This is a genomic window from Halobacteriovorax sp. RT-1-1 (assembly GCF_047085455.1).
In the GTDB taxonomy this organism is placed as follows: domain Bacteria; phylum Bdellovibrionota; class Bacteriovoracia; order Bacteriovoracales; family Bacteriovoracaceae; genus Halobacteriovorax_A.
The window spans coordinates 575,313-690,655 of sequence record NZ_JBKIXZ010000001.1 but is presented as its reverse complement, the minus strand read 5'-3'; the positions used below and the strand labels follow the sequence as shown (position 1 = coordinate 690,655).

Sequence of the window (115,343 nt, the reverse complement as noted above, 5' to 3'; positions counted from 1 at the left end):
CTTTGCATACTTAAGGGCCTTAACGAAGTCTTTCTTTTCACGGTAAAACTGTACTAAGTATTTATAAATACCTTTTCTTAAGTCATAAACATCAGTTCTTTCAAGAATATTTGTGTACATTGAAACAGCAGTATCAACTGGCTTAATATCACCTTTTTCTAGTGTTTCTCTTAAAAGAGCATTTGCTTTCATGTAGTCATTGTATGGATTATATGACTTTGGAAATTTCTTCTCATAAAGCTTAATCGACTTATACATAAGTCCCCACTTACCTTTTCTATAAAGATTAAGTGTCAGTTGCATATGAGCTTCTTGTTCGTTCTTATTGTAATCAAAGTTCTTAATTGGAAAGAAGTATTCTGCAGTTTTTCTATTCGTTAAAATTTGTGTCTTTAGCTCTGGTGCAAGTGCTTGATAATCCCAGATAAAAGAGGCTCCATATCTAAAGTCACGATATGGATTCGTTTTTTTAGAAGGAGCCTTTTTAACAACATTTTTTCTAACTTTCTTCGGAGCTGGCTTTGCAGCGGAAGCTTTTTTTACAAATTTTGGAGTTGATTCTTGGGCCGAAGCTTCATTCTTTTTCACAAGTGTTGAAACATCTTTAATTGCGGCTTGCTTATTGCTTACGGCACCGTCTTTCCAGAAGTCGACAAAGTAAGCACGATCACGATTTTTATAGAATGAGAAAACCTCTACATCCTTCTTTAACATTAATGTAATCGTGAAAACATTATTTCCAGACGTTGGCTCAGTGTATGAGATTGTCTTGATATACTTAGAAGAAGAGAAGTTCTTCAGCCCATCTTTTACCTTAGAGTAAACATCACCATCTAAAGTCGAAAATGATACCTCTGTGCTTGATTTCGTTACATTAACTAGTTTCTTATCAATAAAAAACTTAACGCGTAGAAAGTCATTATGAGCTTCTGGAGTAACAATTGTTGCTGATGCGATATTTAGGAAGGCCGTACAAAATACAAGTACGATAAAAGATAATAAATTTTTTGAATTAAAATCTATCTTCATTTGGTAGAAACTTCCTGTTTCAAATTTAATAACGTCAATTATTTGGCAATTTCTTCGTCCTAAAGCATGCCGTGAATTCATTTTACAATATTTTGAAATATTTCAAAGGAAAATTTTTCTCATAGGACGATTTTTCCATGTCAAAGATTTTACATTACAGAATATTAGGCATTTAAAAAGCCGACTGTGAAAGTCGGCTTAAGTATTGGTGTCATAATGGCTTTGTTAAGTAGAAATTTATTGTTGCATATTAACGTCTAAATTTCTCTTCTTCATTTTTTCGATAAGTGTCGTACGATTCATCTGGAGCAGCTTTGAAGCTTGGTTCTTATTACCATTTGTTTTAATAAGAGCTTGCTTGATTAGCGACTCCTCTACTTCATTCATAAAATCTTTTAAATTGATACCGTTTTCTGGAAGACTAACAAGGTCATCTGTATCAATCATCGAACGATTTGTAAGAGCTAAGATTTTAGGCGGTAAATCTTGCGGTCTAATCTTATTCCCACCTCTTAAGATAACAAGTCTTTCAATTAAATTCTCAAGTTCACGAACGTTACCAGGCCATTCATATGACATAAGAATTTCAAAAGTCTCGTCATCTAATTCAATATCGTTTCTTCCGTCTGCACTTACAAAACGAGATAAGAAATATGATATTAAAAGTGGAATATCTTCCCTGCGATCTTTAAGAGCAGGGATTTTTATAGGAATTACGTTTAAACGATAATAGAGATCTTCTCTAAAATTGCCTTGCTGTACTGAATCTTCAAGGTTTCTGTGTGTTGCCGTAATGATACGAACATCAACAGGAGTAGTCGTTGAAGAACCAACTCGCTCGATTTCTCTTTGCTGTAGAACTCTAAGAAGTTTTACTTGAAGTAGTAGTGGCATATCACCAATTTCATCTAAGAAAATTGACCCACCATTAGCAGCTTCAAAGCGTCCCATGCGACTTGATACTGCTCCAGTAAAGGCTCCTTTCTCATGACCGAATAGCTCACTCTCTAAGAGTTCTCCAGGAATGGCACCACAGTTTACATTTACAATTTTATTGTGATTACGATTTGAAGATAAGTGAATGGCCTTCGCTACCAACTCCTTCCCTGTACCAGAAGGTCCACCAATTAAGATTGTCGAATTAGAAGCAGCAACCTTCTTAATTCTTTCAAAAATCTTTCTCATTGGTTTTGAGCGTCCAATCATCCCACAAAACATATCATCTTCTGTAGGCATCTCTAGCTTGTATCTACTACTAAATGAGCGTTTATCGCTTGATACTGCTGAATTAGCATTAATCTCAAGACTTTCGCGATACTCTAGCTTGTGAACAAGAGCTCTAACAACTAGATCCTTAAGCGCTTCTAACTCAAACGGTTTTGTTAGATAGTGAAAAACACCTTTCTTCGTTGCCGCAATGGCAGTTTCAATTGATGCAAACCCAGTCATCGCTATCGAGCTAAAAGTTAGCCCACGCTCTTTTAAGAGGTCGATTAAGTAAAGCCCATCTGAAGAATTATCTTCAAAACTAATGTCAGTAATTAAACAAAAGCGATCAACTTGATTCTTTGTAATATGCTCGATTGCAGGTGCAGGAGAAGAGAAACTAATAACTTCTAGGTTAATCTTCTTACTTAGATACTTCGTTATCATTGCGGAAAGAGTTTGATCATCTTCCACGACAATAATGACTGGTTTTCTTCCTTGATCGATTTTTACTTCATTATCTGATTCATCATTAGAAAATGTATCAGTTAGAAAACTAAAATCATTCTTCATGTGTCATTGCCTCTCATCGTGTGAGGTTAAAATTGTCCCACTAAAATGGTATCGAATAATTCGTGGACGTGTCAATTTTTTAACACCAAGATAAAACTTCCGAAACTAGCATAAATAGCTAATATTACAGTATTAAACAAAAAGTTTAGTCTCTAAAAGTTTCTTACAATATCTAAGAAATAATGAACAACTTTGTCTGGGCCACCGGCCATTATCCAAATAAAGAGAAAGAAACTTGAGATACAAGAGCAAAGTGCAAAAAATAATGGCGGCAGAGTATAGCCTCTTAGCCAGTAGTAATACGCGAAACGGCCACCGATAATAATAATTGGAATTGACCAAAATGGCGTGTAGCGCAATGTGAACATGAGGAATTCATTCATAGGATAAGTATAATCGCATTTGCAAAAAAAGAAAGTCATTCCCATTAGTCGGCCCTTGAGTCGAACCGTCGTGCATAAATGCACTCCTCTCGATTAATTCAATAGCTAAAGAATAGTGGGCTAGCACCGCAAACAATAGCCCGCCTTGGGGCGGCCAATTTCGCGGATGCTTCATTCATAAAGGTATTTTAAACTGAAAACAAAAAAAAAGCTCCCTATTGGGAGCTCTTTTTTATATTAAAGGCATAAAGCTTTTAACTTCTCTACGTAAGACAGCTCTTCCCAAGGAAAGAATCCATCTTTAGTTCTACCAAAGTGCCCATAAGCAGCAGTTGGAGAATAGATTGGTCTTAGAAGATCTAGTCTTTCAATGATTGAAGCTGGCTTCATATCAAAGATTTGGTTAACAGCATTGTTAATCTTTGCAACATCAACTTTCTCTGTACCAAAAGTATCAACAAGTAGTGACATTGGCTCAGCAACACCAATTGCGTATGCAACTTGTACTAGAGCTTTTTCAGCTAGACCTGCAGCAACGATGTGCTTAGCAATTTGTCTTGTAGCATAAGCAGCTGAACGGTCAACTTTAGTTGGATCTTTACCAGAGAATGCACCACCACCGTGAGCACCGTGACCACCGTAAGTATCAACGATAATCTTTCTACCAGTAAGACCACAGTCACCCATTGGGCCACCGATAACAAATTTACCAGTTGGGTTAATGAAGTATTTTGTGTTGTTATCAACAAGTGAAGCTGGAACAACTTTATTAACAACTTCTTCTCTTACTGCTTCTTGAACTTGAGCAAGAGTCATGTTGTCTGAGTGTTGAGTAGAAACAACGATTGCATCAATACGTGAAAGTTTACCATCTACGTACTGAGCAGATACTTGTGTCTTACCATCAGCTCTAAGCTCACCTAGAGTTCCATTCTTTCTAACTTCTGAAAGTCTTTCAGCAAGTCTGTGAGAAAGATCAATTGTCATTGGCATAAAACTATCTGTTTCATTACAAGCGTAACCAAACATTAGACCTTGGTCACCAGCACCTAATTCTGTATAAGTACCTTCACCAACGTTTACACCTTGAGCGATATCTGGTGATTGCTTATCAAGAGCAACCATAACTCCACAAGTGTTAGCATCAAAACCTTTGTCAGAGTGATCGTATCCAATCTCTCTAATTTTATTTCTTACTGTTTCTTGAAAATCGATATTAGCTTTCGAAGTAATCTCACCTGCAAGAACAACTAAACCAGTTGTAATCATAGTCTCACAAGCAACACGAGATTTTGGATCTTGTTCTAACATCGCATCAAGTACCGCATCACTGATTTGATCCGCAATTTTATCAGGGTGCCCTTCTGTTACTGATTCAGAAGTGAATGTAAAATCTTTTAGCACTGCCTCATCTCCTAGCTATAAATAATTAATACACTAATAATTGAATGAATATACTTCTATTAGCACGTTTTAACAACTAGTTTAAGGCACTATTTTCAATAGTTTATACTCAATAAAAATTAGTAATCATCGTTCTTTACGAAGTATTTGAAATAATGAGGATTACGATATTGGTAGAATTTACCAGTCCTCGCAGAATGTACATAAACATTATTTTTATAGCGATAAACATCATATGTTTGCTCGCCACTATCTTTAAATGAATACAAGAAGTTCAAGTTCTTACGATTCAGTAGAGTATTTAATCTTGTCGTATTATGAATTAAAGGCCCAGGCCTTTCTTCCATGCTTGAATATTCATCCCATAGTGATGACATATCCATTCTTCCCAGCATTGATGCTCTCGAAAAATAGCGAGTAGCTTTGAAATCTTTATCAGGGTTATGTAACTCATCTAAAATCATTTTCAAGTTCTTACGCATTAGTTTGCGAGCAGACTTTGATTGATCAGGACAAAAGATTCCTTTAGATGCAGGAATAAAAAAGTAAGTAAAAGAGAATTGTCCCCTTTTAAAAAGTACATTTAACCAAGGATACTTTTGTGTGTCCTTAACTCCAGCATCTAATAGTGACTGATAGAAAGGCTCGTCACTTTCAATAGTATTGTAGCCAGGATTATCAACACGATTGATTACAACCTTAGCAACATCTCTTCTTTCACTTCCGTAACTATCGTCAAGGCGACCAACTTCATGAATGAGAATCGTCTCAAGTGCATATAGCTTGCGATAAATTTCTTTTTGTCTTTTCCAAAACTTATAAACTAATGCTTCTTTATCATAGATATACTTACTTAAAGCATAACGTGCTTGATTCTTATCTTCGAAAATTTTCTTTAAGATATCATCTTTCGTTTTACTCTTATTTAAAAGATCAACGTAGTAATCCTCTCGTTCAATGATTTTCTTTTGCCAATAATTTGTTCTAGCAAAAGTTTTCTTATAACCTTGTCTTAAAACACCATCAAGACGAGAAATTAAATCCGAAATATCATAACGGAGGTCTTCCGTTAAAAATGGCTTATCAAAACCAACAATACGTAAATAAACAGAATCAATTAGTGACCGTAAGCTTAGATCAGATCGACCTTTTTTAGGGTCAACACTCCCATCTTCAACGATCTTCCTTAACAAATAAGCAGAGTTTGACTTCTGCTTACCTTCTGCTGTCTCTATATCTTTCACTTTATCGTATTCACTTCTTAGGTGAAGATGATCAACGGGAAAGCTGAATGACTGTAGAAAGAAAAGACTATTTAAATATGCTTCAAGATCTGTTAGAAATTTTTTTATCTCGTTCTTTGATTCTAAAGCGACTAATGATTTAGTTTTTAAGTCTTTTATATAGCGATATTTATAATTGTGGCGCATGGCCTTTTCAAACTGATTTTGAATTTCACGATTTCGCGAAAGAACATTTCTAAACGAACGCATTTTTGAAAGACGTTTATTAACACCCTTAATCCACTCACGTTTCTTTTGCATTAATGGGAGATATTCTTTAATCGTAGCTTCATCAAGTTCACCATTTAGTTTGAACGGAATAAAAATACCATTACCTAAAAAGTTTTTATAAAGCTTTTGTGACTCATTATATATCTTCATTGAGCATGTCGCTTTATACTGGGCGCGATGAAGTTTCATATACTCATTAATAACTTGAGCATCACTAATTTCTTTTGCTTGAACAAACTGATTTGAAAAACTTGTAAAAGCGATTAAAAATGGAAGAGTTGTTTTAAAGTGCTTTAACAAACTCACTACTCCATAAGCCGAGACAAGAACTATTGCTCATAACTAATTGAACACTTTGCCCATTACTATTTTCTTTAATTAAAGAAATTAAAGGCTCTAGCTCAGTGACAATATTTGTTCTAATTCCGCTTTTCTCTAAGTCTGATTGTAACTTATCAACATCTAAATCCCCCTGCCCTTTGGCCGTCGTCGGACGAGATGGTTTGATAATCGTTGCACTGACAGCCAGTTTTAAAGAATCAGCAAAGCGCTCTTGAAATAGGTCACTTCGAGCTGTTGCTGAGCCTGGCTCTAAATAAGCATGTATCTTCTTACCTGGATATTTTAATGAAATAGCATGTAGTGTTTCCAAAACAGCTGTTGGATGGTGTGCAAAATCATCGATTATCGGAGACTCGTTATATATCCCCTTAACTTCTTGCCTTCTTTGAACCATTCTTAGATCTAGTATTCCTGCTTGAATCTCTTCAGGCTTTTTCCCAGCTTTTAAGGCAACGATAATAACAGAAGCTAAATTTAAAATATTATGATGTCCCATTAGATTTGTTTTGAATTCGTGATCACCCAATGAACATTTCATAGTAAATGTCGTTAAACCATTATCGACATTGATTATTTTCACATTATCACGATCATATTCTGACCAAGACTTATCCGTAACTTTAAGATCGTTAATACTTTTCCATTCAGAGCATGCAATTACTTCGTCCACACTAGGAAGAATTGCTTTAAACTCATTTTTTATATCTTCAATTGATTCAAAAATATCCGCATGGTCGAACTCAAGAGATGTAATAATTAATTTATTAATATAGTAAGAGCGAAATTTTGAGAATTTTTCAAAGTATGCCGAATCGTACTCATCCGATTCAATAAAGAAGTAATCCCCTCTTCCAACTCTTGCAGGTGGGCGCTCGTCCATAACACCACCGATAAGGTAGCCCGGCTCCATCCCCAACTTTTCAAAAAGTTGAACACCGAAGTATGTAGTTGTCGTCTTACCGTGCGTCCCCGAAATACCAACAACAGTTTTATCTTTTAAAACGAGTGCTCCAATAGCGGCCGGAAATGAACAAAAAGGAATTCCTGATTCTTCAATAAATTTTGCATCATCAGAGTTTCTTGCAACGACATTACCTACAACAATTAGATCAAAATCTTTAATTACTTCTTCAATATTATGTTCTTCAAATTTATAGACATCAATACCCGAGTTATCTAGATAGGTACTCATTGGTGGGTAAAACATACGATCCGCACCAGCTACTTCAAAGCCTGCTTCTTTTAGTAAACAAGCAGCTGCTCCCATTCCCGTCCCACAAATGCGGTAAAAGAATACTTTTTTAAATTTATTTGATTCTGTTAATGCAGAAAGTGCATTTATATCTTTATAATTTTCTAAATTCATAACTTACCCTTTATCCGTCAATTTTAACCGTTTTTCGGACAAAGGGTAAGGGTAAATATTTGTAATTAATCAATTACTGTTGAGATAGGAACATTTTAATTACATCCTTACATGTCTTAGTTGAGTTTGCAGATGTAATACCATCCGGGTTAATTTGATTCCACCACTCAAGCACCGCTTTAACTTTGAAATCTTCATTATCATCGGACTGTACCGCAATTCTTTCTAATTCAGTTGGTTTGAGTTGGCGTCCAATCTTTTCCTCAACAGCATCCTGAATTGCTTCAAGATCTCCAGCAGGTTCAATTGAAATAATCTCATCAGGAAAGACAATCAGTGGAATCATCTCTTCTAGCTCATTATAATTTGAAACAAGATTTAATAAGCTCCTATTATTAGACATCTTTAGTGCGGCTATATTTTGCCCTTTAAATTCACTAGCAAAACTATCTGCTACAGATAGGACTGAGCCTGATAAAAATGGAGAACCTAAAGGCTCAACACTATGCCCTTTAAATACTGCCGCCAACGATTGAAATTCAACTGGCATATATTGACCTGACTTTTTACTAATTTTTTTATCAAAGAAAGTTTTTAAAGAACGAAGCCTTCTCGTATAACTTCCCTGATTCTTAGTTAGCATTTTGGCCATAAGGAAGTGTCCACCATCATCTGATTCACGAACAAGATCATCTCCTAGGCCTCTAAAGCTCACAAAGAAGTCATCACTTGGATTTTCAATTTCTTTTAACCATCTTTGCCAAGCTGCAATCTCAGTTGGCTCCATTTGTTCCCATGGCATATAAGCTTCAATAAGTTCTGCCACTTTCTTACGATTACCTGAAGAAATATAATCATCTAACTTGAGATCTTGCGCCTCAAGTGCTTTATGAAGTTCTTTCCATTGTTTGGCCAAACCATTTCGAACAGTCTTTTCAGAACGCACTTTCTTCTTAAGGTTATTTACAATTTTTGATGCGTGTTCTTTTCTCGTATTTGCATATTGCTCAATTTTAGAAAGTGCTTCATCAGCATTTCCTTGGAAGTAGCCTCTCATCATATTAGTAAGCTTATCCATAGCATCTACTTCTGCACGTGCTAAAAACTCACGAGAACGCATTGATCCATGCTTTGCATTTAAAGCTGCTTCGGCCCAAAATACCGGATGTTTCAAGAAGTCGCCATTGCGTGTAATTTGCTCCACATGCATGGCCTCTTCTAAAAGAACCAGAGGATTCTTATATCCTTCCTCTGTAAAACGTACCTTTATTAGAAGCCCTTTTTCAGGATCAACATCTGGAACAATTTCAGCAAGCTTTCCATCTTCAAGTGTAGCATTCTTTTCAACTACAACTTCATATCTGTAGTTTTTAGCATTTCCTTGTAAGTTAGCTGACTTAATATATTCATTAAAAATATAAACAGGATCTTTATCAAATTGTGCTTTAAATTTTGCATGTGTATCAAAATCGACTAAAAGATCTTTTGTTGATTGGTCTGGTTTAAAAAATGATAAGTGACAGAATTTATCATCAACACAAACATCTGAGTTATTAACAGTAGGTAGGAAATTAAATTTTAAATTACCATTATAAGTAACTTGTGCATCAAGACCGGCTTGCTTAAATGCGGACTGAGAATAAAGATTAACAAGGAAGTCACTGTCAAGACCTACGTATTTTGGAATTGTAACAAATTCCTCAGATGGAGGTCCTCTTATAAAATTGATTTCACAAAACTTAGAAACCTTACTAATTTCTTTTTCTAAGTCAGCAACAACTTCTTTATATTGCTCAACAATAGCATCTGTATCAGCATGAACGTTGATAATAATCTTATCTGTTTTAGGATGCCACTTACCATCAACAAATTTCTTATCGATAGAAATCTTTGGCATATGCCCAAACTCTTCAAGTTTTCTTAAAACATAGCTTGAAACTTCAGATGATTCAGTAATTCTCTTTGTAAAGTAATTATCACTAAAGTTATCAACTGAATCGACTACGGCCTGAATCTCTGCTTCAGAAACATTCTTATTATCCTTTAGCATTGAAAAGACATAATACTTTAATGTATTTGCCTTATTCCCTAGTACTTTATCAATTGTACTTCTCAATATTCCAATGTGGTTATCAGCAGTATTTACTCCTTGAGGAATACCTACTCTGTCTCTATCAAGCATTGCATAGAGAAGTTTATTCAATGAATTTCTTCTTTTTGCACCAGTGGCAGATGCGAGTGTTTCACCTTCAGAATTTAAAACATCTGAAATTAGTAGATAAGCTTGGAGATCATCATCTTGACCATTAAGAATTTTTCTTAAGTGACTTACTTCAACTTCGACAAAATCTGAATGACTAGAACTCTCTGTTAACCACTCATTTGTTTCAATAAAAGGAGAATAAACATGATCAACAGTACCACCGACTTTAGCACCATCAATATCCATAATCGTTCCACGAAGTTTTTTGCTTTCTCCGTCTAAACGAGTATGTGAAGGAATCACAAGATCACCAACACTATAGCCTTTATCAGGAAACGCTCCCGCAGTACCGATATATGTTATATTCTTATGTCCAGTATTCTTTAAGGCCTTAGCAAGTGGAGAGATCTCATCCCCCCAACTATTAGCAACAACACGCCAAACAACGTCTTCACCTTCAGAATTTTTAAAGACAAGATCAGACATTGAGATAACATAGTTATCATAGTCATATTTCTTAAACTCAAAAGGTTCTATCCCCTTGGCCTTAATTGTCTTTTCTAATTTCGTATAAGCTGTTTCGACATCTTTTTTATTTTTAAAAATATCGTATTTCTTAATATCACCATCAGCCATTAACGCTTTAAAGGAGTCTTTCAATTTATCCGAAATATGTGAAAGCACCAAATCAGGCTCGTCTTCGTAAAGATTTTTAAGTGCACGTACTTTCCATAACGTTTCAAACGTCCTCTCAATAGCACCCTTTTGACCAATGATGACTCTTTCAGATTTTGGTAAATGTCTAAAAATACCTGATAACTCATCCTCCATCATTTTGTGAGTCTCATCCAGATCACCAAAGATTCTCACCTTATTAGTTACTGTGTGACCTCTTTTAGAAAGTCCAAATTGCAACATTAAGTGATTAAGGCGATCTTTCCCACCAATGGCCGTGATAGCGTAGCGATAAGTTGATTCTCCAGGATATTGAACAGCATAAATTTTATTATAATTATTAGCAAAAGGACGGATTTCCTTTAATATCTGACCACCATTTGCCTGAAGATTCTTTAAGAATTCTCTTGAGTTCTCAAGGTGAAATTCTACATCGCGATTACTTTCAACAGCTTCCCAAAATACAGCACGTGTTGTTCGATTAGAAATATAGTGATCCGCATCTAGGGTTAATTCACCATTTTTAATTCCTTGATCAGGAAGAGTGAATTCTGATCGCGGCTCTACTTTAGTAACAGCTGAATCATCTTTTGGTTTAATCTTAGAATCTAGAAGAGTGAAACCTTCATTAAGCTTATTCTTAAAGAAGTTATAACCCCATTCATAGCTTGTTTTTGTCCCAGATGGCTTCTTACCTAATCGATCTTTTAGAATATCATAAATGATTGCATCATAATTTTTTGCATCAAATATTCTTGAATCGCTTGAATATTTATCGACGATATAATCAAGCTCAACTTTTTTAAGAACATCTAATGATTCCTCATCAATCTTCTTTCCAAAATTATTAACGTACTCGCCGATATAGTAATCAAGTTTATCAACTGCTAATAAAGTCTCTAGCCTCTCCATATCTGCAACAGATGCAGGAGCTCTCGTACTAAAATACGAATATTCAGAGCGATCGACCTGAGTATACTGTGTTAGAACAGTGAGAGTGAGTAGTAAGACGGAAAGTAAACCAAATGCTTTCTTATGCATGTATTCCTCTTTTATTATTGTAAGAAGCTCTTAATAGCGTATAAACAATTATTAATCTTAGGCATTTCATCAATCACTTTTACTTTCCCCTTACTTGAAGAAGAAAATTTATTTTTTAAGTTACTAAAGAAATTACTAATCTTCTTGGCAACTCCAACATTACCTTCTGTCGATCCTGTTAGGTTTGATTTCAACTTTGGAACTAGGTATGCCTTATCATATTCATTGAACTCACTAGAGCGAGACAGAATCTCGTCAGCAATACTAGGCCCTTGAGCATCTCCATAAATCCTAATCATCTCTTTTCTAAGACCGTCATGAAGTGAGTCTTTAATCGCCTCGCGATTTGTCTTCTCCATATAATCTTCATCAAAGAATCCAACCATTTCATCTGGGAAAGTAATTAGTGGAGCAAGGTATTCCATTTCAGACTTAAAACCAGACATTTGATTAAAAATCAGAAGCTCTGGATCGATTAGGAAAGCCCCCATAGCACCTTTTGCATCGGCCACAGTCTTATCATCTGCAATAGAAAAACCAAATGTATATCCAGTATCAAAGTTTGAAGTGAAAGAAAGGAATGGACTTCCTTGCGCTTCAATTGAGTGTTGTTTAAGCATTGTCGTTAAACGAGCAGTTTCGACAAATTTAGAGTCTGCATTACTTGGGTTTGAAGCAATCTTCTTACCATACATCGTCTGTAAAGAACGAAGCCTACGGTTATAAGTCCCTTGATTTCTTGTAAGAATTGTCGACATTGAGCCAAGGTTTGCTTGCTTAACAGCATCCTCATATTCTAGCTCTTGACCATTTACGATTTGTGGAAAAAGTCGATCTCCATAAGTTCCACGATATACTAGAACCTTATCTTTGGCTTCAATAGGGTTTCGCATGCGCTTAAGAATATGATTCCAATACGAATCTTCAATAGGAGTCATTTGCTCCCAAGGAAGATATTTTTCAAGAAGATCTGCAACACCTTTTCGGTCATTACTTTGAATAAGTGCTTTAAGCTGATGATTTTCAGCAGCTTTATCCAGCGCGGCCATTGCATTTTTTCGCGCTGTCTCTTTCGCCTTCATTTCTTTTTTCACAACTTTAAAATCACTTTCAAGTTGAGAGATTCCTTCTTCGATCGTTTTACGATCTTCATCGTAAAGCGCTGAATCACCTAATGCCTTAATTTTTAATTCTTCTAAAGCGATCTTTGCACGAAGGTCTCCATTTTTAGCATTATGTGCAATTTCAAAGAATGAATAGATATTTACGATATTCTTTTTCTCATTAATTTCAGATAGAAAATTGAATAAAAGACTCTTTGAAGATTTAGTGATTGCTTCATTATTTGTTGAACGAATAACTTTTAAAACATGAACACCATTTTCTTCAATGGATGTATCAATTGCAAATGCTTGACCTTCAGGTAAATCCATAGAGTCTAGTGAAATTAAGACGGCCCTTGTTTCACTCGAATCATAAACTCTCTTTTGTAAGTTTACATTGTAATGTGCAACTAGCTCTTCTAAGTTACGGTCAAATAGGTCAGACACCTCTGTAACAGAATTTAAGTAAAGAGCAGGTTGATTACTAATCTCACCATCGACACTTGAGATCGATCGATCTTTTTGCTGACAAGACATTAGTAAGAATGAAAATACTAAAAATAATAATTGAATGCGCTTAAGGACGAGTCCCATTATTCATCTCCGATAAAATACTTGATATTTATCGGCAATTATTAAGAATTTCTTAATTGAAGCTATAAGAGGAACTGTAAATTCAACTACTTAGAAAAGAAATTATTTGCGATTTCCTTCCTGATTTCACTTAATTTCTGGCGGTCATACCAAAACTTAATGACTTCATTCGATAAGATCACCACTCCTTTTTGCGAGTGTGGCTCAATCCAAATTGAAGTACCTGTAAAACCAAGATGACCAAAAGTATCTTTATTGGAATAAATACCTGCAAGAGATGTTTCAGGATTTGTCACGCTATCCCAACCATTAATAAATCGATGATCACTTTCACGATTTGTTTTATTAATTAATTGATAATCATTATTTACTCTTAGAAGTGTTCGGCAAACGCCATCAATAGTTCCAAAGAGCCCAGCATGTGAAACTTTCTGCGCAATAACGAAAGCATTATCATCGTGAACTTCCCCATCAATGATATCTCGGTTTCGACGTCCCGTTGGTACACAGATCTCATCTTCGATATCAAGCCAATGCTTTATTTCTTCATCCCACATTGTTGAAACAAGTTCGTAAAGCCCTTGCTCCTTTTCGATTTCAAGTTGAAGCCTTAGAGCGCCAAAATCAGAATAAAGAGTTTCGCTCTCTTTAATCTCATATGAAAGAATTTGTTCTCTCCAAGTATCGACCGAGAGTCTCCCCCAAGAATTCAAACCACCACGATGATTTAAAAGAAGCTTCATATCTTCAGAGAATAGCTCTGGTTTATTTAAATAAGCAAAACCAAGTGTCAGAGGCTTTGTCAGAGAGGCCAAATCAAAATAAACCTTTTGACCTTTTAAAAAAGGATTTTCAAAAAAAGAAAATGTTTCATACGTACTTTTTTTGAAGTCAATATAAGCAAAAGCAAGGCAGTTAAAATTATAACTGCCAAACTCTGCTTTTATTTTGTTTGTTAATTCTGTAATCGACATTACTTGTTGCGAATCACGGCCTGTGCCGCTGCAAGACGAGCGATAGGAACTCGGTAAGGAGAACAAGAAACATAGTCTAATCCAATTCTATGACAGAAGTCGATTGATTGTGGCTCACCACCATGCTCTCCGCAGATTCCAACGTGAATATCTTTATTGGCACTTCTACCTTGCTCTGTTGCAAACTTAACAAGATAACCAACACCTTCTTGATCAAGAGAAACAAATGGATCATTTGGAAGAACTGATTTTGAAATATATTCAGTTAAGAAACGTCCAGCATCATCACGAGAAAGTCCAAAAGTTGTTTGTGTTAAGTCATTTGTACCAAACGAAAAGAAGTCTGCATGATTTGCAATCTCAGCAGCAGTAATAGCAGCACGAGGAAGCTCAATCATTGTTCCAAGTTTGTATTTGAACTCTTTATCACCTTTTGTCTTATTAATTGTTTCAACAAGAATTTCTCTTAAGATTGATAGTTCTTTTGCTGTTGCAACAAGAGGAATCATAATCTCAGGTCTAACATCAACACCTTCAGCAATAGACTCAAGAGCTGCTTGAGTGATAGCAGTTACCTGCATTGTATAGATTTCTGGATATGTAATTCCTAAACGACAACCACGGTGTCCAAGCATTGGGTTAAACTCGTGAAGTCTTTCACAGCCATCTTCAATTGTTTTAACTTCAACATCAATATACTCAGCAAGTTCTTTTTTCTCTTCATCTGAGTGAGGTAAGAACTCGTGTAGAGGCGGATCAAGAAGTCTGATATTAACAGGCATACCATCAAGGGCCTTGAATATTCCTTTGAAGTCTTCTTTCTGATAAGGAAGAAGTTTTGCAAGTGCTCTTTCTCTTTGAATTGTTGAATCAGCGAAAATCATCTCACGAACGGCAAGGATTCTCTCTGGCTCAAAGAACATATGTTCCGTACGACAAAGTCCAATCCCTTCTGCACCAAATTTAACGGCCGTTTCACTGTCTTCTGGGTTATCAGCATTAGTACGAACTCTAAGTGTTCTAATCTCATCTGCCCAAGTCATAAACTCAGCGAAATCTGCATTGATTTCAGCATCAAGTGTTGGAACCTCACCCTCTATAACTTCACCTGTTCCACCATCAAGTGTGATGAAGTCACCTTCAACATATTTCTTATCGCCAATCATCATCGTGCGATTCTTACTATCAACGAGAATGTCAGAACATCCTGCAACACAAGGCTTCCCCATACCACGAGCAACTACGGCCGCATGTGAAGTCATCCCACCACGAGCAGTTAAGATCGCCTGAGCGGCTGCCATTCCAGCAATATCTTCAGGAGAAGTTTCTTGGCGAACAAGAATTACCTTTACTCCATTTTCATGCATACTAGTGGCATCGTCTGAGTGAAATACAATCTTACCTGCACCAGCTCCTGGAGAAGCAGGAAGACCTTTTGCAATAATATTCTTTGTTGCATCTGGATCAAGTCTCGGGTGAAGAAGTTGGTTAAGTGCTTCAGGATCGATTTGCATAATCGCTTCTTCCTTCGTCACAATTCCTTCTTTCTCAAGATCAACAGCAATCTTTAATGCAGCTGCTGCAGTTCTTTTTCCATTACGAGTTTGAAGAAGATATAGTTTATCTGCTTCAATCGTAAACTCGATATCCTGCATATCTTTGTAATGCTTTTCTAGTTGCTGATAAAGTTCCGTTAATTCAGCAAAAGCCTTAGGCATATATTCTTCAAGTGTTTTTTCATTTCTATTTGAATCATTCTTTGAACACTCGTTAATTGGAGCAGGAGTTCTAATTCCCGCAACAACATCTTCCCCTTGAGCATTTACAAGGTATTCACCAAAGAACTTCTTATCCCCAGTAGAAGGATCACGAGTGAAGCAAACACCTGTTGCACAATCATCACCCATATTTCCAAAAACCATGGCCTGTACGTTTACAGCAGTTCCCCAGTCTCCTGGAATATTATTAAGCTGACGGTACTTGATAGCTCTTGGGTTATTCCATGAACCAAATACTGCTTCAATTGCTAGCCATAGTTGTTCCATTGGATCAGTAGGAAAAGCCTTTCCTGTTTCTTGTGCAATAATTTGCTTATAGACTTTTACTAAATTTTTAAAATCTTTTGCATCTAACTTTGTATCAGAATCAACGCCCTTTGCTTCTTTTAAATCTTCAAGAGTAGATTCTAAGAGTGAATGGCTCATTCCCATAACAACGTTTGCATACATTTGAATGAATCTTCTATATGAGTCCCAAGCAAATCTCTCGTTACCAGACTTCTTGGCAAGGGCCTCAACAGTTTCGTCATTAAGTCCTAAGTTTAGAACCGTATCCATCATTCCTGGCATCGAAACTCTTGCTCCAGAGCGAACAGAAAATAGTAAAGGATTGTCTCCACCACCGAAAGTTTTCTCTGTTGAAAGCTCAACAAGCTTTAAAGACTCAATAACTTGGGCCTTAATTTCTTCATTTATTTTATTAGCTTTTTGATAATCGATACAGGCTTCAGTTGTAACTGTAAAACCTGGAGGGACTGGTAATCCAAGAGCAGACATTTCAGCCAGGTTGGCACCTTTACCACCTAGAAGATTTTTCATGCTTCTATTACCTTCAGTTTTTTCCTTTGAAAACGAGTAAACCCATTTACTCATAACTGCGCTCCTTGCTTAGTATAGAAAAAAGGCCACGAACTTGTGGCCCTTCAAAAAATTTATTTTAAATGTAGATTCTATCTCTTAAATAATTCTTAACTTGATCTAGTGCAATTCGCTCTTGATTCATTGAATCGCGATCACGAATCGTAACAGCGTTATCATCTAAAGAGTCAAAGTCAAAAGTGATACAGAATGGAGTACCAATTTCATCTTGACGACGGTAGCGCTTTCCAATTGAACCTGCCACATCATATTCAGCTGCAAACTCTTGTTGGAGTTCATTAAATAATTTTGTTGCTGGCTCATCTAATTTCTTCGTTAGTGGAAGAACAGCAACTTTAACAGGAGCAAGAGAAGGGTGGAATTTCATTACAACTCTTTCATTCTCTTTATCACCTTCATTTTCAATTCTGAAAGCATCACATAGAATCGCTAGTAGTGAACGATCACAACCAACAGATGTTTCAAGAACGTAAGGAAGGAATTTCTTATTTCCATCAAGTAGATCTGTGTACTTTAAGTTCTTTCCTGAAAACTCTTCGTGTTGGCGAAGGTCAAAGTCTGTTCTTGAGTGGATACCTTCCATCTCATCCCAACCATGTGGGAATTTATATTCAATATCTTCTGCAGCATCCGCGTAGTGAGCAAGCTCATCACCTAAGTGTGGATGCCATCTTAAGTTTTCTGGACGCAGACCATTTGATAAGTGCCAATTCCAACGAATTTCTTTCCACTGCTCCATTGCCTCAGCTTGAGTTCCTGGCTTAATGAAATATTGCATCTCCATTTGTTCAAACTCACGAGTTCTAAAAATGAAGTTACCTGGAGTAATTTCGTTTCTGAAAGCTTTACCAATTTGAGCAATACCAAATGGAAGCTTCTTTCTCATTGTTGATTGAACATTTAGAAAGTTTACGAAAATCCCCTGAGCCGTTTCAGGTCTTAGGTATACTTTTGAAGATGAATCTTCAACTGGCCCCATTTGTGTATTAAACATTAGGTTAAAATCACGTGGCTCAGTGAACTCACCAACAGCACCACAGTTTTGACAAGGAGCTGATGTATCAATTTTATCTTCGCGGAAACGAGACTTACATGCTTTACAGTCAACCATTGGATCGTTGAAACCATCAACGTGACCAGAAGCTTTCCAAACCATTGGGTGCATGAAAATTGAAGCATCAACACCAACGATATCTGAACGTAAAGTCATGGCCTTCCACCACTTATTCTTTAAGTTTCTTTTTAACTCAATTCCGTATGGGCCGTAATCCCAACAAGAAGATAGACCGCCATAAATTTCCGAACTTTGGAAAATAAATCCACGGCGTTTAGCTAGACTAACAATTTGCTGCATGTCCTTAATATTACTTTCTGACACAATGCCCCCTACTATGGTAAATAATTGCACAAAGTATACCTTTTGAAATGCCGAACGGCTAATTATTTTCCCATTAAGGTACACGCCACCTTTTCGTAATATTACTAACTTATGCGTCATTTTTTCTTAAAATTACGATGATTCTGACCAGTTTATAAGTGGTGCCTAATAACGAAACTCAAGCAGAATTAGTAGCTTTTATAATATGAACAAATTAGCGGAAAACTCATTAAAATCAGCACAAACTCTCTATATAAATTACTGAAATCACGATTTGGTGTCGCGTACCTTTTACGCTCGTGCTAAAAACAGGTCATGAAAAAATCTGAAATTCTCGCCCCAGTGGGCAATATGCAAATGTGCCTAGCGGCAATTCACGGCGGTGCGGATGCCATCTATGTTGGTATGCCTGGATTCAACGCTCGTGGAAGAACTCACGACCACTCAGTAAATGAGCTGAAAGAAATGATTGATATGTGTCACCTCTACGGAGTAAAGGTTCACGTCGCATTTAATATTTTAATTTTTGAAGAAGAAATAGCTGATGCTATTGAAAGATTAAATGAAGTCGTGGCGCTAGGCCCTGACGCTTTAATCATTCAAGATATCGGACTTGCAAATTTAGTTCGTCAAATTTATCCAAATCAAGTTATTCACGGTTCAACACAAATGACTGTGACAAACCACGATCACATCGCGTTCTTAGAAGATCTTGATATCAAACGCTTCGTACTTGGTCGTGAAAACTCAATCCCAGAAATAAAAGAGATTAGAGCAAACACGCAGCGCGAACTTGAAGTCTTCACTCACGGGGCGTTGTGTGTTGCCTACTCTGGCCAGTGCTTTACTTCAGAAAGTATCGGCGGACGTTCGGCCAACCGTGGTCAATGTGCACAGAGCTGTCGCTTCTCTTATGAAATGTTTGTGGATGGTAAAAAAGAAGACCTCACGAAACATGGCCGTAAAATGAGCTATCTTGTGTCTCCTCAAGATCTTTGTGGAATTGAAGAAGTTAACGAACTTCAAGACATGGGCATTGACTCTTTTAAAATTGAAGGCCGTCTTAAAGGTCCTGCATATGTGTCGACAGCAGCAGGTGCTTTTAAAGCAAAACTTGAAGGGAAAGAAGTAAGTCAAAAAGAAATAGATAATATGGCACTTACTTATTCACGTGGCCTGTTTTCTGGTTGGCTTCATGGTGTTGACCATCAACAACTAGTAAAAGGTAACTACGGAGCTCACCGAGGAATTGAACTTGGTAAGATCAAGAGAGTGGATCCTCCATATTTAGAAATCGACACTGATCGCGAATTAGAAAATGGAATGGGCGTTGCAATTTGTGATGACAATAAAGGTATTGAAATTGGCTCATCTATTTTTAGTGTAAAAAGAAAAGGAAAACGAGTTAGCCTTTCTCTTGCTCATGATTTTAAATGGAAGCAAGTTCGCCCAGGTATGGATATCTACCTAAACTCTGACCCAAAGGTTGCAAAAGAGAGCGAGTCTCTAATTAGCGATATTAATAAGCAAAAGCGTATACCTGTTGAAGTAACACTGTTAGCAAATGCAGGAGAAAAGCTTACTTATATTATTACAGATGGCCAATACAAAGTTATTAGACAAAGTGATGACTTAGTAGAAGAAGCGAGAAAACCAGCTGATCTTGAGAAAGTTGAAAAAGATGCTTGTGCACTTTCGCGTACTATTTATTCTGTTTCAAAATTCGATTTAAAAACAAATGGTAAGTCTCCTTTCATTCACTCAAAGGCACTTAAGAAATTAAGACAAGAAGCTATTGAAGAATTGAATAGTCAAAGAGTTAGTGTCAAAGCACCAAAATCGCAATCATTTAAACTATCTAAAAAAGAAGTTTCAGAAAACGAGATCACACTAAACTTTCTTCTTAGAGATTTTGATCAGGTTAAGCAAGCATACGAAGTATTGAAAAACTGTGATTTTGAAAGACTTCTAATTACTTTAGATTTTGAATTTGGAAAAGACTATAAGCCCTCATTAGAGCTTCTTAAACAACTACCAAACTGCCAAGTTGGTGTTGCTACAAATAGAATTTTAAAACCTAAAGAATACCATCATTTAAATGTTCTGACTCGATTGGATCCGGATTTTATCCTTTGTCGAAATCTAGGGTCGTATCAATATTTAAGATCAAAGACAGATGTTCAATTGAAAGGAGATTTCTCTCTTAACGTTGCAAACTCTCAAACAGCAAATTATTTACTTGATAAAGGTTTTGAAACATTAACTTCATCATATGACTTAAATGCAAAACAACTAGAAAATCTTCTTGCCAATACTGATGCTGGAAAGATTGAAGTTAATATTCATCAGTATATGCCAAGCTTTCACATGGAACACTGTGTGTATGCAGCATTCTTATCAGAAGGTTCATCGTTTAAGGACTGTGGGAAGCCTTGTGAAAAACATCATGTAGAACTTAAAGATCAATTTGGAAATATGCACTTTATTAAAGCCGATCAAGAGTGTCGAAATACAATGTTCAATGCTATTGCACAAAGCTCAACTGACTTAATTGATGAGTTAATTGCAAAAGGTGTCTCACAGTTTAGAATTGAACTTTTAAATGAGCACGATGACAAACTTAAGAGTAAACTTGAAGGTTATCTAAACTTCTTCAATGGAAAGATTTCAACGAATGAGTTAAAATCAATGTTAGGCACTCAGGAAAAGTACGGAATTGGTACAGGGATGCTAATGAAAGAAGATACTTATCAAGCGAGAAAGAATTAATGGCAAAAGCCAACAAGTGGTTTGTCTATATTATAGAAACTCAAAATGGAAAGCTCTACACAGGTATTACAACTGATGTAGAGCGCCGATTTGAAGAACACAAAAATGATCCGAAAGGAGCAAAATTCACTAAAGCAAACCCTCCTAAAAAAATTCGTTTTACAGAAGAGCACCCTGACCGCTCAAGTGCGAGTAAACGAGAAGCCCAAATTAAAAAATTAACACGTCCCCAAAAACTGACATTAATCAAGAAATCGTAAATATTAATACCTACTAGGGTATTGAATTCTTGTACTTCAATTAGAGATTTTATAAATATCACATATGAAATTACTAATTGCATTTATCTTCTCAAGTATAACTTTTGGGGCCTTCACAGAAGTTCGCTACGATTTATCAACACATAAAGAGAAACAAATTTCTCAAACTAAAAATAAGAAAGTTCTTATTTTTCTTTCACCAAGCTGTCCTTGCTCCCAAAAACAATTTGATTACATAAACTCTCTTGCAAAAAAGTTCAATAACATTGAATTTATTGGTTTTAGTTCTAACAAGCATATAAGCAAAAAGAAGGCCCTTGAATACTTTGATCAATTCAAAATTAACTTTCCAATCTTTATCGATCAGGATCTTAAGTTTGCAAATAAGATGAATGCATTAAAGACCCCACATATTTTCTTATTAAATGAGAAAGAAGAAGTTATCTATCAAGGAGCTGTGACAAATAAGAGAAGCCCTGAATTATCGACGAAATTTTATTTAAATGATGTGCTAACTGCACTCAAAAATAATAAAGAGCTACCATATAAAGAATCAAAAGCACTTGGTTGCTATATCGCGAGGTAAATATGATTAAGACACTAATTACACTACTTATGACAGCTTCAATTGTTGCATGTCCTTACCAAATAGAATCTCAAAACTTATGTGTTGATCTTGAATGGACTAATGGGCCTTTTGATGGAAAACCATCTACATTTGAAGCCGTTGTCTTTGATAAAGATTCACTAGAGAGAGTGACACCGAAAGATTTAAAAGTATATGTATGGATGATGATGGCCAATGGGCATCAACATGGTGGGCCTGCAATCACTTGGTCATTTAATGAAGAGTCAATAATCAATGGAAATGCTAAGTTCTTCATGGGACATATGAAAGGTTACTGGCAAGTTCGCTTTGAATTAGACGGCGACATTACAGCTATTGATGTGGAGCTTAAGAAGTAATGAAACTATTGTCACTTACACTTCTATTCTTACTATTTACAAGCTGTGGAGATTCTCCCTTTTCCGGTGGTCTTAAAGAGTTAGTTAGTGGAGTTGATAATATTTCTAACGAAATACGTTTTGATACGGAGGCCTTAACTATTTTGAGACAGTGGGATAAAGGCCCAATAGTTTACGATAGTTCAACACTTACAATTACATTTAAAGACTCAGCAAATAACTTGAAAGATCCTGCAGGTGAATTCTCTGCCTACATCTGGATGCCAGATATGGGACATGGCTCATACCCAATTACTGTAACGAGAATAGCTACTGGAGTTTATCAACTTACTGATATCTATTTCACAATGGGTGGCCTCTGGGATTTTCACTTACAATTAAAAGATAACGGAAATTTATACGACTCTATATCATGGCCTCTTACACTTTAATTCTATTTACAATTTTCTATACTATTAGCACTTATGCGTCTTCATGCTGTGGCGGCGGAGCAAATATACCTAATATTATTCTTGGCGATCACCAATGGGAGGCAAAAATTAATTATGCCAACTCAGCAGTAACAAGTGAAGCCGGAGTAGATGGTAAGATTCATAATATTAATTCTAAAAATGAAGTAACAGAAACAATCGCCTTAAAAGGCAGTTATCTAATTGATAGCTACTTTCAATTTGCCTTTGATATACCAATCAAAAAAAGAACAGTTGAGTCTCCAACCCAAAGGACGAGTACCACAGAGATAGTCGATCCAAGCTTTCAATTTACTTGGGAGTTCTTACCGGAGTTAACTTATAATCTCATTAAGCCTCGTGGTTTTATATTCTTTAAACAGTTAATTCCAAATGGTAATTCAATATACAGCTATAACGATCCTCTATTGTCAGACTCCCTAAGCCGTGGTGTTTTTGAATCAACTCTAGGTTTTGCATTTTTTAAGGTAGTATACGAATACGATTATTCATTAACACTAGAAGGTCACTACGGTTTTAAAAGAACGATAGACAATAAAGAAGTAGAGCCAGGTTTTGGGTACTCTTCTTCCTTAGGATTTGGTTATAATCCAAATGCAACTATGCGCTTTGGAACTTCTTTAACTTATTGGCAAGACAGTGCCGTTAAGATAGATGGCATCGAAGGTGAAAACAAATACTACCTTTCAACGAGTTTCAATTACTCATATATGTTTACGAGAAGCTCTATTGTCTTAAATTACTCAGATGAAACAATTTTAAATATTGCAAAGAATACAAATTTAGCTAAGGCCTTTTCACTTACATATAAAGTTTTTGAAGATCTATAATAATAAGCTTAGTGACTTATAATGTTCACGCTGCACGTGTTGATGGTAGCAAATATAATTCACTAATTGATTAAGATCCGACTTTTGAATATGTGTACTAACTTTATAATCCGAATACTTACTTGCAGCTACGTTAAGCATTTCGTTTCGAAGGCTCTTTCCCTCTTGCCCATTTACCAATCGTTGCTCTTCGAGACTTAAATGTGAGAAGTGAATAAAGCCACCTTGTTCAATTGAGAGTGACACAAAGTCATTATCACCAATTTCAACACCAGAGACGGCGCATGTTTCAGTTCGAGGAAAAATCCCCAATTCGACCATCGCCTTTACTAGAAAAATAAATAGTTCATGATTAGGATTAAAATCGCTAGCAGTAACTCGACTTTCCAAGCGAAAGATTGCATTTGAAAGAAGTCGAAAAATACCTTCATGACTTTTTTCACTTAAATCAAGATCATCTTTGTGCGTAATCTGTGGAGCAAAAGACTGACAAAGTTCGCAGAAAAAACAAAGAAGGTAGAATGCCATTGGATTATGTGAGATATTTTTATGACACCATTTTTCAACATGATCCTTACTAGTCAGTATTTCGAAACTATTTTTAACTCGGCCAAAGCCAACTTTAAAAAGATAACCAACTTGCAAGATAGAAGATACTTTCCTCTTTCCTCCTCCCTGTCCACCATAGAACATCACAGAAATTTTATTTCCGTTTCTGAGGAGTAAATTTCCAATCAAGTGTTTGTCTTGATATGGAATTTTGTTAATAAGAATGCCTTCTAATTCAACCATAATAATAAATCCTGACTCATTATAAAGAGATAATCACATATCTTGTAGTGAATTCTTTCCCACCACTTCTTCCCCTTTTCAAGAGCTCCAATGTATTGAAATTCCTCTCCAAATCGTCCTCCGCGACCTATCATTTGAAAATTTGTCGATTCATTTGGTTTATAACTAATATAAATATTCTCTATTCCATGTAAATTAACCCCGTGACTTAAGGCGCTAGTTGCAATAATTAAATCAGAGGGTGCCTGATTCTCTCTGACAACAAAATCCTTAACCTCTCCCCCCACGCAATAATCACAAGAAACACCTAATCTTTGAAAGAACTTATTCCAAAAAAAGACTTCTTTTCGTGACGAGCAAAACAGAATTGTTCGTCCCCTCTCAAAGAACAACTGCTCAAAGATAAGCTTCAATAAAAGAAGTGGCCTAATTAACATCCTCTTCTTTTTATACATATTTTTCTTTTGAAAATTTCCGATATTTAGAAAACAAAAATGCCTAAAATTATTTTCAACATCTCTTTCAATCACTCGATAAAGTTCGTCAGTGATTGTCGCACTTAAACCAATCACCTTTGTATTTCCAGAGGAAGAGATTTGATAGAGAAAATCAAGCAAGCGTGGACGAAAAGACTCTCCCCATTCGTAGAAGAGATGAAATTCATCAAGCACAAACAAGGAGTTGGATTTTAAAGCAAACTCTAAATCATCCCGAGAAAGCGACTCCACTGTCGTTAAAAAGATTCCTTTGTCAGAAATATTATTCACAACACAGTCCCTCTCCTTCAAATCTTCCAGTATTGAACGCAGCGGAGAGACAATAATAATCCTTTCAAAGTCCTCTAATAATTGCCAAATAAGTCTTGTTTTCCCCCAGCCCATAGGGGCCATAAATAAAGTGAATGAATGCTCTCTATTGACGATCTGTGACAAAGTTGCTTTAAAATCCATACCCAAGAGGTGCAAGAAGTGGTAAAAGAGTTAAAGCTATAACTCATTAAAATTAAAGAACATGAATTCTGTCATAATTAGAAAAGAGCAAATTCACGATTCAAAAGCTGTTCTCACACAAGAACAGTCGAAGCATTTACTTGAAATTGTAAAAGTAAAAGTTGGCGACGAACTCAAAGGGACAATTCTTGAAGAAGGTCTAACGACTATTACTGTAAGTAATATTAGCGATGGAATTGTTGAAGTAGAAATTGGGCAAGTCAGAAAAGGGCTTCACTTTCCAATTGAGTTGATTATTGCAGCTTCAAGACCTCCTACAATGAAAAAAGTGTTTGAGCACTGTAGTGCTATGGGTGCAAGTCACTTTCATATTTTTAAGGCCATTTTAAGTGATAAGAGCTATCTCACTTCTAAAGTTTATGAGCGCTTTCAAGAACTATCAGAACTTGGCGTTAGTCAGTCTGCTGTTTTCTATAAAGCTCCAACTCTTAAGAAGACTTATCAATATGAGGATATAGAAGCGAAAGGTGTTCAACGATTTATTCTCTCACCTTATGCCACAACAAAGTTAAAAGATGTTAAAATAGATATTGAAAGACCATTACAATTGGCCATAGGCCCAGAGCGTGGATGGACCAACCAAGAAATAACTGAATTTAAAAATCTTGGTTTTGAAGAAATCAGCATAGGTCCTTCAATTATGAGAGTTGAAAATGCCTCAATCGCAATCCTTGGCCACTTAAACCAATTAATGGATAGGAAATAATATGCTTAGAAAAATTGAAAAACTTTTTGATGAACAAGTAAGACCAGCTCTTGCTGCTCACGGTGGTAATATCGAATTAATCGATTACGATAATGATAAACTTTATGTAAAGATGACTGGTGGTTGTCAGGGTTGTTCTGCTTCACAGGCAACGCTTACAGATGGTGTTGCAAGACTTGTTAAGCAAAACTTTCCAGACATAGTAGAAGTTGTGGATGTTACAGATCACTCAAAGGGTGATAATCCGTTTATGTAAAAAAATAGCTCCCAGTCGGGAGCTATCAGCTTATTAAAGTTTAAGCGACTTTAGTATGTTCTTCTAATTCGGACTCGCGCATTCCATAGTCTTCATTTGCATGAGAAATTGATCTTCTCACCCTATCCTCAGTCTCCCAGTAACTTAATCCTGAAAGGATAATACTTCCGCTGGTGGCAAATGCCATGACTGTAGTCACGAGTATAATCTCTAGTAATTCCATATTTGCCTCCTTAATCTAATCATATAGACTTATCGGCAGATAAATGTGGAATACCTCCAAATTCTACTCAATTTTCAATAAATTTAAATACTTAGATTAGAGAATGACCCTTGAACGGGCCTCAAGAATTTGCTCTTTTTTGAGTCTTACAATAGACACACCTTCTTCATTTTTTTGATCAGAAAGAATCTCGCCCCAAGGGTTAATAACAAGGGAGTGTCCGTAAGTGTGAATGCCAGGATTATTTTCACCACTCTGTGCACTGGCCACGACATAACACTGTCCTTCAATTGAACGAGCTCGTAATAGAGTATGCCAATGTGCCTTTCCAGTAGGAACAGTGAACGCTGAAGCAAAAGTAATCAGATCGACCTTATTATCGTAGTAATACTGAAGGAAATTTGGATATCGAAGATCAAAACAAATTGCGATACCAATTTTCCAGCCAAGAATATCAATAATTAAAGGATCATTTCCTGCTGTATAAATATCAGCTTCATTAACTTTCTTATGAATCTCATTTCCCTGTTCATCTACAGTTGTGATGTCACAAGAAAATAAATGGCACTTGTCGTAGCTACCAATAACACAACCTTTAGGATCCAAGTTAATGGCCTTATTATAAATAGCTGTATTACTTTTAAAAGCAACAGAGCCCCCAGCAAGGAAGAGCCCAGAATCAATGGCCAATTGCCTGATGTTATCAAAGTGTTCATTGTCCCACTCCACAAGGTATGGACTTGGCATGCGGCCATTTGAGATTGAATAAAAACACTCAGGCAGGAAGGCCACTTGGGCCCCCGCTTCTTTTGCCTGAGATAAGTATTTTTTAATTTTTTTTAGATTCGATTGATAATCGAGAGATGAAGAAATTTGAATATTGGCGATAACCAATTCATTCATTAAATTTTCTTTCCGATCGCGTAGTAAGTGAATCCTTCCGCTAAAACTTTTTCTGTTTTAAATAAGTTTCTTGCATCAAAGATGATTTTACCATTTAAGCGCGAAGAGATTTCAGTAAAGTCAGGAGTAGAGAATTCTCTCCATTCAGTTACAGTAACCATAGCGTCACATCCACTTAAACAGTCATACTTATTAGCTACTTGCTCAATAGATGAGTGATACTTTTCATCCACAGCTTTCATGAAGTTTGGTCCACCTTCAGGATCGAAGAAACGAATCTTTGCACCAGCATCGATTAGGTCCTTTGCCATATAAATTGCAGGAGACTCACGAACATCATCAGTATTTGCTTTAAATGCTACACCCCAAAATGCAAAAGTTTTTCCACTTAAGTCTTCACCAAAATGCTTTTTGATTTTTGTTGCCATGTAAAGTTTTTGCTCATCATTTACATCTTCAGTTGATTCAATGACTCTTAGAGTATGCCCATGTTCTTTAGCTGTATAAATTAAGGCCTTCACGTCTTTTGGAAAACATGATCCACCATAACCAGGGCCCGGATATAAGAAGTGTGGTCCAATTCTTCGATCACTTGAGATTCCTTGGCGAACCTCATTGATGTCTGCACCAAGAGTGTCACAAAGTCTTGCAATGTCATTAATGAAAGAAATCTTAGTCGCTAGAAAACAGTTTGCCGCATACTTTGTCATCTCTGCTGAAAGATTAGACATCATATAAATTGGGTTACCTTGTTTTACTAATGGCTCGTAAAGCTCTTCCATAGCTTGCGCTGCGTACGGGTCGTTGTGACCGATAACTACACGATCAGGTCTCATGAAGTCTTCAATTGCTGATCCTTCTTTTAAGAACTCTGGGTTATTTACGATATGAAATTTCTTGTCAGTATTTTTTGCAACAATCTCTTTTACTTTTTCACAAGTTCCAATTGGAACTGTTGATTTAATAACAATGATTGCATCATCACTAATATTCTTTGCTACATCTTCGGCAGCTTGAAATAAATATGAAAGATTTGCACTTCCATCATCTCCAGAAGGAGTTCCAACCGCAAGAAAGATTGACTTAGAATCTTTTACTGATTCAAGACCTGTTGAGAAAGTTAGTCTCTCTGCTTTAATATTTCTTTCTAGTAGATCGTTAAGTCCTGGTTCAAAAATTGGTGATTCACCACGTCTCATCATTGCAACTTTATTTTCATCGATATCAACACAAGTAACCTTGTGACCGATTTCCGCAAAACAAGTTCCACTTACTAAACCTACATATCCTGTTCCAATAACTGTAATTTTCAAGCTTTTATCCTTTTTAAAAATTGGTACTAGATTAGCACCTTTTATGCTAAGTTTTAAGTCTAAATAAGGACTTCAACAGTATGCTCAAGGCGTCATTCCAGACAATTCTCAAAGTAGTTTTCGCAATTGCTATCCTGACATGGCTTGCAAAGTCAGACAAGCTTGACCTTGGGCTAATAAACAAAGTACTTGAAAATGGTCCATGGGCCCTGATCTCATTTACTCTGTTAGTGTGTGGTTCATTTATTGCAGCTTTTCGCTGGTCACTTCTCCTTAAAACAAAAAGTGAAAAGATTCATATAAAGAAAATTTATCCAATTAATTTGATTGGACAATTCTTTTCCACTTTTCTCCCTGGTGTTGTAACTGGTGACTTCTTAAAACTTCTCTATGTTAGAGATTGTGATCGAAATTTAAAAAGATCATTTCTTTTAAGTACTGCACTTATTGATCGAATCATTGGCCTTATTGGCCTTTTAATTGTCGGTGGCTCCTCTTCGATTTATTTTTATTCGGAACTGATCGTTTTATCACCAAAGGTAAAACCTCTCATTTCATTCAATATTATGCTTCTACTTGGTGCACTTGGTTTTGTCTTAGTACTCTTTATGCCGGTAAGAATTAAAAGACATGTCATTGAATTAATAAAAATTCTACCAATTGTTGGAGATAAGATTGCAAATATTACTGAAACGTTTTGGAAAATTGGTGAAAGTCGAAGCGTGATATTAAAATCAATTGGCCTCTCAGTGATAGTCCACATCTTTGCAATTAGCGCTTTCTGGAGTTTAGTTCATTCTTTCCTAGATACAAATATTGGAATTAAACAACTTTTTAGTATTATCCCTATTGGGCTGATTTCAATAGCTATTCCAATATCTCCTGCAGGAGCAGGTGTTGGCCACCTTGTTTTTGAAGAGCTCTTTAAGGCACTGGGACAAGATAAAGGTGCTTCATTTTTCAATCTCTACTTCTTAGTAGCAATTTCAGTGAATCTTCTAGGTGTCATTCCATACGTTCTTTGGAAAAAGAAGCACACCTTCAAAGAAGCTGAAGCACTTGAAGAAAATTAAGTAAATTAGTTAAAAACAAAAATCTTTTTAGGATCGATATGGCCGTACTGACGCCACTTAGTCTTTAAAGCTTCAATCCTTAAAAGAAATTGCATATCTCTTTTACGATCATTTAGCTTTCTGACTTTCTTAGATTCCTTAACAAGCGGCCCTCTCGCATCATAAGGAAGAACAGAGATATCATCTAATAACATCGTCTTTCCTTCGTGAGAAATTGTTCGAGCAATGAATAAGTCATCTTTTACTAGTTGTAACGTAAACTCATTCTTAGGAATATAGAATTTAGTATTATGTAGAATGTCTTTAAAGACATGCTTTTTAAAAAGATTTTGTCCACGGTATTCAAAAAGAGAATGATTAATACTTAACATTGAATCTTTTTGATTTTCTTCAATTGAGATTTCATTAACAAATTTCTTAATAAGTGGCCCATTATCATCGAAGTCACGTTGAGTGATATACCAGTAAACGAATCCATTCATACGAGATTCGTAATCCTCATCCTCTTCCGATAATTTCCCAGCAAGCTTAAAATACTCTTCTTTTGCTGATCTTAATTTGTCATAGTATTCATTCGACGAAAACTTAGTTACAGCATCGTCTAAAATACTTCTCAATTCTTCCATGTTTATTTTTTCCCACCACTACTTTCTTCATCAACAGCAAGAACGGCCAAGAATGCTTCTTGTGGAACTTCTACGGATCCAACCATCTTCATTCTCTTCTTACCTTCTTTCTGCTTTTCAAGTAGTTTTCTCTTCCTTGAAACGTCACCACCGTAACACTTAGCAAGTACGTTCTTACGAAGTGCCTTTACAGTTTCACGAGCAACAATTTTAGCACCAATTGCAGCCTGAATGGCAATATCAAATTGCTGACGATCAATAATCTTTCTTAATCGCCCTACAAGATCACGACCCTTATAGTATGCATTATCAACGTGACAAATAATTGATAGAGCATCAACTTTCTCACTATTTAAAAGGACATCAACCTTAACAAGTTTTGAGGCTTGATAACCTTTGAACTCGTAATCCATCGATGCATATCCCTTAGTGTAACTTTTTAACTTATCATAGAAGTCAAAAACCATCTCACTTAGTGGAAGATCATAAGTAACCTGCACACGCTCTTCAGTAATATATTTCATATCTGTCTGAATACCGCGCTTTTCCTCACATAGACGAATAATCTTACCAACAAACTCGTTTGGTACGTGAATTGAGATTGAAACAACCGGCTCAGTAATTTCTTCAAATTTTCCAGGCTCAGGCATTGTTGAAGGGTTTTCAACATCAACAATCTCACCGTCATTCATCTTAACTTTATAAGACACAGAAGGTGCAGTTGAAATTAAATTTAAACTAAATTCACGCTCAAGACGTTCTTGAATAATATTCATGTGAAGTAGACCAAGGAATCCACAACGGAAACCAAAGCCTAGTGCCTGAGATGTTTCAGGCTCGTATGTAAATGAAGAATCATTTAGCGCTAGTTTTTCTAGAGCATCTTTTAATACTTCATAATCATGAGATTCAACAGGGAAGATACCACAGAAAACCATTGGCTTTACTTCTTCGTATCCACCTAAACTTGGCGTATCTTTCTTCTTAGCATTAACAACTGTATCCCCAACCTTTACGTCACGAATATTTTTAATACCGCAGATAACCATCCCAACTTCACCGGCACCGAGTTCTTTTACCTCAGTAAAGAACGGAGTGTTCACAGCAAGCTTAAGAACTTCATATTCTTGATCTGAATTCTTAAGATAGATAATATCTTTCTTATTAATCGTACCTTCAACCACTCTGAGTAAGAAGATTACACCCTGATACGGGTCAAACCATGAGTCAAAAATTAGACCCTGAAGATCTTTATTTGGGTCCCCTTTAGGACAAGGGATTTTTTCAATAATCGATTCAAGTAGGTCTTCTACACCAAGTCCTGACTTAGCTGAAACTTCATCAGCATCTAATGCTTCAATACCAACAACATCTTCAATCTCTTGCTTTACACGTTCTGCATCTGCGTGAGGAAGATCAATTTTATTAAGGACAGGCATGATTTCAAGATCATTTTCCATGGCCATATAAACGTTAGCAAGAGTTTGCGCTTCAACACCTTGAGAGGCATCAACAACAAGAAGAGCACCATCACAAGAAGCAAGTGATCTTGAAACTTCATATGAGAAGTCAACGTGACCCGGAGTATCGATGATATTTAGGTAGTAAGTCTGTCCATCGCGGGCCTTGTAGTTCAATCGAACAGTTTGTGCCTTAATGGTAATCCCACGCTCTTTTTCAAGCTCCATATTATCGAGAATACGATCAGATTTCTCGCGATCAGTAATTGAACCTGTTTTTTCAATTAAACGATCCGCAAGAGTCGATTTCCCGTGGTCAATATGTGCAATAATGGAAAAATTTCGAATTAGTTTCCTATCAATCATTGTATCTATAACTCCGCTAAATTCCACGAATCATAGCACATATTTCTAGGGATAACTATATTTTCGAGAGTTTTGAGGCACCTAAATACTTAAGATGCCTGAACTTCTTTTGACATTACCATTAAGTAATAATCTAGTGACGAGTCGCGTCCACGAATTGGAATTACTGACGCATAGCCTTCGTAAATATATTCAACTACTTCCTCGATATCTTCATGAGACTCACCTGCTTCATCCCCTTCGATATCAACCTTTACAGAAATCTTATCTCCAATCTCTTTATCTGATTTAGCTGAGTCATCGCGCTTAGCGATTTTGATTTCCTGGTTTTCAATCTTAGAACGACGCTTAATGGCAAGTTCATATGTTTCAATGATGCACTGAGGAATAATTGAATCTGTCATCACTTTACCAATTGTATCTTCTGATTGAACCTGAAGAAGTTGGTAAATCTGATTATTCATATACATGAGCTCACCCTTGGCATTTGTTAAAAGAACAGGTCTCTTAACCATATTGGCAAGTACATCAAACTTTCTATTCTCTACAATAATCTTATCTGCACGTAACTCTTCAAACTTTTTGAAAGAGTGAATCATCTTATTCATCTCTTGAGCAATCTCTCCAATCTCGTCATCTTGCGAATAGTAGATCGAAACGTCGAAGTTACAATCTTGTAGCTCTCGAATAGCATCTTTAATCTTCTTAAATGGTAAAGCAATTTTACCAGGGATAACTAGACCTAAAATAATCGTCCAAAGAAATGCAATAATTAGAGTAATCATCATCTTGCGTTTAGTTTCGTTGATGATTCCTTTAATTTTCTCTTCTCTTTCCACATTCTGATAATACTGAATGTCTTGAAACTCAGAGAATGCATCAAGAATTTTATCGGCCAGCTCACCTATGGAAGTCATTCCGATATTATTTCGATGGAATAGAGAAGCTTTACTTAGAATAACCTTCAATGAATCGGTATAAGAGAGCATTTGTCCAATAATCTTTTTAACCTCTGGTTCATCGTAGTGAGTATCAAGTCTTTGAAGTTGTGATGTAAAAGACTCACAAAGGTTTAGAATTCTTTCCACCATCTCTGGAGTTGGTTTTTTTGTGAGAATCCTTCTTTGATTCTTTAAAATCGCAACCGCTGAAATCCTAACCTCGTCAGTAATAAGAGTTACTTTATTTGAACGATCAGTAATCGACTCAATTTCTTTATTGAGGTTATTTAAATGATAAAAAACGATGAACGCTAGAAGAATTACAACTGCTGCTGCAAATGAAAAACTCCAGGCGACTCGATTTCTTAGTGATAAATTCAAAATTATTCCCCTTTATGCGACGTCAAAGACTTATGCATCCTCAAGATCAGCAAAAAGTTTATTAAAATTCTTTTCACTTCCAACTAGAACAACGATGTCATCTGATTCGATAATATCCATCGGCATTGGACAATCGTTAATTTCCATACGATAAGCAGACTTACCGTCTTCAGTGATATATGGAACCTTCTTTTGAAGGGCAACAATATTAAGTGAATAGTTTTGACGAATCTTACTCTCTACCAGGGTTTTTCCTTCAAATTTCTTTCCAAGCTTAAGCTCGACAATAGAATATCCGGCCGCAAAGTTATAACGCTGAAGAACGTGAGGAGCAATAATCTTAGAAGCGACGATTTCCCCCATCTCCTCTTCAACTTTAATAATTTCAGAAGCACCAATTTCATGAAGAACGTGCTCGTGAAGTTTTGAAGTAGCACGGGCAATTACACGACCTACACCAAGCTTTCGAAGCATTGTTACGGCCATAATCGACATCTGAATATTGTCACCAATGGCAACAACCGCAGTATCAACGTCAGAAATATTTACAGATCGTAGAGATCTTTCATCAGTAACATCTAGTGCAACAGCGTGTGTTGTACGGTCTTTAATTTTATCAACGAGCTCATCATTCTTATCAATAGCAATTACCTCGGCTCCCTTTTCAAAAAGTCCAACCGCAGTTTTTGCTCCAAATGTCCCTAGCCCGATAACAGCAACTAGCATATAAAATCCTTTATCTAATTTTAACCAATCATTATTCGTCCGTCAGGGTAGTCTAATTTACCTGAGTATTTCTGTCTCTCACCAATTGCTAAGATTAGAGTTAAAGGACCAATACGTCCAATAAGCATCAGAATAGAAATTGCGACTTTCCCTGCGACTGTTAAAAATGGAGTAACTCCAAGAGTGAGCCCAACTGTTCCCCCTGCACTTAGAACTTCAAAGAAAAGTGGTAAGAAGTTTTGATTTGGCTCTATTTTCATCATGATAAAAATAAATGATGTTGAAACGACAATAGAGATGAACATAAGTGCTGTTGCCTTAACAACAACAGGTCCAGCAATTTTGCGATCAAACATCATAACGTTTTTATCACCTTTTAGTGTTGATATAATAGACTGAACAAGAATAGCAAGAGTCGTCGTCTTAACCCCACCGGCCGTCGAACCTGGTGAACCACCGATGAACATAAACATGGCCATCATATAAATCGTATACGAATGAAGATTCGTCAGAGGAATCGTGTTGAATCCCGCAGTTCTAAGGGTAATTGATTGGAAGACAGAAATCTGAATTTTCTCCCAAAGATTATAGCTATCGAGAGCACCAAGAAACTCTCCAAAGAAAATAAAAATTGCACCACCAACAGTAAGAGCTAATGAAGTTATAAGAACAACTTTAGTGTGCATCCCTAAACGAACAATCGTCTTCTCTCTAGTGACAACTTCCTTTAATTCCTTTAGAGCAATGAAACCAATTCCTCCAAGAGAAATAAGAATTGCAATAGTTCCGTGAATTAATGGATTAGTAGCATAATTTTCAAGAGAGTTATCAAATAGAGCAAAACCAGCATTACAAAATGCAGAAACACTATGGAAGAATCCGTAGTACATTGCCTGGCCAAATTCAAAGCCTTCGAAAGTGAAACCAATCGTTAAGATAATGGCCCCCCAAAGCTCAATAATAAAAGTATATTTAACAATATTGATAATCATAGCAAAGAGCTCTTCCAGAGAAGAAACATCGAGAAGGTCCTGCATGATGATACGATCTTTCATCTTCATCGATCGACCTAGAACAATGGCCATAGAAGAGTAAAGGGTCATAATGGAAAGACCACCAATTTGAATTAGTCCTAAGATGACCAATTGTCCGACCACACTAAAACTCGTATTCGTTCCAAGGGTTGAAAGTCCTGTAACACAAGTTGCCGAGGTTGCAGTAAAGAGGGCATCCACAAAACTGATACTTACTCCATCTGCAGCAGAGAGAGGAAGCATGAGTAATAAAGTCCCTGCCATGATAACCCCACCAAAGGTGAAGAGAACAAGCTGAGCAGACGTTAATTTGATTTTACTAAAGAGCGTATCAAAACGATTCTTATACTCTCGATTTGTTGGCTCTCCCCCATCATCATATAAAGATAAAATAGTCGAGAGTAAGTGCGCGCTGGCGAGCAAATAGGTAAACTTTAAATCACCCCAAGTAATGAGTGTCGGTATAAATACGAGTAAAGAAAATGAATATCGACGAAAAAAGTCTTCACCATTTTTTGCTTCAATCATGTTCTTAATAACCGTTAAAGCAATGGCAATTGGGACTACCCAAACCATTAAGTCTAGGGTATTCACGATAAACTTTTGATTCCAACTGGCCGGGATCTTCTTATTATCGTAGAGAGTGAATAAGAGGATAAAACTACCGTTGAAAAAAAGTTCAAACAGGAATGACAATTTTTGTAATAATGATGCCATATTCTTTAATAATATTACTAATTTAGCTAAGTTGATACTTATAGCAGATTGAGACATATTTTCCTATGACTAAAAAGAAGAAACCAAACAAAGAGATCAAGTTTCCAAAAACTTTCCCAATCGATTTCAAAGTCGAACACCTCGACTCTCTTGGTCAAGGAGTTTCAAAATCAAATGGAATTGCTTTTATTCAAAAAACACTTCCCGGAGAAGAAGGAAAGGCCCTTGTATACAAGTCTAAGAAAAGTATTCAATTTGCAAGCTTAACTGAATTAACTAAGAAGTCTCAATTACGTACTGATTCTGAATGTCCTTACTATAGCGAGTGTGGAGGTTGTCACTTCCTACATACTAGTTATGAAAATGAGATTGAGTTTAAAAAGAAAGCTTATCTCGACAACTTTAGTCGCCAATTTAAAATCGACTTAAGTGAATCTCTGATTATTCATAAAGCAGACGAACGCTATAAATATCGAAATCGTATTCAACTTCATTATAATAAGAAGGACAACTCTCTTGGCTTTTTTAACGATTCAAATTCTAAAATCATTACAATTAAAAATTGTTTAATGGCAAATGATGACATTAATAGTGAATTAGCAGTGCTTCATGAAGACTGGCAAAGTGATGCAAAAAAAAGCAAAGGCCATGTTGAATTATTTCAACGAGATGGAAAAATTTTAAAAACATTTGATTCCTACTACTCAGCGGAAGGGTTCTTACAAGTAAATCCACCGATGAATGAACGCCTATTAACACTAGTTAATGAATATATGAGTAAAGTCACAAGTAACTCCTCTATCACTGTTGATTTATTTGGAGGAAGCGGAAATATTACAAAAGCACTTTCACATCGTACTGTTGTCATGGATGCAACTCCGACTAAATTTATCAAGTTACAAAATAAAGAGCATCAGGAATATATTGAATTAGATATCTACCACCACACGGCCATAAAGAAGCTAGAGGAAATGGCAATTACAGAAATTGATCTTCTTGTAATTGATCCTCCTCGAAGTGGACTTAAAAATATTGATGAATTCACTAAAATCCTAAAGCCAAAACATATCGTATATGTCAGTTGTAATAACCAAACTCTGGCCAGAGATACCCATAAAATTCAATCAGAATATCGTATTGAAGAGTCGCACATGTTCGACTTTTTTCCTGGTACCCGACACTTTGAATCAGTTATCTTCTTTGCGCATAGGTAACGATTGTAAGTTCTTAGATTAACATTGTAATGGGCACTGAAAGCCATTACAATTAAAGAGTATATTCTCTTTTTAATCTAACGTTTTTGGTGAAATGATGAAACGAACTACAGTTACTTTTCTATTTGCAACATTAATTGGAATCATGACGACTTCATGTTCTTCGAATCAGAAAGCAGAACAGTTAAAGAAGGCAGAGCTCTTCTATACATATGGTACTCAAAAAATGATCGATAAGGATTACTCTCAAGCACTTGAAGCTTTAGAGAATGCGAATCAATTAAATCCTAATGATACAAAAACTTTAAACAATCTTGGTCTTGCATACTACTTTAAAAATAGACCAGAAAAAGCAAAGTTCTACTTTAATCAGTCGATTAAAATAGATAATAAAAACTCAGACGCTAGAAATAACCTTGCTTCAATTTATTTCAAAGAAGGTGATTACAATAAAGCAGAAGAGCACTACAAAATTGTTTTAAAAGACCTTATTTATCGCTACAACTATCGAGTTAAGTACAACCTATCTCTTATAGAACTTAAGAGAGGAAACAAAGATGCAGCAGTTAAGTACCTTCAAGAAGTTACTGGCTACACACTAGACTATTGTCCTGCTCCTTATCAATTGGCCCTAATCTATAAGAAAGATGGAAATATCAAAGAGGCCATCAAGAACTTAAATATTGCAACAACAGGTGAATGTAAGAAAGAGATTGCACCAAAGTTTGAACTTGCAGAAATTTATCGTTCTCTTGGTGAAGCTAAGAAGGCACTACCTCTTTACAACGAAATTATTGAGCAGTTCCCAAGAACTGATTATGCGAAAAGAAGCTTAGTAATCAAGAATAATCTAATGAAGAATGTTTATTACTCAAACAAATTTGAAACTGATAATTTATAATTAAAAAGGCGTAATAATGGAACAGGAAGTTGCAAAAGAAGCCCAAAACCTATCTCTAGGAAAATATCTCCAAAAGGCCAGAGATAAGAAAGATCTAAGTATCGAAGCAGTAAGCAGACATACTAGAATCAACCTAACAAACCTTTCGGCACTTGAAGCGGACGACGTCGAGCGATTACCTAATATCGCTTACGTAAGAGGTTTCGTTAAGACACTGGCAAAAACTTATGACATTGATGTCGAAGAAGCAACAAGAAAGCTTGAAGAGCTTTATGGCGAAACTGCAAGTGAACAGATACAACCGCTTGAAGCAACAGACTTCCCTCAAGCAAACGTAGAGAAGAAGCAGGATCTTGTTAAAAAAGAAGTACAGATTTCGGACTCTCTAAAATATAAATTACTAGGTGTTGTTGCGGCCTTCTCTATTGGTATTTTTATTTTTATTAATCTTGATAAATCCAGAGAAGTAGATACTGGTGAAGAAACTAAAGAAGTCGTTGTCGAAGCACAAGTGTTAGATGAGAACACTCCGCTACAAGAAGAAAGCGTTGAAGAGACAGAAACAACTTCACAAAAAGCAACAAGTGAAGATGCTACTGAGCAAGTAGAAGAAGAGACAAAACCTGAAGTTATCGTTGAAACTAAAAAAGAAGAAAAGCCAGAAGAAAAAAAGGTAGAAGAAAAAGAAGAAAAAGAGCTTAATTTCTACAATCTTCCTTCTCCACTCTTTGCATTCAAGGATATCTCAGAAGATGAGAAGAATGAGATTATTCCAGCAAATATCAGAGCTGCATTTGAAGATGGAAAACAAAATATTTTTCTAAAAGCTATGACTGGTGATTCTTGGATTGTTTATCAAAGTGATGAAGATCCAATCAAAAAGTTCACGCTTAAAGAAGGAAGGTATCTTCTAATTAAGGGTGATAAGATTCTACTTCGCCTAGGAAATATTGATGCTCTAAACGTATTTTATAATGGTGAACTACTAGGTATGAATTCTCGCTCAGGGGTCAAAAGCTTAGTTTTCCCTGTTGAAATTGCAAAAGATTACAAGTTACCACTGTTTATTTTTGATAAAAACGGTGGTGTTCAAACATCTAAAGAATATTTAGAACAAAAAGAAAATTCTCAAAACTAAGAATTCCAATCTAATTTTTTATAATAACTAATTCCAATAGCTCCTGTGACTACCGCTGGTAAGAACAGGACTAATGGGATTGGTAAATTACTTTTCTTAGCAACAGACACACCAGAGAAATAAAGGGTGTAATAAACAATCGTTACCAAAAGAGCTAATGCACTAGTATTACGAGTTGCACCTCTCCCCTTTTTTACACCAAAGACAAAGCCTAAAAGAGCAAAAACAATACATTGAATAGGTATCGTAAAACGTTCCCAATACTCAATATTTCCCTTTCTTATATCATCTTCTAGCTTATCCTTTATCTTCTTCGTCTTAGTATTTTTTAATTGGCCCTTTAGCTTTCTAATATGTCTTCTCAGCTCGTTAGATGACATCATACTTGCCTTGTTAACACTCGAAAAACTCTGACCTGTTACTATTGGATATTCATACGTTTCAAATAGAATTTTTTCTACTTCATGGCCTTCTTTATCAATAGAAATAATACTTCCATTGAAAAAATCAAATCTAATATTTAAACCACTTGAGTCTCCATCAGACTTTGGCTTATTCAAGACTCCTTGTTTGGCCATAATTACTTTATCAACACCATCTTTAGAAGAGATTCTCAAAAAAACATTTTCTAATATCTTTCCATCATCCTTCACATCTTCAGCAAAAAGAATTACCCCAGGAATCTCTGTAAAAAATTGTTCTTTTTTAATATCTGTCAGAATTCCCTTTGATCCAAGTTGCTTAAAAGTATTCCTGAATATTTTCTTTGAAGTAGGAATCATATTCGTATTTAAAGAAACGACAGAGACAGCAATAAGAATTGAGATAATAAAATAAGGAGAAAAAATTCTGTGCTTATTAATTCCCATGGCCCTCAATGCAACAATTTCTGAGTCTTCACTTAATTTATTTAGTGTATAGATCATTGCAAAAAGAATCGATAACGGAGTCGCCATTGGGATGAAACTAATAGAGATATGGCCAAGAATTTCTAAAAATTGAAAAATTCCTACACCTTTTTTTGTCACAAGCCTCATGAATTTGAACAGTTGTGTCGTTAAGAGGAAGGCAACAAAGAAAGTAAGACTCATCGCAAAAGGGACAATAAAGTTTGACGCAAGGTATCTTTGAAATATCTTAGTTGGGATTAAATCTTTGATCTTTTTGACTGCGTCCATGAAAACCCTTAGCGACTGTTGTCATACTTTGTCTTTTTGTATAGTTACTGCTAGTTTATACCCTCTTAAATCACTTTGAAACCCCCTTTTAAGGAGCAAATATGAAATTCACTTTGAATTTAAATTCTAAAGAAAATTCAAGTGCTGATTGTTATGTAATTGGTGCTTATTCAACAAAAACAAAAAAAGGTAAAAAAGAAGTAGAAACTGTAGCTCTTACAGGTTGGCCAAAAGAGCTTAAAGCTACTTTTGAATCAATGAATAGCTCAGTTGATTACAATGGTACAAAAGGTACTACTTATGCTTTCAACCACTATGGTAGCGACGTATTAGTTGTTGGACTTGGTGACAAAACTAAAGTTACAACTGAAGACATTAGAAAAGAGTTAGCGAAAACTTATAAACTTGTTTCTAAGTATAAGAAAGTTGCTGTAGCTTTTGATACGTTTACTTTTAAAACAAAAAAAGAAGAGTCTCTAGCAGTTCTAGTTGAAGCTTTTGAAATGTCTGCTTATAAATTTGATAAGTATCTTTCAGAATCAAAGCCAGCTGCTCTTAAAGAAGTAATCATTGATACTGCTGAAAAAGCTGCAAAGAAGAAAGACTTTGATAAAGTTATCAAAGATTCACAATTTGTTACTGAGTCGATCAATGTTGCACGTGACTTTGTTAACGAGCCACCAAACGTTCTACGTTCAACTGAATACGCAAAGCGTGTTAAAAAAGATGTTGAAGGTATCGCAGGTGTAAAGTGTAAGATCCTTGGAAAGAAAGAGCTTAAGAAAGAAAAAATGGATCTTTTCCTATCTGTTAACAACGGTTCTGCATACGATGCTCAACTTGTTCACCTTACTTATACTCCAACAAAAGCTACTAAGAACATGAAGCACATCGCTTTCGTAGGAAAGGGTTTAGTTTTTGATACTGGTGGATATTCTCTTAAGCCAGGTGGATCAATGATGAATATGAAGTTTGATATGGCAGGTTCTGCAACTGTTTATGCTGCATTTAGAGCTGCTGCTAAAATGAAACTTCCAGTAAAAATCACTTGTATCCTAGGTATGACTGATAACGCAGTAAACGCTGATGCAACGATGCCAGACTCAATTGTAAAAGCTAGAAATGGTAAAACAGTTGAAATCCTAAACACTGATGCTGAAGGACGTTTAGTTCTTGCTGACTGTCTAGACTATGCTTGTGATCTAAAACCAGATGCAATCATCGACGCTGCAACTCTTACTGGTGCTTGTCTAGTTGCTCTTGGAACTGAAGTTTGTGGTCTTATGTCAAATGACAAAAAGCTTTCTGCAAACCTTCTTAAAGCTGCTGAATCAGCGGATGAGTATATGTGGGAACTTCCAATTATCCCTGAGTGGACAAAAGACATGAAAGGTACAATCTCTGACCTTAAAAATATCGGTGGTTCTTCTTTTGGTGGTACAGCTAAAGCTGCTGCTTTCCTACAAGAATTCATCAAAAATGATATTGCTTGGGCACACCTTGATATCGCAGGTGTTGGTGACTCTCAATCTCACCTACCATACTGTCCACCAAAAGGTGCTTCAGGAACTGTGATTAGATCTCTTGTAGAGTTCTTAAAGCAAAACTAAGAAGTCATCCCAGTGAGTAGTAACGCAATTTTTAACATTGTTCTATATGCGCCAGATATTCCCGGAAATACCGGGAGTATAGGGCGTACTTGTATCGCTCTTGGTGCAAGACTTGTCCTTATTAAGCCTTACGGATTTGATCTTTCAGAGAAGGCCGTCAGACGCGCGGGACTTGATTATTGGAAATATGTTGAAGTTGCAGAATACGAAAACTGGGAAGAATTCATAGAAAATGAAAAGCCAGATGAAGAAAATCTTTTCTTCTATACAAAGACGGCCATAGAAAATCATTTCTATGGACGAAACTACACTAAAGGCTGCTATCTTGTCTTTGGTTCAGAGACAAAAGGGCTACCAAAGCATATCTTTGATAGCTACCCTAATCGTTTATTTTGTCTTCCAATGTTTTCAGAGCATGTGAGATCGTTAAATCTCTCAAACGTGGCCACGACTGTGGCCTACGAAGCATTAAGAGTTATTCAATATTAAAATTGATAACCCATACCAAGTGTAATTCGATATTGATCTAGCTTGATATCTTGATTAGCAATCTCAAGACTACCATCAGCAAGATAGTCAAAAGCTAGAGTTATATCCATCCCCGCTTCACGATATCCAAAATCCATAGAAGTATAGATTTGTTCAGATGATGAGTTATTAATATCAAGTTTTCGATATTCAATACCTGGAGTAACATAGAGATATTTTGTATAAAGAACTTCAAGATCGAAGTTAAACTTCATTCTCTTATAATCACCTGAAGCGTATCCATTATCTCCTGACTCATATTCAAAATCAGTATCAAACTCTAAGTTACTATGTTTTCTTGTTCCACCAATAAAAAATTCTTTTCTTGTTCCACGATTAAGCTCTTGGCTTTTTGTTTTAATACTAAGACCAGCTTCAGCAGATAGAACTTCATCAAGATAGCCACCAGCAAGTGTTAGATCAGTGTAGTAACCATGCTTTTTTGAATTTGGCTTTACGTATTTATAGGCTCCACCAAAGCTTACACGATTAATATTAAACATAGTTGAAGCTTCAACTTCGAATGTATTGATATTTTTATTTTGAAGGTCTCTTTCAATATTTCTATATCCAAAACCAAAAGAAACTAAATCAACAGGTCTAAATCCCATAAGAAGAACAGCTTCTCTATTGTGGCCAACCTCTGTGATAATTGGCTGAGTCTGTGCAAATCCAACATTGTCATTATATGAAAACTCTGCTGAAAATACACGGTTCCCAAAAGCACCATTAATGTCAAAGTCTGAACTATCAAGAGTGTCAATATCCTGAATCTCTGCACTTCCGCCTTCGAATTGTGTGTTAAAGAATTGTCTACGATCATTTGCTACGGCCATTGAAGAGCTATGTCTCGTTTTACCATCTTTAGAGATCTCAGGCATAACTCGATTTGCAAATGCAGTTGATGTTAATAGTAGTGATAGTCCAAAAATTTGTCTTTTCATAATCCCTCTTAAATAATTTGATTTTATTCTAGAGGATATAAAAAGGGAGGTCAAAACCTCCCTGATATTTAGAAGAAATAAACTGCGTTTACTTTTAAGTTCAGATCTCCACCTAGAAAGAAATCAACACCTACAGTCGCGTCAATTTTATCCTTACGATAACCAAAATCACCTGAAACAGCTAAGTTATCGAATTCAAAATCGTAATCCACGATATCCCACATAACACCTGGAGTTACGTAGTATCGATCTTTCACTAAAATTTCAGCATCACCAGTTAGAGAGATAATATTATCAGAGAAAATATTTAAGCCATCAGTCGATGAAACAGAAATATCTGCATCGTATTCAACTTTATCAACGATCATTGTTAAACCACCAAAAAGATTTAACGTATCATCACGCCCTAGATCATCTGATGATAATGAATAAGTCATTCCCGCTTCCCAAGTCATCTTCTTATTCACTTGACCAAGACCTGCAGTTAGAGAAAGAAAGCTTCCATCAACAATTACTAAATCTTGAGAGTTATAAGTTACAGAACCACCCACAATAAAGTCATTCCATTTTGTTGAAGCAGCAAGTTCAACGGCCATATCTTTTGCATCTGAATCAAAGCTATTGAAGTCAATTCCAAGACCAATGGCCAAGTCATTTGATAACTTCATCCCACCTTTTGCATTAATTGAATTATAGCCATCACCAAAATCAAGAACACCTTCTGCTGAGTAGTTCTTATATGAATATGCACCAAAAGCTGCAAGTCCTGAAGTTTCTTCAGTATCTTCGATCATTGCACCTGCAAATTTTCTCTGCTGAGTCGAAACTGCAATTGCAGAATTATTAAGAGTTTTTCCATCACGTGAAGTTTCAGGAACTATTGTATTAGCAGCTGCTGATAAAGTTAGTGTTGATAATAAAATAGTACTTAGTGTTTTTTTCAAAATTACTCCTTTAATTTTAATAACTTGAAAAAGAATTATAGGAGAAAATTAAAATAAAAAAAGGGAGGCCAAAGCCTCCCCATCTACATATAAAATTTATAAATAAATCTTAGAATTTATAACCAACGTTAAGATTAAATCCTAAACCATCAGCGTCGATACCTTCTAACTCACCTGTTGAGTAGCTTAGTCCAAAAGTAGTATCTAGACCATTTGCTCTATAACCGAAATCTGATTTTACACCTAGAATTGATGTATCTGAGTCAGCGGCTTTTGGTAATGTAGTACTTAAGTGATAAATACCTGGAGTGATATAGAAAGTTGGACCTACTAAGAATTCTGCATCAAGAGAAATTTCAAGTTGAGAATAGTCGTTGTCTGTTGCACGGTTTTGTAAGTAATCACCGTACTCATAAGTAAGTGATCCATCTAATTCAACATTATTTACAATCATAGTCCCATTGGCAAATACACCTAAACGAGTATCTGTTAGAACAGCGTCGTTCCCTTTAGTTGTATATTGAATTCCTGTCTCCCAAGAAACAGATTTATCTTGCTTACCAAAAGCAAGAGTAAGAACAGTGTAGTCACCTTCTGTTAAAACAGCATCTACCATATGATGAGCAAGTGAAGCACCTAGAGTTGTTCCATTAACAACAATTGTTCCACCAGCTTCAATAATAGTGTCGTCAATAGTATCTGATAATTCATCTACAGATAGTCCTAGACCAAGAGTTAGGTTTCCACCAGTTCTAAATCCCATTAGTAAATTAAGTTCTGCTAGATCTTGCTCTGATCCCATAGCTTCCATTTTATTTTTTGCATAAGAACCTTCAAATGAAAATGTATCAGTTGAAACTGCACCAAATAAATTTGTTACTGTAATATCAAGATCAATAGAAGGTGTCGTATCAGTTTCAAGGGCCTGAGAAGTATATTGACCAGCAATGTAGCTTCTTTTGTCTTGAGAAACAGCAAGTACTGATGTGTTTTTTGTTTTACCATCACGTGAAATTTCTGGCATTAATACATTTGCGTATGCTGATGTCGAAAGTGCTGCTAGAGCAACTGCACTAATAAACTTCTTCAAATCTTCCTCCTTGAAGCAATAAAATAAATATTAAGAAATATTATACTTTAAATTAAATTAATTAAAACAAATATCCTACATTTAGTGACCAACCAAGGCCATCATAGTCGATATCGTTTTCTTCACCGACAAAGATATAGCTTGCACCGATTGTTGCATCTAGTCTTTTTGTGCGATAGCCGAAATCTGTTTTAAGTCTTACGTCAGAAGTATCACTTGAGACACCTGGCGCATTTTCGGCAGAATAATTTATTCCCGGAGTAATATAGAAGTTTGATCCTAATAGGAATTCAGCATCAAATTCGAAGTATAGAGCATTAAAGTTATTTCCATCTGTCGTATTATCTTCATCTTTTAAGTAGTTTCCAAATTCATATGTAAAGCTACCATCAATTTCAATACCGTTAACAACTTTAGTCATGCCACTAAAAAGAGTGAATCTCTTACCAGTTGTTAAATCATCAGTGCCTTCAGTCTTTAGTTGCACACCTGCTTCGACACTATTTTTAGAATCTTGTTGACCAAAGCCTGCACTTAGAACGAAGAATCCACCTTTCGTTGAAGAAGTTTTGTTTTCGACGAATTCAACAGAACCTCCTAAAACCTTGTCATTAACTTTAAGACTTCCACCGGCAGAAATAATACTTTCATCTGTTGAAATATCTAATTCAGACTTTGTGTAACCAAGCCCTAAAGTTAGCTTCTTATTTACTTGGTATCCGCCGAGAAATGAGAAGTTGGTTGCATGATTTTTAGAACCTTCAATATCGAAAGTAGGTATATCAACAGTTAACTGTCCATTGAATCCATTTGAAGAAAATCCACCAAAAACACCTGGAACAGTTTGTTTAATTTCAACTACTGGAGTCGTATCACTCTCTACGCTTAAGTATTCATACTTAGCCGCCGCAAAATTTCTCTTTTCTTGCGATGATGCAATAACAGACGTGTTTAAAGTTTTACCATCACGTGAAATTTCAGGAAGAATAAAATTTGCAGTTACATTAGTACTAATAAGTGAAAGTACACTTAGACATAAGATATTTTTCGACTTCAACTCGAACTCCTAGGGCGTATGAATATTTTATTAGATTATACAAAGAGAAAAGGGAGATGAAAATCTCCCTTTTTATGACAAATATTTGCTTAAAGTCAGTATTTTAAAATAAGTAAGCTACATTAACTTTCCAACCTAAGTCATCAAAGTCAACAGTCCCTACTTCTCCAATAATTGCATAGTCAATACCGAATGTCGCATCAATTCCGTTCATACGATATCTAAAGTCTGCAGAAAGATCGAGTTGCTTTGTGTCTGTTCCATCATTATCAATAAGTGTATATTCAATACCTGGAGCAATGAAGAACATCTTATGTAGCATAAATTCAGCATCAAAATTTAAATGAAACATAGAGTAGTCACCACCAGCTGTTGTGAAATCTCCAGTTGTGTAATCAATATCACCATCAAGCTCTGTGCTATCTAATACAGTAGTCATTCCCGCAAAGATTTTTGTACGACTAGGAGACTTAATAGCATCATCTTTCTCTTCAAGATCAAACTGAAGTCCCGCTTCCCATGACATATTATCTTTATTTGAACCAACACCTAAGATGATACGATTATGAGAACCATCTATAGTTCCATTATCTTCATCCACAAGACTAAAAGACCCACCAATAATTAGATCATTCATATTAAATGAAGCTGCTATCTCAATAACTGTATCTTCACTATCAGGATCTGTATCAACCATTTGATAGCCGATACCGAGAGCAAATTGATCTGATAACCTGAAGCCTGCTTTGATATCATATGTATTACTATCAGTATCAGTAGCACCAGTATCAACATTTCCAAAATTTAGATCTGCCTCGATTGACATCATCTTATTTGACCAAGCTCCGTAGAGGTCAAAATTTGTAGTTTCAATATCAGCGACACCATCTGGTTCTAAGTTTGATGAATTATACTCGGCTGCAACAAAGGTTCTCATCTCTTGTGTTACTGCAATTGTTGAATTATTTTTTGTTTTACCGTCACGTGACGTTTCGGGAACTATCGTATTCGCAAACGCTGTCGTTGTAAGCCCAACTAGAGTTGCGGCCATAAAGATATTCTTCATTTATTCCTCCATAAAAGTTGTATATGCAAATTTTCAACTAAGATGAAAAAAATAAAAACTTAATTTAATTTAAAAAAAAGAAACTTAGAGGGGTGCAGTTTTTATATTTACAACTAAGAGCTTCATTCAATAATGAGCTACTTAATTTTGCAAAGACCGTACCCGAAGGCTCCCTTCGTGGTCGCCTCTGGGTTGAATTGCGTCATCCGCTCCTGCGGATGGCCGCAAACAAAAAGGGAGACCTAAGTCTCCCTTCACGTATATTCTAAATTTTAAAATTAAAATTAGAAGTTGTAAGCTACGTTAACTTTCCAAGCCATTGAATCGAAATCAACGTTGTTTGACTCAGCCATAACAGCATAGTCAATACCAAAAGTAGCATCGATTTTGTTAGCTCTGTAACCAAAGTCAGCAGATAGGTCTAGTTGGTTAGTTTCAGTACCAGCTACGTCTTCGCTTGAGTAGTTAAGACCTGGAGTGATGTAGAACATTTTCCCTACTAGGAATTCTGCATCAAAGTTGAAACCTAGAGCAGTATAGTCACCACCAGCTGAAGTTACATCACCAGTCTTGTATGAAAGATCACCATCAAGTTCGATGTTGTTAACAACTTTAGTCATACCAGCGAATAGACCAATTTTTGATCCAACGTCTAGGTCAGTATCTTCTTCCATATCGTAAGTAAGACCTGCTTCCCATGACATATTGTTTGCGTTTGAACCAACACCTACAGTAAGAGTGTTGAATGAACCATCAGTTGTACCTTGCTCATAAGAAGTGATTGCAAATGAAGCACCAATTACTAGGTCATTCATGTTGTATGAACCAGCAATTTCAAGTTTAGACATATCAGTTTCTGGAGTTGTATCTTCACCCATCATTGTGTAACCAAGACCAACAGCAAATTGCTTATTGATTCTGTATGCAGCTTGTACACCGTAAGAATCGTTATCTGTATCTGCATCTTCACCCATGTTGATGTCTGCTTCTACAGAGATCATTTTGTTTGACCATGCACCGTAAACATTCATGTTAGTTGTATCAACTTCTTGTGCACCAGCAGTATCAGCTTCTGTAGTTTTTGAGTTATACTCACCAGCTACGAAAGTTCTCATTTCACCAGTTGTAGCGATAACTGAAGAGTTCTTAGTTTTTCCATCACGTGAAGTTTCTGGAACGATTGTGTTTGCAAATGCTGCAGAAGAAAGTACTGCCATTGCGATAATACCTGTCATTTTTTTCAAAACTTACTCCTTGTTTTGTTTTATTTAAACTAGCGTTCTAGTTCGATTTAAAAAAATAATTTACTAAATTATACCCTTTTTGTTTTTCTGTGCAATTTTTTTTTACTTTTTTTTAAGAAAGGCCGTGGTTACACTTCCACGGCCTTCTGTATACAATCAAAAATTTTAATTAGAAGTTATACTTAACTGCAAATCTTGTATAAGCATCATCATTCATTGATCCAACAAGTGTATCAACTGCGATCTTATTCCAAGTAAGTGTTGCACCTAGGTTAACATTAGTTGTGTTTTCCATTGATACTTCACCGTTTGAAAGGAAATTACCACTATAAGAACCAATACCAGCAGCCTTAAGACCAGCAACGTCTGATCCAAAAACTGTAGAACCATCTGTACCAACTAGTAGGATACCTAGGTTTTTAGAGTCAGCTTTACCATATAGAGATTGCTTAACAGATCCTCTTAGAGTTAACCAGTCATTAGCTTTTGATTCAAAACCAATAATTAGAGGAATATTGATTGTACTAAGCTCTGCTTTTTGTGCGTACTTAAGTTCAATATCAATTTTTGTTAGTTGAGCTCTAACGAATACAGTTGTGTCGTTAGAAGCAGTGTATTCCTTACCTGCACCAACATCAAATCTAGTGAATCCACCATCAGTTGTATTTGTTGCTGCAAGAACTGGAACTGATGCTCCGTGAGTTTGTTCCCAATCAAATTTCTTAACAGATCCGTAAACTTTAAGATCCTTATTGAAAGTATAAGAACCACCAAACTGCATACCAAGTTGACCATCAAACTTGTTACCTGTTGCTTTATTTTCTGACTCAGACTGAAGAGATACGTTTGCATATGCATCCCAGTTATCTTTGTTAACACCAAATCTAATTGCCATTGCAGAATCTTCTAATTCGTTACCTGCAGAGTTTTTCTTTTCAGCACCAGCATATAAGAAGTTAACACCCCAGTTAACACCAGCTTGTCCACCAAAGAATAGATCTAATTGGTTATCAGCAGTTGCTAGGTAGTTACCCGCTGAATCACCATCTGAAGCAACAATTCTAAGAAGTGCAGAAACGTTTGACTCGTTTCCTAGGAAAGCACCATAAGTAAACTTTCCGTGCTTCTTAAGGAATCCACCTTGAGCCTTTGGGTTTTGGTCAGTATCGAGAGTTGCGTGTTCAGCATCTACTGCTGCAGGGTTAGCTGCTGAGTAGCTAGATACTCCATTGTCACCAAATTCATATACAACCATATCTCCATAGTTGTTTACAAATGAAGCGTTAGTGAAGATATAACGATCATCCATTGTGTAGTAGTTGTCTTCAACTTCATCACCAAGAGCAAGAAGTCTTGCTTTTGTAGCATAAGCACTTGTGCTTAAAAGAGCTAAAGTAGCGGCACCTAAAAATACCTTTTTCATATTCCTCTCCTTGAGTGAGTAAATTCCATGAGTTCAAAAAGTAAACTCTTATTAAAAAATGTTAGTTCTTAAATTTTCGAAGGAGATGGGATGAATGTCAACACCCTGAAATTGCTAAAGAATTCGCAATCCCAGGGCTGATATAAGTATTTTTTATTTTATTTTTGCTTGGACAGCGATTCCTCTTGCGAGAAACTTTGACGACATCCAGGAATCTACGAACGTATCATTCTTTGTCGCCGCCTGCTTCAAAGGAGCGTTAAAACTAAAGAAAATAAGGTGATCTTCGTTTAGAGTTCCATCCTCTATTGAAGAATCGTCAATATCCGGACAATAAGAATAGTCTCTTAAAACCACACGCTCTTTTGACTCATTCTCATTAAAAGCGTCAAAATTCTTGGCCAGGTTTTTCTTCAGAAGATTGATTTTTTTAGAAATATCTTCCTCCGTGCTCTCTTCTTTATCGACAAAAGTAACAAATTTGGCCGTTTGAGCATATCCTTCACTTTCAGATTCACAAATCTCACCGATAAAGTGTCCCCAATCGTGCGTAAAAGATAATGGAAAGAAATAAGTTTGCGACTCTTCATCTTTTGTAATTTTCTCTTTTAAGTCTAAGTGAACATAAAGAGAACATGGTGTCGATGTACTTTCACAAAATTCAATGAACTCGCTTGAAAGTGTCTTCTTATCTTGAAAGAGCTCTAAAAACTTAGCAGGAGACTCTCCCCAATATAAATTTTCACATTCAATAATTAGACCATTTGTTAGGCATACTTTCCAAAATGCTTGATCAATTAATTCTTCAGGAGTTGTACGATAGATTTCTTTAATTCTAAGATTAAAACTATTAGTTTTAATTCTCTCTAGAAGTCCTTCTTTACTAAGCGATGGAAGAAGTTGCGATGGCGATAATTGAATATGATTATCAATATAACTCTCTTCCCCCCACAGTAGTGGCATCGGCTTTGTACGAGATCCAAACGGGTGAAATTTAGAATCTTTGTAAAAACATGAACTATTGATTGGTGTCTCTTCAACAAGTCCTAGATCTTTTAAGATTGAAATATTTCCTTCACCGCGGATTAGTGACGGTCCCATTAGCTTGAAATTATCTTCAGTTACCTCTTCTTCAGAAAGAAGCTTTACACTTGTTGCATCTAAATTATTTAAATGATCGAATAGATCAATTGCAAAGATATCACTTCCAACAATCAAATTTTTAATGAATGTCTTCTCTTCTTGTTTTACTTCAACTTTTTTAAGTTTAAGAATATCGCTATAGGCCATAGTACCAAATTCCTTGTGTGTTGTGTTTGGCAATACAATAACGTATTTTTTTTGGAATTAAAATAGCGAAACCACGCATTAAAGCGTGGTTTCAGGTAATTTCACTATTTTTTTCTTACATTTTTAGATTATTTAATGACGAGCCTATCGCCTGCTCTAATTTGTCTCTTCTTGATAATATTTAAATTTGAAACAATTAGAGTATCAAGGCTTACACCTGTTTTACGTGATACAGACCATAAAGAGTCTCCACGTTGAACAGTATAGTATTGAGTTGGATTATTAATTTTCTTTCCACGTTGTTTCGCTAATCTGATGCGATTACTATATTTTCTTTTTCTTACAACAGACTTACGAGGTTTATCATAGAGATCTGCGTACATATTATCTTTCTTACTCTGTCCTATTCTAAATGGCAGTGTTACGTAAGATCCGCGCTTAACTCTTGAACGATGTGATTTGTAATCATCGTTTAACCAAGTAAGAACTTCTTTATCTTTAATTTTAAATTTTTGAGCAACATCACTTAAACGAGTTCTCTTACCTCGTACACGATACTTTTGAAAAACATCCTGGCTAGCGACGTAATTCTTTTCAGTACAACAACTTGCCCACTGCTCTCTTTTTCCAACAGGAACTCTTAACGTGTAAGTTTTGTGTGTTGGTGGCGTGAACCATCTTTGAATCTCTGGGTTTAAGTAATGAAGATCATCAAATTCAATATTTAAATCTTTTGCAATTTCGAATAAGTCCGCTCCACCAGGAACAGAGATTTCTTGAAAATCCAGTGGTTCATGCCAATCGATCTCTTCAAAACCAAAAGACTTTAAGTTCTTTCCAATAATAGCTAGCGCCATAATTTTAGGAACATAATTCTTTGTTTCTGGTTTTAAATAACGGCCTTTTCTGATTTGCCAAAAGTTCTTTGTACGATAGCGACGAATCGCACGAGACATCTTTCCTTCACCAGCATTATATGATGCTGCAGCAAGCTCCCAAGAACCAAATTGATTAAAGAGTTTTCTTAAATATTTTGAAGCAGCAATTGAAGACTTGATTGGATCACGTCTCTCGTCAACATACCAGTTAACTTCAAGTCCATAACGACGACCTGTATAAGGCATGAACTGCCAAGGCCCTACCGCTTTTGCCCACGACTTAGCTTTTGTTTGAAATCCAGATTCGGCCATTGCTAAAAAGATTAAGTCTTGTGGTAGACCATTATCCTTTAAAACTTTAGAAAGGATCGGAGCATACCTTCCAGCTCTTGCAGAATATCTCTCAAAGAAGCCACGGCCACGTGTAGTAAAATACTTAATCCATTTCTTAACTGCCGCATTGTAAACAACAGGAATATCAAAATAATTATTTTCTAAATTTAAATGCTCAGCTCCATATAGGAAGTAAGTCTTAAGTTCATGAGTTGTTGGATGTTCAATCTTTGCAGAACCAACAATCTGATCATTCGAGAACTCTGCTCCGTGCTTTGCACTACGAGCGATGATTTTTTCTTCTGAGTATTCCGCATCTGCTTCAATTTCAGCATCTGTTTCAACAACTTCAGAAATGTCCTTCGGGCTCGGGACATCTTTCTCAACAGAGATACATGAAAAGAGCAGTTGGGAGGTTACCAGTAAAATTAATCCATTAATTCTCATCGATCTTCCTTAACTATATGTGCGTATTTCGTTTTCATAAATATTCGGGAACCCAACTTTGGGGTTCCCATATTTTTTCAAATTGTCGTGTCTGAGTCAACGAGGAAAAGATTTTTTCGGTTAAGTACAGTACTGAATTCAATACTTTATATTGTTTACTCTTTATTTTTCAGCATAGAATCAACAACAACTGTTCCCATGGCGTCACCAAAGACGTTAACTGCAGTTCTGAACATGTCCAGAATTCTATCCACAGCTAAGATAAGACCGATCCCCTCAATAGGAAGCCCGACAGCTGAAAGTACGATCGACATTGTAATTAGCCCCGCACCAGGAATTGCTGCTGCTCCGATTGCCGCAAGAGATGCTGTCATAAAAATAATAATCTGCTGAGTTAAACCTAAGTCAAAGCCATAAGCTTGCGCAATGAAGATGGCGGCGACTGACTCATAAAGAGCAGTTCCATCCATATTTACAGTTGCACCTAATGGTAAAACAAATTTTGCAGTATCTTTATCAACGCCTAAATTTTCTTCAACATTCATCATCGTAATAGGTAGAGTTGCTGCTGAAGAAGCAGTTGAAAAAGCAGTAATAATAGCTGGCCCTACACCTTTTAAAATCTCAATAGGTGAAGTCTTTCCGCGAATACTTCCAATAATCAGAAGAAAAATACCATGACAAATCAATCCTAGAATTACTGTCAGCATATACTTAGAAAGAGATATAATTGCGCCAAAACCAGATTTAGCAAGAACCCCTGTCATAAGAACAAAGATTCCATAAGGAGCTAAGCTCATTACTCCCATTGTTAGTTTATTAGAAAGAGATTCAAGAGAACCTACTACTTTAACAAATGGTTCACTATCTTTAGGAATAAATAGCGCAGTCATTCCCATAAGAATTGAGAAGACGATAACTTGTAAAATATTTCCATCGGCCATTGAACCAAATGGATTCGTTGGAATTGCACCTAGAAGAACTTCTTTGATTGAAGCAAACAGTGACGCCCAACCACTTGAACTACTTGCAACTTTCGACTGCATTGCTTCTGAAAGGCCATGAACTCCAGCAGAGCCAAGATCAGCACCAACACCAGGATTGATAAGATTTACAAAAATAATTCCAAATAGAACGGCAATACAAGTTGTAATGAAATAATAAGCAACGGCCCTTACCCCCATTCTTCCTAATGATTCTGGTGTTCCTAAGTGGTACATCGCCATAAAGATAGATGAGAAAACAAGAGGGATAATCACCATTTTAAGAAGAGAGATAAACGCATCTCCTATAGGAGAAATAAATTTTACGTATTCACCCTTTCCAAAATAATGTAACAGAAGACCCAAAATTAATCCGAGTACCATTGCAATACCAATCTTCTGCGCTTCCTTCTTTGCTGCTGGTTGCATTAAATTCCCCTTTTAACTATAAAAATTCAAATCGTTTAAAATAACGTATGGTAAAAAAAATTCTTAACAATATTCTAACTTGTTCATTTATTCTCTTATCATTTTGCATATTTATCAATCCGGCAAAAGCTAAGGTGGAAGAACCGAATTACGACTTCACCTTTGATAAATTCAAACCATTCTATCCTGGACAAAAACTGTCAGATATAAAGAATGAATATAAAGCAATCAGATTAATCAATGACAAGAAACCTCTAGCAACTTATGAAATTCAAATTCGCCATCAGAGCTACTTCTTTCCTGTTTTTATTCATGTTAGAGATGAAGTCGTTTTAGATTTCTACGCAAGACTTCCAAATTACTTTCTTCACAATACTTTTCATCAATCACTAATAAATCGCTATGGTAAGCAGGATAAGTTTATCAATAATGACGGCACGTCAGTCTATATTTGGAATGATGAAGCCGGATTCACAATTACATACACAGGAGCATGTACAATTACATGCTTCCCGATATTTATTCATATGATAAAAAAAGATGATGTGAAGAATAAGGATTCTTTTCTCATTAAACTTTTAAAAAACTAACTTAACTCTTTTGCAACATCGTTTAATGCAAATTTGTAACACATAATATTTTTGGCAAGAGTGGCCAGGGCCTGTCTTGTTGCCATTGGCATTCCATTGGCACCAAAGTAAGCCGAGTGAATTGCTAAAAATGCCTGTGCATCTTCAAACCTCATCTTAACAGGGCCCAACTTATTAAGAGGATCAAGCTTTATAAAGATCTCTGATTTTCTCAGTTTATATACTTCACTCATCGTAAATATATTCTGATTACGATAATCGATATAAATAACTTCACCTTTAACATCTGCCATACGGCCAAGAATAATTCCCTGCTTAGTTTTTCTTCCCCATAGGCCAATAATTCCCATAGGAGCTAAAGCCCAAGTTAAAAAGCGATTGATAACGACTCGGCTTTCAAATTCTCTTTCGGTGTGACCAAATTCTGGAAATGTTCCCATTAGCCACTCATTTGAGGCCAAAGACAGAACAATCATCGCCATATTCTTATAGCGATAAACATTGTATCCAGGTTTTTGTACGATCGACTCCTTCCCATACTTGTCATTGTCAAAATTTGATCTAATTTGGGCGGCTACCATCGGTGTCGCTTCATCAATAGTCATGACCTTGGCCAGTTGATTTGACGCTATATTTTGTTGGGCCAGCTCACTTTCTTTCTCACCCAGCTCAGTAAAATTCATAATTTGTAAAAATCCTGCGATTTCCGGATCGAACTCCGCAATACGCAGCCTAATATAAACAGGCAGCGCCTGCTCCTTAGCATATTGATAATATGTGTATTTTTCAGTACTTACAGATTGCATTATCGCCTCCATTCAACTTAATTTTTCGGTATTTTTTCCGACTAAATAAGCTCGAAGTGGTTTCCGCTTAGCGCTAGGCAAAAAATCCTCAAATAAAGGAGTGTAATTGCGTCTTAGTCCTTGACAACAGGCCCAATTATTAATAAAAATCCTAGTTTCATAAAGTTAATTTCAGTCCGAGGGAAAAAAGAGTTAGCGAGAACTATCGAGCAACCCCCAAAGGCTGCCTTTCATTAGGAGAAAGTATGTACGGAGTAGTAGAGATCTCAGGTCACCAGTACAGAGTAGAAGCTGGTATGACTATTGATGTTCAGAAGTTAGAACAAGAAGCTGGATCAACTGTAGAATTTGATAAAGTTCTATTTGTTGGTGGTGAAAGCGCAAAAGTTGGTGCTCCAACTGTTGCTGGTGCTAAAGTTGTTGCTGAAGTAGTAAGACATGATCGTTCAAGAAAAGTTATCGTTTCTAAAAGAAAGCCAGGTAAATACATGAAGAAGAACGGACACAGACAACACTTTACAACTTTAAAAATCAAAGAAGTTAAAGCTTAATTAATTATCAATTTTAGGAGTTAGATATGGCACACAAAAAAGCCGGTGGTTCAACAAGTAACGGTCGTGATTCAAACCCAAACATGTATGGTGTTAAGAAATTTGGTGGTGAAGCTGTTGTTCCAGGAAACATCATTGTAAGACAAGCGGGATCTAAGTTCCACGCTGGTAAAAACGTAAAAGTTGGAAAAGACTTTACTCTATTCGCTACGAAAGAAGGTAAAGTACAATTTGGTTTCTATAACAAGAAGAAGCAAATCGTTTCTGTTGTTGAAGCTTAATTAAAATTACCATTTTACGCTATTAATTAGTTGTAAATATTAAAGGGAGCCTATACATAGTGCTCCCTTTTTTTATATAAGACCTTATTATGAAATTTATCGATGAAGTTAAAATTACAGTAATTTCCGGAAACGGAGGAAACGGATGCGTAAGCTTTCGCCGCGAAAAGTATATCCCATTTGGTGGACCAGATGGTGGTGACGGTGGTGATGGTGGTAGCATCTACTTTGAAGCCGACGAAGGAATGAACACTCTTGTTAACTTCAGAGGTAAAAAACATTACCGCGCCGAACACGGACAGCAAGGTGGTGGCCGTCAAATGTGTGGAGCATTTGGTGACGACCTCACAATCAAAGTTCCTGTTGGAACAATTGTTCGTAATGCAGAAACGAATCAAGTTATCGCGGATCTAACTGATCACGGTATGAGATTAATGGTTGCACAAGGTGGACGTGGTGGTCTTGGAAATATTCACTTCAAGACTGCAACTAATCAGGCTCCACGAAAAGCAACTGCAGGAAAAGAAGGCGTAGAACTTGAAGTAGATCTTGAACTTCGTCTACTTGCTGATATCGCACTTGTTGGATTACCTAATGCTGGTAAATCAACACTTATTTCTTCAATCTCTGCAGCAAGGCCAAAGATTGCAGATTATCCTTTTACGACTCTTGAGCCAAACCTTGGTGTTGTTACACTTGGTGAAGATGACTCATTTGTTGTTGCCGATATCCCAGGGCTAATTGAAGATGCCTCAGAAGGAAAAGGCCTAGGGATTAAATTCCTAAAACATATTGAAAGAACAAAATCTCTTGTTCACCTAGTGGATGTTTCTTGGTGTCTTGATGAATACGAAGCGTTTGAACAATACGTAATTATTCGCCAAGAGCTTGGTCGCTATAGTGAAGATCTTTTAAATAAGAAAGAGCTAATTTGTTTAACAAAAATTGATGCTATGACAGATGAAGAAATTAAGAAGTTCCAAGACTTCTTCGAGGCACAGGTTGATAGAAAGTGTCTTCCAATCTCTTCAGTATCTGGACTAAATATAGACTTACTAAAATCTTTAATGCTTAAAACGATAAAGGACTAATCAATGTCACAAAATGAATTTATCACGAAAAACGTAGATGAAATTGCAGATAATTCAAAGCTTGAATTCCCATTAAATATTGCTATGGCGAGTGCTTGGATTCTTGGTAACTTTAAAGGTGTTAACCTTAAAGTTCTTGATATGAGAAAAACAACTGCACTAGCAGATTTCTTCGTACTTGCATCAGCAACAAACTCTTCAATGGCAAATGCAATGTCTGATGAGATTGCAAAACAAATGAAAAGAAAAGGTCAGACGGTAATCTCTAAAGAAGGTCTACACCAACAAACAGATTGGATTCTAATTGACCTTGGTGACATTATTGTTCACATCTTTGATGAATCAGCTCGCGAAGCATATGACATCGACAATTTATGGTCTGTTCCATCAATTGAAATTCCAAATGAGTACTACTACTCTTCTGAAGAAGCTGGAGCATCTACTGATTCAGATAAAGGTTACTTCTAGTAACTCATGAAAGACAATCATGTTATTGTCATTGGGAAGTTAAAAGATAAGCACCTTATCGCGCTTGAAAATGAATACCTTAAGCGTATTAACTTCCCAAAACTTCACATCCATGAGTGTAAAGGTCATCAAGAAAATATTGATCTTGAACTTAAGGAACTTCTAAATAAAGTCGAATCCATAAAAGCAAAATTTGGAAATCAACACGTAGTTGCAATGACCGAGCATGGAAAAACTTGCGATAGTGAGAAGCTTAGTAAGTATATTTATGATGTTATTGAAACCCAGCAAAAAGGTGTTTGCTTTCTAATCGGTGGAGCAGCAGGCTTTCCTAAAGAGTTTTTAAAGACAGTTGATTACCAACTCTCCCTATCTCCTATGACTTTTCCACATAAGATTGCCCGACTTGTTCTAATCGAACAAATATATCGAGCTCAAACGATCAAGCAAGATCATCCTTATCATAAAAACTAAATATTAGTTTGAAACACCAATAGCTTTCTTAATACGACGTAAGTTCTCTTGAGCGATAGGACGAATCTTAGCAGCACCTTGTGCAAGGATAGTATCGATCTGTGATTTATCGGCCATAAGAGCTTCATACTTTTCACGCATCGGTGTTAGTTCACGGTTTAGGACCTCAAAAAGTTCAAGTTTAGCGTGGCCCCAACCAATTCCTTCTTGATAACGTTTGGCCAAGGCATCTTGTTCTTCTGATGTTGCAAAGAATTTATAGATATCAAAGATTAATGATTCGTCAGGATTCTTTGGAGCCTCAGGAGGAGTTGAGTCTGTTGTGATTTTATTAATCATTTTCTTAAGCTTCTTCTCTGGAACAAAGCATGGAATATGGTTTCCATACGACTTACTCATTTTACGTCCATCTAGACCTGGAAGAAGTTTATTTTCGGCCTTGCTTACAATAGCTTCAGGAAGAGTAAGAAGATCACCAAATTTGTGATTAAAGCTTGAAGCGATATCTCGCGCAATTTCGATATGCTGTAGCTGATCCTCACCTACTGGTACATAATCAGTATTCATAAAAAGAATATCTGCGGCCATAAGAACAGGATAAGAAAATAGACCCATATTAATACCAAAGTCTTCATCGCGATTTTCTTCAGCATTCTTATCTTTCTTTGCTTTATATGCATGAGCGCGATTCATTAATCCCTTTGAAGCAAAACATGAAATAATCCAATTTAGCTCTGTAATCTCTGGAATATCACTTTGCTTATAAAGAATTGCTTTATTTGGATCAAGTCCAGCAGCTAGCCAAGTCGCGGCCACTTCATAAATATCATTTCGAAGAATTTCTCCATCGTGAATAGTTATAAGAGAATGATAATCAGCAATAAAGAAGTAGCCTTCCATATCTGATTTATTAACATTATCAATAGCAGGTTTAATTGCACCGATATAGTTTCCTAAATGTGGCATTCCTGTTGGTTTAACACCTGTAAGACAAATTTTCTTTTTACTTATGTCACTCATTTTCAAAGCCTACTTCTTAAAGTTCACAGTCTGTTATAGCTAAATTTTTGACAAAAAAAAAGGGCCCATTGCAGGCCCTTTATCTCTAATTATGTAATTCTATTAATTGTCGTACTTTACTAAAGAAGAAGACTCCATAAGCTCAGTTAGAAGCTCAATAGAAAACTCTAAAGCCTGATCTCCGTATGGAATTTTTGAATTCTCTTGGCAAAATTTCGACTGTTTTACTAGTGAAGCGCAAATTCTCATCACTTCCGCAGTCCCATCAAAAAAGTCTGCTTCATCTTCTGTTGTCACAATATGTGCCATTAGCATATTAATCGTTTTAATTGCGCGAAGCTGTGCAGGTGTAAGCTCTGAAGTATCGATATCAATCGTTAACTTACTATGATTTTGCATTTCCATCGTCTAAACTCCAAAAAATTTATTTTTTAACATCCCTCATACAGAGTTCATATCGGAGCGTCTTCTAGAAATTTTAGTAATTTATGTCTGACAAATTTAATTTGACATAAGACCTTTCTGATAATATATTGATTTTACTTTGTCGCGGGGTGGAGCAGTTGGTAGCTCGTCGGGCTCATAACCCGAAGGTCGTTGGTTCGAATCCAGCCCCCGCAACCAATTTCTTACTTAAAAAATCCCAGTCATTTACCACACTTACCGTCATTAAAATAAGGCGCTAACGCTTATATTTTAATTTTGCATATTAAGCTCCTCAGCGTCATAAAGCTGCGCTTCATGAACGCAGGGACAACCCGCAACCAATTTCTTACTTAAAAAATCCCAGTCATTTTCAACTAAATAAAATATCGTCATAGCCGACAATCTTTTATATTATTTATATTTAGTAATTATGAAAGATCGTTTTAATACACTTCTTATTCACTTTACTAATGTCATGGCGATGATCTCATTACTTGCCTATGCCTTTAGACACCATCATTTTATCAATGATAATGTTTTGTATTATTTTGTTTTACCAATCTCAACTCTTTACCTTGCCTTCTATTATTTTGACTTTAAAGGGCAACATACACTTAGAAATATTTCGAGCCTCTTTCCTTCTATCGCAATAACATTGGTATTAATTACTTCTTTTGGTGGTATTCATGCTCCAGGAGTCTTCTGGATTGCAGGGTTCCCAATTTTCTTTGCAATATTTTTTAGAAAAAGAGGGATGATTATTGGCATCTCACTCATGCTTGCTGTCTATGCTGTCTTCTATGCCTTTGAGGCGCAAATTCTATCGATGACAGTTAATGTGTCACCAGAGCTTTATATGCAAGAAAAGAGGATGAATGTTATTCACTTCTCGATTGTTATTACTCTTTTCTTTCTATACTACACTTGGCTTGAGCAACAAACGCGAGATGAAATTGAACAATCAAAAGAGCAACTGGACACCCTTTTACATGTTGTTCTTCACGATCTTTCTAATCCAATTACAATTTTAAAGTTAAAACTTTCAAATTTGAAAAGACGGTTTCAAATTAAAGATAATGAAACAAAGCAAATCAAAGAAGCTTTTTCTAAAATTGAAGAGATTATACAAAATATTAGAAGCTTTCAAATGAGTTCTGAAAACTTACAAGAAGATAGAAGAATAATCGAATCAACAGAGTTGAAATCATATCTTTCAGAGCAGTTTAGATTAATTAATAAGAAACACTTAAAATTAATTTTTAAAGATGAAGGAGGCTTTAAGATAAAATGTTCTCCCTCTATTCTTAAAGACCATATACTAAGTAATTTACTTACTAATGCTGTGAAATTTAGCCATCCCGAAGATATCATTGAAGTAACTTTTAGCATCCAAGGAGACTCTGCACTGCTCAGTATTCGAGATGAAGGTATTGGTATTCCAGAAGAACTTATGGAATCGATTTTTGAATTTGATAAGAAAACCACAAGGCCTGGAACAATTGGCGAAGCTGGTACCGGTTACGGGCTTCCAATCGTACACTATTTTGTAGAGCTTTCAGGTGCAAAAATTTTCGTTCACTCGCCTACAAGTAATGAAAATGGCACGGAGTTTACCCTAAGTTTTCCCTTGAGAAATCATAAATAAATTTCACTTTGCTAGCATAAGATCACAATTTGATTTAAAGTGGCCTCGATGAAACTAAAATTCAAAAGCGAGAACCTTATTCAGCGCTATCTGATTGTTTTTACGCTTATCATGGTATCAATTACAGTCAGTTACTACTATCTGGCGTACCCTAATGTTCTCTTTCATAAAATTCCGAAAGAGTTCTTTTATACGTATACGACGGCCCAGGTTTTATTTTTTATTATTGCCTGTGCACTAGGAAAGCATGGTCTCGCCAAGGCGATTTGTGTTCTGCCATCTATTCTAATCATGATAATCATTGTCTTCACTTTTGGAGGCGTAAAGTCTCCTGGGATTATTTGGATAACAGGAACGCCTATTTTTTTCGGAGTTTTCTATAATAGATCAGGGCTTCTTTTTGGTGTATTTGTGATGATCTCCACATTTGCATCTTTTTTTATGCTTGATCATACTATCGCATCTCTATCTTACCCTTTAACGAATACTCAATACTATTCTCTATTGAAATTTAATATCGTACAATTCTCTATTCTCACGACAATATATTTTTTCTTCTATGTTTGGCTGGAGTCCAACTCTAGACTAAAACTTGCACTTTCAAATAAGCAACTTGATACACTACTTCATGTAGTCCTTCACGATCTTTCAAATCCAGTTACTATTTTGAAATTAAAAATTTCAAGCCTACTTAGAAAGAGCGTAATTGATGAGTCTTCTTACATACAAATCAACACCTCTCTAAAGAAGGTTCAAGAGATCATTTCAAATGTAAGAAGCTTCCAATTGGATTCAGAGAGTCTCTTCTCACATAAAAGTAAAATCGACTCTGAGCTAATTAAAAACTTCTCTGAACAGCATTTTAAACTCTTAAATGATAAAAACTTAAAACTACACTTTGATATTCTCACAGAGAAAAGCTTTTTTTGTGAAAAGAAGATTTTCTGCGATCATATATTAAGTAATCTGATCTCAAATGCGATTAAATTCAGTCATGAAGGGCAAGACGTGCTTATAAAGTTTTATGATGAAGCTGGTCGTATTTATATCGATATTGTCGACAAGGGAATAGGTATTCCAAGTGACATCATTGACGGCCTTTTTCACTTTGAGCGAAAGACTAGCCGCCTAGGGACAAAAGGAGAAGTTGGCACAGGTTATGGCCTACCTATTGTGAAATACTTCACTGATTTCTCAAATGGAAAAATCAATATAAGCTCTGATGTAAATATCGGAACCCGTGTAACACTCTCATTTCATATAGCAAAGAATTAATGCAGGCTTTGATTTGGCAGCATTAGTAACTCACTCCAAAAATTAAGGTGTTCTTTAGCTTTATCATTTAAAGTAAAAGATTCCTGGCAGATGCTCTTATAACATTCGATCCAGCATTCGCGTATTTTTTCAGCAATATCGACAGGTATGATATTGGCCTCAAGATAAGCTTTATCTAAATGCTTTAGTGATGAAAAATAAAATACATCGTTTACACGCGAGCGCTGTTCTCGCGTGTAGTGAATTGCTACAACAATTTTTTGTGCAAATGAAACTCTAGGGTCAAAATCTCTCATAAGTTACTCCAAATCTCTCAGAAATTTTTCGGAGCAAAGTTAACAAATAGTTAATTATGAACAGGTTATGGAGAGATTTTATTGAATCGATGAACAATTCCGTCAAAACGATCTTTGATCACTTTTAGACGTAGTTCATTCTTTTGAGGAAAACGGCCAATTCCCTTACTAAGTAGATTGATTTCGGCTTGGACAAAGCGCTTCTTTAAGTTAGTTTTTCTAATTCCTTTCAATTTCCCAAGGTAATTGATATTTGAAGAAGTCATATCACTCATTTTTAGAATAATAGACTTTTCAACAATCTCTCTCTTTTCTTCGATTTCGGCAGCATCAAGATGATTCTCAATGATTTCAAGTTGCATTGTTAAACGACGAAGCTCACGAGAAAGAGCATCTGTAGGTAAATTGGTTTTAATCACGTCTACACTCCATAAATTTAAGACAAATTCTTTATACATCAGAATTTGTTTCTAACGACTATGGAGTGAAATTAAGTATAGGGATGTTAGGAAATTAGACACAGGTTTGTCGAACCTGTGTCTATTATAGAAATCTTTATAAACTTTCAATAAATTCAAGCACTTGAGCGCCAGAGTTTACATCTGGTGCACCACCTTGAGCAAAGTTAGGGCGTCCGCCACCACGTCCAGCGACAGGCTCTAGGATCTTCTTTAAGAAGTCCCCTGCCTTAACATCAGAGTTAGACCATACAAATGATTTCATCCCCTTATCATCCTTCGAAATGAGGCAGATAAGCTGTACTTCACCCTTGTTGATCATATTATCACCAATTTCTTTAACCGCTTTAGCATCAGCATCCAAAGTAGCAGCAAATAGCTTAAACCCTTCATAGTCACGCTTAACTTCTTTGATAAAGTCAGTTGATCCATTTTGAGCTGCTTTAGCACTCGCTTCCTTGATCTTCTTTTTCATCTCTGCACGAAGATCCTTAATACGAGCTGGAACCTCTTGGGGTTTCGTACTAAGTTCTTTTGCCGCAGCATTAAGTAGTGCCGTTCTTTCCTGCATCACACGAACTGCTTCAGTTCCTGTTACGGCCTCAATACGACGAATACCTTTTGCAACAGAAGTTTCCTGAGTAATTACGAAAAGACCAATATCACCTGTGCGTCCTACGTGAGTCCCACCACAAAGTTCAACACTTTCCTTTCCGAATGCAATTACGCGAACATCGCTATCGTATTTTTCACCAAATAATGCCATCGCACCATTATCAATTGCTTCTTCGTATGAACAAAGCTTTGTTGTACGTGAGTCATTTTGCATAATCCACTTATTTACTAAAGCCTCTACTTTAATCAGTTCTTCGTTAGATACTGCTTGAGGGTTTTGAAAGTCAAAGCGTAGACGCTCTGAAGTTACCATTGAACCCTTTTGAATCGCATGCTTTCCAATCACTTCGTGAAGAGCAGCATGTAGTAAGTGAGTCGCAGAGTGGTTTCTCATTGAAGCTTTTCTATTTTCACCATCAACTACCAACTCAATCTTTTCACCTGTTTCAATTTCACCAGAAATAATCTTAGCGATATGAACATGAGTATTTTTTACTTTCATTGTATCGATAATCTGAAGCTCACCAGTAGATGTTCTAGCAGTTCCGATATCACCGGCTTGTCCACCAGACTCACCATAGAATGGTGTTTCTTTTGTCGCAAAGTAGATTTCATCTTCAGTACGGTAAATTTTTAAAATTTCACTATCTGTCTCAAGAGAGTCATATCCAGTAAACTCAGTATCAGCTACTTCGATAAACTCAAGTTCAATTCTCTCCTGGTCTGCACCAACAGAGCTCTTGCGAGAAATTACACGAGAAGCTTTTCTGTGAGCTTCGTAACACTCGTTATATTCAATTTCAGCAAATTCAATTTTCTTTGAAGCAAGCTCAGCTTTAATTACTTCTAAAGGAAGTCCATGAGTTGTTACAAGTTCAAATGCAACATGCCCTGGAAATAGTTCTTTTGATTTAGAGTTTGTTGATAGCTCTTCTTCAATTTTCTTTAGACCATTTTCAACGATTGGAACGAACTCATTAATTTCTTGTTCCATATTATAGATGATTGCTTCACGAGCTGACTTAAGCTGTGGGTAGTAATCACCAAGCATCTCAATTGTTTTTTGAATATGCTTATTAAAGTTAGGTTTCACACCTCTTGAAATACAAGCGGCGACACACTTACGAATAAGACGACGTGGAATATATCCTTGTCCTTCGTTTCCAGGCATAACACCTTCAGCAAGAATCATAATACTTGCACGCATGTGATCTGAAATCATACGCTCAGTTTGAATATCTGTATTCTTACCTAAAAGCTCTTTTGAAAATGCCATAAGCGGTGCGAGTAAATCAGTTTCATAAACAGAATCGCAACCATTCATAACCATTGCAAGTCTCTCAAGTCCAGAACCTGTATCAACGGACTTAAGTGGTAGAGGCTCAAATGTCCCGTCTTTTTGCTTGTTAAGCTCCATGAAAACACCGGCATTCCAAATTTCAATGTAACGACTTACATCATCAAAATGTCCACCCGGCTTATACTCAGGCCCATACTCTGCACCTGTGTCATAGAATACTTCAGTACATGGTCCACATGGCCCATGGTCCCCTGCCGGTCCCCAGAAGTTATCTTCACCAAGAACGACAATATGATCCTCAGGAACACCACACTTCTTCCAAGCCTCAATAGACTCAGTATCTGGTTTAATCCCTAGATCATCATTTCCACCATAAACAGTGAAGTAAAGTCTCTTTGGATCGAAGTCTAGTTCATGAACTAGTAAGTCGTAAGCAAGCTTACATGCTTTTTCTTTGTAATAGTCACCTATTGACCAAGAACCGAGCATTTCAAAAATTGTTAAGTGGTGACGGTCACCAACATCATCAATATCTTTTGTACGAATACATGGTTGATAATTTGCTAGCCTAGGAGATGGAGGAGTCTCTTTTCCAAGAAAATAATTCTTTAACGGGGCCATCCCAGAGTTGATAAAAAGTAGTGTCGGGTCGTTTTGAGGAACGATTGAAGATGCACTAATTTTTAAGTGATCCATCTTTTCAAAGTAATCTAGGAATCTCTCTCTAATCTCGCGAGATGATAATGGCTGCATATTTTCTTCCTTATAATTCAAAGCACAACTAAGTGCATCATATCTATTGTGTATAAGTCCCCAAAATATACTATAAAATCGTTATTCCGACTACTTCTTAGCGTTAAAAAATATGAGCTGAATTAGGATAAAAATGGTTATCAATACAGGTTAAAAAGCATATATTTAGTGGCATAAAAGAACTAATAACAAGAACTATTATGGACTGTAAAAAACGAACCGGAGATGATGTATGACGCAATTTTATACAGACATGGGAATTAACATGGAGCGACCAAATAATAAGATATTTGTAAACTCTGCAAGAAGCTTTTTAATTCAAGAAACAGTAGCTCGTGGCATTGGAAAGCTAACTAAAGACGGTGCTCTAGTAGTTGAGACAGGAAAGCATACGGGGCGCAGCGCCAATGACCGTTATATCGTTCGCGATGAAACAACAGAAAATACAATCTGGTGGGACAATAATTTTAAGGCCATGACACCGGAGACTTTTGCAAAGTTAAAGTCACATATAACTAATTACCTAAATGAAGATCGTGATCTTTTCATTACTGAAAGAAGCGTTGGTGCTGACGAAGTTCACAACCTTGGTGCAAGACTTGTAACAACTAATCCTAATCATGCACTTTTCTCAACTCACCTATTTCGTGAAAAGATGAGAGACTTTAATGAAAATGATTTTACGATTCTTCACGCTCCAGAACTTCAACTGGATCCAGCTGAATTTGATTTAAGATCAGAGACTGCAATTGTAACTTGTATCAAATCTAAAATTACAATTATTGCAGGAACACTTTATGCGGGTGAAATTAAGAAGAGTATGTTTGCAGCGATGAACTATCTTCTACCTGAGTCGAATATTATGCCAACTCACTCAGGGGCATCTCGCCTTGATAACGGTGAAGTTTCAATCTTCTTTGGTCTTTCGGGAACAGGAAAAACAACTCTTTCAACAGATGTTGGTACTTATCTAATTGGTGATGATGAGCACGGAATTAGTGAAGCGGGTACTTTCAATTTTGAGGGTGGATGCTATGCTAAAACTTATAAGCTTTCTCAAGAAGGTGAACCAGAAATTTACGCGGCTTCAAATCGCTTCGGATCACTTCTTGAAAACGTTGTTCTAGACGAGAATACTGGACTTGTTGATTTCTATGATAAGTCACTTTCTGAGAATGGACGTGCTTCATATCCTTTAGAGTTCATCGATGAACTTGAAAAGACTTCACGTGGTGATATTCCTAAACACGTATTCTTCTTATCTGCTGACGCCTTTGGTGTTTTACCTCCAGTTGCAAAACTGACAAAAGAACAAGCGATGTTCTACTTTGTTCTAGGTTACACAGCGAAGCTTGCTGGAACAGAAATTGGAGTAAAAGAGCCAACGGCCACTTTCTCATCTTGTTTTGGAGCTCCTTTCATGCTTCGTCATCCAAGTGAATACGCAAAACTTCTTGGTGAGTATATTGACAAGCTAGGCTTTAATGTTTGGATGGTGAACACTGGTTGGACTGGTGGTGCATATGGTACTGGACAACGTTTCCCTCTAAATATTACAAGACAGATTATTCGTAACATCCAAGCTAATAATCTACATAACGTTGAAACTGAACAAGACCCTATCTTTGGTCTAAATATTCCAAAAGTTGTGGGAGAAATTCCAAGTACAATTTTAAATCCTCAAAAATCGTGGGAAGATCATGATGCTTATACAACTAAGGCGCAAGAGCTTGCCGTTAGTTTCCATAAGCAAATGAGTACATTCGGTAATTTCTATGAAGAAAATATCGCTGGTGCTCCAACATTTGGAAAATAATGAGTTACGAGTATTTAAAAGCACTACATTTAATTAGTATCGTTTGTTGGTTCGCAGGACTTTTTTATATTGTCCGCCTCTTTATCTATCATACTGAGGCCCAAGATAAGAGCGACAGTGAACGAGATATTTTAAGTGCTCAGTTTAAAATTATGTCTCGCAGGCTATGGTATGGAATTACCTGGCCTGCTTGTATTGCTACGGTGATCTTTGGCGCTTCATTGGTTTATACTACTTACTGGCCAATGAAAGGACACTACTGGCTACATTTAAAATTAACACTAGTCGTTTTACTGCTAATATACCAATTTAAATGTCATAAGATTTTTAAAGCACTTCAAAATGACAATTTTCCTCATACCGCAAAATTCTTACGTATATGGAATGAAGTTGCGACACTCTTCCTTTTTGCGATTGTCTTTCTTGCTGTAATAAAAAGTTTAGAAGGAATTCTCTACGGAGTTGGCGGAATTATTGCTTTAGGAGTTGTTCTTATGGCGGCAATAAAATTTTATAGAAAAGTAAGGAAGGACTAATGAGTAAGATCGTCAAAGGTGGGTTATACCAACACTACAAAGGTATGAATTATATCGTTCATGATATTGTTCGCCATTCGGAAACATTAGAAGAGTTAGTCTACTACGAATGTCTATATGAGAATGATCTTGGAAAACTCTGGGTTCGTCCTCTAGAGATGTTTATTGAATCTATTGTTATTGATGGAGTTGAAACTCCTCGTTTCAAATACATTGGTGATCAGAAGGCAAATTCTCGCTTATGAGACATATTAAACTCACTAAGGTCAAACGCCTTTCTTCTTGGCGCAAAGTTTCTATGAATACATGGAAAACGCCTGTTGATCCTTCGACATTTGGCCTTTTAAAGTTTGATGCGACTAATTTCAAAAAATACACAAAAGATAAAGGAGTAACTCCTACCCATCTTTTCACAAAAATAATTGCACAAGTATTCCACGAAAATCCGCAAATTAATCGAATGATTCGTGGCCCTCATCTTTATCAAAGAGAGAGTGTCGATATCTTTTTACAAGTCTCAGTAGATCATAGTGGAAAGGACCTTTCAGGAACAGTCATTAGGAATGCTGACAAGAAAAGTGTTTTTGATATCAAGAAAGAACTGATGAAAAGTGCGAATAATATTCGAAACGACAAAGATAAATCTTTTAAAAAAGTTAAAAAGGTTGTGGAGCTTATTCCTAACTTTCTTGCGAGACCTGCCCTTACACTACTAGACTTTGCTATGTATCGACTCAATCTTTACACGAAACTCTTCAGTGTAAAACGTGATCCATTTGGATCTTGTATGATTACAAGTGTTGGTAACTTTGGTGCTGAATTTGCATTTGCTCCAATTCCCACAATCTCTCACGTGCCAATTGTTTTGAGCTTATTTAAAGTCAAAGAAGAGGCCATCGTAGAAAAAGGTGAGATTATTGCCAGAGAAACATTAACTGTTGGAGCTACACTCGATCACAGAATCATTGATGGAGTCTATGCGAGCAAGATCATTGCCGGAATAAAGAAATACGTTGAGCACCCGCAACTACTCTAAATTACGTCTGTTTTCTTTTTAAACAGAACGGTAGTTATTTCAAAAATCAATATTTTTTCATTAATCCAACATAAAATATGAGCATGTCTCATATATTAGTAAGATCCATAAGATCTGCACTCATATTAACTTTGGCCACTAATGTCCTAGCGCTGCAAATTCCTTTTGTAGATCAAGACTATGTTATCAATCAGGCAAGTGCTGACAGAGCAACATACAGCTATAAAACAGATGAGTATGGAAGGCTTGAGAATACAAAGTGGTATGAGCTGACTTGGCATCTCTTACAAGAAGATTACCAAACTGATTATGATGCCTATATAGAAAAGTATGGGGGCACAACTTTTAATGAAGCAAAGATCAATTACTACTCACAATTTAATTTTTCAAATGAGAATAGACATCATCTCGTAGATGTATACCCATTAAAAGAATGGGGTTTTTTAAATCATCCACCAATTAGAAAGAAAATAGCTAACCTATCTTTATTCTCAGAAGATTTTAAAAGAATTAATTTTAATACGATTGAACATTCCTTTTTTACATCAGCATTTCAAATAGAAATGGATAAGGTTTCAAAATCTCAACTTAGCTTTGGCAATAATGTAGAACTTCTTGAAAATCATTATTCATATAAAAAGAAACTAGAGCTTATTAAGAGCGCAAAGTCTGAGATCTTAATGTCGTCTTTGAGTTTTGTTTGTGACTCTTCTGTAAAGATACTAGTTAATGAGTTAATTAAAGCTCACCAAAGAGGCGTCAAGGTCTATATTATGGACGATAAAATGATGTCTAAAGCACTAGGACATAATGAATGTCCAAATAAGCTTAAAGATAAGGGTATTCAATTTATACGAGCAAATGATTTTTGGAAACATGAAGGACGTACAGTCTATCATCACAAGAAATTAGTCGTGGATGGAAAAATTGCTATCGTTGGCGGTCAAAATCAACTGAATGCTGACAATCTTTCCCAAGATACTGACTTCAAAAACAAAGATATTGATATCATGGTTCAAGGTCCCCTTGTCACCGATATTGCAATTGGCTTCCTAAAAGACTGGCAATATTTTAAGAAAAAAAATACTCGAAATATTAGAGGAAGAAACGGCGCTATCATCAGACACACTGGTAAGAATATCGCAAACCTAGAAAAGGAACTCAACTTTTACCTCACAAGACTAGAATGGGAAGAAAAGAATGAGCTGAGAGGGCAAGGACAATATGACAAAATATTAAATAATAAAGACACAAGAATGAAGGGAGTCTGTCGTTTTATACAACAGTCACCTTATGAATATCGAACAAATATTGGTGATGCCTACCTCCTTGCACTTAATTATACAAATACATACCTAGGAGTTATGGATCCGATTCGTTCAGATACATACTATAACTCAGTATTTAAAGATGCTCCTTTAATAGAGAAGTTTGATACATTTAAGATGTTTAAAAAATTACATCAAAAAGTAGAAGAGCTTCAAAAGAGCGGCATATCTCTAGACTTCATTACGACAGGTACTGATATGACTGGTAATGAGATTATTGACATAAAGAATGAAGAAATAAAAGAATTACTACTTAATGAAACACTTAGTGATAAATCACTACAGAAAAAAATCAGAAAAAAACTCAAAAGTATAAAAAAGTGGAATGACTATTTTGGAGAGGCCCATTTCTCTAATCTTTTAAAAGATTATGCTAGATTTGACTCAACTCGAGTCTGGTTACATCTGAGTTTTCTGCATTCTAAAGTATTTTATTTTGATAGAATATTATCAAGTATTGGAAGCTATAACTTCCAACACAACGCTACAGATCACTCTTATGAAAATACTCTGCTTTGCTTAGATAAAGACTTAAATAATGCTTTGGACGAAGTATTTGTAAGAGATATGGCAAACTCAGTTCCACTTAAATTTAATAATTTAGATTAAATTCCGATGAGCTACTTAGGAAACTTTTCTTAGGTGGTAATATGAGACTTAAAATTGTCTTAAAATCTTCATTAGTCATTTTATTTGCATTTGCAATTCGCGCTTCTGAAATGAAGATAAAGCTTAACAAAAGCTTTTTTCCTAAGAAAGAAATTACAATAGATGCAGATTCTCCTGATCGAATTATTGTTGAATATGACCTACTTTACTATATTAGTGACGGCTGTGCCGCAGATGTCATTACTTCATATAAGTTAGGAGGTTGTCCACGTAAGAAATACAAAACACTTAGAAAAGAAAGTAAATACATAATCGAGCTAGAGGATTCAAGTGCAAGAAAAGGTAAAGGGCCACAAACTATTAGACTTTCAGTAAAACAAGAAGAAAAAGACTCATATGATATTGTACCCGTTATCACTATTCTAGATGGTAATGAAGACCAAATTAAGATTGAAGATCCTTGGTTTAGTGCGACGAAAGTTACTTTAAAATCACGTGATCGTGTTATCAACCAATCTCAAAGTAATCAAAAAGGTGAAGTTGAAAACAACCAGTCTAATCGTAAAAACAACAATGTGAAATCACATAATCAATAAGAATTTTAGATACTTAGATTAGAACGCTTTTGCTCAAGTAATTGCCCCTCATTACCGATAAGAATTGAGTAATGAGAGAAAGGGAATTATCGTAATGATTTATTCAAAGAAAAAAATTTTAAAACTATGTAGTCTCATAGCACCGCTACTCTTTTCAAATCCTTTGTTTGCAAATGATGACAAAATTGTAGATCAAATTATTGAAGGTCATGAATTCTACGAAGCAAGTGTTCATGGCTCTAAGATCAATATTCTTGAGTCTGATGCATATAAGAAGGCTTTTACTGATCATTTAAAAGCTCGCTTAACTGAAGTAATTATGGAAAAGGCCGATCCTCTCTTACAAGAGGAAAAAGCTTTAATGGATAAAATAGCTAAAGGTGATAGTTCTGTAAGCACTAGAGATAGCTTAAGTAATGTACGTGCAAGATTAGATATCTATCGTGATCGCGAAGAAGTTAGAAAAATCTATCGAGAAGTCAAAGAGATCGAAGTAAATAAAGAAAGTAATTATTGCTACGATAGCTCTCAAGCTACACTTAGAATTGTTTCAGGTGGAGAGATGACGATTCGTTGTATTACGAATGAAAGTGCTCGCAATATTGTAAAAGTTGCTCTTTTAAATCCAAAAGATCGCGGAGCTATTGAAGTTAAGACGTCATCTGCGACAAAACCAGAGCCTGTTGAGGTTGATACTCAAACACCTGAGATCGAAAGAAAATTTTATTTTTGTTACGAAAGAACAAAAAACATTTTAGCAAAAGAAAGTAACTGCCGTCCCAAAAGGCTAAAGCTTTCCGAAGATGAGCTTGAAAAAGTTGGACGTAGCAACTGTTATCCTATCGATCAAAGTTATAGGTATAAACCAGAAGACGGATTTACTCCAACGGCCAAGCTTTATGGTAAATGTCGAGATGAGATATGTACAAATGAAGACGAGCAAATTGACTTTGCAAAATTCGAACTTATATCATTCTCACAAGAAGATCCAAAACAGTGTATCAATGACAATTCAAAATCTAGAGTTTGTGCTCAAACTTATAAATGTAAAAATCAAACTTATCAGATCACATGTGAATTTAATGATGAAGAATCAATTGGAGATAACTCTTGTCATGTGAAATCCATTTCAAATTCTACAATTGAGAATAAGTGTAGTGTTATTGAATTAGGAACGGAGGTATAAGATGAAATATTTAATTTCTGTTCTATTCACTATTACTTCATTTTTTAACACGTATGCTTTTACAGTACCAACAGTATACAATACAGGTAAGTTAATTAATATTACGAAAGAACACTATTTAATCCAAACTAAGTCGAAAAAATATATAAAGGTGAAACCATTTTTAAACAATCCTAAAGTAGGGATTCAGGTAACCTACCCTATTTCAACGACCGACATTGCTGTATCAGATAACTATATTTATCAACAAGCTTTAAAAATGTTACCGCAAAGTGAATACACATCGGATATTATCGAAGCTTATTTGAAGACACTTGCTGAGGTTTCACGAAATGGACTCTACAAGGTTGAAAGTACAAATGGTGGAAAATATTCATTTAACTTTGTCATCGATATGCTAATCCCAACAGCTTGCGCTGAAGGGCAAGAATGTAACAATATGTGCTACTTTGGTGGTTGGGCATCAACGAGAAAAGGTAGCTATTGTCAGGCTCCTTGGAAAGTTTCTGGTTTAGATAAAGTTCAAAGTGTTGATTCAGAAGTTTATACTAATAGTTATAGTTGTGGTGGAAAAAACCTATTTCGCTGTAATCCGAAAATTTTTGGTGGCTATGACTCTAGTCTCGACCCACTACCATTTGTAGCTACAAAAAACTCAAAAAGAAATAGCGAAGCCGGAATTTGTATTAAAGTCTCACCTTCATATGCTTATGCGACTTCTCAATGTCTAGAAGCTTCTGCAAAAGTTCCTAATTTCAAAGAGTCTTTGAAAGAGCGCTATAATAACAATAAAGAAACATTTGAAAAAATCATTGATAATGTAAATTGTTTTTGTGAAGCAAAGAGTACACCTAAAAAGGCATTTAGCTGTAATGCTCTAAAAGAAAGGCTTGCAACAATTTTTGAAAAGCCTGAGCAACCAGAAAGTCCTAAAGTAGAGGAAAAAGAACCAGAGCCTACACCAGAAGCTATTCCAGTAATTCCACGTGATGACGACGGAAGAGAGAAAGCAATTCCTCGAGAAGCAGATGGTGGCGATGAAGAAAAATTTGTTCCTGTACAGGTAGAAGTCGAACAAGAAGAGGAGCTTCTTCCTGATGATTTAATCTATTACAATTGTAACTTTGATTCGAATGAAAAATTATTTGAAGGAAAGAATGCTAATTGCTCAAATAAGGGAGTGTGTCTTAAGAAGTTAATCTGCGAAGCCCACTCTGAAAAGCAAAAGAAGTTCGATATTAAATCTAAACTTCTTGCATACTGTCCTTGTGATGAAAATGATGCCACTCAATGTGCCAATGCGAAAGCCGACAAGGCCATTCGTACAAGTGCTCCTGATTCGTCTAACTCATCATCAGCACAAGAACAATAATTATAGTAACTCTAGTAACTCATCGATTTTTGCATTAACTAGTTCAAGCTCATGGCCTGCGCTAGTTATTGCATCGGTGTCACCCGCCGCTGAAGCATTCTGAATTTTCTCTTCTAAAACAGACTGATACTTTTCTAATGTTTCAATCTGGGCCATGATCTCTTCTTCTTTATATTTATTTCCTGATACCTTAGGCTCTTCTTTTTTTACTGGTTCTACTTTTATCGGAGCAGGCTTTTCTTTTATTGGCTTTACATCTTCTTCCCAACCAATTTTTTCAAGAAATTCGTCATAAGTACCCTCAAAGAACTCGGCACCATCTTTTCTAAAGATTACAAGTTTGTTAACACAAGAGCGCAGAAGATCCTCATTGTGAGTTACAATCAAGCATGCACCCTCATAGTCATTGATCGCTTCACCTAGAGACTCAATACTCTCCATATCTAAGTGGTTTGTTGGTTCATCTAGAAAAAGTAAGTTCGTTTTCTTTGCCAGAATTTTTCCAAGCATAACCCTAGCTTTTTCTCCACCAGATAAAACAGAAATTCTCTTGTCTGAATCTTCACCAGTAAAAAGCATAGTTCCGGCAATTGCCTTTACTCTCGTAATAGGTAGTTCCGTATTAACTTCTTGGATTTCTTGAGCAATTGTATTCTCTGCATGAAGACGTTTCACATTTGTTTGACCAAAGTGTCCTAGGGCAAGACTTGGGTGTTCCCAAATCTCTCCTGTTCTCTGTTTAAGCTCATGAGAGAGAACATTGAGAAGAGTCGACTTACCTTTACCATTTTTTCCAATAATCCCAATTCGATCTTCACGGTCTACTTCAAAACTCACACCAGAAAATAAATTCTCTTCATCATAACCAAAGCTCAAATCGTGAACTTTCATGATTTGCTTACCTGGACATGAAATATGGTTAAAAGAAAAATCAAGATCAGCTATCTTTTCTAGTTGCTTCATATCTTGCATCTTTTCAATTGCCTTTAAACGCGACTGAGCTTGAGATGCACCTCTGGCACTTACACGGTACTTATCCACGTAATCCATCATATGCTTTATTTTCTTCTCTTGATTCACACGAGTTTGTTCATAAATAATCTCATCTTGCTCAAGCTGTTCGTAGTACTTCTTTGTTGGCCCTTTTATTTTTCTAAGCTTTCCACGATGAACACCCATCGTATGAGTCGTTACCGAATCCATAAATGAACGATCGTGAGTAATGATAATTACTTCACCTTGGAAGGTTCTTAGAAATGAACGAAGCCACTGAAGTGAGACGATATCAAGGTAATTTGTTGGCTCATCTAATAAGAGGCAGTTCGGCTCAGTAAGAAGAGTTTTGACGAGATTAATTCGTATCTGATAACCACCTGAAAAACTCTGGGGACTTTTCACAAAATCTTCATCAGAAAAGCCTAGTCCAGTTAAGAGTTTTTCTGCTCGGTAAGTTTCATATTCAAACTCAGGCCCTAGTGCTGACATACACTCGGCCAAGACAGTCTCATGCGAGAAGTGAATATGTTGATCTAAGGTACCGATTTTATAAGACTTTGGAATCTTTACTTCGCCACTATCATAGGACTCGATCCCCATAATGACCTTAAATAAAGTCGATTTACCAGTACCGTTTCGTCCCACTAGGCCTATTCTTTCACCCATATTGAGTGAGAACGTCACTTCTTCAAAAAGCGTTCGGCCACCAAAAGATTTAGTTACATTTACAAGCTGAATCATATATATTGTGTAGCAAATAAATTCATTAATAGAAAGCAGATTAGACAGACAAGAAAGGGCACACAATGAGTCAATTTGAGAAATTAAAAAACATCGCAGTAGTTGCGCACGTTGACCACGGTAAAACAACCATGGTTGATGAAATCCTTAAGCAATCAAACACTTTTGACGAACGCGCTGAAGTTGAAGAGAGAGTAATGGACTCTGGCGAAATCGAAAAAGAACGCGGGATTACAATTACAGCTAAAAACTGTTCTTTCTTTTACAAAGACACAAAAATTAACCTACTTGATACTCCAGGCCACGCGGACTTTGGTGGAGAAGTAGAAAGATCACTAATGATGGTAGATGGTGTACTACTTCTAGTCGACGCTTCAGAAGGGCCACTTCCACAAACTCGTTTTGTACTTAGAAAAGCTCTTTCAAGAGGACTAAAAGTTGCCGTTATTATCAATAAGGTTGACCGTCCAGACCAAAGAATTGAAGAAGTAAAAGGTGAATGTGAAGACCTACTTCTAGAAATCGCAACTGAACTTGAAGTTGAAGACTTTGATATTGATATCCCTTTTATCTACGCTTCTGCAAAGAATGGTTGGGCAGCAATGGAGCCAGGTGTAGTAAGGGAGGATATGATTCCGGTACTGGATTTCATGGTTTCAGACTACTTCCCAGAACCAAAACAAGACATCGATTCTCCTCTACAATTACTCGTTTCAAATCTTACATACTCAAAATTTCTAGGACAACAATTTGTTGGACGTATTCACCAAGGTACAATTGTTAAGAACCAACAATTTACTTGTATCGGTGATGGAAAATCTAAGAACTTCAAAGTTTCAAATATTCAAACTTACTCAGGACTTCAAACAGTTGAAGTTAACGAAGCTCACGCTGGTGAGATCGTTATTTGTGCAGGTATTGAAGAAGTTCATATTGGAGATACAATCACTCCAACTACTGCTCAAAACCCACTAGAAAGAATTGAAGTAGAGCCACCAACTGTTGCGGTTAACGTTTCTGTTTCAACTTCACCAATGAGTGGTCAAGAAGGTGAATACCTAACTTCAAGAAAGCTTGAAGAATTCTTACAAGATGCTTGTCGTCTAAACGTTGCTCTTCAATATGAAGGAACTGACGATGCAAAAGTATACAAACTAAAAGGTCGTGGAGAGCTTCAAATCGCTATCGTTTTCGAAGAACTAAGACGTAAAGGTTTTGAGCTAATGGTTTCAAGACCAGAAGTACTTTTCCAAGATATCGATGGGCAAAAGCACGAGCCATATGAATTAGCAGTTCTTGATGTACCAGATGATTTTACTGGTGTTGTAACTGAAAAACTTTCAATCAGAAAAGGAATCATGTCTTCAATGATGCCAATCGGTGAAGGTCGTACAAGAATTGAATTCGAAATTCCATCACGTGGTCTAATCGGTTACCGTGGTGCTTTCATGACAGATACTCGTGGAGAAGGGATCCTTTCAACAGAATTCCTAGGTTACCGTCCATTTGCAGGTGAAATGCTTGCTCGTCAAAATGGTGCCATCATTTCAGATAGAGCTGGTAAAGTTACTGGATACGCTGTCTTCAACCTACTTAACAACGGTGAGTTCTTTGTAGAGCCAGGTGATATGGTTTACGAAGGGATGGTTATCGGTGAAAGTAAAAAAGAAAACGATGCCAACGTTAACATTTGTCGTGGGAAACAACTAACTTCAGTTCGTACTGCAGGTAAAGATGAAAACATCATTCTTCCACCAGTAAGACCAAGAACTCTAGAGTGGGCACTTGACTGGATTGATAACGATGAATGGGTAGAAGTAACACCTCAAAATATCCGTATTAGAAAGAAAGAGCTTGCTGCTAATAAACGTTCAGTTGTTAGAAAAGAAAAGAAGAGCAAGGACTAATTGCCAATTAAAAAGCTTAAAATATCCAATATAGGCCCCTAGACAAGAACTAGGGGCTTTTTTTTTCCACAATTACGAACTCTTAAGTACCTATAATTAAAGAAATTATCTAAATAATTCCAAGACGACGCGTCGAGCATATATTTATCTTATTGACGAGCATATGAACCAACCTTTAAAATCAATACGTTATAGTTCAAAACTAAAGAACGAGAAGTTGAATCATGTCAAAAATTTTAAAGGCCCAGAAGCCACACGTAACAATCGTTGACGATGACAGCGATAACTTAGAAAACTACCAAGATCTTCTAGAAGATGAGTTTGATTTAGAACTTATTCAAAATCCTCTCGAGCTTCTAAGTTTCTTGAACACAAACAAGACAGACATTATGGTGCTGGATCTTCACATGCCGGAAGTAAATGGTTTCGAACTATTTAGTAAGGCCAGAGAACTTGCTCCGCGTACTCCTGTAATTTTCTTAACTGGTGACCCATCAGAAGAAGCCTGTGTTAAGGGACTTGAAATTGGAGCACAAGACTTTATTGTTAAGCCAGTAACTATTAATGAACTAGTGGCCCGTATTAAAAATAAAGTAGAAGCAAAGAAGAATAAGCATCGTCGTAAAAAGAAGAATGAAATCAACTTTGAAGATCATAATTTCTCAATCAATCTCGATCAGCAAAATGTTGTTCTAGAAGGGAAAGAAATTAAACTTACGACAACTGAGTATAAAATCATCACTCTATTAGCTTCAAACCCTAACAAAATATTCTCAAGAGATCATATCTCTCAAGTTGTTTGGGCCGATAGTGATGTTAACTCACAAAATATTGATACTCACCTATCAAACCTAAGAAGAAAGATTAAGCCTTTCTCAAACTACATCAAGACAATTAAGTCTCGTGGTGTACTTCTAAGACTGTAATATTTCTTTTAATATAATCTCACTCGCATGCTCCCTATCCTGAGGGATAGCATGTGATGGGATATTTTTTATTTCTTCTAATAAGTCACAACGACCAAACTCATCTTCAGTAATTACGATAGAACCTAAGAGGCGGTTTGCTTCCATCGCATTGTGATATTGCTCGTTCTTTTGTGCAATTTTTAATGGAATATAAAGACTAGGTTTACCAATTGCAATCAACTCAGCAACTGTTCCTGCGCCAGAGCGTGAAATAATGTACTTTGCTGCCTTCATTAGATCAGGCATTTCATCACCTAAGAAAGCGACTGGAAAATAGCGACTACTTTCAAGAGATTTATACTCCTCAATATACTGACTTCCAACTTGATGTATAACGACAAATTGTTTCGTTAACGGCCCTAAGTTTTCTTTAATTTTATCATTCAATAATTTCGAACCATTTCCACCACCAGTAATGAAAAATATTGGCGCATCTGAATCCTTAAGCTCAATACCTTTGAAAGTACGAGTCTTTAGTTGAGTTGTTTTAAACTCATCTCTTACAGGGTATCCAGAATATCGAACGATCTTTTGAGGAAAATATTTTAAAGAATCTTTAAAACTAACGAACACACGATGAGCAAATAATGATGCAATTTTATTAGCAAGCCCTACTCGTGACGTTTGCTCATGAACAATAATTTTATAACCAAGAAGTTTACCTGCAACAACAGTTGGGACACTCACAAATCCCCCCATCGATACAATAGTATTTGCACGTAAACGAATATGAGCAAGATAATAAAAGCATTGAATTAGTCCGATCATTAGACGAAAAATATCTGTAATATTTTGCCAATCGAGATATCTTCTAAGCTTCCCTGTTGAAACACCAATATAGCGATCAACCTTACCTTTCGTTAACTTTGACTCAATTCCAGTATATGAACCAATATAGTAAATCCTAACAGAATCTTCTTTTAACTTATCAATTAAAGTTAGAGCAGGAACAACATGTCCACCACTTCCACCACCAGTAAATACAACAGCTTTTTCTTTCTTCTTATTTCTCATAGAGAAATTATACATATTTTGCGGCTACATAGCCAGAGGACCAGGCCCATTGGAAGTTATATCCTCCAAGAAGTCCTGTAACATCAAGAACTTCACCAACAAAGTAAAGATTCTTTTGCAATCGACTCTCCATTGTTTTGGAGCTTACCTGATTTGTATCCACACCACCTCTTGTAACCTCGGCCTTACGATAGCCTTCGGTTCCATTAGGGACAAAAGTCCAGTGATGCATTACTTCTATTAGCTTTTCTTTTTGTGCTCCAGAAAGTTCTGCACAATTTCTATTTAAGGGAAGATCATGCTGGGCCAACCAAAGCTCAACAAAACGACTTGGTAAATGTCCCTTTAAAGCATTAACTAGATTTTTCTTCTTATGTTCTTTAAGAATTTCGTAAAGATCACTCTTAGGTAAGAAATTAATCTTAACCTCGTCCTTAATATTCCAATAAAGTGATGCTTTTAAAATCGATGGACCACTTAGGCCCTTATGAGTCCATAAGATATTTTCAAGAAACTTCTTACTTCCTACCTTCACCTCTGATTCTATAGCAATACCTGCTAAATTTGCATTCACTTTGTCTAAAGTAAAAGGCACTAGTGCAGGTGTCGTCTCGATTAATTTATGACCAAATTTTTTCGCCACACGATAGCCGATATCAGTTGCTCCAAGCCCAGGAAATGAAAGACCTCCTGTTGCAAGAACAAGAGTTTCACTTAAAAAATCAGTGCCATCAGATAAAGTGACTTTATATTCTTCTTCATGCTCAACATCAACAACACGACTATTAACTCTTAGCTCACAATTTTTAGGTATAGACTTCAGTAGTGCTTCTAAAATTCCACGCGACTTTTGATCACAAAATAGCTGACCTAACATCTTTTCTGTATAAGTTAAATTGTATTCAGATATAAAAGAGATAAAATCCCAATTTGTATATTGGCTTAATGCTGACTTACAGAAATGAGGATTATTAGAAACATAGAAATTTGGAGTGACGTCAAGATTCGTAAAGTTACAGCGCCCGCCTCCAGAGACAAGAATCTTCTTTCCAGGGCCTTTTGCACCTTCAAGAATTAAAACACTTCTTCCTCTTTTGGCAGCATGAATGCCGCAGAATAAACCTGCGGCACCAGCACCAATGATTATGACATCATATTTTTTCATTTAATTAGATTTGGCTACGAGAGTTTCCTCTATTTCCGTTTGAGCGCCCAGTGCTGCTACGACGGTTTCCAAAACCACCACGGCCACCTCTTTCAGAGCGTCCACCACGATCTCCACCGCGTCCGCCACGGTCACCGCCACGGCTAAAACGACCACCGCGATCACCACTGCGTCCACCATCACGAGAACGTTCTTTAGTTGCTTCAAATCTTAGTTTCTTGTTACCGATGAATACTTGTTCTTCACCGTTGATTAGAAGCTTTCCACTTTCAATTGGAATATCAATGAAAGAGAACTTATCTTTAAGCTGAACGTTACGGATCTTTCTTTGATCAATTTTAAGCTCACCTGCAATTGCATCTAAGAAAGAAGCAATTTGAGCACCGTCATCACGTCCGTAGTTTACGAAACAACGAATATTACCACGGTTATCTGCTCTAACTTCACCACGTGCACCACGCTCACCTCTTTCACCTCTTTGCTTAGGCTCCATATCGATGATTGGATTCATTTCAAAACGCTTCAGATTGTCAGCAAATAGTGACATATACATTGCTCTAAGAACTTGCTCTTTTTCAAGATGATCAAAGTTCTCAGCAAAGATGCTAAAACTATCGTCTAAAGAATCATCTCCCTCAAGTTCTTCAAAAATCTCCTCAAAGTGGTTTAGCTTACGGCGAACCATAGCTCCTTTAAGAGTATCAACTGAAGGAATTCTTTCTCTTTCAATTTTAGCTTTTGTTAGTCTTTCTAGTGCAGAAATCTTTCTAATTTCACTTGGTGAAACGACAGAAAGAGCTAGACCTTTTTGACCCGCGCGTCCTGTACGACCAATACGGTGTACATAAGACTCTAGATCTTGCGGAAGTCCATAGTTGAATACGTGAGTTAGGTGATCAACATCAATCCCACGAGCTGCAACGTCTGTACATACAAGAAGCTTTACTTTCTTATCTTTAAACTTTCTCATCGTTACATCACGATGTTTCTGATCCATATCTCCGTGAAGAGAATCCGCAAGGTAACCTCTAAGGTTTAGTTCATCACAAAGAGAGCTTGCTTCAAGCTTTGTCTTTGTAAAGATGATCCCGTAGTAATCCTCAACAGCATCAAGAAGACGACAAACTGCTTCTCTCATATTTTGATCACGTACAAGGTAGAACTTTTGCGTAATATTATCATTCGAAAGAGTTTTCTTTTGAACTCTAACAATTTCTGGTTCATCAAGATAATTCTTAATTAAATCAAGAATTGCAGGTGGCATTGTTGCTGAGAACATCCACGTTTTCTTATTTTCAGCTTGAGCAAGAATTTCCTTAACATCATCAAGGAATCCCATGTCTAGCATCTCATCAGCTTCATCAAGTACTGCATACTTAACTTTTTCAAGCTTTAGAACACCACGATTAATTAGATCAAGAACACGTCCTGGCGTACCAACAACAATTTGCGGCTTAATTTTCTTTAGGTTTCTGATTTGGTTATCAATTGCAGTACCACCGTAAACCGACATCGTCTTTACAGTTTCAAATGTTGAAAACTTTTTAATTTCATCGTTGATTTGGTTAGCAAGCTCTCTTGTAGGAGAAAGAATAATTGCTTGAATATTCTTTTCACTTCCATCAATACGATGAAGAAGTGGAAGAGAGAAAGCAGCAGTCTTACCTGTCCCAGTTTGGGCCTGACCAACAAAGTCAGTGTCTTTTTCAATTAATAATGGAATAGCTTGAGACTGGATATCTGTTGCCGATTCGAACCCTCTATCTTCGAGTGCACGAAGCAGCGATTCCTTAAGTGGAATTTCGTTAAAATTCAATTTTGACTCCTTAAACGCAAGCCTAGAATGCAGGCCACGGATGTTTGCTCGATCTTGAGCTGAAATAATGACTAGTGACCGTCATTTATAAATAGGCGTATTTTCTTAATTTCCGGGACTCTAACACGCTAGACGCTGTGTTTCAAGGGCCATGGAAATAATACAATTGTTCAATTTTTAATTGTATTGAACTCATCTCTCAAATTTTTGGCCATGTTACTAAAAAATGTTGAAACCGTGATGGATTTATTAAGTAACCAATGGTCAGTGCTACACGTAAATGTGTACGTATAACGTGTCCTGCCTCCAGCGGCCGGCATTATGTAATAAACCCCACCAGATGTTTGCATCACACTGTTATTACTAAGGGGAGACGAGATATAACTCTTTGAAAGCTTGTCATCCATCATCTCCATCGTAATTTTAAAGCCATCCATATAGCGATAAACACGTATCAAATCATTATATGTATAAAGGCCACGATTATAGGATCTACGCTTAACGACAAAGCGCTTGATTTCATTCTTATCGAGTTTTTTTATTTTGAGATCATTTACAATGACAGACTCAATTAACGAGTCACTAGAAAATGGACATTTTTTAAATTTATTAGAGAGAGTGCGTTTATCACTAAGTTCATTATTACAACGTTTATCAAAGGCCAAGACTGTGTCTAAGACAGTATTTACAGGTAGAGCTAGAACATCACTAATGGTTCCTTGATAGAAACGAATTCCATCTTTCTTTCCCGAAATCATAGCGACATCGAATTCTTTCGATTTTACACGATGATCAATATCAAATTTTTTAATATTGATGGCATATGCTGAAACCGCAAAAAATATAAGAATAAGAGTCTTCATGCCTTTTATTTACCATCATTTGAAAATTTGGGCAAAGACTAAGAGGACTTTCTATAAAAGATCAAAAATTCTAATTACTCTCTATTATCTTTATGGTCTTCATAAAAACGATCGATTACCTCTTGCCTCTCATCAGTACTTAGTTCCAAAAGAATATTCAATGTTTCTAAGACTTCTTTCTCCTCTTGTGAGGAGCTATCTTTGTAATCAAGACGATCTTCAAGTTTACTTATAACATGCTGTAATGCCGTCTCTTCTACTAAAATTTGTCTCTTTAAAAGCAGATTATTAAGGCTCTTTTGCTTTTTAAGAATAACAATATCTAGTGCCGAGCTCTCCTGCTCTTGATGATAGATCTCATTTTTAATTGTATTTAGCCTTTCCTCTAGCTCACTATCAACATTACCTGCAAAAGTACTAGCAGATAGAAGTAGGGCCGATAGAATAACCAATAGTGTTTTCATGATATTTTCCTTAAATTTAATTTTGAATTAATTCAAGTTAACATCAACAAACTGTATTTTGATTACGATTGAAAGCATTACAAGCGGTGTATGAAATATACACATAAAATATTTAGACCTTAAGGCCCATTCCCAAGAGAAGGAGCCCTAAGTCATCGATTTTATATTATAGATCGCGAAAGACTTCGTCCTCTATGAATTCATTTGTTTCAAAGTTCTTAAACCAAAGCCTAGCTGAGACTGTTTTTATAATCTCACCAGTTTTCACGTCCTCGATCCCAATAGCAAGATGTGCAATATCATCTGCTATATCGTAACACTCTTCTTTTGTCGTATTCTCAATAATGCGCTTTTCAGTCCACTCTTGAAATACTCTACTCATTTTTATTCTAATTGGTAGATTTTCACCAAAATTTCCCTGAACCATACAAGCAGTACTTAACGGAACTGGCATTGGCTCTGTTGATGAATCAGCGTCAGTTTGATCATTGGCAAAAATACTAAGACTCGCTAGAAGTGCAAATAGACAAAGACTTCCTTTTAACATTTTAGGCATAAATTCCCCCTCTCATAGAATTCAAATATTTCGATATGGGCAAACCTATCAATAACGAGGAGCCTCGACAAACCTACTTCATACAAATTGAGAAAGATTAAGAAAAACTTAACCGCAGTTAAGTGTCTTAGAAGTCTGTCATAGGTGAAATTGGGAAAATAATTTCAGACATTTCTGAATACCTAGAGCTACCGCCCCAGTAATCAAGATATTTGTAGCGAAAATAATAACGGCCATCACGCGAACTATGCCAACAAAACTCCGATCGATCGGCCCAAATCTCACGTACCATTTTCTTCTTATCAATATCACGATAGATTTCTATAAAGTACTTCTTTGCAGTTGAGTAACTAGGAAGATCCACATTGTAACAATTTCTTTTTGAAACAAATTTCATCACATAACTACTCATGCTTTTTGGATTACTATTTTCTGGCGCAGTAAGAGAAAAACTTCTTTCACCAAATGATATCAATTGCCCATTTTCGATTTGAGAAACCTTAATTTTATAGATTCCGACAGTGTTTTGTTTAAAGACAAATTGTGAGTTCACAGTCTCTTCTTTTAACACCCTTTGGTTCTCTCTATTAAGAATTTCGATTACATATTTCACGGAGGCACTTGCTTTCTTCGTTGTGCTCCAAGTGAAAGTTTCACTAATTAAATCTTTTTGTTGCTTTCGCTCTCCAGTAGTAATTTCAATTTTTTGAACTTCCAATATCTTCGGAATTATTACTGGCTCAACTTCTTCAACTTTTACTTTCTTTGCTACAACTGGCTCAGAGGGTGGAGGTGATATACTTTGAACTGTTGTAACGATAACAGATTGTTTTGATTCTATTTCTTTATTTTGAAATATAAAGATCGTAAGAGCAATGAAAGCTCCAACGATCATTATGATAGAACTTCTATTGCTTAATAATTTTTTCAGAACTGATCTCTCTTCTTTTTGGATTTGAAAAATCATACTTCGCTCTTACTGCACGATATTCTTTCTTAACCGTTGCATAATCTTTGTAATATAAAGTGAAGCCTGGAAAAATTAAATCGTAATCATCAATGATCTCTTTATTATTATCCCAAATATTAATCCAGAATCGACTATTACCTTCGTAAACTCCTTGAGAAATTTTCCCAAGGGTATCATCCTTTTTTATAAGGTATGGCTCACCTTCTGGTCTTACATAATTTAAATTTTCAGGAATTCGAGGAACCTTAATTGTTTGCCCAACATACATATCTACTGATCCATTTAAATCCCTAATTTCTTTCCATTTACGAATATCTTTATAAAGATAAAATGCAACTTTCATGGCGGTATCAAACTCTTGAACTTCATATAGGTCATAACTCAGATCAGACGAAGCAGGAGTTCTTGATCCCTTCATTGAAATTTCTTTTTCAATAAGATTACTTTTAGGAATATCTTCATAGATTGTATCAGAGCGAAGAAGTTTAGTTTTTTCACTAACAGTACCTAGATTAAAAACTAGATCATCCTGAGTAAGGACAAGAGTATCATCCTCAATAGACGAATCCTCTTCAGAAACAAATTTGTAAACATCAATTGAACAAGATTGAAAAATAAGATTAATAAATAAAATTGAAATAAGATTGATTTTTTTCACATACACCTCAATACATATTGTCGGTATCAGTAAAAAAAAGTTTAAATTTTATAAAATATAACCAAAACCGAGACCAACCCTTAAAGTTGTAATATTAGAGGGCCCACTCATCCAATGATACTTAATCAAACTATGGGCGAAAAAGTTATTCCCGACGTTTTTAAACAGGTAAAAAAGAATCTTACTACCTGTAAAGCTTTGAGTATTTTCAGCATTTACTAAACTAGAGCTCCTCTCAGATGCTATAGACTGGGAATAACTCAATTTTGCAAAGAGCTTTTGACCAAATAAATTTACAGAGCGAGAAGCTCCTAACGTAGCATATAGGACTTGATTAGTATCAAAGCTTACAAGGTCATTCTTTTTCAGGTTTTCAAGATTGAATGTATTAAATTCTTCGTAATCAAGACCAGCATATAATGAAATAGCAGGTGAATTTAAACGATATGAAAAATAAAGATTTCCTCCAATCTCAGGATCTACATTTATCTTATCATTAGTATAATCATCTATTTCGGCCGTTGTTAGATATGAATAATAAATACTACCTGAAATATTAAAAGGTCTATCCTTTGGATAATAAGATGTACTAAGCCCTAAAGATACAGGTGAGTTCTGTAGAAAGCTCACATCAGCGTAAGCAGGATTATCTTGAGCAAACTTACCATATGAGGCCATATAGAACACAGAAGAGCGAAACGTTCTCTCGCCTAATTGCTCTTTAATCCTTTTCATGCTGTTTTGATCAATCCTCCCTGCTTTATTTAACTGGCGTTGATAAACAGAGAATTTATTATAATCCAATAACTCAACTGAAATATATAATTGCAGAACACTATCTTTTTTAAGCTTCGAAAAATCCACTTCATTAGCTTTCATCGTGCGCTGAACCATTGGGTGCTTTGCACTTACAACAGCATCATCAAGAATAAACCTTTTATAAATCTCAGAGAGTCTCTCACCACTAAAGTTTATTCGATAAGGAAACTTGATAAAATCGACTTTCTTATTTTTAAGTATTTCTTGAAAATCTATTGGCTCTGCACTGACAAAGTTGATGTAAAAGAATGATAGTAATATGACTTTAATAATTTTCACTTTAATCCAATCGCTACGACAAAATATATTTAATTATAGCAAATGATTGATTTGAAGCAACCGCCTGCGGGAAAAGATGCCCAAAGGCATGTTTTCGTGCAGAGTGGAACCTAGGATCGTAGAAAAGAGTAATACGACCAATCCATCTTACGAAGTTGGGGGATTTAAAGTGAGTTAACAAGTTTGCATGGGACCCTCTTTAGCTCCCATCGTGGTCGCTCATCAGGGTTGCACGGCTTCAATTAGCCTATTGCTAATTGCCGCCTGCAAAAAAGGCAAAAAAAAAGACCGCGAAAGCGATCTACCAAAAAGATGGTGCCCAGAAGAGGACTTGAACCTCCACGCCAAAGGCACTAGATCCTAAGTCTAGCGTGTCTACCAATTTCACCATCTGGGCACAATTAAAAATTTTTCAAAAATTTCATTGGTAAGGCGTGAGAATATTTATAAGGGACTTCACTCAATATGGCAAGAAAAAAATTACGCTGCTGATTTATTTTTATTATTAAGCTTTCTCTCTAAGTCTTTAATTTTATTTGAAAGGATTTTGTTTTCCTGATTTATTTTATGATTATCTTTTTTAAGAGAAGAAATTTCTGTTTCCATCTTAGATTTAAGCTTATTTTGTTTATCCATTAGCTTTTCAAGATGGGCTATTTTCTTATTATTTGCACCACCAGCTGCAGCAGCTTTCTTAGCTTTCTCTAATGTTTGAATCTGAGACTGAGCAAACTTAAGTCTTTGCTTGTACATCTTGATCTCAATATTTGCATCTTTAAGTTTTGTCTCAAGATCTTCACCTGTACCAGAAGTATTAGAAGTGTCGCCTTTAAACTTGGCTAACTCTTTTTCTAAGTCTTCTACTTTTAAGATTTCTTCTTTAAGCTTTTGTTGTGCCAGACTAAGCTCTTGCTTATCTTCTGCGGCCGATAGGTTAGCTGCATCAACTTTCTGGCTCATGACCTCTATCGAGTCACCTTTTATTTCTAACTCTTTTGAAAGCTGTTTAACTTTCTCTTCAAGATCCTGAATTGCTCTTTGCTCACCCATTGCTCCAAGAGGAGATTGACCATCTTCTTCAACTAGCACGTCTTGAACTTCTAGAGCAGGAGTTTGCTTTGCCTTTTCTAACTCGGCTTGCATCTTATCGAATAAGTGGCTCATACGAGCAACTTTCTCTTTCATTGCATAGTATTCAGACTCTCTAATAAATTGCTCTACAGACTTTCCAGTCTTCTCTAATACTTCTTCAGCAATATTACCTTCAACACCGTCTTTTACAGTTTCAAAGTCTTCTTTAGGAACGTTATATGTTTCTTCAACATATCCTTGTACTGAATTTAAGTAATCATTATAAGTTTCAAGCTCTCTTTCATTTAAGATCTTATTTTTAACTTCTTCTTTTAAAGCATCGTTATCAATTGGCCAATTCTCTGCCTTAACAAGATCTTTTAAAGTTTGTCTATCAACCTTATTAAAAAAGTTCTCATTGAACTCTTCTCTACTTTGTTCATTAAAGCTGTTAGTCACAGTCAGTCTAATGGCTTCCTTTAGGCTCTCAGCTTTTTCCTTATTTAATACAGACTTTTTAATAAATTCAATTTCATCATCAACTAAGACCTTAAGCATTTCTTTATCTGGATATGCCTCTAGGTTATCTAGAAAGTCATCTTGAGAGACTTCTCTCTTTGAGAGAAAATCAACTATTCTCTTTAACTCTTTTAATGATGCCTTTTTTATAATTGGATCGTGATAATTGCTATGATCGACAATTCTCTCACTTGAATCTTTTACGAGCTCTTCACTAGAATTAGCTCTTGAAGAGTTTACTTCATAGTCGAAACGAGCAATATACGATTTCTTTTTTTGAAGCGAGAACCTTAGATCCATCTTCCCTTTTTTTCGATTAATTCTCAAACAAAGATAAGAGAAGTCACTAGAAATGAATCGATAAATTTCATTAATCAATTCATCATCAACAAAGATAGATGAAATCTTCATATTTATAAGAAGCTCTTCATCGCTAAAAAGCATCTCTAATTCAACAGGAGCGCATTGTCTCTTGAGAACAATAGCATTTAAAATTCCCTGTAAGCCAACAGAAAGTTTTTCAATATCAAATGAATTCTCATGGGCCTTGAGGTTTGCAAGGTCACAATAATAACCGACACTAAAACGAGAGAGAATTTTATATTGCTTAACTTTAGTAAACTGTGGGAATGTGCGATTTTTAGGGGTTTGTAGAACGCCGAAGTAGTTTTCAATTTCATTTAGAATAAATGAATTCTCAGTATAGACGGCGTCAGGAGTAAGACTTACCACACCAGATTTTATCTCTTCACTGATATAGACAACTCTTCCCATTGGGTTCGAATTCTTATAGCTAGTATCATTAACTATTATATTTCTCTTATCTGAAAGCTCTTCAATACTTTCAACTTGAGTAAAATTTAAGTCTTCACACATTAGCTCACTCAGCTTCTCAAAAAGCTCTTGATCGATAAATGTATAAACCTCAATTCTATTACTCACCTACGCGCTCCTCCCAATATCTTCTTGAGAGAAAATTTCATTGAAGTAGCGATAGTCTTTTACATTATCTAAGATTGATTTAAAAATGACTTCAATATCATTGGAGTCAAATTCTAGCTCTAAGGCGAACACCTGATCATGAACTTTATGCCATAGCTCACTAATATCATCATCTAAGTTATAATCGAGTTCAAAAAAGTCTCGACTTAGGCTCTTAAGATACTCAACATTACCGTATGACTCCTCTAAGCTTGCTAACTTATCCACAACATTTGTTCCATTACGGCAAACATAAGAGAAATAAGTCATTAGAATGGTATTGAAAACTTCTTTTAAAAAGTTGAAATCAAGATACCCCGAAATCAGGGCCAAATATACAACAGATGAAGAAATGACTTGTGCCTTTTTAAATGTAATAGCACTAGTTTTAATAAACTCCTCTTCAAGGTTAATATTGTCATGATTAAACTCGTAGAAAGTTTCATGACAAATAAAAACGAAGTCTAGTGTCGAAGACTTTTTCTCACCTTTTAAAATACGATAAAAGTCCACCAGAATAAGATTTCGATAACGAAGCTTCACTTCCTCTAATTGGGCCTTTTGAAGATCCATAAAGTGATCGACGACTTTTGAAACGCGCTCTTCATCAATGATTATTTTTTGAAAGAATTGATCATTTTGTTGCGAAAGTTTTTCAACTAACTCGAGATTAGCAAACTCTCCAGCACGGCCTATAAGAAGGCGCCTGCCACTTGGTCGTGACCAATACAACTCTCCTTTGAGTAGAGGATTGTTTTGAATTTGCTGGAAACTTAAGTTTATCTCTCTCATAATCCCGTAAGCTAATAAAATTAGGGCCTAACAATAGGCCCTCTTAACAATATTTATCGGAATGTTGAGTAAATAAATTAAGCTATTTTTTAATAGTCGAGCGTTTTCCTACGCTTTCCCTTTAAGCTTAGGATCTAGAGAGTCACGAAGAGCATCTCCAAGTAGATTTAATGCTAGAACTAGAACAAACATAGCTAGTGTAGCTGCAGAAAGTTGCCACCAAACACCACGTGCAAGTTCAAGTTTTGAGTCATCAATCATTGTTCCCCAAGAAGGCTGACCTTGTACTCCAAGACCTAAATAAGAAAGGATTACCTCAGATTTAATTGCCTGTTGGAATCTTAGTGAGAATTGAATGATAACAATGTGGAAGATATTTGGAAGAATATGCTTAAACATTCTTCTCATATTTCCTGCACCCAGAGCAGCTGCTGCCTGAACATACTCTCTTTCCTTGTGGCGTAGAACTTCACCACGAACAAGACGACATAGACCAACCCAAGAAGTTACCCCAAGAGCTAAGAATAGTGATGATGTCCCTTTTCCAAGTACCATAGTTACTGCAAAAAGAAGCATGATATAAGGAATTGAAGCTAGTGAAGTATAAAACCAAACAATGATTTCATCAACTTTACCACCAAAGTATCCGGCCATAAGCCCCAGAGTCACACCAATTACAGTTGAGATCATAGCTGTTGAGAAACCAATCCCAATTGCCATTTCTGCACCTTTAAGAGTTTTATATACTACAGAGCGACCAAAGATATCTGTTCCAAATAGTGCATCTGCACTTGGAGGCATATACGATGCTCCAATCTCTTTTGACCATTCACCTGCAATAACACCAAAGAATGTAAGTGCTGCAAGTATTACATATAATCCAATAACAACCATACTAAAGACTGCAGCTTTATCATTTTTAAGCTCCGTCCAAGCATGTCCCCATAGTGATTTTGATTCGCTTGATAAATTTGCTGACATGACAACTCCTACTTTAGCCTTACTCTTGGATCAACGATTGTATATAGAATATCTGTAATTACCGTAAAGATAATGTAGGCCATTGCCGAAAGAATCGTCATCGCCTTAATAACTGGGAAGTCATTATCAAATACAGCTTTTACAGTTAATCCACCTAGCCCTGGAATTGAGAAGAAACTCTCAAGTAATAGAGCACCTAAAATAAGGAAAGGGATTTGGATAACTACATATGTAATAATTGGAATTAAAGAGTTCTTTAATACGTGCTTTAGAAGAACAACTTTTTCACTTAGACCTTTCGCACGTGCAGTACGTACATAGTCTTGATAAATATCATCTAGAATAACTGTTCTAAAGTAACGAAGATCCGGACCAAGGTTTAAAACAACCATGATGATAACCGGAAGTATTACGTAAGGAATAAAGTATGGGAAACCATGCTCATAACCAGAAATTTCAAACCACCCTAACTCATAAGCAAAAAACTTCTGGAAGAAGAGGATATAAGCAAGAGATGGAATACTCATTAAACATACACAGATAATAACAAGTGTACGGTCAATTAGCTTTCCTCTAAAAAATGCTACGATGATCGCAAGTAAAATAGAGAAAACTGTCGAAATTAAAAACGCTGGAAAAGTTAGCGTTAGTGATGGTACTGCACCTTCTTTAATCATATCGATAATACTTTGCTTTGTTGCCCAAGAGCGACCAAAGTCAAAAGTAAAAGCTGACTTTACAATACCGATATATTGCTCAAGTAACGGACGATCAAGACCAAGCTCATGTCTAACTTCTGCAATTTGCTTTGCTGAAGCGTGCTTCCCAAGCAGTAACTGAGCAGGATCATATCCCGATAAGTTAAAGATAGCGAAAATAATTAAACAAACCCCCAAAATAATTGGGATCGTATAAAGTAGTCTTCTTAAAATATATGACCAAGTATTCACAAAAACAGCTCCTTAGCTCGAACTTAACTAGCGTATCGCTTATTTAAAAAAGCAACCATTAAGATTGCTTCATTAAATAAGCGCTGAAGTAAACTCCAGCGCTAACATTTATCAATTATAATTTTGATTGCATGTCTTTTTTAATTTTTAAATCAACATCTAAGTACTGATCTTGACCAGCTTCAAAGTCTGTTGAAATGTAATTCTTTAACCAGCTGTGCTTAATTAAGTATGACTGACGGTGAACACCATATAGCCATGGAACTTCTTCAGCTGCCATTTTGTTAAGAGTTTCATAGATAGCAGTTCTCTCTGGAGAATCTTGCATAACTGAAGCCTTAGCAAATAGTTTGTTGAATTCAGCATTATCATAACCAGATCCGTTAGCACCTGGAGATTTATTTGGTCCATAAAGTAGTTGTAGGAAGTTTTCTGCATCTGGGTAATCTGCACCCCATGCGATTCCGTAAAGCATTACCTGACGAGCAGTAATTTTCTTTTGTAGCTCTGGCCAAGAGTTTTGAACAACTTTGATATTTACACCAATTTCTGCCATTTGCTTTTTGAAAAGCTCACCAATCTGTCTTGAAGTTGAAGTACTTGGACAGTCATAAGTAATTTCAGGAAGACCTTTACCTTCAGGGTAACCAGCTTTTGCTAGAAGTGCTTTTGCTTTTTCTAGGTCACGGTTACGGTAAGGGTTTACATAATCTGGCATGTAACCAGCAATCCCCGGAGGAACAACTGATTGTGCTGGAAGAGCTGTATCATTATAGAAAAGCTTATTAAACTCTTTTACATCGTAAGCAAGTGCAAGCGCTCTTCTTAGATCAACGTTATTGAATAGTTTAAGGTCGTGATTAAAAGCAGTATAAGTAACATCTAGTGATGGTGATACTGATAGATCAATACCTTTCTTAGCAAATTCTTCTCCAAGACCTTTACCTGGAGTAACAGCTGATTCAAAGTTATCTTTTGGGATACCAATATAATCAACACGTCCTTTAAGGAAGTTTAGCCATCTTGGTTGATCTTCTTTAATGATGTTTACTTCAATCTTTTCTACGAAAGGAACTGGCTTACCAGCATATGCAAGCATGTGTTTGAATTCATCACTTGCTTCAGATGGGAAAAGCTTCTTTCTGAAGTTAGGGTTTCTATCGTAAGTAAACTTCTTTGAAGATTGGCTAAACTCTTTCAGCATGAAAGGACCTGTACCAACTGGGTGGTTTAGGAATTCTTTCCCATAGTGATCAACAACTTCTTTTGCAACTACAAATGTAAATGGCATTGCAAGAGAGTATAGGAATTGTGGGAATTGCTTCTTTAGTTTGAACTGAAGAGTGTACTTGTCTAGAGTCTTTAGACCCTCAACAACTTCTGTATAATCAACAGAATCTTTCTTAGAGTTCTTCTCACGCCACTCATCAAGACCAACAATCTTATCTTGAAGTAGCCACCAACCTAGACCTTGTAGTTTTGGGTCTGCAAGTCTCTTGATTGAATATACAAAGTCTTCTGCAACAAGCTCACGCCCTTTACCATCTTTGAAGGCAGCGTTGTCTTGAAATAAAACACCTTGTCTAATTTTAAAAGTATAAGTTAGACCATCTTCTGAAACTTCAGGAAGAGCTTCTGCAAGATTTGGTACAAGTGTGTATGGTCTCTTTAAGTAGTGGTACTCTAATAGACCTTCGTAAACACGACCAACTTCATTTGAAGAATACTTGTCGTTTGCATAAATTGGATCCATTCCCTTCACTTCTGAAGTAACGGCCAGGTGTAGAACTTTTTCACTAAGATCCACTTTTTTTGTACATGAAACTGTTAAAGCTAATAGCCCCATGATTAAAAATGAAACAAGATTCCTTGATTTCATAAACCATCCTTTGTTCAAAAAATTATTGCATAGAATAATACTAGAGTAATTTATACAAGAGATAAGATAAATTTACTAGAATTTATTAGGAAGCGTTGTTGCGCTGCTAGATAGATCCGCAGCTATCAACGATAAGGTCCAAGGCGAGGACTCTTTGCTTTTTATTTGTTTTTTTAGAGTTGTGAATTCCCTCTAAACGAATAAATTTATATTCGTTTTCTTGTAACTGAGAGAATGATGCGTTGAATTCATAATTGCCAATCATTGGCGTCTTATATTCAACAGACCCATCACTGTAATGTTTAATATCACCTTCAAGACACCCTTTGTCACAATAATTGCTATCGATATTCTTTATCTCACTAAAGAAAAGTCGGTTTCTTAAGAGAAAGTCATTTAATATTTTAAGTGATGAATAACGCTTTGCCTTTACTAACTCTGTAGAAATTTTCTTATAGAGAGTTCCTGAAATATCAGCTGCTAACTCTTCACTTGCATCGAGTGGAAGAATTAAGGTTTCTTGTCCTTTGAATGGAACATCAATGGCAAGGCTAAATGTTTCTTTATTTAAAATGGCATTATAAGTGAAGCGCTCTTGATTCTTGCCAAACTTCAAACGGCCACGGCCTTTAAATTCTTGGCAAATACCACTCGTTAAAAGCTTATGGGCCTCAACTTTATTCGTTGAAGCTCCAGCCTTATCTGATAAATCTTTTGGATTTGTTGTACAAGATATTAACGTGAAGCCGGCAAACGCACAGAGTCCAGCTTTTCGATATAATTTAGAATTTCTTCGCGTTCGTTTACTTTCGTACAATTTTTAAGTGCCTCGACATAATATTGACGAGCCTTTTCTGGCTTCTTCAAAGAAGTATATATGAGCCCTAAGTGCTTTGCAATGACCACATCGTCACTTACTAAAGCAAAGGCTTTTTTAATTTCGCGGTAAGCTTTCTGATATTCTCCAGTTTTGTAATAGTACCAACCTAAAGAATCACGGATATATCCATCTTGAGGGTTAAGCTGAACAGCTCTCTTAATATAAGCATAGGCTTTATCCATATGAACACCTTGCTCCAGGTATGTATAACCTAAGAAGTTCAGAGCATGTGAGTTATTTGGATCACGCTTTAAGATATCTAACATAATCTTTTCGGCTTTTGTGAATGCCTTATCTTTTTCATATAAAGATGCAAGATAATAAGCATGTCCATCTGTATAGCTATCGTGCTCAATATGAGATTCCATTAAAGCGATAGCTCGGCTTAGATCTTTTCGATTTTCATAGTAACCTGCAAGAATTACTTCTAATTCAAAACGTAACTCTTTTGATGCTTTTGAACGCTCTTTTACAAATTCAACAAGACGCTTTTCTTGCGCAGGATCTTTTTGTGCATATGTATTCAAAATATTTGCGATCTGAATATTTGACTCATGAAAGAGTGAGCTATCTTCTTTAATTCTTGAAAAATATGTTACCGCAAGATCACCTTCGTTAGACTGCTGATAAAGACTTGCTAGGTAATAAAGAACTTTATCTGAATCAGGGATAACAGTTAGAATCTCTTTAAAGATCCCTTTTGCATCCTCAATCTTATTAGTCTCTGTATAAATAACTCCCAATCTAACCTTTAAATTTAAATTCTCAGGATCTAGAGCTAGTAACTTCTCTAAGTAAGGAACAACTTCTTTATACTCACCATCTGTAAAAAGTAGATTTACGTATTTTCCAAGTGCAGTGTAATTATTTGGATCGTATTTCAAAAACTTCTGATAAAGAACCTTTGCAGACTTAAAATCACCTTGTTGTTCGTAAATCATTCCAAGCAGAATAGTACTTTGCTGATTAGTTGGATCAAGCTTTAAAGAATTATTAAAATACTTTTTGGCCTTCTTATAATCAGATTTTTCAAAGTGGATTTTGCCAGTATGAAAGGCATAAATACTGCGATTTTCGCGATCTTTTTGTGAGCAATAACTTAGCGTTCCAACAGCTTTCTTGAATTTCTTTTCATCCACATAAGCTTTTGAAAGATAAATACAAGCTTCACTTAAAATTGGTCTCGTTTTATAGACTAGTTCACGATATAGCTTGATTGACTGCTTTGATTTTCCCAATGCACCATATACGCCAGCAAGTAAGAGTCTTGCCTTAATCTTAATATCTTTGTCCGCATGTTTAATAAGGTACTTTAGCTCCCTTTTTCCATCTTCTAACTGACTCGACTTAATAAGTTCAACCGCATATTTTTTTCTTAGATAAATATCTTTAGGTTTTAAATCAACAACGTGTTTTAAGATAAGTGATGCCGAAACAGAATCACCACTCAAAGAAGCGTCTGCAGCTTTTAAGAAAAGGTCACTTGCGACATAATTTACCGTAGCGTCGCCCTTCGTTTTTGCTTCTTCTACAATCTCGCTAAGAGACTGATCAACAAACTCTTGCGCTCGCTTCGCCTTTTCAAAATCAGAAATGGTATTTGAAAGCTGTGAATCTTCATTGATATTAGACTCATCTTCAACATTATTGGTCGTTGCACAACCAATGAGTGTTACTAGCGCTATCGTGTAGAGTGAATTTTGAATGAAATTTTTAAACATCTAATATCCTTGGCCTTACTGCCTCAGTCTCTCATCGACCTAAATAGATATTTCTTAAAGAAAATTAATCCTTAATTTCGTAGGGGCAACATTAGGTAGAACTTAAGTATCAATGACTTGCATTAGTTCGACCTAATGCACGATAAATAGCTGAAATCATGGCAAATAAATGGATTCTCTTTGAATTTAGATAAAATTAAGAAGCCTATCCCTTGACAGTTACTGTCATTGACTGTTACTTCTCTGATGCAAATTTCAAAACGCTTAGCAATAGACACAGCGGGAATCAATAAAATATATGAACACCAACCTGTCTTTTGTTCAAAGTTGAACTTATAAGTAATTAATTTTACTGAACATAGCTTAACGGTGAAATTTATACAAAAAGCTTAACTATTACAAAGCGTCGTGTTAATTATTAACTCGTTTTAGCTCAAGAGAATTCTAAAATTAAACTTGAGATATATTCGTAAACCAATAGGGGTAGTAGAATGAATGATGTAAGAATTATTAAAAGGTACCAAAACAGAAAACTTTATGACACACACCAAAGTTGCTATGTAACACTTGAAGAGATCGCTCAAATCATCAGAGAAGGTCACGAGATTCAAGTAATCGATAACAAAACTAAAAATGACATCACTTACATGACTCAAATCCAACTTCTTTTTGATCAAGAGAAAAAGTCAACTAAGCCAGGTGACGTTGAACTTCTTAAGAGAGTTATCCGTGGTGAAGAAGGTACTTTCACTGGATATATTAGAGGTCTAGAAGGTATTGAAGCTCCAGTTGTTGAAGAAGCACCAGCTCAAACTTTCAACTCTTTCAACAGCGCAGCAAACCTAAACTCTTCTGTTGAAACTACGACTACTTTAAACTAATATAAGGCAGTTATTACTGCATATATATTTAGTTTAGAGGGTGAAATGATTTTTCAAATTTCAAAATCTATATTAAGGCCTGCAGTTATTCTAGCAGGCCTTTTTATTTTTGGTGTTCAAACACAAGCACAAACAGTTAAGCAATTGACTTCTTCTAAGTCAGCAAAGAAGAATTCAGATGCGGCAGCAGCGGCAGCTCTTCTTAGTGGCCAAGAGCTTCACATTCACTCAGTTGGGATCGGAATTGGTCAAACACTTCTAATGAGTGATCTTAAAGATAACGGTGAAGATAAAATTACGGCTGAATTATTTTATAATTACAAGGCTTCTTACTCGTTTGATTTTTACGCCAACCTACATTATTCAAAACATGAATATGAGAATACTTATTCGAAGACTGCAGGACTTCTTTTTGGAGCGAAAGGAAAGCTATTTCATTATGATGCATTCCAACCATTCCTTGCAGCAGGTCTTGGTTTCTTTAGGCCACAAATAAAGACTGATTCGTATAAGTCAGATGCAAAGACAGTATTTGGTTATCAACTAGGTGCAGGTGCAGACTTTGATTTAAATAGAAAAATCACAGTTGGTGCTATGGCCACATTCAACGATCCGTTTGATGTAGATCAAGAGAATCGCTCAGATGTTGAGGGATACTACTTTAAAGTTCTACTTACGGTATTCTACAAATTCTAATGAAGTTTAAAGACTTATATATCGTCACGGGAAAAGGAGGCGTTGGAAAAAGCCTCACTTCCGTGGCGCTTACTAAGTCGATTTCTGAACTTAATCATAATAAGAATGTATATTATTTCTCATTTGAACAAAATGAGGACAAAGAGCTAATCAAATCACTTAATATCAAAACTGTTGAGCTAACTCACTTAAGCTCAGTTCAAGAATATATTGCTCGTAAACTAAATTCAAAAACAATTGCCAAGTGGATTGTTTCAACTTCATTCTTTAAGGCCTTATTTGATATGGTCCCAAGTTTTGGTCAACTGATCTTCCTTGGACACATTATTGACCTTGCAAAAGAAGAAGAAAATATTGTGATTGTTGATGCTCCAGCATCTGGTCACCTACTTTCAACAATACACTCTCCAAAGGTCTTTAAAGATATTTTTAAAATAGGACCGATTGCAAACGATATCGATAAGATGCATAACTTCTTAACGAATAAAGAACACACTCAATGCGTTGTTGTTAGTATTCCGACAGAGCTAGCGGTTGAAGAAGGTATTGAATTAAGAACTGAACTTACTAATGAGTATAGTATTTCAACAATCGAAATCCTCAATTGTGATTTAACTCTGAACAAATTCCCAGAAGATGACACGCCTGACTTTATAAAGGTAAAGATTGAGAATCAAAGACACTTACAAGATAAGTTTCAGGTAAAATATGATCTCCACTTTCCTCAGATCATTGCACAGACGCAAGAGCAACAGGTTGAGGAATTAAGTGATATGATCATTGAAAAGATGGATATCTTTAAAACAAAATAAAAAGTAGGCTGTGACGAGTGAAGGACTTTAAGAAAATTGAGATTTTTTGTGGAACAGGAGGAGTTGGAAAAACAACGATTTCTGCATCCCGCGCTTTTTCTTTAGCGGCAAGGAATAAGAAAGTTCTACTTATTACTATTGATCCAGCTAAACGCTTAAGACAACTCCTCAATCTCAAAGATCAGTCTGAGATAGTTGAGTTCAAAAACGAAGAAATCTCTTTCGACGTTCTTCTTCTTGACTGCAAATCTTCATTTGAAAAGATCTTAGGTGCAAAGGTTGATAATAAGATTTTAGAAAACTTAACGAGTTCACGCGGTGGACTTAATGAGATTCTTGCAGTCCTTGAAATTCAGTCTCAAATTAATCGCAATATCTATGATGCGATCGTAGTGGATACAGCACCAGGAAAGAACTTTTTAGACTTCCTTAATTCCTCAAAGAAGATCAATCGCTTCTTTAATAAGACATTTGCGGAAGCATTTAATTATATTACAAATCAAAATAAACCAGGGCGTTTTTTCAACCGCATTATCTCAACGGGGATTGAAAAGTTCCTTAGTTACCTTGAAAGTGTAACTGGACAAGGATTTATCAACGACTTCCTTGAGGCGATCTCAATTCTCTACGGTAATCGAGAGAAGTTTATCGATGGATTAAGTGTAGAAAAAACATTAAATGATCCTGCTCACTCGAGGTGGTATTTAGTAACTTCAGCAGAGCACATGAAAGAGGTCGAAACGAAGCAAATCTTTGACTCAATTCAAGCTCAAATGAACACCGAACGTTACCTCATTATCAATAAATCATGGTATAACAATCTCGCATCGTGGCAGCCTAAAACGACACAGATGCAAGAATTTAAAGAAACAATAATTAAACAAGAAGAAATAAAAACTTCCATTTCGAAGAAGTCCAATATCGAAACTCTTACGTTTCCAGATCTTGTGACTTTTGACCCGATAGAGCAACTAAGGGCCCTACAGGACAACTGGAAGAAAACGGAGAAAGAAGTATGATGAAAGGTGCTAAGGCAAACGTTGTTGAAGCAATTGGTAATACACCAATCGTAAAATTAAATAGTATTGGTAAAGATACAAATTGTGAATTCTACGTGAAGTTAGAATATATGAACCCGGGTGGGTCAACAAAAGATCGTATCGGTGCTTATATGCTTGATCGTGCAGTTGAAGAAGGTGTTCTAAAGCCAGGTGGAACAATTATTGAAGGAACATCTGGAAATACAGGTGTTGGACTTGCAATGTGGGCAGCAGTTCACGGTTACAAATGTATCTTCGTTCTAGCTGACAAACAATCAAAAGAGAAAATTGATAACCTAAGAGCTTTCGGTGCAAAAGTTGTTGTATGTCCAACAAATGTTGAGCCTGAAGATCCTCGTTCTTACTACTCTGTTTCTAAAAAACTTTCAGAAACAATTCCAAACTCATTTTATGTAAATCAATACGATAACCTACATAACAGAAATACTCACTATACATGGACTGCTCCAGAAATGTATGAGCAAACTCAAGGTGATTTTGATGTATTCATGGCAGCTGTAGGTACAGGTGGAACAATTTCTGGTTGTGGACGCTACTTCAAAGAGAAAATGGATAAAGTAGAAATCATTGGTGTTGACTGTGTTGGTTCAATTATCGCGGGTTACCACAAGACTGGTGAAATGGGTCAAGCACACTCATATGTTCTTGAGGGTGTTGGTGAAGACTTTATTCCTGAAAACTATGACTTTGACTTAATTGATGACTTTGAAGTTATTAACGATAAAGAATCATTTCTTATGACAAGAAGACTTCTTAAAGAAGAAGGAATTTATGCTGGTGGTTCAGCTGGTGCCGTAATTGAAGGTGCTTTAAAGTATGCAGCAAAACAAACTGAACCAAAGAAAATCCTTATCCTACTACACGATTCAGGAAACCGTTATGCTTCAAAAATCTATAATGATGATTGGATGAGTGATGGTGGTTACCTTGATTCTTCTTTTAACGTTCAAATTTCAGAAGTACTTAACACTCTTGGAAAGAATGGAAATATCATCACTGTTGAAGACACAACAACAATTGGTGAAGCAATTACACTTATGGAAGAAAAGAATATTTCTCAGCTTCCTGTAGTTAATAAAGGTGGAGATATTCTAGGTCTTTGTACAGAGAAGAACCTAATTAAGCCTGTTATCATGGGCGAGTTCCAAAAAGACGACAATATCTCTCTTGCAATCTCTAATAACTACCGCGTAGTTGATTGTAACGAACTTCTTGAAACTGTAGCAGATGCACTTTTAAAGAAAGAAGTTGCTATCATTACTAAGAATGGAAAAGTTTCAGATGTACTTTCTGAAATCGACGTTCTTCAGTATATGTCTGAGAAAGGCTCAAAGTAATGAAAAAGGCCAAGCTTAAACAAGCGGCCAAAGCCTCGGTGTGTATTCACGCCGGGGCATATCCTGATAAAGAAACAGGTGCGGTTATTCCACCTATTTATCAAACTACGACCTATGCTCAATCTAGTCCTGGTGAGCACCAAGGTTACGAATACTCAAGATGTCACAATCCAACACGAACAAGACTTGAAGAAGCTCTAGCTGCACTTGAAAATTCAAAGTATGCATTGGCCACGTCAAGTGGGGTCTCAATAGAGATGCTTATTATGCATTCGCTACCAGCAGGCTCGACAATTTTATGTGGAGATGATGTATATGGTGGCACTTACCGTCTCTTTACAACAGTCTTTAACTCAATTCACAATTTTATCTTTGTCGACACAACTGATGTGAATAAAGTTGAAGTTGTACTAAAAGAACACAAACCAAAGCTCTTGTGGGTAGAAACACCAACAAATCCACTCTTAAAAATATCCGATATTAAAAAAGTATCTGGGTTAGCTAAAAAGCATAAGGCCATAACAGTTGTCGATAATACTTTTATGAGTCCTTATTTTCAAAACCCTCTTGATTTAGGTGCTGATATTGTTATGCATTCAGTAACTAAATATATAAATGGCCACTCTGACGTTGTCGGAGGTGCTTGTATGCTTAACAATAAGAAACTCTATGAGAAATTGTGGACACTACAGAAATCACTAGGGCCAACACAATCCCCTTTTGACTCATGGCTAGTTCTTCGCGGTATAAAAACTCTTGCTATAAGAATGGAAGCTCATGCAAAGAATGCGATGAAAATTGCTAAGTATCTTGAGGGCCATCCTAAAGTCGAAAAGGTCATGTACCCAGGACTTAAGTCTCACCCACAACACTCAATTGCAAAGAAGCAAATGTCAGGCTTTGGCGGAATGATTACATTCTTTTTAAAAGGTGATATCAAGCAGTCGAAGAGATTTTTACAAAAAGTTAAAATGTTTTCACTAGCAGAAAGCCTTGGTGGAGTTGAAAGCCTTATTGAACATCCAGCTATTATGACTCATGCTTCTGTTCCAAAAAATGTTCGTGAAAGTATTGGTCTGACAGATAACCTGATTAGATTATCTGTCGGTATAGAAGATGCTAACGATCTTATTGCAGATTTAGAAACAGCATTTAAATCAGTTTAAAAAGTTCCTGGGCCAGCGCTTTCATCAATTTGAAAGTCACCAGATGATTCAATTGTAGATTGCTCTTGGCCATTATCTTCTTTAACTTCAGTTTTTTCTACTACAGGTTTAAACTCTGCTCTTTTTCTTTTTAAATCTTCTGGAATTCTAGCAATTGGCTTTCTAATCATTATGTAGTCATAGTTTCCATTGCGACTAAATACTGTATTAGCATTTAAGTATTCTTCTACTAGAAGTTTTGCACAGAAAACACGTCCATGATCATCATTAAGACTATTTTTTGCACCAGAAGCAAAGATGAGACCGTCATCTTCAATTATTTTTTTAATTGTCTTATATTCATCACAGAATTCGTTTGAAGTTGCATGACACTCACCTTCTTTACGAAAGACATCTACTGAATTTGAAGTCGACTTAACGTGAATTGGATCGCGACAAATATCAATAAGCCAATTACGATTCATATACTTATATTGATTATGGGCGATCTCAATTTCGCACTCTTTCTTACTAATAGTTATAGTCTTATTCAAAAGACCAAATGGTGCTGATTTGTGTTTTACAGAAACATCAAATGAAGACTGAAAGCAGTCAGTTCCAGTAAAGGCAATTGCCTGAGCTGTGATAAAGAAAACGATACTAGATTTTAGAAATTGCATTTTTATCTACCTCTACCATTAGGATGGTTTGATCATTTGGTAAAAAATCATCTTCATTATATCCCTTTTTACTTTGAAATGTTAATTCACTAATTAACTCAACTGGAGATGACCAGTTTTTCTTAATAAAAGAAATATACTCTTCGCCATTAACAATATGGTCGTTATTCTTGAAATATCCAGGCGATAGTAAAAGAACTCCCTTCCCCTTTTCTAATTGAACACTCTGCTTCTTAACTTCATATGAGTTTGGAAAGCTATATTCATTTGATGAAATTAGAATATCATTTTGAGAAAGAATCTCATGGGCACCAATATTAATACTCTCGAGAGTAAGATCAGCTAGTGTTAATTTAGCGACTAGAATAGATGCCTCTCCGAACTCCGAGAAATCCTCAGTACGCTCTTCAAGTTGGCCAAGAATCTTATCCATTGTAAGGCTGCCTTCAGCTTTCCATCCTTCAATCATCGTTAAGAAACTCCCAATGAGCATATATGATGTAGCATGCAGGGAGATAATCCAAACATCTCCACCTACTTTAAAAAAATCGAAGAATTCACCACCATTAGATGTTCCCGCACAAAAACGTGACGTAATCCCAACTCCTCGAATCTTTTCACTTCTAAAAGGGGCCATATTCTTATGCATTTCTCTAATGCTTTCAACTTGTCCAACAAGTCCTTCCATGACGCTATTCATTTTATAAAGCAGCTTTTTTTGAAGCTCCATTGCTTTTAGGCCTTCAATTGCATTCTTCATATTTAGTAAGTTCTCTTCAACTGATTTATCAGCAAAGAAAACACCTAGACACATTTCATTTTCAAGAATTGATTTATCAATCTGATCTCCATCATGAAAAACAATGATAAAGTACTCATCATTAGCAATATCATTTTGTGATTTTGTAAAGGCCACTTGACTTGCAGCTGATTCGTTATTTTCTTCTGAAACATCTTGATTAAAATCTGAAAGCTCTAGCAATTTTAGTAGATTATTGAGCTTATCTACGGCAATTTTGTCGATATTAGACTCGACGATACGAATACGCATAACTCTTCCTAAGTATTTAAAATTAAATAGTGATGACACGATTTTTTGGCATCTTGAAAATCCATTTTAGCATATTAAGCGACCAATATCATATAAATGAGCCGATTAAATTAAAGATTCCTTAAGAATGACCCGAAGAATTATTAGAATATGGGTATAACCCGACTGTAACACTAGGTCTTATAATGAAGAAGAGTAAAATCGTAAATTTGGGAGAGAGACGTAAGAAAGCAAGTACTCGTAAAAGTACTGCGACAAAGAAGTCTCAATCCGCAGTCATCTCTGAAAAAACCGTTGTTAATGCAAGGGGAACAACTGATGATCCAACAAAAAGGCTAGAAGCTGAGAATAAAGCACTTAAGCTTGAGCAAAAGAAGATTTGCGAAATGGCCGCGAGAACAATTCTTCATGCACTAGATTGCAAAGACCACTACACTTACGGACACAGTACACGTGTTGCTTATTTTAGTTTAACACTTGGAAAAGAAATCGGACTTAATGAAGACGAATTATATGACTTAGAACTTTCTGCACTTTTCCACGACATTGGAAAAATTGGTGTACCAGATGAGGTTTTAAATAAGCCTTCAAGACTTACTGAAGACGAATTTCTTCAGATGAAAAGTCATCCAGAAAAATCATTTGAAATCCTCCAAGGATTTACTCATTTTGAAAAAGTCGCTACATTTGCAAAATATCACCATGAAAGATGGGATGGACGAGGATACCCTGAAGGACTTAAGGGTGAAGATATTCCATTATTCTCTAGAATTATTCTAATTGCAGATACTTTCGATGCAATGACTTCAACGCGTGTTTATCGTAAGGGACTAGACTACGAAGTTGCTTATGCTGAGCTTGAAGAATTCTCTGGATCACAATTTGACCCAGAGTTAGCACGAGCATTTGTAAGAGCGATGAAAAAAGAAGAAGCGAAACAAGAAAAAACGTTCACGCTTACAATCATCGACGGCCTCTTTAAGAAAGACGCCGCCTAATTACAATTTGGCGTTTCAGCAACAGTATTAATATAATACATCTGTAAAGTTCTACAGTCGTACTCTGATGCTAAAACCTTAGAGGTTGCACATTCGTTAGGTTTCCCTTCTTGTAGTGCCCATTTCATATTAGCTTCACACTTAAGATAGGCTTTGCGATCAACACATGCCCAGTGTTTTCCTTTACAATTATATACTAGACCTTGGCCAAACTCTGTATACTTAGGAGGCTCAACATACTCTAGCCTTTCAACAACCTCTTTCTTTTCCTCTTCCAACTTATCAACAATTTTATCAAGTTGATTATCAAGAGAATCTGACTTCACATCATCTTCATCTTTTTCTCCAAAGCTACCTGTAGTATCGACCTGCGTTTGAGGAACGACAATGGGCTCAGGATTAACTTCTGTATTCTTCTCTCCCACATCTAATACTGTCTCTTCAACTTTTTCCTCAACTTGAGGTTCCGTTATTGTTTCAACTGGTGCTACTGCAGGTTCTTCAACTTGCGGCTCAGGCTGTACCTGTGGCACTGGCTCTGGTTGAGGCGCTGGTTCAGGTTGAGTCTCTGGTTGAACAGAAGGCTGAGTTTCAGCTTGTTGTGATTGAGCATTTTGAGTCTCTTGTACTTGTTGAGACTGTTCCGTCGTTTGCTCTTGAGCTTTCTTTGGCTTCTTCTTACGAGGCTTTTTCTGTCTCTTTACTGGTGGGACTTCCGGAACTTCATTGTCACTCTCATCTGTTAAAACAAATTGATCTATGGCAAGGAGAACAACTGCAACAATTAAGACAAGCTTAATTAACTTACTCTTATCAGAGTCCTTTTTCTTATTTTCATCTTCATCATCTTCATCTTCGTCTTCATCTTCATCATCTTCGTCATCTTCGTCGGCATCATCTTCTTCACCGTTATCTTTTTTTGAAGACTTTTTCTTAAGCATTTTAGCCAGGAATGGAAGTTGCTTTTCTAAAAACGACTTTTCTTCTTCATCGTCTTCATCTTCATCTTCATCTTCGTCATCACGATCTTCTTCCTCATCTTCTTCCTCATCTTCATCAGAAGATTTTTTCTTAAAGAGCTTTGCTATTGACGGAAAGTTTTTGGATAGAAATGATTCCTCGTCGTCTTCATCTTCATCATCATCTTCATCATCTTCATCATCATCTTCATCATCATCTTCGTCGTCATCTTCATCTTCTTCATCCTCATCAACATTTTGAGGCTCAGACATAACGACTTCATCATCTGATCCAGAATCATACTCATCTTCTTCTAATTCAGTATCGGCCAACTCTTTTGCGCCAGGAATTTTAACATCTGTTGATGTTGCATCATCAAAATCCGAATCATCCTCATCCTCATCTTCATCAGATTCGAATTCATCTTCTTCAAATTCTTCAAGTAGCTCTTCGTCTTCCTCCGACTTTTTAAGCTTACCTTTCATCTTGTCAAAAAATCCCTTCTTGGCCACAAGTACTCCTAATCTAAACCAAAGAACTCTTCCATTTTACTGTATAATTGAAGATCTACGAAGGAATATTATCTATTTAGCATTCTTGCCCAACTACTTAAGTCGGTTATAGTAGCAAATATTTTTTACGAATGAAGGAGAAAGGATAAGTGAATCTTTATTCAAATACTGTTTATCACCAAAATGAAGAGTTCCCTCTCCAAGTATTTTAGAAATATTGAATATAACTTCACCCATCGTGCGACGATAATTTAATTCAACAAGGGGGCAAAGTTTTAACGTCCCCTCTTCATCTTCATAAATCATATTGTCGAATTGTATCTTAGAAATCTCTGAATTTGGTAAATTAGACTGAATTAAGTCTATCGTTGAATTTAGGTTGAACTTAACATCTAAATCAGAAAGAGATATTAAACGTCCACCTTTAAATTGACCTTTTGAATTCGTAAAATTTTCTACGATGTAATACTCTCTAGTTTTTAGATTATAGGTAACGCCAAAAGTTTTTTTTACATTAACATATTTAGACAATACACCAGGATAACTTACACGCGAAAGATCTTCTTTATTCTGGATTAACCTATTACCTATCCCTGAAAATGTTTGATCCGGCCGATAAAATTTAATCTCATTTAAAACCACATCATCTTTTGAATTAATGATCATATCCTCAAGAGGCCTATGCCAACTGGCAAGCCAACATTTTGAATTTAGAGTTTTTGCTAAATCAAAGTTAGTAAGATCTCCCCACCAATTTTGGTACTCTTTAAGATCATTCGTTATTTCCGATTTAATAAATCCTAGTTTCGATAAATGACTGAGATATTCAGCAGTATAGGCCAATTTTGTACATAATATATTTTCACAGGAATCATTAACGAGAAAAAAAATATATTCTAATTCACTTAGGTATTTATCATTTTTTAGATTAGGATTATTGGCAGCGAGAGCAGCATCAAAGTCGAGATTAACACGATATTTCACTTCCATTCCTTGCGGTTAGTTACAATGAATTCGTCTTTAAAATTTTCAATACGAGAAATGAAGTCATTATCCATTCCTGTTCTCACACGCCCTTCTCTATCAAAGATCATTCCTTTAGCTCGGGCTGGAGATAAAAGATCAGGAAGAGACTGGACGTAAAACTCCCAAAGATTACTTTGATCACGCCATTTGTTTAGCCAATGAACTCCAAAACCAACATGTGAAATCTCATCCTCGTAAACTACATTAAGAATAGCTGCTGATTTCTTATCATCAACACCTTGAAAAATATCTCGATAAAACTTAGCAAAGTCTAAATTGGCCGCTTCAAATGTCAGGGCCATTACCGCAAAGTATTCTTCAAAGCTTGTAATCTTTTGCATCTGTCGCCAAAAGAAGTCATTTACAGGTAAATCGCCAAAGTCGATACCAAAGTCATTCATTCTCTTGCGATAGAGATTGAAATGTTTAATTTCGTCATCAATTGTTTGAAGTAAGCCTGAAGCAATTCTTTTATATTGAGATTTATCTTCGATAGGGATGTACATGAGTGCTGTCGCCATCATTTCAATGGCCAATAGTTCATGATTAGCAAAGAAGTGCAACGCCATGGCCTTCTTTTCATCCAAGTGAAAGCTTCCTCTTTTTGGAAACTTAATCTGCTCAGCAGAAAATGAAATCTTCCCCTCTCTAGATGGATGAAGATCTTTTATACCATCTTTAGTTTTAAAATAATTGAGATCCGTAACAACATCAGAAGTTGTTAACTTATCTTCAAGAAATGGAGATTCCAGCAATAACTTTGCGTATTCGTAAGTATTCATTAAACTCTAACGTTTAGGACTAGTATTTTTTCTCTTACGACTTACATTTCTTTTTCGACTCTGTCCAGGACGCCCATTTCCTTTGAAATTTCTTCCTGTAGACCCCTTAGAAGCTCCTTGCTTACTGCCAGGTTTACCTTTGAATCGCCCACCACCTGGTTTGCGACGGTTAGTCTTGCGTTTCTCAAAGCATTCTTCACAAATTGGAAAGCGTGAGTCTTCAGGTAACTTAACACTACAAGAAGAACATCTAGCAATAATCTTTTGTGAAAGAAGTTCATTTAGTTGGTCGATTGCAAGTTGCTTATTATTAAGAAGTTCAACTTCTGAATAAACGAAGTTCTTATTGTTGAAGTGCCTTGATAACCATTGATAAAGCTCAACACACTTGATTGATGTCTCTAGATAATCAATATCATTAGAGCCATATTCAATTGGCTCACATGGAATTCCTTCCATATTAACGTACTTATGAAGAATCCAGTTGTAGAATTGAACATGATCCATTAACCCAAGGTTTACTGGAGCACAAGCAAATCCGAAGATTTCAGCATCCGTAAGTATTCCATTCGAATCAGCGTCTTCTACCATTTCAGCAAGCTCAATCATCTCCTTCATATCTACGCAGTAGAAAGGAGCCTGGAAAGTCATCGTGTTAAACAGACGAAGAAATTCCGAAAGCTTAAGCTTTGGTAAGTTATTATCGATTAGGGCCTTATTAACCTGATTAAAGATATCAAGGTCAGGTCCAACCATACACTGATCACTTTGTTCAAGAGTCGCACTCAAGGCTTCATTGATTGACTCAATTCCATCTTCTACTTTTCTCAGACAAGTAACTGTTCCGCGTGGGAACCTTTGAAAACGTCCTGCTCGTCCACCAATTTGTTTAATCTCACTAATCGAAATATCATGTTGGTGACCATCAAAGAACTTAGAAAGTGTTGAGAACACTACCCTTTTAATTGGAAGGTTCATTCCCATTGCAATTGCATCAGTTGACACGATTACATCAGTTTCACCTTGATCAAACTTACGTGCTTGTTCACGACGAACTTCTGGAGAAAGCCTTCCATAAACAATCGAAACCTTATAACCTAAGCGTTCAAGATCTCTTTTATGTCTTAGAGCATTCTTTCTAGAAAATACAATAAGAGCGTCATTTTTTTGCATATCAGCTAAAACAATTGGATGTCTTTCTACTGATAACTCAGTCATACGAGTATATTCATTAATGATTAGTTCATCACCACATAGATCAACAATCACTTTAACAAGATCAAGTGCTGAAGCATCACCACAAAGGTGTACTTCATCGGCCATAATATTAACAAGTGCTCTTGTCCATGCCCAACCACGTGAAGGATCAGTGATCATTTGAATTTCATCAATTACACAACAATCGAAAACCTCTTGTAATCGTGCCATTTCAATTGTCGAAGAGTAATGTGTCGCACCCTCTCTCTCAATAACCTCTTCACCAGTAAGAAGTGTTGTTACAGCACCTTTTGCATTAAGTGTATCGTAAAGTTCTGCAGCTAGAAGTCTAAGAGGTGCTAGATAGCAACCTTTAGGAACTGTCGATAGCTTTTCAATTGCGTGATAAGTTTTCCCCGAGTTAGTCGGCCCCATATGATAGACAATCTTTCTCTTCATCTGTCTTGCTGAAGAGTGAACCCAGAATTCCCCAAGATACTCTTGAAGAATTGTCGAAGAAACGTCTTTCTTTTTTAAAATGATAATTGATTTAACAAATTTCTTAAATTCTCGTTCTAGATATCTTTCATTTCTCCAGTAGTGAGTTGAAAGAGAACGATAAAATTTATCATATTCCGCATTAGTAATAAGATCAGTACTAAGCTCATTGGCTTCAAGGTATTGATCGAATAGCATGCTTACATTTCGACGATGTAATGAAGCGAGCTCTGACGGATAAGCAAATTCCGATTTAAAGTATTGTTTAACCTGATTCTCTAAACGATTTAGAGAAGATCTTTTTATTGTATTTCTTAGTTTATAGAAATTCTTATCTAGTGTTTTTTGTAGATTAAAGACTAGATCTGAAACAACATGGATTCCATTATCAATCTCTTCTTTAATTTGTTCTTTAGTTGATTCAATCAACTCAACACAGCTTTCATAAACTGAGTCTCGTAATAGTGCTCTAAAATCATTAACACATTTAATACACTGACACTTAAGCTCACTGATTTTGTGTTTTGTTAAATCAATATCTGAGCGAATGAAAGTTTGCGTTGCCTCGTGATGATTTAATACTTTCTGTCCCCACTCATAAAATGTCTTTTCATGAAGTGAAAGAATATTTTGCGAGAGTCCACCATCTTGACCAAAGAAGATTGCTTCATTCTCAGGAATCATACAGTCGTCAATAAAAATAAGATCGAGGATATTATCTTGTTTGATTAATAAATTAAAATTAGTGAAGTCTTTGTTAAAGAAATAAACTAAAGATGGATTCTCATCAAAAATAGTCCATAATTTTGTTAACGTTGACTCTAAAAAGCCAAGAACGACGAGTGCATCTTCACTGGCCCTTACATAACTATCGTCATCGGAAAAATTATTGACCTTAATAATTGTTTTACGTTCTGTTTCTATGTTTTCTCGAATTGCTGAGAAGTCAGGTAGCTTATTTATTTCTTGTGAGCTCATTCTCTAAGAGTACGTTGAGGGAAGAAATTGTGCAAGTAATCTTAGGTGTTAAATACAAAAAAATGCATTATAATTGAGCTATAAAAATATATATAGAAAAATGGATTGCATATGATGAAAACATGGCTAACAGAAACTTTTAATATCAAATACCCAATTATTATGGCCCCAATGTTCCTTGTAACTAGTATCGATATGCTGGTTGAGGCTTCTAAGGCAGGTATTATGGGTTGTATCCCTGCTCTTAACTGGCGTACTCCAGAAGAGTTTGAAGAAGGACTAAAAGAATTAAAAGAAAGATGTGAAGGTCCTTTTGGAATCAATATCATTGTAAATCAGTCAAACATCCATATGCACAAGCAAATTGAGCTTTGCGCGAAGTATGCTCCAGACTTCATTATCACATCACTTGGAAATCCAAAAGAAGTTATCGAAAAGTGTCGTCCACAAGGAACTAAGATAATTTGTGATGTCGTTGATCTTAAATATGCACAAAAAGTTCAAGACCAAGGAGCTGATGCAGTAATTGCAGTAAACTCTGGTGCCGGGGGACACGCGGGACCAACACCAGCAAGTATTCTCGTTCCACTACTTAAAAAGAACTTAAATATACCAGTTATTTCAGCTGGAGGTATTGCAACAGGATCGGGCCTCTTTAGTATTATGGCCCTAGGATGCGAAGGTGTTTCAATCGGTTCTCCATTCATTGCGACGAAAGAATCAATCGTATCTGATGCTTATAAAGAAGCAGTCGTTCAATATGGTGCTAAAGATATTGTCATGTCGAATAAAATTTCAGGGACGCCTTGTACAGTTATCAACACTCCTTACGTGCAAAAGATTGGAACTGAACAAAATGTTATTGAAAAGGCCATGAGCAAAAATAAGAAGCTTAAAAAGTATGCGAAAATGCTTACTGGTTACAAAGGAATGAAAGCTGTTGAGAATGCAGCTTTTGGTGCCACATACAAAACAGTTTGGGTTGCCGGACCTTCAATTGAGTTCATTACAAAGATTGAAACTGTTAAAGAAATTGTTGACCGAATTGTTTCTGAATTTGAAACATCTGTTGACGAATTTTTAGCTAAAAGATCCTAATTATGTTCAAGCTTCCTAAGGTTTTACGCTATCAAAATTTTAGAAGGCTTTATATTGCAGGACTAACATCCGAGCTAGGCTCGTTTGTGTCAGAGACTGCACTAATGCTTTTGGTATTTGAATTATCAAATCATAACAAAAGTTATCTTGGTGCAGCTCGAGCAGTATTTCTCTTCTTTTTAACAATCGGAAATTTAATTGGTGGTGTTATTGGAGAAAAATACAATCGAAAGAATGTTCTCCTTTTCACAAATTACATTAGAATTCCAATAATTTTTACGATCATCTTCGCTAAGACTCCAGAAGTTGTCATCCTTTGCGATGGCCTCATAGCTCTCTTCACTGGAATGTATAATCCAACAAGACAAGCTATGGTTAACGACATTGTCCCTCAAAAAGACATGAATCGAGCGAATGCCCTATTCGGTTCTGCCTTTGCAGTACTTCACATGATTGGTCCATTTCTTGGTGCCACTATGTTTACGGCCTTTGGCGGAATCAAGGAAGTTATTGCTCTAGATTTCCTAACATATATTGTTGGTATTTATTTTATTATGAGCCTTACCTATAACCCTCCAAGACAGGAAGGAAATAGTGAAAACTTTCTCTCTGAAATAAAAAATGGAATTAAATATGCCAGAACGCAAAAGGAACTTTTTGCTGTCATTTCAAATGTCATCATCGAAGGACTTGTTCTTGGATTTATGTTTCCACTTATACTACCTTACCTAACGGAAACACTTGGAGCTACGAAGCAAGACTATGGGATAGGGCTTGCTCTCTTTGGTCTAGGTGGACTATTTGGGGGATGGGCAAGCTCGACTATTCTTAAAGAGAAACCAGTTGGTAAAATTATTATTGCGGCCCTATACATTGAACCACTTCTCATGGCGCTTTGGTTATATGCTGCTTCATATACAGCAACACTGGTAATTTTCTTTGTTTGGGGATTTGTTGTCTTTGTACGTATTACAAATCAACTAAATTATGTTTCATTAAAAGTAGAAACAAAATATCTTGCAAGAATTTTTGCCTTACTAGACTTAGGCTTTGTTGTTCCAAATATTTTAGGAGGGATTATCCTAACATTTATTGGAAATCAATTTGCAACTGAAGAGATTTTAATCATCGTTTGTATCGCTTTCTGTGCTC

At 36.0% G+C, this 115,343-nt stretch carries 102 protein-coding genes and 2 tRNA genes (2 of these 104 cut by a window edge); 42 read left to right on the top strand and 62 right to left on the bottom strand.

Translation table 11 applies throughout. From position 1 onward, the window contains the following. The 11 genes from ACMAWV_RS03470 to ACMAWV_RS03420 all read right to left on the bottom strand — a co-directional run. Positions 1 to 1,029, bottom strand: the beginning of a protein-coding gene (locus ACMAWV_RS03470) for a tetratricopeptide repeat protein (RefSeq protein WP_103218948.1). The gene continues 1,647 nt to the left of window position 1, outside the view; only the first 1,029 of its 2,676 coding nucleotides appear in the window; it begins with the start codon at positions 1,027 to 1,029; its stop codon lies off the left edge, out of view. Between the two features lie 237 nt (positions 1,030 to 1,266). Then, a complete protein-coding gene (locus ACMAWV_RS03465) occupies positions 1,267 to 2,808 on the bottom strand; it encodes a sigma-54-dependent transcriptional regulator (RefSeq protein WP_412469932.1) in 1,542 nt (513 codons plus the stop codon). Between the two features lie 152 nt (positions 2,809 to 2,960). After that, on the bottom strand, positions 2,961 to 3,191 hold the full coding sequence (locus tag ACMAWV_RS03460) for a hypothetical protein (RefSeq protein ID WP_103218946.1): 231 nt from the start codon (positions 3,189 to 3,191) through the stop codon (positions 2,961 to 2,963). A gap of 237 nt (positions 3,192 to 3,428) precedes the next feature. Next, a complete protein-coding gene (metK, locus tag ACMAWV_RS03455) occupies positions 3,429 to 4,595 on the bottom strand; it encodes a methionine adenosyltransferase (protein ID WP_103218945.1) in 1,167 nt (388 codons plus the stop codon). 119 nt (positions 4,596 to 4,714) lie between these two features. Continuing rightward, the gene (locus tag ACMAWV_RS03450) at positions 4,715 to 6,409 is read right to left on the bottom strand and encodes a hypothetical protein (protein ID WP_392990797.1); all 1,695 of its coding nucleotides are present in this window, start codon (positions 6,407 to 6,409) and stop codon (positions 4,715 to 4,717) included. Beyond that, entirely contained in the window at positions 6,393 to 7,817 is a 1,425-nt protein-coding gene (locus ACMAWV_RS03445; protein ID WP_412469933.1) for a Mur ligase family protein, read from the bottom strand. Before ACMAWV_RS03445 ends, ACMAWV_RS03450 begins: the two co-directional genes overlap by 17 nt. A gap of 73 nt (positions 7,818 to 7,890) precedes the next feature. Further along, positions 7,891 to 11,736, bottom strand: coding sequence for a hypothetical protein (locus ACMAWV_RS03440; protein WP_412469934.1), 3,846 nt, complete (start codon positions 11,734 to 11,736; stop codon positions 7,891 to 7,893). Positions 11,737 to 11,750: 14 nt separating this feature from the next. Continuing rightward, the gene (locus ACMAWV_RS03435; protein ID WP_412469935.1) at positions 11,751 to 13,433 is read right to left on the bottom strand and encodes a hypothetical protein; all 1,683 of its coding nucleotides are present in this window, start codon (positions 13,431 to 13,433) and stop codon (positions 11,751 to 11,753) included. Positions 13,434 to 13,519: 86 nt separating this feature from the next. Continuing rightward, a complete protein-coding gene (locus ACMAWV_RS03430) occupies positions 13,520 to 14,407 on the bottom strand; it encodes a hypothetical protein (RefSeq protein WP_412469936.1) in 888 nt (295 codons plus the stop codon). Next, entirely contained in the window at positions 14,407 to 17,058 is a 2,652-nt protein-coding gene (ppdK, locus tag ACMAWV_RS03425; RefSeq protein ID WP_392990789.1) for a pyruvate, phosphate dikinase, read from the bottom strand. Before ppdK ends, ACMAWV_RS03430 begins: the two co-directional genes overlap by 1 nt. Before the next feature lie 64 nt (positions 17,059 to 17,122). Continuing rightward, entirely contained in the window at positions 17,123 to 18,442 is a 1,320-nt protein-coding gene (locus tag ACMAWV_RS03420) for a glycine--tRNA ligase (RefSeq protein ID WP_304466325.1), read from the bottom strand. 315 nt (positions 18,443 to 18,757) lie between these two features. On the opposite strand from ACMAWV_RS03420, the gene ACMAWV_RS03415 reads away from it, so the two are divergent. The 6 genes from ACMAWV_RS03415 to ACMAWV_RS03390 all read left to right on the top strand — a co-directional run bounded on the left by ACMAWV_RS03415 (position 18,758) and on the right by ACMAWV_RS03390 (position 23,737). Continuing rightward, positions 18,758 to 21,211: a DUF3656 domain-containing U32 family peptidase gene (locus tag ACMAWV_RS03415; RefSeq protein ID WP_412469937.1), complete on the top strand. Its 2,454-nt coding sequence runs from the start codon at positions 18,758 to 18,760 to the stop codon at positions 21,209 to 21,211. Further along, complete coding sequence (locus ACMAWV_RS03410; protein ID WP_103218936.1) at positions 21,211 to 21,471, top strand: GIY-YIG nuclease family protein; 261 nt, start codon at positions 21,211 to 21,213, stop codon at positions 21,469 to 21,471. The genes ACMAWV_RS03415 and ACMAWV_RS03410 overlap by 1 nt, the downstream gene beginning before the upstream one ends. Positions 21,472 to 21,535: 64 nt before the next feature. Continuing rightward, positions 21,536 to 22,057 (top strand): redoxin family protein, encoded by a 522-nt coding sequence (locus tag ACMAWV_RS03405; RefSeq protein WP_412469938.1) that lies wholly within the window; start codon positions 21,536 to 21,538, stop codon positions 22,055 to 22,057. A gap of 2 nt (positions 22,058 to 22,059) precedes the next feature. Continuing rightward, positions 22,060 to 22,437: a hypothetical protein gene (locus ACMAWV_RS03400; protein WP_412462990.1), complete on the top strand. Its 378-nt coding sequence runs from the start codon at positions 22,060 to 22,062 to the stop codon at positions 22,435 to 22,437. Beyond that, positions 22,437 to 22,868, top strand: coding sequence for a FixH family protein (locus ACMAWV_RS03395; protein ID WP_412462991.1), 432 nt, complete (start codon positions 22,437 to 22,439; stop codon positions 22,866 to 22,868). Before ACMAWV_RS03400 ends, ACMAWV_RS03395 begins: the two co-directional genes overlap by 1 nt. Beyond that, positions 22,850 to 23,737: a hypothetical protein gene (locus tag ACMAWV_RS03390; RefSeq protein ID WP_412469939.1), complete on the top strand. Its 888-nt coding sequence runs from the start codon at positions 22,850 to 22,852 to the stop codon at positions 23,735 to 23,737. The genes ACMAWV_RS03395 and ACMAWV_RS03390 overlap by 19 nt, the downstream gene beginning before the upstream one ends. Here the strand turns inward: ACMAWV_RS03390 and recO are convergent. Beyond that, a complete protein-coding gene (gene recO, locus ACMAWV_RS03385; protein ID WP_103218931.1) occupies positions 23,732 to 24,529 on the bottom strand; it encodes a DNA repair protein RecO in 798 nt (265 codons plus the stop codon). The genes ACMAWV_RS03390 and recO overlap by 6 nt on opposite strands. Continuing rightward, positions 24,517 to 25,479 carry a DEAD/DEAH box helicase gene (locus ACMAWV_RS03380; RefSeq protein ID WP_392990775.1) on the bottom strand — a complete coding sequence of 321 codons (963 nt, stop codon included), beginning with the start codon at positions 25,477 to 25,479 and terminating at the stop codon, positions 24,517 to 24,519. The genes recO and ACMAWV_RS03380 overlap by 13 nt, the downstream gene beginning before the upstream one ends. Positions 25,480 to 25,540: 61 nt before the next feature. Here ACMAWV_RS03380 and ACMAWV_RS03375 point away from each other — a divergent pair, with 61 nt between their 5' ends. Next, positions 25,541 to 26,245: an RsmE family RNA methyltransferase gene (locus ACMAWV_RS03375; RefSeq protein ID WP_392990773.1), complete on the top strand. Its 705-nt coding sequence runs from the start codon at positions 25,541 to 25,543 to the stop codon at positions 26,243 to 26,245. A 1-nt stretch (position 26,246) separates the two neighbouring features. Then, positions 26,247 to 26,501: a NifU family protein gene (locus ACMAWV_RS03370; protein ID WP_021266260.1), complete on the top strand. Its 255-nt coding sequence runs from the start codon at positions 26,247 to 26,249 to the stop codon at positions 26,499 to 26,501. A gap of 40 nt (positions 26,502 to 26,541) precedes the next feature. On the opposite strand, the gene ACMAWV_RS03365 is transcribed toward ACMAWV_RS03370, so the two are convergent. The 3 genes from ACMAWV_RS03365 to ACMAWV_RS03355 form a co-directional block, all read right to left on the bottom strand. Further along, positions 26,542 to 26,724, bottom strand: a complete 183-nt coding sequence (locus tag ACMAWV_RS03365) for a hypothetical protein (RefSeq protein ID WP_103218928.1) — start codon at positions 26,722 to 26,724, stop codon at positions 26,542 to 26,544. 96 nt (positions 26,725 to 26,820) lie between these two features. Then, a complete protein-coding gene (locus ACMAWV_RS03360) occupies positions 26,821 to 27,627 on the bottom strand; it encodes a nitrilase-related carbon-nitrogen hydrolase (protein ID WP_412469940.1) in 807 nt (268 codons plus the stop codon). Further along, positions 27,627 to 28,940 (bottom strand): UDP-glucose dehydrogenase family protein, encoded by a 1,314-nt coding sequence (locus ACMAWV_RS03355; RefSeq protein ID WP_103218926.1) that lies wholly within the window; start codon positions 28,938 to 28,940, stop codon positions 27,627 to 27,629. The genes ACMAWV_RS03360 and ACMAWV_RS03355 overlap by 1 nt, the downstream gene beginning before the upstream one ends. 80 nt (positions 28,941 to 29,020) lie before the next feature. On the opposite strand from ACMAWV_RS03355, the gene ACMAWV_RS03350 reads away from it, so the two are divergent. Beyond that, positions 29,021 to 30,013, top strand: coding sequence for a lysylphosphatidylglycerol synthase transmembrane domain-containing protein (locus tag ACMAWV_RS03350; protein WP_103218925.1), 993 nt, complete (start codon positions 29,021 to 29,023; stop codon positions 30,011 to 30,013). A 5-nt stretch (positions 30,014 to 30,018) separates the two neighbouring features. On the opposite strand, the gene ACMAWV_RS03345 is transcribed toward ACMAWV_RS03350, so the two are convergent. The 5 genes from ACMAWV_RS03345 to ACMAWV_RS03325 all read right to left on the bottom strand — a co-directional run bounded on the left by ACMAWV_RS03345 (position 30,019) and on the right by ACMAWV_RS03325 (position 36,264). Continuing rightward, a complete protein-coding gene (locus ACMAWV_RS03345; protein WP_103218924.1) occupies positions 30,019 to 30,639 on the bottom strand; it encodes a hypothetical protein in 621 nt (206 codons plus the stop codon). A gap of 2 nt (positions 30,640 to 30,641) precedes the next feature. Beyond that, the gene (gene lepA, locus ACMAWV_RS03340; RefSeq protein WP_146037906.1) at positions 30,642 to 32,465 is read right to left on the bottom strand and encodes a translation elongation factor 4; all 1,824 of its coding nucleotides are present in this window, start codon (positions 32,463 to 32,465) and stop codon (positions 30,642 to 30,644) included. Positions 32,466 to 32,554: 89 nt separating this feature from the next. Next, complete coding sequence (locus ACMAWV_RS03335) at positions 32,555 to 33,787, bottom strand: HAMP domain-containing protein (RefSeq protein WP_412469941.1); 1,233 nt, start codon at positions 33,785 to 33,787, stop codon at positions 32,555 to 32,557. A gap of 30 nt (positions 33,788 to 33,817) precedes the next feature. After that, a complete protein-coding gene (locus tag ACMAWV_RS03330; protein WP_021266154.1) occupies positions 33,818 to 34,513 on the bottom strand; it encodes a potassium channel family protein in 696 nt (231 codons plus the stop codon). A gap of 20 nt (positions 34,514 to 34,533) precedes the next feature. Beyond that, positions 34,534 to 36,264, bottom strand: coding sequence for a TrkH family potassium uptake protein (locus ACMAWV_RS03325; protein WP_158246933.1), 1,731 nt, complete (start codon positions 36,262 to 36,264; stop codon positions 34,534 to 34,536). Between the two features lie 65 nt (positions 36,265 to 36,329). Here ACMAWV_RS03325 and ACMAWV_RS03320 point away from each other — a divergent pair, with 65 nt between their 5' ends. The 3 genes from ACMAWV_RS03320 to ACMAWV_RS03310 all read left to right on the top strand — a co-directional run bounded on the left by ACMAWV_RS03320 (position 36,330) and on the right by ACMAWV_RS03310 (position 39,517). After that, positions 36,330 to 37,478, top strand: a complete 1,149-nt coding sequence (locus tag ACMAWV_RS03320) for a class I SAM-dependent RNA methyltransferase (RefSeq protein ID WP_412469942.1) — start codon at positions 36,330 to 36,332, stop codon at positions 37,476 to 37,478. 97 nt (positions 37,479 to 37,575) lie between these two features. Then, on the top strand, positions 37,576 to 38,379 hold the full coding sequence (locus ACMAWV_RS03315) for a tetratricopeptide repeat protein (protein ID WP_158246932.1): 804 nt from the start codon (positions 37,576 to 37,578) through the stop codon (positions 38,377 to 38,379). Between the two features lie 16 nt (positions 38,380 to 38,395). Next, a complete protein-coding gene (locus tag ACMAWV_RS03310) occupies positions 38,396 to 39,517 on the top strand; it encodes a helix-turn-helix domain-containing protein (RefSeq protein ID WP_412469943.1) in 1,122 nt (373 codons plus the stop codon). Here the strand turns inward: ACMAWV_RS03310 and ACMAWV_RS03305 are convergent. Then, complete coding sequence (locus ACMAWV_RS03305) at positions 39,514 to 40,695, bottom strand: LptF/LptG family permease (RefSeq protein ID WP_103218918.1); 1,182 nt, start codon at positions 40,693 to 40,695, stop codon at positions 39,514 to 39,516. The genes ACMAWV_RS03310 and ACMAWV_RS03305 overlap by 4 nt on opposite strands. A 101-nt stretch (positions 40,696 to 40,796) precedes the next feature. Between ACMAWV_RS03305 and ACMAWV_RS03300 the strand changes: the two genes are divergently transcribed. Together ACMAWV_RS03300 and ACMAWV_RS03295 are read left to right on the top strand one after the other, a co-directional pair. Next, entirely contained in the window at positions 40,797 to 42,305 is a 1,509-nt protein-coding gene (locus tag ACMAWV_RS03300; protein WP_103218917.1) for a leucyl aminopeptidase, read from the top strand. A 12-nt stretch (positions 42,306 to 42,317) separates the two neighbouring features. After that, entirely contained in the window at positions 42,318 to 42,794 is a 477-nt protein-coding gene (locus ACMAWV_RS03295; protein WP_233189732.1) for a tRNA (cytidine(34)-2'-O)-methyltransferase, read from the top strand. On the opposite strand, the gene ACMAWV_RS03290 is transcribed toward ACMAWV_RS03295, so the two are convergent. The 10 genes from ACMAWV_RS03290 to ACMAWV_RS03245 form a co-directional block, all read right to left on the bottom strand. Further along, the gene (locus ACMAWV_RS03290) at positions 42,791 to 43,777 is read right to left on the bottom strand and encodes a hypothetical protein (RefSeq protein ID WP_412469944.1); all 987 of its coding nucleotides are present in this window, start codon (positions 43,775 to 43,777) and stop codon (positions 42,791 to 42,793) included. The two genes, ACMAWV_RS03295 and ACMAWV_RS03290, sit on opposite strands and share 4 nt — an antisense overlap. A gap of 68 nt (positions 43,778 to 43,845) precedes the next feature. Beyond that, complete coding sequence (locus tag ACMAWV_RS03285) at positions 43,846 to 44,721, bottom strand: hypothetical protein (protein ID WP_412469945.1); 876 nt, start codon at positions 44,719 to 44,721, stop codon at positions 43,846 to 43,848. Between the two features lie 109 nt (positions 44,722 to 44,830). Continuing rightward, the gene (locus ACMAWV_RS03280) at positions 44,831 to 45,811 is read right to left on the bottom strand and encodes a hypothetical protein (RefSeq protein WP_412469946.1); all 981 of its coding nucleotides are present in this window, start codon (positions 45,809 to 45,811) and stop codon (positions 44,831 to 44,833) included. A 61-nt stretch (positions 45,812 to 45,872) separates the two neighbouring features. Beyond that, the gene (locus ACMAWV_RS03275; protein WP_412469947.1) at positions 45,873 to 46,868 is read right to left on the bottom strand and encodes a hypothetical protein; all 996 of its coding nucleotides are present in this window, start codon (positions 46,866 to 46,868) and stop codon (positions 45,873 to 45,875) included. Positions 46,869 to 46,971: 103 nt separating this feature from the next. Continuing rightward, positions 46,972 to 47,934, bottom strand: coding sequence for a hypothetical protein (locus ACMAWV_RS03270; protein ID WP_412469948.1), 963 nt, complete (start codon positions 47,932 to 47,934; stop codon positions 46,972 to 46,974). A gap of 284 nt (positions 47,935 to 48,218) precedes the next feature. Continuing rightward, positions 48,219 to 49,169: a porin gene (locus ACMAWV_RS03265; RefSeq protein WP_368667190.1), complete on the bottom strand. Its 951-nt coding sequence runs from the start codon at positions 49,167 to 49,169 to the stop codon at positions 48,219 to 48,221. Positions 49,170 to 49,347: 178 nt separating this feature from the next. Then, entirely contained in the window at positions 49,348 to 50,601 is a 1,254-nt protein-coding gene (locus ACMAWV_RS03260) for a hypothetical protein (protein WP_412469949.1), read from the bottom strand. 153 nt (positions 50,602 to 50,754) lie between these two features. Next, a complete protein-coding gene (locus tag ACMAWV_RS03255) occupies positions 50,755 to 51,891 on the bottom strand; it encodes a hypothetical protein (RefSeq protein ID WP_103218909.1) in 1,137 nt (378 codons plus the stop codon). 128 nt (positions 51,892 to 52,019) lie between these two features. Next, positions 52,020 to 53,549, bottom strand: a complete 1,530-nt coding sequence (locus tag ACMAWV_RS03250) for a lytic transglycosylase domain-containing protein (protein WP_103218908.1) — start codon at positions 53,547 to 53,549, stop codon at positions 52,020 to 52,022. A gap of 155 nt (positions 53,550 to 53,704) precedes the next feature. Continuing rightward, complete coding sequence (locus ACMAWV_RS03245; RefSeq protein WP_412469950.1) at positions 53,705 to 54,961, bottom strand: dicarboxylate/amino acid:cation symporter; 1,257 nt, start codon at positions 54,959 to 54,961, stop codon at positions 53,705 to 53,707. A gap of 47 nt (positions 54,962 to 55,008) precedes the next feature. Between ACMAWV_RS03245 and ACMAWV_RS03240 the strand changes: the two genes are divergently transcribed. Beyond that, a complete protein-coding gene (locus ACMAWV_RS03240; RefSeq protein ID WP_412469951.1) occupies positions 55,009 to 55,551 on the top strand; it encodes a hypothetical protein in 543 nt (180 codons plus the stop codon). On the opposite strand, the gene ACMAWV_RS03235 is transcribed toward ACMAWV_RS03240, so the two are convergent. Beyond that, a complete protein-coding gene (locus tag ACMAWV_RS03235) occupies positions 55,548 to 56,357 on the bottom strand; it encodes a hypothetical protein (RefSeq protein WP_412469952.1) in 810 nt (269 codons plus the stop codon). The genes ACMAWV_RS03240 and ACMAWV_RS03235 overlap by 4 nt on opposite strands. Positions 56,358 to 56,602: 245 nt before the next feature. On the opposite strand from ACMAWV_RS03235, the gene rplU reads away from it, so the two are divergent. The 5 genes from rplU (at position 56,603) to ACMAWV_RS03210 (ending at position 59,222) form a co-directional block, all read left to right on the top strand. After that, positions 56,603 to 56,908, top strand: a complete 306-nt coding sequence (rplU, locus tag ACMAWV_RS03230) for a 50S ribosomal protein L21 (RefSeq protein WP_103218904.1) — start codon at positions 56,603 to 56,605, stop codon at positions 56,906 to 56,908. Positions 56,909 to 56,934: 26 nt separating this feature from the next. Next, positions 56,935 to 57,189: a 50S ribosomal protein L27 gene (gene rpmA / locus ACMAWV_RS03225; RefSeq protein WP_021266471.1), complete on the top strand. Its 255-nt coding sequence runs from the start codon at positions 56,935 to 56,937 to the stop codon at positions 57,187 to 57,189. A gap of 89 nt (positions 57,190 to 57,278) precedes the next feature. After that, positions 57,279 to 58,280, top strand: coding sequence for a GTPase ObgE (obgE, locus tag ACMAWV_RS03220; RefSeq protein WP_103218903.1), 1,002 nt, complete (start codon positions 57,279 to 57,281; stop codon positions 58,278 to 58,280). Positions 58,281 to 58,283: 3 nt separating this feature from the next. Continuing rightward, the gene (rsfS, locus tag ACMAWV_RS03215; RefSeq protein ID WP_103218902.1) at positions 58,284 to 58,748 is read left to right on the top strand and encodes a ribosome silencing factor; all 465 of its coding nucleotides are present in this window, start codon (positions 58,284 to 58,286) and stop codon (positions 58,746 to 58,748) included. Between the two features lie 6 nt (positions 58,749 to 58,754). Further along, entirely contained in the window at positions 58,755 to 59,222 is a 468-nt protein-coding gene (locus tag ACMAWV_RS03210; protein ID WP_103218901.1) for a 23S rRNA (pseudouridine(1915)-N(3))-methyltransferase RlmH, read from the top strand. A gap of 3 nt (positions 59,223 to 59,225) precedes the next feature. Here the strand turns inward: ACMAWV_RS03210 and ACMAWV_RS03205 are convergent, their stop codons facing one another. Beyond that, positions 59,226 to 60,242, bottom strand: a complete 1,017-nt coding sequence (locus tag ACMAWV_RS03205) for a tryptophan--tRNA ligase (RefSeq protein WP_412469953.1) — start codon at positions 60,240 to 60,242, stop codon at positions 59,226 to 59,228. A gap of 102 nt (positions 60,243 to 60,344) precedes the next feature. Next, complete coding sequence (locus ACMAWV_RS03200) at positions 60,345 to 60,647, bottom strand: hypothetical protein (protein ID WP_393022161.1); 303 nt, start codon at positions 60,645 to 60,647, stop codon at positions 60,345 to 60,347. A 143-nt stretch (positions 60,648 to 60,790) separates the two neighbouring features. Here ACMAWV_RS03200 and ACMAWV_RS03195 point away from each other — a divergent pair. From ACMAWV_RS03195 to ACMAWV_RS03185, 3 genes are all read left to right on the top strand, one after another. After that, positions 60,791 to 60,866: transfer RNA gene (locus ACMAWV_RS03195), tRNA-Met, on the top strand. Positions 60,867 to 61,098: 232 nt separating this feature from the next. Next, positions 61,099 to 62,313: a sensor histidine kinase gene (locus ACMAWV_RS03190; protein WP_412469954.1), complete on the top strand. Its 1,215-nt coding sequence runs from the start codon at positions 61,099 to 61,101 to the stop codon at positions 62,311 to 62,313. A gap of 48 nt (positions 62,314 to 62,361) precedes the next feature. After that, positions 62,362 to 63,588: a sensor histidine kinase gene (locus ACMAWV_RS03185; protein ID WP_392990746.1), complete on the top strand. Its 1,227-nt coding sequence runs from the start codon at positions 62,362 to 62,364 to the stop codon at positions 63,586 to 63,588. Here ACMAWV_RS03185 and ACMAWV_RS03180 read toward each other — a convergent pair. The 3 genes from ACMAWV_RS03180 to alaS form a co-directional block, all read right to left on the bottom strand. Further along, on the bottom strand, positions 63,585 to 63,884 hold the full coding sequence (locus tag ACMAWV_RS03180) for a hypothetical protein (protein ID WP_103218896.1): 300 nt from the start codon (positions 63,882 to 63,884) through the stop codon (positions 63,585 to 63,587). The genes ACMAWV_RS03185 and ACMAWV_RS03180 overlap by 4 nt on opposite strands. Before the next feature lie 65 nt (positions 63,885 to 63,949). After that, complete coding sequence (locus tag ACMAWV_RS03175) at positions 63,950 to 64,303, bottom strand: hypothetical protein (protein WP_412469955.1); 354 nt, start codon at positions 64,301 to 64,303, stop codon at positions 63,950 to 63,952. Between the two features lie 136 nt (positions 64,304 to 64,439). Beyond that, positions 64,440 to 67,010 (bottom strand): alanine--tRNA ligase, encoded by a 2,571-nt coding sequence (gene alaS, locus ACMAWV_RS03170; protein WP_103218894.1) that lies wholly within the window; start codon positions 67,008 to 67,010, stop codon positions 64,440 to 64,442. A gap of 232 nt (positions 67,011 to 67,242) precedes the next feature. Here alaS and ACMAWV_RS03165 point away from each other — a divergent pair, with 232 nt between their 5' ends. The 8 genes from ACMAWV_RS03165 (at position 67,243) to ACMAWV_RS03130 (ending at position 75,489) form a co-directional block, all read left to right on the top strand. Further along, the gene (locus ACMAWV_RS03165) at positions 67,243 to 68,826 is read left to right on the top strand and encodes a phosphoenolpyruvate carboxykinase (ATP) (RefSeq protein WP_392990744.1); all 1,584 of its coding nucleotides are present in this window, start codon (positions 67,243 to 67,245) and stop codon (positions 68,824 to 68,826) included. After that, complete coding sequence (locus ACMAWV_RS03160; RefSeq protein WP_412469956.1) at positions 68,826 to 69,362, top strand: CopD family protein; 537 nt, start codon at positions 68,826 to 68,828, stop codon at positions 69,360 to 69,362. Before ACMAWV_RS03165 ends, ACMAWV_RS03160 begins: the two co-directional genes overlap by 1 nt. Next, positions 69,362 to 69,607 (top strand): DUF1653 domain-containing protein, encoded by a 246-nt coding sequence (locus tag ACMAWV_RS03155; protein WP_103218891.1) that lies wholly within the window; start codon positions 69,362 to 69,364, stop codon positions 69,605 to 69,607. Before ACMAWV_RS03160 ends, ACMAWV_RS03155 begins: the two co-directional genes overlap by 1 nt. Then, on the top strand, positions 69,604 to 70,398 hold the full coding sequence (locus tag ACMAWV_RS03150) for a 2-oxo acid dehydrogenase subunit E2 (protein WP_392990742.1): 795 nt from the start codon (positions 69,604 to 69,606) through the stop codon (positions 70,396 to 70,398). The genes ACMAWV_RS03155 and ACMAWV_RS03150 overlap by 4 nt, the downstream gene beginning before the upstream one ends. A gap of 83 nt (positions 70,399 to 70,481) precedes the next feature. After that, positions 70,482 to 72,335 carry a phospholipase D-like domain-containing protein gene (locus ACMAWV_RS03145; RefSeq protein ID WP_412469958.1) on the top strand — a complete coding sequence of 618 codons (1,854 nt, stop codon included), beginning with the start codon at positions 70,482 to 70,484 and terminating at the stop codon, positions 72,333 to 72,335. A 41-nt stretch (positions 72,336 to 72,376) separates the two neighbouring features. Next, the gene (locus ACMAWV_RS03140; protein ID WP_412469959.1) at positions 72,377 to 72,931 is read left to right on the top strand and encodes a hypothetical protein; all 555 of its coding nucleotides are present in this window, start codon (positions 72,377 to 72,379) and stop codon (positions 72,929 to 72,931) included. Between the two features lie 64 nt (positions 72,932 to 72,995). Further along, positions 72,996 to 74,117 (top strand): hypothetical protein, encoded by a 1,122-nt coding sequence (locus ACMAWV_RS03135; protein ID WP_412475793.1) that lies wholly within the window; start codon positions 72,996 to 72,998, stop codon positions 74,115 to 74,117. Between the two features lies 1 nt (position 74,118). Further along, positions 74,119 to 75,489 (top strand): hypothetical protein, encoded by a 1,371-nt coding sequence (locus ACMAWV_RS03130; RefSeq protein ID WP_103218886.1) that lies wholly within the window; start codon positions 74,119 to 74,121, stop codon positions 75,487 to 75,489. On the opposite strand, the gene ACMAWV_RS03125 is transcribed toward ACMAWV_RS03130, so the two are convergent. Further along, positions 75,490 to 77,226: an ABC-F family ATP-binding cassette domain-containing protein gene (locus ACMAWV_RS03125; protein WP_412469961.1), complete on the bottom strand. Its 1,737-nt coding sequence runs from the start codon at positions 77,224 to 77,226 to the stop codon at positions 75,490 to 75,492. A 65-nt stretch (positions 77,227 to 77,291) separates the two neighbouring features. On the opposite strand from ACMAWV_RS03125, the gene typA reads away from it, so the two are divergent. Together typA and ACMAWV_RS03115 are read left to right on the top strand one after the other, a co-directional pair. Beyond that, a complete protein-coding gene (gene typA, locus ACMAWV_RS03120; protein WP_103218884.1) occupies positions 77,292 to 79,133 on the top strand; it encodes a translational GTPase TypA in 1,842 nt (613 codons plus the stop codon). Positions 79,134 to 79,357: 224 nt separating this feature from the next. Then, the gene (locus ACMAWV_RS03115) at positions 79,358 to 80,059 is read left to right on the top strand and encodes a response regulator transcription factor (protein ID WP_103218883.1); all 702 of its coding nucleotides are present in this window, start codon (positions 79,358 to 79,360) and stop codon (positions 80,057 to 80,059) included. Here ACMAWV_RS03115 and ACMAWV_RS03110 read toward each other — a convergent pair. The 17 genes from ACMAWV_RS03110 to ACMAWV_RS03030 form a co-directional block, all read right to left on the bottom strand. Next, positions 80,048 to 81,115: a UDP-N-acetylglucosamine--N-acetylmuramyl-(pentapeptide) pyrophosphoryl-undecaprenol N-acetylglucosamine transferase gene (locus ACMAWV_RS03110; protein ID WP_158246928.1), complete on the bottom strand. Its 1,068-nt coding sequence runs from the start codon at positions 81,113 to 81,115 to the stop codon at positions 80,048 to 80,050. The two genes, ACMAWV_RS03115 and ACMAWV_RS03110, sit on opposite strands and share 12 nt — an antisense overlap. A 7-nt stretch (positions 81,116 to 81,122) precedes the next feature. Beyond that, a complete protein-coding gene (locus tag ACMAWV_RS03105) occupies positions 81,123 to 82,280 on the bottom strand; it encodes an NAD(P)/FAD-dependent oxidoreductase (RefSeq protein WP_412469962.1) in 1,158 nt (385 codons plus the stop codon). A gap of 4 nt (positions 82,281 to 82,284) precedes the next feature. Next, complete coding sequence (locus ACMAWV_RS03100) at positions 82,285 to 84,096, bottom strand: DEAD/DEAH box helicase (protein WP_392990730.1); 1,812 nt, start codon at positions 84,094 to 84,096, stop codon at positions 82,285 to 82,287. A gap of 170 nt (positions 84,097 to 84,266) precedes the next feature. Next, positions 84,267 to 84,959 carry a hypothetical protein gene (locus ACMAWV_RS03095; RefSeq protein ID WP_103218879.1) on the bottom strand — a complete coding sequence of 231 codons (693 nt, stop codon included), beginning with the start codon at positions 84,957 to 84,959 and terminating at the stop codon, positions 84,267 to 84,269. Positions 84,960 to 85,033: 74 nt separating this feature from the next. Next, positions 85,034 to 85,423 (bottom strand): hypothetical protein, encoded by a 390-nt coding sequence (locus ACMAWV_RS03090; RefSeq protein ID WP_103218878.1) that lies wholly within the window; start codon positions 85,421 to 85,423, stop codon positions 85,034 to 85,036. A 166-nt stretch (positions 85,424 to 85,589) separates the two neighbouring features. Then, the gene (locus ACMAWV_RS03085; protein ID WP_103218877.1) at positions 85,590 to 85,979 is read right to left on the bottom strand and encodes a hypothetical protein; all 390 of its coding nucleotides are present in this window, start codon (positions 85,977 to 85,979) and stop codon (positions 85,590 to 85,592) included. Between the two features lie 127 nt (positions 85,980 to 86,106). Beyond that, the gene (locus ACMAWV_RS03080; protein ID WP_412469963.1) at positions 86,107 to 86,946 is read right to left on the bottom strand and encodes a hypothetical protein; all 840 of its coding nucleotides are present in this window, start codon (positions 86,944 to 86,946) and stop codon (positions 86,107 to 86,109) included. Beyond that, positions 86,888 to 87,607: a LysM peptidoglycan-binding domain-containing protein gene (locus ACMAWV_RS03075; RefSeq protein ID WP_103218875.1), complete on the bottom strand. Its 720-nt coding sequence runs from the start codon at positions 87,605 to 87,607 to the stop codon at positions 86,888 to 86,890. Before ACMAWV_RS03075 ends, ACMAWV_RS03080 begins: the two co-directional genes overlap by 59 nt. 48 nt (positions 87,608 to 87,655) lie before the next feature. After that, positions 87,656 to 88,705 (bottom strand): hypothetical protein, encoded by a 1,050-nt coding sequence (locus ACMAWV_RS03070; protein ID WP_412469964.1) that lies wholly within the window; start codon positions 88,703 to 88,705, stop codon positions 87,656 to 87,658. A gap of 313 nt (positions 88,706 to 89,018) precedes the next feature. Next, positions 89,019 to 89,102: transfer RNA gene (locus ACMAWV_RS03065), tRNA-Leu, on the bottom strand. A gap of 83 nt (positions 89,103 to 89,185) precedes the next feature. Beyond that, on the bottom strand, positions 89,186 to 91,237 hold the full coding sequence (locus tag ACMAWV_RS03060) for a hypothetical protein (RefSeq protein WP_103218873.1): 2,052 nt from the start codon (positions 91,235 to 91,237) through the stop codon (positions 89,186 to 89,188). After that, positions 91,238 to 92,068, bottom strand: coding sequence for a hypothetical protein (locus tag ACMAWV_RS03055; protein ID WP_146037904.1), 831 nt, complete (start codon positions 92,066 to 92,068; stop codon positions 91,238 to 91,240). Positions 92,069 to 92,176: 108 nt separating this feature from the next. After that, positions 92,177 to 93,049, bottom strand: a complete 873-nt coding sequence (locus ACMAWV_RS03050) for an ABC transporter permease (protein WP_103218871.1) — start codon at positions 93,047 to 93,049, stop codon at positions 92,177 to 92,179. A gap of 8 nt (positions 93,050 to 93,057) precedes the next feature. Continuing rightward, positions 93,058 to 93,999 carry an ABC transporter permease gene (locus tag ACMAWV_RS03045; protein WP_103218870.1) on the bottom strand — a complete coding sequence of 314 codons (942 nt, stop codon included), beginning with the start codon at positions 93,997 to 93,999 and terminating at the stop codon, positions 93,058 to 93,060. A gap of 115 nt (positions 94,000 to 94,114) precedes the next feature. Further along, positions 94,115 to 95,878 carry an ABC transporter substrate-binding protein gene (locus ACMAWV_RS03040; RefSeq protein ID WP_103218869.1) on the bottom strand — a complete coding sequence of 588 codons (1,764 nt, stop codon included), beginning with the start codon at positions 95,876 to 95,878 and terminating at the stop codon, positions 94,115 to 94,117. A gap of 106 nt (positions 95,879 to 95,984) precedes the next feature. Beyond that, complete coding sequence (locus ACMAWV_RS03035; RefSeq protein WP_412469965.1) at positions 95,985 to 96,695, bottom strand: hypothetical protein; 711 nt, start codon at positions 96,693 to 96,695, stop codon at positions 95,985 to 95,987. Further along, a complete protein-coding gene (locus ACMAWV_RS03030; protein WP_103218867.1) occupies positions 96,614 to 98,479 on the bottom strand; it encodes a tetratricopeptide repeat protein in 1,866 nt (621 codons plus the stop codon). The genes ACMAWV_RS03035 and ACMAWV_RS03030 overlap by 82 nt, the downstream gene beginning before the upstream one ends. 491 nt (positions 98,480 to 98,970) lie before the next feature. Here ACMAWV_RS03030 and ACMAWV_RS03025 point away from each other — a divergent pair, with 491 nt between their 5' ends. Genes ACMAWV_RS03025 through ACMAWV_RS03000 form a run of 6 tightly spaced genes read left to right on the top strand, consistent with a single transcriptional unit; the run spans position 98,971 to position 104,432 of the window. Beyond that, the gene (locus ACMAWV_RS03025) at positions 98,971 to 99,360 is read left to right on the top strand and encodes a polyhydroxyalkanoate synthesis regulator DNA-binding domain-containing protein (RefSeq protein ID WP_103218866.1); all 390 of its coding nucleotides are present in this window, start codon (positions 98,971 to 98,973) and stop codon (positions 99,358 to 99,360) included. A 45-nt stretch (positions 99,361 to 99,405) separates the two neighbouring features. After that, complete coding sequence (locus ACMAWV_RS03020; RefSeq protein WP_103218865.1) at positions 99,406 to 100,056, top strand: outer membrane beta-barrel protein; 651 nt, start codon at positions 99,406 to 99,408, stop codon at positions 100,054 to 100,056. Next, on the top strand, positions 100,056 to 100,868 hold the full coding sequence (locus tag ACMAWV_RS03015) for an ArsA-related P-loop ATPase (protein WP_103218864.1): 813 nt from the start codon (positions 100,056 to 100,058) through the stop codon (positions 100,866 to 100,868). Before ACMAWV_RS03020 ends, ACMAWV_RS03015 begins: the two co-directional genes overlap by 1 nt. 17 nt (positions 100,869 to 100,885) lie before the next feature. After that, positions 100,886 to 101,887, top strand: a complete 1,002-nt coding sequence (locus ACMAWV_RS03010) for an ArsA family ATPase (RefSeq protein ID WP_103218863.1) — start codon at positions 100,886 to 100,888, stop codon at positions 101,885 to 101,887. Then, entirely contained in the window at positions 101,884 to 103,266 is a 1,383-nt protein-coding gene (locus ACMAWV_RS03005) for a pyridoxal-phosphate dependent enzyme (RefSeq protein ID WP_103218862.1), read from the top strand. Before ACMAWV_RS03010 ends, ACMAWV_RS03005 begins: the two co-directional genes overlap by 4 nt. Further along, the gene (locus tag ACMAWV_RS03000) at positions 103,266 to 104,432 is read left to right on the top strand and encodes a trans-sulfuration enzyme family protein (protein WP_412469966.1); all 1,167 of its coding nucleotides are present in this window, start codon (positions 103,266 to 103,268) and stop codon (positions 104,430 to 104,432) included. Before ACMAWV_RS03005 ends, ACMAWV_RS03000 begins: the two co-directional genes overlap by 1 nt. On the opposite strand, the gene ACMAWV_RS02995 is transcribed toward ACMAWV_RS03000, so the two are convergent. Further along, positions 104,429 to 105,091, bottom strand: a complete 663-nt coding sequence (locus tag ACMAWV_RS02995) for a hypothetical protein (RefSeq protein ID WP_412469967.1) — start codon at positions 105,089 to 105,091, stop codon at positions 104,429 to 104,431. The genes ACMAWV_RS03000 and ACMAWV_RS02995 overlap by 4 nt on opposite strands. After that, a complete protein-coding gene (locus tag ACMAWV_RS02990; protein WP_103218859.1) occupies positions 105,072 to 106,142 on the bottom strand; it encodes a hypothetical protein in 1,071 nt (356 codons plus the stop codon). The genes ACMAWV_RS02995 and ACMAWV_RS02990 overlap by 20 nt, the downstream gene beginning before the upstream one ends. 185 nt (positions 106,143 to 106,327) lie before the next feature. Here ACMAWV_RS02990 and ACMAWV_RS02985 point away from each other — a divergent pair, with 185 nt between their 5' ends. Continuing rightward, positions 106,328 to 107,140, top strand: a complete 813-nt coding sequence (locus ACMAWV_RS02985; RefSeq protein ID WP_412463023.1) for an HD-GYP domain-containing protein — start codon at positions 106,328 to 106,330, stop codon at positions 107,138 to 107,140. Here ACMAWV_RS02985 and ACMAWV_RS02980 read toward each other — a convergent pair. The 4 genes from ACMAWV_RS02980 to ACMAWV_RS02965 form a co-directional block, all read right to left on the bottom strand. Further along, complete coding sequence (locus ACMAWV_RS02980; RefSeq protein ID WP_412469968.1) at positions 107,137 to 108,612, bottom strand: hypothetical protein; 1,476 nt, start codon at positions 108,610 to 108,612, stop codon at positions 107,137 to 107,139. The two genes, ACMAWV_RS02985 and ACMAWV_RS02980, sit on opposite strands and share 4 nt — an antisense overlap. 93 nt (positions 108,613 to 108,705) lie before the next feature. Then, positions 108,706 to 109,596, bottom strand: a complete 891-nt coding sequence (locus ACMAWV_RS02975) for a hypothetical protein (protein WP_412469969.1) — start codon at positions 109,594 to 109,596, stop codon at positions 108,706 to 108,708. Next, a complete protein-coding gene (locus ACMAWV_RS02970) occupies positions 109,593 to 110,420 on the bottom strand; it encodes a DUF455 family protein (protein ID WP_103218856.1) in 828 nt (275 codons plus the stop codon). The genes ACMAWV_RS02975 and ACMAWV_RS02970 overlap by 4 nt, the downstream gene beginning before the upstream one ends. Before the next feature lie 6 nt (positions 110,421 to 110,426). After that, the gene (locus ACMAWV_RS02965; RefSeq protein ID WP_103218855.1) at positions 110,427 to 113,093 is read right to left on the bottom strand and encodes a helicase-related protein; all 2,667 of its coding nucleotides are present in this window, start codon (positions 113,091 to 113,093) and stop codon (positions 110,427 to 110,429) included. Positions 113,094 to 113,204: 111 nt separating this feature from the next. Between ACMAWV_RS02965 and ACMAWV_RS02960 the strand changes: the two genes are divergently transcribed. Further along, complete coding sequence (locus ACMAWV_RS02960; protein WP_412469970.1) at positions 113,205 to 114,191, top strand: NAD(P)H-dependent flavin oxidoreductase; 987 nt, start codon at positions 113,205 to 113,207, stop codon at positions 114,189 to 114,191. A gap of 2 nt (positions 114,192 to 114,193) precedes the next feature. Then, positions 114,194 to 115,343: the 5' portion of an MFS transporter gene (locus ACMAWV_RS02955; RefSeq protein WP_412469971.1), read on the top strand. The gene runs 98 nt beyond the window's last position; only the first 1,150 of its 1,248 coding nucleotides appear in the window; the start codon lies at positions 114,194 to 114,196; its stop codon lies off the right edge, out of view.

Excerpts from the sequence above, each read along its gene's own strand:
- ACMAWV_RS02965 (WP_103218855.1), bottom strand. The coding sequence starts at position 113,093 with ATGAGCTCACAAGAAATAAATAAGCTACCTGACTTCTCAGCAATTCGA.
- ACMAWV_RS02995 (WP_412469967.1), bottom strand. The coding sequence starts at position 105,091 with ATGCAATTTCTAAAATCTAGTATCGTTTTCTTTATCACAGCTCAGGCA.
- obgE (WP_103218903.1), top strand. The coding sequence starts at position 57,279 with ATGAAATTTATCGATGAAGTTAAAATTACAGTAATTTCCGGAAACGGA.
- ACMAWV_RS03085 (WP_103218877.1), bottom strand. The coding sequence starts at position 85,979 with ATGCCTAAAATGTTAAAAGGAAGTCTTTGTCTATTTGCACTTCTAGCG.
- ACMAWV_RS03445 (WP_412469933.1), bottom strand. The coding sequence starts at position 7,817 with ATGAATTTAGAAAATTATAAAGATATAAATGCACTTTCTGCATTAACA.
- ACMAWV_RS02960 (WP_412469970.1), top strand. The coding sequence starts at position 113,205 with ATGATGAAAACATGGCTAACAGAAACTTTTAATATCAAATACCCAATT.
- ACMAWV_RS03165 (WP_392990744.1), top strand. The coding sequence starts at position 67,243 with ATGACGCAATTTTATACAGACATGGGAATTAACATGGAGCGACCAAAT.
- ACMAWV_RS03150 (WP_392990742.1), top strand. The coding sequence starts at position 69,604 with ATGAGACATATTAAACTCACTAAGGTCAAACGCCTTTCTTCTTGGCGC.
- ACMAWV_RS03305 (WP_103218918.1), bottom strand. The coding sequence starts at position 40,695 with ATGGACGCAGTCAAAAAGATCAAAGATTTAATCCCAACTAAGATATTT.
- lepA (WP_146037906.1), bottom strand. The coding sequence starts at position 32,465 with ATGATTGATAGGAAACTAATTCGAAATTTTTCCATTATTGCACATATT.
- ACMAWV_RS03205 (WP_412469953.1), bottom strand. The coding sequence starts at position 60,242 with ATGAGTGACATAAGTAAAAAGAAAATTTGTCTTACAGGTGTTAAACCA.
- ACMAWV_RS03270 (WP_412469948.1), bottom strand. The coding sequence starts at position 47,934 with ATGAAGAATATCTTTATGGCCGCAACTCTAGTTGGGCTTACAACGACA.
- ACMAWV_RS03365 (WP_103218928.1), bottom strand. The coding sequence starts at position 26,724 with ATGGAATTACTAGAGATTATACTCGTGACTACAGTCATGGCATTTGCC.
- ACMAWV_RS03015 (WP_103218864.1), top strand. The coding sequence starts at position 100,056 with ATGAAGTTTAAAGACTTATATATCGTCACGGGAAAAGGAGGCGTTGGA.
- ACMAWV_RS03395 (WP_412462991.1), top strand. The coding sequence starts at position 22,437 with ATGAAACTATTGTCACTTACACTTCTATTCTTACTATTTACAAGCTGT.
- ACMAWV_RS03025 (WP_103218866.1), top strand. The coding sequence starts at position 98,971 with ATGAATGATGTAAGAATTATTAAAAGGTACCAAAACAGAAAACTTTAT.
- ACMAWV_RS03360 (WP_412469940.1), bottom strand. The coding sequence starts at position 27,627 with ATGAATGAATTGGTTATCGCCAATATTCAAATTTCTTCATCTCTCGAT.
- ACMAWV_RS03160 (WP_412469956.1), top strand. The coding sequence starts at position 68,826 with ATGAGTTACGAGTATTTAAAAGCACTACATTTAATTAGTATCGTTTGT.
- ACMAWV_RS03330 (WP_021266154.1), bottom strand. The coding sequence starts at position 34,513 with ATGCTAGTTGCTGTTATCGGGCTAGGGACATTTGGAGCAAAAACTGCG.
- ACMAWV_RS02990 (WP_103218859.1), bottom strand. The coding sequence starts at position 106,142 with ATGCGTATTCGTATCGTCGAGTCTAATATCGACAAAATTGCCGTAGAT.
- ACMAWV_RS03140 (WP_412469959.1), top strand. The coding sequence starts at position 72,377 with ATGAGACTTAAAATTGTCTTAAAATCTTCATTAGTCATTTTATTTGCA.
- ACMAWV_RS03115 (WP_103218883.1), top strand. The coding sequence starts at position 79,358 with ATGTCAAAAATTTTAAAGGCCCAGAAGCCACACGTAACAATCGTTGAC.
- ACMAWV_RS03300 (WP_103218917.1), top strand. The coding sequence starts at position 40,797 with ATGAAATTCACTTTGAATTTAAATTCTAAAGAAAATTCAAGTGCTGAT.
- ACMAWV_RS03255 (WP_103218909.1), bottom strand. The coding sequence starts at position 51,891 with ATGGCCTATAGCGATATTCTTAAACTTAAAAAAGTTGAAGTAAAACAA.
- ACMAWV_RS03430 (WP_412469936.1), bottom strand. The coding sequence starts at position 14,407 with ATGTCGATTACAGAATTAACAAACAAAATAAAAGCAGAGTTTGGCAGT.
- ACMAWV_RS03390 (WP_412469939.1), top strand. The coding sequence starts at position 22,850 with ATGGCCTCTTACACTTTAATTCTATTTACAATTTTCTATACTATTAGC.
- alaS (WP_103218894.1), bottom strand. The coding sequence starts at position 67,010 with ATGCAGCCATTATCATCTCGCGAGATTAGAGAGAGATTCCTAGATTAC.
- ACMAWV_RS03310 (WP_412469943.1), top strand. The coding sequence starts at position 38,396 with ATGGAACAGGAAGTTGCAAAAGAAGCCCAAAACCTATCTCTAGGAAAA.
- rpmA (WP_021266471.1), top strand. The coding sequence starts at position 56,935 with ATGGCACACAAAAAAGCCGGTGGTTCAACAAGTAACGGTCGTGATTCA.
- ACMAWV_RS03180 (WP_103218896.1), bottom strand. The coding sequence starts at position 63,884 with ATGAGAGATTTTGACCCTAGAGTTTCATTTGCACAAAAAATTGTTGTA.
- ACMAWV_RS02985 (WP_412463023.1), top strand. The coding sequence starts at position 106,328 with ATGAAGAAGAGTAAAATCGTAAATTTGGGAGAGAGACGTAAGAAAGCA.
- ACMAWV_RS03250 (WP_103218908.1), bottom strand. The coding sequence starts at position 53,549 with ATGAGAATTAATGGATTAATTTTACTGGTAACCTCCCAACTGCTCTTT.
- ACMAWV_RS03460 (WP_103218946.1), bottom strand. The coding sequence starts at position 3,191 with ATGAATGAATTCCTCATGTTCACATTGCGCTACACGCCATTTTGGTCA.
- ACMAWV_RS03235 (WP_412469952.1), bottom strand. The coding sequence starts at position 56,357 with ATGCAATCTGTAAGTACTGAAAAATACACATATTATCAATATGCTAAG.
- ACMAWV_RS03265 (WP_368667190.1), bottom strand. The coding sequence starts at position 49,169 with ATGACAGGTATTATCGCAATGGCAGTACTTTCTTCTGCAGCATTTGCA.
- ACMAWV_RS02970 (WP_103218856.1), bottom strand. The coding sequence starts at position 110,420 with ATGAATACTTACGAATACGCAAAGTTATTGCTGGAATCTCCATTTCTT.
- ACMAWV_RS03125 (WP_412469961.1), bottom strand. The coding sequence starts at position 77,226 with ATGATTCAGCTTGTAAATGTAACTAAATCTTTTGGTGGCCGAACGCTT.
- ACMAWV_RS03375 (WP_392990773.1), top strand. The coding sequence starts at position 25,541 with ATGAATTCTGTCATAATTAGAAAAGAGCAAATTCACGATTCAAAAGCT.
- rsfS (WP_103218902.1), top strand. The coding sequence starts at position 58,284 with ATGTCACAAAATGAATTTATCACGAAAAACGTAGATGAAATTGCAGAT.
- ACMAWV_RS03040 (WP_103218869.1), bottom strand. The coding sequence starts at position 95,878 with ATGAAATCAAGGAATCTTGTTTCATTTTTAATCATGGGGCTATTAGCT.
- ACMAWV_RS03400 (WP_412462990.1), top strand. The coding sequence starts at position 22,060 with ATGATTAAGACACTAATTACACTACTTATGACAGCTTCAATTGTTGCA.
- ACMAWV_RS03440 (WP_412469934.1), bottom strand. The coding sequence starts at position 11,736 with ATGCATAAGAAAGCATTTGGTTTACTTTCCGTCTTACTACTCACTCTC.
- ACMAWV_RS03200 (WP_393022161.1), bottom strand. The coding sequence starts at position 60,647 with ATGGAAATGCAAAATCATAGTAAGTTAACGATTGATATCGATACTTCA.
- ACMAWV_RS03210 (WP_103218901.1), top strand. The coding sequence starts at position 58,755 with ATGAAAGACAATCATGTTATTGTCATTGGGAAGTTAAAAGATAAGCAC.
- ACMAWV_RS03415 (WP_412469937.1), top strand. The coding sequence starts at position 18,758 with ATGAAAAAATCTGAAATTCTCGCCCCAGTGGGCAATATGCAAATGTGC.
- ACMAWV_RS03315 (WP_158246932.1), top strand. The coding sequence starts at position 37,576 with ATGAAACGAACTACAGTTACTTTTCTATTTGCAACATTAATTGGAATC.
- ACMAWV_RS03190 (WP_412469954.1), top strand. The coding sequence starts at position 61,099 with ATGAAAGATCGTTTTAATACACTTCTTATTCACTTTACTAATGTCATG.
- ACMAWV_RS03320 (WP_412469942.1), top strand. The coding sequence starts at position 36,330 with ATGACTAAAAAGAAGAAACCAAACAAAGAGATCAAGTTTCCAAAAACT.
- ACMAWV_RS03000 (WP_412469966.1), top strand. The coding sequence starts at position 103,266 with ATGAAAAAGGCCAAGCTTAAACAAGCGGCCAAAGCCTCGGTGTGTATT.
- ACMAWV_RS03345 (WP_103218924.1), bottom strand. The coding sequence starts at position 30,639 with ATGGAAGAATTGAGAAGTATTTTAGACGATGCTGTAACTAAGTTTTCG.
- ACMAWV_RS03020 (WP_103218865.1), top strand. The coding sequence starts at position 99,406 with ATGATTTTTCAAATTTCAAAATCTATATTAAGGCCTGCAGTTATTCTA.
- ACMAWV_RS03185 (WP_392990746.1), top strand. The coding sequence starts at position 62,362 with ATGAAACTAAAATTCAAAAGCGAGAACCTTATTCAGCGCTATCTGATT.
- ACMAWV_RS03050 (WP_103218871.1), bottom strand. The coding sequence starts at position 93,049 with ATGTCAGCAAATTTATCAAGCGAATCAAAATCACTATGGGGACATGCT.
- ppdK (WP_392990789.1), bottom strand. The coding sequence starts at position 17,058 with ATGAGTAAATGGGTTTACTCGTTTTCAAAGGAAAAAACTGAAGGTAAT.
- ACMAWV_RS03105 (WP_412469962.1), bottom strand. The coding sequence starts at position 82,280 with ATGAAAAAATATGATGTCATAATCATTGGTGCTGGTGCCGCAGGTTTA.
- ACMAWV_RS03435 (WP_412469935.1), bottom strand. The coding sequence starts at position 13,433 with ATGGGACTCGTCCTTAAGCGCATTCAATTATTATTTTTAGTATTTTCA.
- recO (WP_103218931.1), bottom strand. The coding sequence starts at position 24,529 with ATGGTTGAATTAGAAGGCATTCTTATTAACAAAATTCCATATCAAGAC.
- ACMAWV_RS03055 (WP_146037904.1), bottom strand. The coding sequence starts at position 92,068 with ATGAGAGAGATAAACTTAAGTTTCCAGCAAATTCAAAACAATCCTCTA.
- ACMAWV_RS03110 (WP_158246928.1), bottom strand. The coding sequence starts at position 81,115 with ATGAGAAATAAGAAGAAAGAAAAAGCTGTTGTATTTACTGGTGGTGGA.
- ACMAWV_RS03130 (WP_103218886.1), top strand. The coding sequence starts at position 74,119 with ATGAAATATTTAATTTCTGTTCTATTCACTATTACTTCATTTTTTAAC.
- ACMAWV_RS03245 (WP_412469950.1), bottom strand. The coding sequence starts at position 54,961 with ATGCAACCAGCAGCAAAGAAGGAAGCGCAGAAGATTGGTATTGCAATG.
- ACMAWV_RS03260 (WP_412469949.1), bottom strand. The coding sequence starts at position 50,601 with ATGAAAAAGGTATTTTTAGGTGCCGCTACTTTAGCTCTTTTAAGCACA.
- ACMAWV_RS03095 (WP_103218879.1), bottom strand. The coding sequence starts at position 84,959 with ATGAAGACTCTTATTCTTATATTTTTTGCGGTTTCAGCATATGCCATC.
- ACMAWV_RS03325 (WP_158246933.1), bottom strand. The coding sequence starts at position 36,264 with ATGGCATCATTATTACAAAAATTGTCATTCCTGTTTGAACTTTTTTTC.
- ACMAWV_RS03030 (WP_103218867.1), bottom strand. The coding sequence starts at position 98,479 with ATGTTTAAAAATTTCATTCAAAATTCACTCTACACGATAGCGCTAGTA.
- ACMAWV_RS03005 (WP_103218862.1), top strand. The coding sequence starts at position 101,884 with ATGATGAAAGGTGCTAAGGCAAACGTTGTTGAAGCAATTGGTAATACA.
- ACMAWV_RS03155 (WP_103218891.1), top strand. The coding sequence starts at position 69,362 with ATGAGTAAGATCGTCAAAGGTGGGTTATACCAACACTACAAAGGTATG.
- ACMAWV_RS03290 (WP_412469944.1), bottom strand. The coding sequence starts at position 43,777 with ATGAAAAGACAAATTTTTGGACTATCACTACTATTAACATCAACTGCA.
- typA (WP_103218884.1), top strand. The coding sequence starts at position 77,292 with ATGAGTCAATTTGAGAAATTAAAAAACATCGCAGTAGTTGCGCACGTT.
- ACMAWV_RS03370 (WP_021266260.1), top strand. The coding sequence starts at position 26,247 with ATGCTTAGAAAAATTGAAAAACTTTTTGATGAACAAGTAAGACCAGCT.
- ACMAWV_RS03410 (WP_103218936.1), top strand. The coding sequence starts at position 21,211 with ATGGCAAAAGCCAACAAGTGGTTTGTCTATATTATAGAAACTCAAAAT.
- ACMAWV_RS03465 (WP_412469932.1), bottom strand. The coding sequence starts at position 2,808 with ATGAAGAATGATTTTAGTTTTCTAACTGATACATTTTCTAATGATGAA.
- ACMAWV_RS03080 (WP_412469963.1), bottom strand. The coding sequence starts at position 86,946 with ATGATTTTTCAAATCCAAAAAGAAGAGAGATCAGTTCTGAAAAAATTA.
- ACMAWV_RS03090 (WP_103218878.1), bottom strand. The coding sequence starts at position 85,423 with ATGAAAACACTATTGGTTATTCTATCGGCCCTACTTCTATCTGCTAGT.
- ACMAWV_RS03240 (WP_412469951.1), top strand. The coding sequence starts at position 55,009 with ATGGTAAAAAAAATTCTTAACAATATTCTAACTTGTTCATTTATTCTC.
- ACMAWV_RS03145 (WP_412469958.1), top strand. The coding sequence starts at position 70,482 with ATGTCTCATATATTAGTAAGATCCATAAGATCTGCACTCATATTAACT.
- ACMAWV_RS03350 (WP_103218925.1), top strand. The coding sequence starts at position 29,021 with ATGCTCAAGGCGTCATTCCAGACAATTCTCAAAGTAGTTTTCGCAATT.
- rplU (WP_103218904.1), top strand. The coding sequence starts at position 56,603 with ATGTACGGAGTAGTAGAGATCTCAGGTCACCAGTACAGAGTAGAAGCT.
- ACMAWV_RS03405 (WP_412469938.1), top strand. The coding sequence starts at position 21,536 with ATGAAATTACTAATTGCATTTATCTTCTCAAGTATAACTTTTGGGGCC.
- ACMAWV_RS03380 (WP_392990775.1), bottom strand. The coding sequence starts at position 25,479 with ATGGATTTTAAAGCAACTTTGTCACAGATCGTCAATAGAGAGCATTCA.